The 86527-nt window shown below is 70.6% G+C and carries 79 protein-coding genes and 1 other RNA gene (1 of these 80 running past the window's edge); 28 read left to right on the plus strand and 52 right to left on the minus strand.

Translation table 11 applies throughout. The annotated features are described in order from the left end of the window. The 4 genes from AB0I81_RS39320 to AB0I81_RS39335 form a co-directional block, all read left to right on the plus strand. Positions 1–133, plus strand: partial view of a helix-turn-helix domain-containing protein gene (locus tag AB0I81_RS39320; protein ID WP_091081925.1) — the 3' portion only. The gene continues 23 nt to the left of window position 1, outside the view; the window shows 133 of its 156 coding nt (coding positions 24–156); its start codon lies beyond the left edge, outside the window; it ends in the stop codon at positions 131–133. A 10-nt stretch (positions 134–143) separates the two neighbouring features. Continuing rightward, on the plus strand, positions 144–599 hold the full coding sequence (locus AB0I81_RS39325) for a Clp protease N-terminal domain-containing protein (protein ID WP_360668072.1): 456 nt from the start codon (positions 144–146) through the stop codon (positions 597–599). 86 nt (positions 600–685) lie between these two features. Next, a complete protein-coding gene (locus tag AB0I81_RS39330; RefSeq protein ID WP_360668075.1) occupies positions 686–1450 on the plus strand; it encodes a class I SAM-dependent methyltransferase in 765 nt (254 codons plus the stop codon). Then, on the plus strand, positions 1434–1805 hold the full coding sequence (locus tag AB0I81_RS39335) for a VOC family protein (protein WP_360668078.1): 372 nt from the start codon (positions 1434–1436) through the stop codon (positions 1803–1805). The genes AB0I81_RS39330 and AB0I81_RS39335 overlap by 17 nt, the downstream gene beginning before the upstream one ends. Here the strand turns inward: AB0I81_RS39335 and AB0I81_RS39340 are convergent. After that, complete coding sequence (locus tag AB0I81_RS39340; RefSeq protein WP_360668081.1) at positions 1802–2635, minus strand: NAD(P)H-binding protein; 834 nt, start codon at positions 2633–2635, stop codon at positions 1802–1804. The two genes, AB0I81_RS39335 and AB0I81_RS39340, sit on opposite strands and share 4 nt — an antisense overlap. A gap of 86 nt (positions 2636–2721) precedes the next feature. On the opposite strand from AB0I81_RS39340, the gene AB0I81_RS39345 reads away from it, so the two are divergent. The 4 genes from AB0I81_RS39345 to AB0I81_RS39360 all read left to right on the plus strand — a co-directional run bounded on the left by AB0I81_RS39345 (position 2722) and on the right by AB0I81_RS39360 (position 6673). Then, positions 2722–3687, plus strand: coding sequence for an AsnC family transcriptional regulator (locus tag AB0I81_RS39345; protein WP_360668084.1), 966 nt, complete (start codon positions 2722–2724; stop codon positions 3685–3687). Between the two features lie 93 nt (positions 3688–3780). Continuing rightward, entirely contained in the window at positions 3781–4065 is a 285-nt protein-coding gene (locus tag AB0I81_RS39350) for an SHOCT domain-containing protein (protein ID WP_360668087.1), read from the plus strand. Between the two features lie 119 nt (positions 4066–4184). Next, entirely contained in the window at positions 4185–5231 is a 1047-nt protein-coding gene (locus AB0I81_RS39355; protein WP_360668090.1) for a sulfite exporter TauE/SafE family protein, read from the plus strand. Between the two features lie 56 nt (positions 5232–5287). Further along, complete coding sequence (locus AB0I81_RS39360) at positions 5288–6673, plus strand: tetratricopeptide repeat protein (protein ID WP_360668092.1); 1386 nt, start codon at positions 5288–5290, stop codon at positions 6671–6673. A 50-nt stretch (positions 6674–6723) separates the two neighbouring features. On the opposite strand, the gene AB0I81_RS39365 is transcribed toward AB0I81_RS39360, so the two are convergent. Then, a complete protein-coding gene (locus AB0I81_RS39365) occupies positions 6724–7092 on the minus strand; it encodes a VOC family protein (RefSeq protein ID WP_360668095.1) in 369 nt (122 codons plus the stop codon). Positions 7093–7276: 184 nt separating this feature from the next. Here AB0I81_RS39365 and AB0I81_RS39370 point away from each other — a divergent pair, with 184 nt between their 5' ends. Beyond that, on the plus strand, positions 7277–8002 hold the full coding sequence (locus tag AB0I81_RS39370) for a hypothetical protein (protein ID WP_360668098.1): 726 nt from the start codon (positions 7277–7279) through the stop codon (positions 8000–8002). A gap of 54 nt (positions 8003–8056) precedes the next feature. Here the strand turns inward: AB0I81_RS39370 and AB0I81_RS39375 are convergent, their stop codons facing one another. Next, positions 8057–9085, minus strand: coding sequence for a hypothetical protein (locus tag AB0I81_RS39375; protein WP_360668100.1), 1029 nt, complete (start codon positions 9083–9085; stop codon positions 8057–8059). Positions 9086–9144: 59 nt separating this feature from the next. Then, complete coding sequence (locus tag AB0I81_RS39380) at positions 9145–10476, minus strand: hypothetical protein (RefSeq protein ID WP_360668102.1); 1332 nt, start codon at positions 10474–10476, stop codon at positions 9145–9147. Between the two features lie 137 nt (positions 10477–10613). On the opposite strand from AB0I81_RS39380, the gene AB0I81_RS39385 reads away from it, so the two are divergent. Next, complete coding sequence (locus AB0I81_RS39385) at positions 10614–10943, plus strand: hypothetical protein (RefSeq protein WP_360668104.1); 330 nt, start codon at positions 10614–10616, stop codon at positions 10941–10943. Between the two features lie 115 nt (positions 10944–11058). Here AB0I81_RS39385 and ald read toward each other — a convergent pair whose 3' ends face one another. Together ald and AB0I81_RS39395 are read right to left on the minus strand one after the other, a co-directional pair. Further along, complete coding sequence (gene ald, locus AB0I81_RS39390; RefSeq protein WP_360668107.1) at positions 11059–12168, minus strand: alanine dehydrogenase; 1110 nt, start codon at positions 12166–12168, stop codon at positions 11059–11061. A 68-nt stretch (positions 12169–12236) separates the two neighbouring features. Continuing rightward, positions 12237–13619: an aspartate aminotransferase family protein gene (locus tag AB0I81_RS39395; RefSeq protein WP_360668110.1), complete on the minus strand. Its 1383-nt coding sequence runs from the start codon at positions 13617–13619 to the stop codon at positions 12237–12239. 276 nt (positions 13620–13895) lie between these two features. Here AB0I81_RS39395 and AB0I81_RS39400 point away from each other — a divergent pair, with 276 nt between their 5' ends. Further along, complete coding sequence (locus tag AB0I81_RS39400) at positions 13896–15251, plus strand: dipeptidase (protein WP_360668113.1); 1356 nt, start codon at positions 13896–13898, stop codon at positions 15249–15251. 43 nt (positions 15252–15294) lie between these two features. On the opposite strand, the gene AB0I81_RS39405 is transcribed toward AB0I81_RS39400, so the two are convergent. The 10 genes from AB0I81_RS39405 to AB0I81_RS39450 form a co-directional block, all read right to left on the minus strand. Then, entirely contained in the window at positions 15295–15762 is a 468-nt protein-coding gene (locus tag AB0I81_RS39405; RefSeq protein ID WP_360668116.1) for a hypothetical protein, read from the minus strand. 5 nt (positions 15763–15767) lie between these two features. Then, complete coding sequence (locus AB0I81_RS39410) at positions 15768–17282, minus strand: HAMP domain-containing sensor histidine kinase (protein ID WP_360668119.1); 1515 nt, start codon at positions 17280–17282, stop codon at positions 15768–15770. A gap of 7 nt (positions 17283–17289) precedes the next feature. Further along, entirely contained in the window at positions 17290–17979 is a 690-nt protein-coding gene (locus AB0I81_RS39415) for a response regulator transcription factor (protein WP_360668122.1), read from the minus strand. Positions 17980–18014: 35 nt separating this feature from the next. Next, complete coding sequence (locus AB0I81_RS39420) at positions 18015–18707, minus strand: aspartate/glutamate racemase family protein (RefSeq protein WP_360668125.1); 693 nt, start codon at positions 18705–18707, stop codon at positions 18015–18017. A gap of 11 nt (positions 18708–18718) precedes the next feature. Beyond that, positions 18719–20095: a UDP-N-acetylmuramoyl-tripeptide--D-alanyl-D-alanine ligase gene (gene murF / locus AB0I81_RS39425; RefSeq protein ID WP_360668128.1), complete on the minus strand. Its 1377-nt coding sequence runs from the start codon at positions 20093–20095 to the stop codon at positions 18719–18721. After that, on the minus strand, positions 20092–21048 hold the full coding sequence (locus AB0I81_RS39430; protein ID WP_360668131.1) for a D-alanine--D-alanine ligase family protein: 957 nt from the start codon (positions 21046–21048) through the stop codon (positions 20092–20094). Before AB0I81_RS39430 ends, murF begins: the two co-directional genes overlap by 4 nt. Positions 21049–21465: 417 nt before the next feature. Then, positions 21466–22008, minus strand: coding sequence for an RloB family protein (locus AB0I81_RS39435; protein ID WP_360668134.1), 543 nt, complete (start codon positions 22006–22008; stop codon positions 21466–21468). Continuing rightward, a complete protein-coding gene (locus AB0I81_RS39440; protein WP_360668137.1) occupies positions 22005–23357 on the minus strand; it encodes an ATP-binding protein in 1353 nt (450 codons plus the stop codon). Before AB0I81_RS39440 ends, AB0I81_RS39435 begins: the two co-directional genes overlap by 4 nt. A gap of 227 nt (positions 23358–23584) precedes the next feature. Then, a complete protein-coding gene (locus AB0I81_RS39445; protein ID WP_360668140.1) occupies positions 23585–24385 on the minus strand; it encodes a polyprenol monophosphomannose synthase in 801 nt (266 codons plus the stop codon). Positions 24386–24580: 195 nt separating this feature from the next. Further along, positions 24581–25378, minus strand: coding sequence for a helix-turn-helix domain-containing protein (locus AB0I81_RS39450; protein ID WP_360668142.1), 798 nt, complete (start codon positions 25376–25378; stop codon positions 24581–24583). Positions 25379–25458: 80 nt separating this feature from the next. On the opposite strand from AB0I81_RS39450, the gene AB0I81_RS39455 reads away from it, so the two are divergent. From AB0I81_RS39455 to AB0I81_RS39465, 3 genes are all read left to right on the plus strand, one after another. Further along, a complete protein-coding gene (locus AB0I81_RS39455; protein WP_360668144.1) occupies positions 25459–26316 on the plus strand; it encodes an NAD(P)H-binding protein in 858 nt (285 codons plus the stop codon). 226 nt (positions 26317–26542) lie between these two features. Continuing rightward, on the plus strand, positions 26543–27139 hold the full coding sequence (locus AB0I81_RS39460) for an RNA polymerase sigma factor (RefSeq protein ID WP_360668147.1): 597 nt from the start codon (positions 26543–26545) through the stop codon (positions 27137–27139). Continuing rightward, the gene (locus AB0I81_RS39465; protein WP_360668150.1) at positions 27140–28060 is read left to right on the plus strand and encodes a CU044_5270 family protein; all 921 of its coding nucleotides are present in this window, start codon (positions 27140–27142) and stop codon (positions 28058–28060) included. Positions 28061–28156: 96 nt separating this feature from the next. Here AB0I81_RS39465 and AB0I81_RS39470 read toward each other — a convergent pair whose 3' ends face one another. Next, positions 28157–28690, minus strand: a complete 534-nt coding sequence (locus AB0I81_RS39470) for a helix-turn-helix domain-containing protein (protein ID WP_360668153.1) — start codon at positions 28688–28690, stop codon at positions 28157–28159. A 72-nt stretch (positions 28691–28762) separates the two neighbouring features. Here AB0I81_RS39470 and AB0I81_RS39475 point away from each other — a divergent pair, with 72 nt between their 5' ends. Continuing rightward, positions 28763–29161, plus strand: a complete 399-nt coding sequence (locus AB0I81_RS39475) for an ester cyclase (protein ID WP_360668155.1) — start codon at positions 28763–28765, stop codon at positions 29159–29161. A gap of 1 nt (position 29162) precedes the next feature. Here AB0I81_RS39475 and AB0I81_RS39480 read toward each other — a convergent pair whose 3' ends face one another. The 4 genes from AB0I81_RS39480 to AB0I81_RS39495 form a co-directional block, all read right to left on the minus strand. Next, a complete protein-coding gene (locus AB0I81_RS39480; protein ID WP_360668158.1) occupies positions 29163–29345 on the minus strand; it encodes a hypothetical protein in 183 nt (60 codons plus the stop codon). Positions 29346–29360: 15 nt separating this feature from the next. Then, positions 29361–29948, minus strand: a complete 588-nt coding sequence (locus AB0I81_RS39485) for a helix-turn-helix domain-containing protein (protein WP_360668160.1) — start codon at positions 29946–29948, stop codon at positions 29361–29363. A gap of 66 nt (positions 29949–30014) precedes the next feature. Then, a complete protein-coding gene (locus AB0I81_RS39490) occupies positions 30015–30515 on the minus strand; it encodes a pyridoxamine 5'-phosphate oxidase family protein (RefSeq protein ID WP_360668163.1) in 501 nt (166 codons plus the stop codon). Between the two features lie 68 nt (positions 30516–30583). After that, positions 30584–31108: a cysteine dioxygenase family protein gene (locus AB0I81_RS39495; RefSeq protein WP_360668166.1), complete on the minus strand. Its 525-nt coding sequence runs from the start codon at positions 31106–31108 to the stop codon at positions 30584–30586. A 116-nt stretch (positions 31109–31224) separates the two neighbouring features. Between AB0I81_RS39495 and AB0I81_RS39500 the strand changes: the two genes are divergently transcribed. The 3 genes from AB0I81_RS39500 (at position 31225) to AB0I81_RS39510 (ending at position 38820) form a co-directional block, all read left to right on the plus strand. Then, positions 31225–32229 carry a LysR family transcriptional regulator gene (locus AB0I81_RS39500; protein ID WP_360668169.1) on the plus strand — a complete coding sequence of 335 codons (1005 nt, stop codon included), beginning with the start codon at positions 31225–31227 and terminating at the stop codon, positions 32227–32229. 21 nt (positions 32230–32250) lie between these two features. Further along, entirely contained in the window at positions 32251–32880 is a 630-nt protein-coding gene (locus AB0I81_RS39505) for a LysE family translocator (RefSeq protein ID WP_360668172.1), read from the plus strand. Positions 32881–32982: 102 nt separating this feature from the next. Further along, positions 32983–38820 (plus strand): trypsin-like peptidase domain-containing protein, encoded by a 5838-nt coding sequence (locus tag AB0I81_RS39510; RefSeq protein ID WP_360668174.1) that lies wholly within the window; start codon positions 32983–32985, stop codon positions 38818–38820. Here AB0I81_RS39510 and AB0I81_RS39515 read toward each other — a convergent pair. From AB0I81_RS39515 to AB0I81_RS39535, 5 genes are read right to left on the minus strand one after another with little or no spacing between them, the layout of a single operon-like run. Continuing rightward, the gene (locus AB0I81_RS39515; protein WP_360668177.1) at positions 38810–40387 is read right to left on the minus strand and encodes an acyl-CoA synthetase; all 1578 of its coding nucleotides are present in this window, start codon (positions 40385–40387) and stop codon (positions 38810–38812) included. The genes AB0I81_RS39510 and AB0I81_RS39515 overlap by 11 nt on opposite strands. Beyond that, positions 40387–41535, minus strand: a complete 1149-nt coding sequence (locus AB0I81_RS39520; RefSeq protein WP_360668287.1) for a thiolase domain-containing protein — start codon at positions 41533–41535, stop codon at positions 40387–40389. Before AB0I81_RS39520 ends, AB0I81_RS39515 begins: the two co-directional genes overlap by 1 nt. Before the next feature lie 2 nt (positions 41536–41537). Continuing rightward, positions 41538–42557: a thiolase domain-containing protein gene (locus tag AB0I81_RS39525; protein ID WP_360668180.1), complete on the minus strand. Its 1020-nt coding sequence runs from the start codon at positions 42555–42557 to the stop codon at positions 41538–41540. Beyond that, entirely contained in the window at positions 42554–43453 is a 900-nt protein-coding gene (locus AB0I81_RS39530) for an OB-fold domain-containing protein (RefSeq protein WP_360668182.1), read from the minus strand. Before AB0I81_RS39530 ends, AB0I81_RS39525 begins: the two co-directional genes overlap by 4 nt. Further along, the gene (locus AB0I81_RS39535; RefSeq protein ID WP_360668184.1) at positions 43443–45059 is read right to left on the minus strand and encodes an acyl-CoA synthetase; all 1617 of its coding nucleotides are present in this window, start codon (positions 45057–45059) and stop codon (positions 43443–43445) included. The genes AB0I81_RS39530 and AB0I81_RS39535 overlap by 11 nt, the downstream gene beginning before the upstream one ends. Positions 45060–45173: 114 nt before the next feature. On the opposite strand from AB0I81_RS39535, the gene AB0I81_RS39540 reads away from it, so the two are divergent. The 3 genes from AB0I81_RS39540 to AB0I81_RS39550 are packed head-to-tail and all read left to right on the plus strand — an operon-like array spanning position 45174 to position 46708. Continuing rightward, entirely contained in the window at positions 45174–45983 is an 810-nt protein-coding gene (locus AB0I81_RS39540; RefSeq protein ID WP_360668187.1) for a crotonase/enoyl-CoA hydratase family protein, read from the plus strand. A 52-nt stretch (positions 45984–46035) separates the two neighbouring features. Further along, positions 46036–46311 carry a type II toxin-antitoxin system prevent-host-death family antitoxin gene (locus tag AB0I81_RS39545; RefSeq protein WP_360668290.1) on the plus strand — a complete coding sequence of 92 codons (276 nt, stop codon included), beginning with the start codon at positions 46036–46038 and terminating at the stop codon, positions 46309–46311. Between the two features lie 31 nt (positions 46312–46342). Then, positions 46343–46708, plus strand: a complete 366-nt coding sequence (locus AB0I81_RS39550; protein WP_360668190.1) for a type II toxin-antitoxin system VapC family toxin — start codon at positions 46343–46345, stop codon at positions 46706–46708. A 6-nt stretch (positions 46709–46714) separates the two neighbouring features. Here AB0I81_RS39550 and AB0I81_RS39555 read toward each other — a convergent pair whose 3' ends face one another. Then, positions 46715–47671 carry a helix-turn-helix domain-containing protein gene (locus AB0I81_RS39555; protein WP_360668193.1) on the minus strand — a complete coding sequence of 319 codons (957 nt, stop codon included), beginning with the start codon at positions 47669–47671 and terminating at the stop codon, positions 46715–46717. A 98-nt stretch (positions 47672–47769) separates the two neighbouring features. Here AB0I81_RS39555 and AB0I81_RS39560 point away from each other — a divergent pair, with 98 nt between their 5' ends. Then, positions 47770–48789 carry a saccharopine dehydrogenase NADP-binding domain-containing protein gene (locus AB0I81_RS39560; protein WP_360668196.1) on the plus strand — a complete coding sequence of 340 codons (1020 nt, stop codon included), beginning with the start codon at positions 47770–47772 and terminating at the stop codon, positions 48787–48789. 29 nt (positions 48790–48818) lie between these two features. Here AB0I81_RS39560 and AB0I81_RS39565 read toward each other — a convergent pair whose 3' ends face one another. The 4 genes from AB0I81_RS39565 to AB0I81_RS39580 all read right to left on the minus strand — a co-directional run bounded on the left by AB0I81_RS39565 (position 48819) and on the right by AB0I81_RS39580 (position 52812). Continuing rightward, the gene (locus AB0I81_RS39565; RefSeq protein WP_360668198.1) at positions 48819–49481 is read right to left on the minus strand and encodes a DUF4276 family protein; all 663 of its coding nucleotides are present in this window, start codon (positions 49479–49481) and stop codon (positions 48819–48821) included. A 5-nt stretch (positions 49482–49486) separates the two neighbouring features. Further along, a complete protein-coding gene (locus tag AB0I81_RS39570) occupies positions 49487–50563 on the minus strand; it encodes an AAA family ATPase (protein WP_360668201.1) in 1077 nt (358 codons plus the stop codon). 57 nt (positions 50564–50620) lie between these two features. Continuing rightward, on the minus strand, positions 50621–51727 hold the full coding sequence (locus AB0I81_RS39575) for a nitronate monooxygenase family protein (protein WP_360668202.1): 1107 nt from the start codon (positions 51725–51727) through the stop codon (positions 50621–50623). Between the two features lie 161 nt (positions 51728–51888). Further along, the gene (locus tag AB0I81_RS39580) at positions 51889–52812 is read right to left on the minus strand and encodes a DUF3068 domain-containing protein (RefSeq protein ID WP_360668205.1); all 924 of its coding nucleotides are present in this window, start codon (positions 52810–52812) and stop codon (positions 51889–51891) included. 170 nt (positions 52813–52982) lie between these two features. On the opposite strand from AB0I81_RS39580, the gene AB0I81_RS39585 reads away from it, so the two are divergent. Next, positions 52983–54131: an acyltransferase gene (locus AB0I81_RS39585; RefSeq protein ID WP_360668208.1), complete on the plus strand. Its 1149-nt coding sequence runs from the start codon at positions 52983–52985 to the stop codon at positions 54129–54131. On the opposite strand, the gene AB0I81_RS39590 is transcribed toward AB0I81_RS39585, so the two are convergent. From AB0I81_RS39590 to AB0I81_RS39610, 5 genes are all read right to left on the minus strand, one after another. Further along, positions 54058–58248: an alpha-(1->3)-arabinofuranosyltransferase family protein gene (locus AB0I81_RS39590; protein WP_360668210.1), complete on the minus strand. Its 4191-nt coding sequence runs from the start codon at positions 58246–58248 to the stop codon at positions 54058–54060. The two genes, AB0I81_RS39585 and AB0I81_RS39590, sit on opposite strands and share 74 nt — an antisense overlap. Then, positions 58245–59339 carry a glycosyltransferase family 4 protein gene (locus AB0I81_RS39595; RefSeq protein WP_360668213.1) on the minus strand — a complete coding sequence of 365 codons (1095 nt, stop codon included), beginning with the start codon at positions 59337–59339 and terminating at the stop codon, positions 58245–58247. Before AB0I81_RS39595 ends, AB0I81_RS39590 begins: the two co-directional genes overlap by 4 nt. Next, entirely contained in the window at positions 59336–60154 is an 819-nt protein-coding gene (locus AB0I81_RS39600; RefSeq protein ID WP_360668216.1) for a glycosyltransferase, read from the minus strand. The genes AB0I81_RS39595 and AB0I81_RS39600 overlap by 4 nt, the downstream gene beginning before the upstream one ends. A gap of 13 nt (positions 60155–60167) precedes the next feature. Continuing rightward, on the minus strand, positions 60168–60302 hold the full coding sequence (locus tag AB0I81_RS39605) for a hypothetical protein (protein WP_360668218.1): 135 nt from the start codon (positions 60300–60302) through the stop codon (positions 60168–60170). Between the two features lie 110 nt (positions 60303–60412). Continuing rightward, on the minus strand, positions 60413–61954 hold the full coding sequence (locus tag AB0I81_RS39610; protein WP_360668221.1) for a hypothetical protein: 1542 nt from the start codon (positions 61952–61954) through the stop codon (positions 60413–60415). Positions 61955–62076: 122 nt separating this feature from the next. Here AB0I81_RS39610 and AB0I81_RS39615 point away from each other — a divergent pair, with 122 nt between their 5' ends. Then, on the plus strand, positions 62077–63906 hold the full coding sequence (locus AB0I81_RS39615; protein ID WP_360668223.1) for a hypothetical protein: 1830 nt from the start codon (positions 62077–62079) through the stop codon (positions 63904–63906). Here AB0I81_RS39615 and AB0I81_RS39620 read toward each other — a convergent pair whose 3' ends face one another. Both AB0I81_RS39620 and AB0I81_RS39625 read right to left on the minus strand, forming a co-directional pair. Further along, complete coding sequence (locus AB0I81_RS39620; protein WP_360668226.1) at positions 63907–66084, minus strand: acyl-CoA dehydrogenase; 2178 nt, start codon at positions 66082–66084, stop codon at positions 63907–63909. 92 nt (positions 66085–66176) lie between these two features. Then, a complete protein-coding gene (locus AB0I81_RS39625) occupies positions 66177–67028 on the minus strand; it encodes a hypothetical protein (protein WP_360668229.1) in 852 nt (283 codons plus the stop codon). A 497-nt stretch (positions 67029–67525) separates the two neighbouring features. Here AB0I81_RS39625 and AB0I81_RS39630 point away from each other — a divergent pair, with 497 nt between their 5' ends. Next, positions 67526–68956, plus strand: a complete 1431-nt coding sequence (locus AB0I81_RS39630) for an AMP-binding protein (RefSeq protein ID WP_360668232.1) — start codon at positions 67526–67528, stop codon at positions 68954–68956. A gap of 18 nt (positions 68957–68974) precedes the next feature. Beyond that, on the plus strand, positions 68975–70048 hold the full coding sequence (locus tag AB0I81_RS39635) for a trypsin-like peptidase domain-containing protein (protein ID WP_360668235.1): 1074 nt from the start codon (positions 68975–68977) through the stop codon (positions 70046–70048). Between the two features lie 120 nt (positions 70049–70168). On the opposite strand, the gene AB0I81_RS39640 is transcribed toward AB0I81_RS39635, so the two are convergent. The 5 genes from AB0I81_RS39640 to AB0I81_RS39660 form a co-directional block, all read right to left on the minus strand. Then, positions 70169–70702 (minus strand): OmpA family protein, encoded by a 534-nt coding sequence (locus tag AB0I81_RS39640; RefSeq protein WP_360668238.1) that lies wholly within the window; start codon positions 70700–70702, stop codon positions 70169–70171. Beyond that, positions 70686–71282, minus strand: a complete 597-nt coding sequence (locus AB0I81_RS39645; RefSeq protein WP_360668241.1) for a hypothetical protein — start codon at positions 71280–71282, stop codon at positions 70686–70688. Before AB0I81_RS39645 ends, AB0I81_RS39640 begins: the two co-directional genes overlap by 17 nt. A 74-nt stretch (positions 71283–71356) precedes the next feature. After that, positions 71357–74137, minus strand: coding sequence for a BTAD domain-containing putative transcriptional regulator (locus AB0I81_RS39650; protein ID WP_360668244.1), 2781 nt, complete (start codon positions 74135–74137; stop codon positions 71357–71359). Positions 74138–74240: 103 nt separating this feature from the next. Then, positions 74241–75902, minus strand: coding sequence for a serine/threonine-protein kinase (locus AB0I81_RS39655; RefSeq protein WP_360668247.1), 1662 nt, complete (start codon positions 75900–75902; stop codon positions 74241–74243). 27 nt (positions 75903–75929) lie between these two features. Next, a complete protein-coding gene (locus tag AB0I81_RS39660; RefSeq protein WP_360668250.1) occupies positions 75930–76892 on the minus strand; it encodes a helix-turn-helix domain-containing protein in 963 nt (320 codons plus the stop codon). Between the two features lie 98 nt (positions 76893–76990). Here AB0I81_RS39660 and AB0I81_RS39665 point away from each other — a divergent pair, with 98 nt between their 5' ends. Further along, entirely contained in the window at positions 76991–77401 is a 411-nt protein-coding gene (locus tag AB0I81_RS39665) for a hypothetical protein (RefSeq protein WP_360668253.1), read from the plus strand. Between the two features lie 23 nt (positions 77402–77424). On the opposite strand, the gene AB0I81_RS39670 is transcribed toward AB0I81_RS39665, so the two are convergent. From AB0I81_RS39670 to AB0I81_RS39685, 4 genes are all read right to left on the minus strand, one after another. Then, on the minus strand, positions 77425–78255 hold the full coding sequence (locus AB0I81_RS39670) for a phosphatidylinositol-specific phospholipase C/glycerophosphodiester phosphodiesterase family protein (protein WP_360668256.1): 831 nt from the start codon (positions 78253–78255) through the stop codon (positions 77425–77427). Positions 78256–78340: 85 nt separating this feature from the next. After that, entirely contained in the window at positions 78341–78943 is a 603-nt protein-coding gene (locus AB0I81_RS39675) for a hypothetical protein (protein ID WP_360668259.1), read from the minus strand. Next, complete coding sequence (locus tag AB0I81_RS39680; RefSeq protein WP_360668262.1) at positions 78940–79833, minus strand: hypothetical protein; 894 nt, start codon at positions 79831–79833, stop codon at positions 78940–78942. Before AB0I81_RS39680 ends, AB0I81_RS39675 begins: the two co-directional genes overlap by 4 nt. A 103-nt stretch (positions 79834–79936) precedes the next feature. Beyond that, a complete protein-coding gene (locus tag AB0I81_RS39685) occupies positions 79937–80758 on the minus strand; it encodes a helix-turn-helix transcriptional regulator (RefSeq protein WP_360668265.1) in 822 nt (273 codons plus the stop codon). A gap of 130 nt (positions 80759–80888) precedes the next feature. Here AB0I81_RS39685 and AB0I81_RS39690 point away from each other — a divergent pair, with 130 nt between their 5' ends. Further along, the gene (locus AB0I81_RS39690) at positions 80889–81974 is read left to right on the plus strand and encodes a hypothetical protein (RefSeq protein ID WP_360668268.1); all 1086 of its coding nucleotides are present in this window, start codon (positions 80889–80891) and stop codon (positions 81972–81974) included. 64 nt (positions 81975–82038) lie between these two features. Here the strand turns inward: AB0I81_RS39690 and AB0I81_RS39695 are convergent, their stop codons facing one another. From AB0I81_RS39695 to ftsX, 5 genes are all read right to left on the minus strand, one after another. Next, entirely contained in the window at positions 82039–82359 is a 321-nt protein-coding gene (locus AB0I81_RS39695; protein WP_360668271.1) for a hypothetical protein, read from the minus strand. Positions 82360–82606: 247 nt separating this feature from the next. Beyond that, positions 82607–82990: a transfer-messenger RNA gene (gene ssrA / locus AB0I81_RS39700) on the minus strand. Between the two features lie 304 nt (positions 82991–83294). Next, entirely contained in the window at positions 83295–85154 is a 1860-nt protein-coding gene (locus tag AB0I81_RS39705) for a penicillin-binding transpeptidase domain-containing protein (RefSeq protein WP_360668274.1), read from the minus strand. 19 nt (positions 85155–85173) lie between these two features. Then, on the minus strand, positions 85174–85641 hold the full coding sequence (smpB, locus tag AB0I81_RS39710; RefSeq protein WP_360668277.1) for an SsrA-binding protein SmpB: 468 nt from the start codon (positions 85639–85641) through the stop codon (positions 85174–85176). A 47-nt stretch (positions 85642–85688) separates the two neighbouring features. Next, a partial coding sequence (ftsX, locus tag AB0I81_RS39715; protein WP_360668280.1) for a permease-like cell division protein FtsX occupies positions 85689–86527 on the minus strand: 839 nt, incomplete at its 5' end.

Consider the following 86527-nt stretch of genomic DNA (forward strand, 5'->3'; position numbering starts at 1 on the left):
GCTGCACCGGCTGGCCGAGCAGGTCGAGGCGGTGTCCGTGGCGCTGGCCAGGGAGCAGGGCTGGACCTGGGAGCAGATCGGCGACGCGCTCGGCATGTCGCGGCAGTCGGTGCACGCCAAATACGGGAAGTGAGGGGATGGGGATGTTCGGCAGGCAGAAGAGCCCGATGTGGATCGTGATCAAGGCCGCCATGGAGGAGGCCCGGTTGCGCGGCGACCGGCGGATGGGCACCGAGCACATGTTGCTCGGCCTCCTGCACCACGAAGAGCTGGCCCGCGCACTCGGCGTGGACCTGGCCACCGCCCGTGCCGCGCTGGACGAGCTCGACCGTGCCGCGCTGCGCATGCTCGGCCTGGAGGTCGGCAACCTGCCCAAGACGCCGCGCAAACATCCGCGGATCCCCGACACCGCGCTCTCCTCCAGCGCCCGCGCCGTGCTCAACCAGGCGGTCAAGGCCACGACCATCAAGACGAGGGACACGCAGGCCCCGAAGCACATGGTGCTGAGCCTCATGGCGCAACGACGGCCCGACCCGGTGGCACAGCTCATCGACCAGCTCGGGATCGACCGCGCGGCCGTACGCAGCCGCATCGCCTGACCAGGGCCGGCCACTCGGCCGTACGCCGCCGAATCGCAGGACGAAAATTGGTTGATCGCGGGCGAGGCCGCTGCCAAGGTCGAAGGATGGGGCGTACGTACGACGACCTGGTGGAAGAGGCCGCCACCGTCTCCGTGGACGGATGGGACTTCTCTTGGCTCGACGGCCGGGCCACCGAAGAGCGGCCCTCCTGGGGCTACTCCCGGCTGCTCGGCGAACGGATGGCGCGGGCGCGGGCCGCGCTCGACATCCAGACCGGCGGAGGCGAGATCCTGGCGGGGCTGCCGACGCTGCCGCCCGTGACCGTGGCCACCGAGTCGTGGCCGCCCAACCTGGCGCTGGCCGCCGCCCGGCTGCGCCCGCTCGGCGCCCGGGTGGTGGCCGACGACGAGGAGCCGCGCCTGCCGTTCGCCGACGCGACCTTCGACCTCGTCTCCAGCCGCCATCCGGTCCAAACGTGGTGGGAGGAGATCGCCCGGGTGCTGGCACCCGGCGGCTCCTACTTCTCCCAGCAGGTCGGCGCGTGGAGCGTGGTCGAGCTGGCCGAATACTTCCTGGGGCCGCTGAAGGGCAACCAGCGCCGGCCGGAGGACGCCGCGGCGGCGGCCGAGGCCGCGGGGCTGCGGGTCGTGGACCTGCGTTCGGCGCGGCTGCGGATGGAGTTCTACGACATCGGGGCGGTGATCTACTTCCTGCGGAAGGTGATCTGGACCGTGGCCGACTTCTCGGTTGAGCGCTACGCCGGCCGGCTTCGTGAACTGCACGAGCAGATCGAGTCCGAAGGGCCGTTCGTGGCCCATTCTTCCCGGTTCCTCATCGAAGCGAGGCGGCCCGATGGCCAGACTGCATGACGTCGTGGTGGACTGCCGGCATCCGGCCTCGCTGGCCAGGTTCTGGGCGGCGGCGCTCGACGGGTTCGCGGTGGCGCCCTACGACGAGGCCGAGCTGGCCCGGCTGCGGGAGCTGGGCGTGTACGACCCCGAGGACGACCCGACCGTGCTGGTCGAGGGCGGGCCCGTGCGGATGTTCTTCCAGCGGGTGCCGGAACGCAAGATCGTCAAGAACCGGCTCCACCTCGACCTGCGCGCCGACGACGCCGACGCCGAGATCGACCGGCTGATCGGGCTCGGCGCCAAGCTGCTGACCACGCACGACGACTGGACGGTGCTGGCCGACCCCGAGGGCAACGAGTTCTGCCTGGCCTAGCCGAAGTCGGCGGCGTGGTCGGCCGCCCATTGTGCGAATGTACGTGCGGGGCTTGCGGTGATCTCCTCGACGGTTCTCGTGACGACCGGCGGCGGGCTGTCGAGCAGTTGGGCGTAACCGTCGAGCAGCGCGTCCACGAACGAGTCGGGGAAGCCGTCGTCGGCCAGCAGCCGCCGCCTCTCCTCCTCGCGGGTGAGCTCCTGCCAGCGCAGCGGGCGTCCGAGTGCCTCGCCGAGGATCCGTACCTGCTCGATCTGGGTCAGCGCCTGCGGGCCCGTCAGTGTATGGCGGGCCCCCTCGTGCCCGGCCGAGGTGAGGGCGCGGACGGCGACGGCGGCGATGTCGTGTTCGTGCAGCATCGCCATGGGCAGCGCGCCGAAGGCGCCGCGCACGGTGTTCCCCGCGCGAATCTGGTCGGCCCACCACAACGAGTTGGCGGCGAACGTGCTGGGCCAGAGCATGGTCCAGGCCAGTCCCGACTGCTCCACGCGCCGCTCCAGCTCGTGGTGGGACCGGCCGACGGCTGAGTCGGGCTGGTCGCGTACCGCGCCCGAGGAGAGCAGGACGACGCGGGTGGCGTGGCGGGCGATGGCCTGTACGACGGCGGGGGCGGCGTCGGCGGTGTGGAAGGGCCACATGAGGAAGACCGACTCCACACCCTCCAGGCACTGGTCGATGGAGCCGAGGTCGCCCTTGATCACCTGCACCGGCTCGGGGAGGCGGGCGGTGGCCGGGTTCCTGGTCATGGCGCGTACGGGGTGGCCCGCCGCGAGGAGTTGGTGAACGACCTGGCGGCCGACGTTGCCGGTGGCTCCTGTCACGAGAATCATGCGGACAAGGCTCGTCCGGCCCGATGCCAGTAGTCCATTTTTCCCGAAATATCGGTAGATTTCCTCCAACTGACTACGCTGATGGCATGGAATCCGCCGCACTGGACGCCACCGACCGGGGGTTGCTGCACGCGCTGCAGCTCGACGGCCGCGCGCCCTTCGCCAGGATCGCGGGCGTGCTGGGCGTCTCCGAGCAGACGGTGGCCCGCCGCTATCGCAGGCTCGTGGGTGGCGGCGTGATCAGGGTCGTGGGCGGTCTGGACGGCGCGCTGCTCGGGTACGAGCCGTGGACCATCCGCCTGCGCTGCACCCCCGACGCCGGTACGGCCATCGCCGAGGCCCTGGCCAGGCGGGACGACACTTACTGGGTACACCTGCTGTCCGGCGGCACCGAGATCTCCTGCTTCAGCCAGTCCCCCGACGCGGTACTGCTGGAGAAGCTGCCCAGGACGAGCCGGGTCCTGGACATCGCCGCGCATTCCCTCCTGGGCGGCTTCGCGCTGCCCGACGGCTGGCAGGGGCTGTCGGCGCTGACCCCCGAACAGGCCGCCGAGTTGCGCCCGCCGCCCACCGAACGGGCCGAGGTCCTCCTTCGGGAGGAGGACCACCACCTCATCGACGCGCTGGCCGGGGACGGCCGGGCCGGGTACGCGGAGCTGGCCAAGGCCACCGGATGGTCGGAGGCCACTGTCAAGCGCCGGCTCGCCCAGCTCAGGACCTCGGGCGCGCTGCACATCCAGCTCGACTACTCCCCCAGGCTGCTCGGTTACCGTGCCGAGGCCCGGCTGTGGATGTCCGTACGCCCTTCCGAACTGCTCCACGTGGCCCGGACGCTGGCGGGACATCCGGAGATTGTCTTCGCCGCCGTCACCACCGGCCCGACGAACCTCCTGGCCGCCGCCGTCTGCCGCGACAGCGCCGACCTGTACCGCTACCTCACCGAGCGGGTGAGCGCCCTGGACGCCGTCCAGAGGCTGGAGACCGCCCCCGTCATGAGGACGATGAAACGCACCGGCTCTCTACCCCCGCTGTCGTACGCCCGTCCGGCCTGAACACTCCCGCGGGCGCAGCGCGGACAGGGCCCTGCGTGCGATTCGCCGCGCGCGCCTTCGGCGGACCCTTGAGGTACACGTCAAGGAGGAGAAATGAACGCTCTCATGATGGCGGGGCCGCACTGGGGCGCCGCCGGTGGCATAGCACCTGTCTTTCCGATCATCTGGGGCCTGTTCTGGGCCGGTTTCATCGCGCTGGCCGTCGTGGGCTGGCGCAGAGGCTGGTGGGGGGCGCACCGGGCGCAGGCCGCCGCCGGTCCCGCCGCCTCCCCCACGGCCTCCGCGGAGCGGATTCTCGCCGAGCGGTACGCCCGGGGCGAGATGACCGACGACGAGTACTTCGAAAGGGTGTCCGTGCTCAAGGGCGGGTCGCACTAAACGTCACCATCGGTTCGACAACTGTCACTGGTCGCAGTCAAGAGGTCGCGTTACTTTTCGAGTACCGCCCTCAAGAGAATGGGGATGCCCATGCGGTCCATCGCCAAGACTCGCGGCCAGTGCAGTTGCGGTTGTCCCCACGGCCGGGCGCTGCTCCGCTGAGCGCGCAGGCCGCCGCCCTGCTGGCCGGCGGGGTCACCGCCGGGCTGGTCGCCGGGACCGCCACCTGTACGGCGGCGCAGGGCGGGCTGCTGATGGGCCTCGTCGAGGGCTGTCACGGGCGTGATCGTGCGCTGGTCGGGTGGTTTCTGGCGGGGCGGCTGGTCTCCTATACGGCGGCGGGGGCGCTGCTCGGGCTGCTCGGCTCGGCCGTCAGCCTGCCGCCCCAGGCCAGGGCGGTCCTGCTGGTGGTGGCCGGGCTCACCGTCGTGGGCTTCGCGGTCCGGCTCATGCGACGCGGACGCACAGGTTGCCCACCGCAACCCACAACACCGCACCCCCAAGCACCGCAACCCCAAGTACCGCAATCCCAAGTACCGCAATCCCAAGCGTCCGGGCTTGAAGCGTCCGGGCCCAAGGCGTCCCGGCTCGGGGCAGCCCCGTTCGTGGGGTCCCGGTTCAAGGCGCCGCTGCTGGGTGCGGCCACCATCCTGGTGCCGTGCGGTGTGACGCTCGGCATGGAGATGGTGGCCGTCTCCAGCGGATCGCCGCTGGCGGGCGCGGCGGCCATGGCGGGGTTCGTCGCCGGCACCGCCCCGGCGTTCGCGCTGCTCGGGTACGTGCTGCGGCGCGTCTCCCGCACCCGGCTGGCCCGGCTGACCGGGGTCGCGGCCATCGCCGCCGGCCTGTGGACCGCCGGGGCCGGCGTCAACCTGGGCGGCTGGCTGGCCGCCCCCGCCGCCCCGGCGGTGTCGGACCCGGCGGCGACCTCGGTCACCGTGTGGGCCACGCGTGAGGGTTACCGGCCGTCCATGGTGACGGTGCGGGCCGGCGTACCGGTCGAGGTGGTGTTCAAGCTCGTGGACCGGAGCTGCGCCGACACGGTGGTGATCGGGGGACGCGATGTCGCGCTGCCGGCCACCGTTCGGCTGCCGCCGCAGCGGCCGGGCTCGCTGCGCTACGTCTGCGGCATGGGCATGTACTCCGGCTTCATCCATTTCTCCTAAGAAACTTGTAGCCGATTACGGTTCGCAATTGGGTGATCACATGCCAGTCTGTCGCCATGTCCTGGCAAGAGGAGGAGGCGCTGCCGTCCGTACCGGCGCCGCGCGTGGGAGACGAGCCCGAGTTGCTGCCCGCCGCGCAGGCGGGCGACGCGCAGGCCGCGCACCGGCTCGGCAAGTTCTACGCCCAGTACGGCGACCGCGCGTCGGCCAGACACTGGTGGGAGCGGGCCGCCGCGGGCGGCAACGTCGACAGCGCCTACAACCTGGGCATCTGGCACGAGAAGCACGGCAACCTGGATGACGCCGTCACCTGGTACGAGGCCGCCGCGAGCACCGGCGACGCCGAGGCCGCCACGAACCTGGGCCTGCTCCTGCTGGAGCAGCGCGGGGACGCCGGGGCGGCCAGGGTCTGGTTCGAGAGCGCGGCCACGGCCGGGTCCAGGACGGCCGCCCGCAGGCTGGCGCTGATGTGCGAGGAGGCCGGCGAGCTGGGCGCGGCGCGCGAGTGGCACCGCAGGGCGGCCTTCGGCGGCGACGCGGCCTCCGCGCACGACCTGGGCTTCCTGGCCTACTGCGCGGGTGACGAGGCCGAGGCTCTGCGCTGGTGGGAGTGCGCGGCCAGGGAGGGCCATGCCGAGTCGGCATACTGCCTGGGCCTGATCCTGCACGCCAGCCGCGATCCGGAGGGCGCGGAGGCGTACTATCGGCTGGCGGCCAGGAACGAGCACCTGGGCGCGGCCTCGCGGCTGGGCGGCGTGGCGCTGTCCAGGGGCGACCTGCGTACGGCGCGGGCCTGGTTCGAGCAGGCGGCGGGCGGCGGGCGGGCCTACGACCTGCGGATGGCCGGGTTCGTGTGCGTGGAGCTGGGCGATACCGCGGCGGCCAGCCACTGGTTCGGCAGGGCGGCGGCCGGCGGGGACGCCGAGTCGGCCTTCGACTACGGGCTGCTGCTCATCGCCGAGTTCGGCGACCTGGCGGGCGGCCAGCACTGGTTCAGGCAGGCGGCACAGGCAGGCCACCACGCCGCTGCCGTCGAGCTGGGCGGGCTGCTGTCGGTGGCCGGGGAGCTCGGGGAGGCGCAGGAGTGGTTGTCGGATCCGCCGCCGCCCTCCTGGGGCCGTCCCGCCGAGCCGGAGCTGACCGCCCGCGCCGAGCTGGCGGCGGCGGCCACCGGGCGCAGGGGCGAGGCCGAGCTGAAGGTGGCGGACCTGGCCGAGGTGCTGTCCACCTGGGACCTGATGACCAGGCCGCTGCACGACCATTCCAACGTGCTGGCCTGGCTGGTCGAGCGGAGCGGGGCGCACGCCAGCGCGGTCGAGCACCTGGCGTCGGTACGTGGCGCCCTGGTGCGGCCGGGCAGCGCGCCATGGCCGAGCCCCGGCGAACTCCAGCACGTGCTGGTGACGGCACGCGACCTGCGGTGGCGGCTCGGCATCCGCTGACCCGCGGCCTCCACCCAAGATGGGCCGGCCGGCTGACGCTGATCCTCAGGTCAGCGCTGGCCCAGGTGGAACAGGTTGCCGTCGTCGTCCTTGAAGACGGCCGTCCAGCCCCAGGGCTCGTGCGAGGGCGCCTGCGTGAACTCCACGCCGCGCCCCACCAGCTCCTCGTGCGTCTTGACGATGTCGTCGGCCTGGAACAGCACGTAGTTGGGCATGTCCTTGACCAGCGCGGGCCACTTGGGGTCGGCCTGGTGGATGACCAGGTGGACGCCGCCGCCCGGCGGTGCGACCTCGATCCAGCGGCTCTCGCCGTACGGCTGGTCGCTGGTGACCTCGAAGCCGACCTTGGCGGTCCAGAAGTCGACCGCCCGCTGCTGGTCCTCGACGTAGATGGTGACCTGGCTGATGCTGAGCGCCATTGCTACCTCCAAGAGGGTACGGTGGCGCCCACCGTACCTTCCGGCTACGACATTCAGATGAACCCGGCGCGCGGGCGCGAGCCCCTGGCGCCGGTGCGCGGCACGCTTATCCGGCATTCCCTGACCAGCCCCCTCACATACGGGATGATCGGTATGGTGGAGGACCATGGGGACTGAAGCGGGCATGAAATTCGGCCCAATGGGCAAGCTGGCCGATGAGGTGGACGGCGCGCGCACCGCCGTGGAGAAGGGGCGCAAGTCACTCTCCGAGAGCCCGGGAGCCGTCACCTACGTGCCGGTGCCGGGCGTGCCCGGGTCGAACTCGTTCGGCAACACGTCGAAGGCCACGACGGCCGGCTCGGCGCACGCGTCCGTCCAGTCCTCCGCCGAAAGTCTCGCCGAGATCCTCGTCGCGGTGCTCGACTCCGACGGCGACCGGCTGCGCAAGGTCATCAAGGCGTTCAAGGAGCTGGACGACGACATCGCCGACCGGTTGTTCGCCAAGGCCGCCAAGGGCTTCGACGTGTACAGCGCCCACGTGCACAGCCACGGGCTGCACGAGTACGACGACTACGTGCGCACGGGCCAGATCGACCGCCTGCACGAGGCCATGAACGGCGGCCCGTCACTGATGGGCGGCGACCTCAACGTGGTCACCAACAACGGGGTCAACCCGAAGAACACCACGTCCGGCGACGCCATCGGTGACATGAGCCGCGAGGGCTACACGGTCTACTCGGGCGCGACGAACGACGACGGCCGCGTCGTCGGCACCTCGCCCAGCGGCACCCGCATCGACCACGTGGCCGGCTCGCCCGCCTTCGGCATGGGCGAGCAGCCCACCCTGATGGACGGCGCCACCTCCGACCACGACGGCCAGGTCGTCGACGTGCAGGTGCCCGACTGGTAGGTCACATGTGCAGGGGTGCCCGGTCGGTAGGTAGGCCGGGCACCGCCGACCTGGTCACCGCTGGTTGATCTGCACCTCCGTACGGGCGGCGGAGCGGCCCTCGCCGTCCTCGATGCTGTGGTCGCCCGCGCCCGGCTGGTTGGCCGGCAGGTCGATGACGTGGCTGCCCTCGACGTCGAGCTTGATGTTGCCGGTGCCTTCCGAGCCCGAGATGACGTCACCTTCGCGCACGAGCACGGCGTTGCCGAACGAGGCGTTCATGATGTCGCCGAGGATGGGAATGTCGTCGTCGGCGTGGTACTTGGAGCTCGCCTCCGCGTACCGGAGGTCCCAGTTGTCGCCGGTACGGCTCTCCAGCTCCTCTTCCAGGTCGGCCATGTCGTGCCCGAATGCCTCCTGGATCGTGGCGATGTCGGCGTTCTGGTCCGTGATGGCTTGGGCGATGTTGTCGATGTCCTCGGAGTCGGTGCCGGCGTCGTTGCCTGGGGAGTTTCCGGCGCCCTGGCCGATGTTGAGGTTGACCATGCGGACCGACCGGGGCTTCCACTGCTTGGCGATCAGGTCGAACTGCTCGCGGTAGAAGTCGAGATCCCGCCGCTTCTCCTCCAGCACCGTGTCGACGCGGCCGCGGATCTCTTTGGCCGTGCGTATCGCGGTGTTGACCAAGGTGGTCTGCCCGGCGGTCTCGGGCCGGAAGGTCAGGGTGTCGGTGCCGGTGTCGGCGGGCACCGACTTGAGCTTGTCGCGCTCGTCGTCGAGGAGTCCCTGCTGCACCCGGAGCGTCGTGGCGGTCAGGTCGAGCGTGCGCCCGATGTTGTCGGCCCACGCCGCGGCCCGTTCGATGTCGGCGGTCAGGCGCTTGCGGTAGCCGTTGAACGAGTCGGCGGTGTCGCCCGTCCAGTATTCCTTGGAGAAGACGTCCTTGGCGGCGTCGTTGATCTTCCCCTCCGCGGAGCGCGCCCCGGAGCCGAGGGCACGCCATGCCTTGCCCAGGAGCTCCAGCCGACCCGGGTCGGCACGCAGGTCCCAGAGGTCGTCGGTGGTGATGGCTGCCTGGCTCTTGTCAATCGGCTCGGTTGCCATGGTGCATTACCTCTATACCAGTCCGTCTTGAGCTGCAAGATCGCCGGTTGGGATGGGGGTCACTCGATCGTCCAGGTGACCGTGCGCTTGAGTGTTCCGCGCGTGTCGTACGACCTGGCCCAGCCGAGTTCCTCGAAGCGACCGTTCTCCGAGGTGAACCAGTGGCCGTCGTTGTTGAAGTTGTAACGGTCGTAGGCGTGGACGGTGACGTCCATCGTGGCCTGGTTGCCCTCGACCCGGACGTCGCCGCTGCCCCAGATGGAGTGCTTGCCGAGGGCGAACTCCCAGTTCTTGGTGTCGGTCCTGTCGATGTCGACCGGCTCTCCCGTCATCTGGAACTGCCGCTGCCCGGTCTCCTGGAAGAGGCGCTCGGCGTTCGCCTGCGCGCGGCGGATCTCCTGGTCCACACCGTCGCGGATCAGCTTGTCGTCCTTGTACGCCTGCTCGTAGTCGATGGCGTAGTCCTTGCCCGAGCCGCTGAGGTAGTGCCGGTAGGTGTCCGCCGCCTCGTCGAAACCGGGCGTGGCGTCCTCGGCGTCCTGGAAGGCCTGCCACTTGTACCAGTTCGCGTGGTCGGCGGCGGACGGGTCGGAGTCGGGGTCCAGCGGCCACGGATTGTCGAAGGGGATTCCCGGATCCTTCGCCGGGCCCAGGTCGTACTTGCCGTCGCGCGGGCCCTTCTCGGGGGACTCGGCCTGGGGGCCCAGGTTCCGTACCGGCGAGTTCCGCGACATCTGCCACCCGGTTGCGCCCGCGGTCGCCAGCATGCCGGTCCTGGCCAGCGCGGCGCGCATGCCGCCCTTCTGCACGGCGGGGAACTTGGGCGCCTTCGCCCCGAGCATGGTGCGCAGCCGGCGTTCGACGGCCCTGACGATCGCCTGTCCGAAGTAGCGCTCCAGTTTCTGGCGCAGGGTGGCGACGGCCTTCCTGGCGAACAGGCGCAACATGCCGACCACGGCCCGTCCCTTGAGGACGGAGGCTCCCCCCGAGATCGCCGCCGCGGCCAAGGCCCACGCCAGGACGAACAGGACATAGGTGGCCAGGACGATCAGGAAGAGTTTGACGACCTCCACAAGCTTCGCGTAGAGGTCCTGCCCGTCGGCGAGCGCGCGCATCGACATGGACAGGCTCCGCAGGTGCCCGTCCTGCTTCTCGGGGTCGTGGTAGCCGGCCCACGACGTGTTGAGTGCGTCGATGTGCTCGCCGGCGTTGTTGGTGGAGGCGTGCGCGACGGCGCCGGACGCGCCGCGGACGACCTCGCCGTCCAGGGTGTCGGCGAAGGCGCGCATGGTGGACGACGACAGCCGGATGTGATCCTCGTTCTCGCTGGGCCACTCCACGCCCAGCATGTCGAACGGCGCATGCAGACGCTCGGGGAGGATGATCGCCATCTGGTCAGGTGTCCCGCAGAGACTCGTCGGTCACAGCGTCCATAAGTATCATGAATGGTTCTTATGGACACAAAGTTGGCCTTGGTTCACGAGATCAGCGGGAGCCCTTAACCGCATCCGTGATACTGATCGGTGTTGTGAGCCAATTGTTCCTCTTCGACCACTCGACCCTGGGCAGTGCGGGGCGGCACTTCACGGACGCCGCGGAGGCGTTCCAGCGCCACACCGACCGGCTGGTCACCTCCGTACGGGGCACCGGCTCCACCGCCTGGGGCTCCTCTGGCACGGGCGAGCTCATGGACGGGCTGACCAGGCTGCTCGAAGAGACCTGCGGTCACCTGGGCGGCAACATGAAGGAGTTCGGCGCGGGCATGCGGCGGATGGCCGAGGACCTCAAGCAGACCGAGCTCGACACCGGCGCCATGGTCGATCAGGTCCGCTCGCCGAACGGCACGTACCAGGCCTGATCCGATGTCGATGGCCGCCCTCGGCACGTCGTGAACCGAGGCGGCTCGGCCGGGCCAAGTCCTTCGACGCCCACGTGGGACCCGCGGAAGCCGAAGGACTGACCCCGCCGCGACGTCAGACCAGCTCGGCGACCGGCGTGTACGGCAGCCCGAGCGCCTGGGCGACCGGCTCGTTCGTGAGCTTGCCGGCGTGCGTGTTGAGCCCGCCCGCCAGCCCAGCGTCGGACTTGATCGCGTCGCGCCAGCCCAGGTTGGCCAGCTTGACCGCGTACGGCAGGGTGGCGTTGGTCAGGGCGTAGGTCGAGGTGTTGGCCACCGAGCCCGGCATGTTGGCCACGCAGTAGAAGACCGAGTCGTGCACCTTGTACGTCGGCTCGGCGTGCGTGGTCGGGCGCGAGTCCTCGAAGCAGCCGCCCTGGTCGATGGCGATGTCGACCAGCACGGAGCCGGGCTTCATGCGCGAGACCAGGTCGTTGGAGACCAGCGTCGGGGCCTTGGCGCCGGGGATCAGCACCGCGCCGATGACCAGGTCGGCCCGCAGGACCTCCTGCTCGATCGCGTACGCGGTGGAGACCAGCGTCTTGAGCCTGCCCTGGTAGACGGCGTCGATGAAACGCAACCGGTCGATGTTGGTGTCGAGCACCGTGACCTCGGCGCCCATGCCGACGGCGATCTGCGCGGCGTTCAGCCCGGAGACGCCGCCGCCGATCACGACCACCTTGGCGGGCGCCACGCCGGGCACGCCGCCCGGCAGGATGCCCCTGCCGCCGTTGAAGCGCATCAGATTGTACGCGCCCACCTGCGGCGCCAGCCGCCCCGCGACCTCCGACATGGGAGCGAGCAGCGGCAGCGACGTGCCCACCTGGACGGTCTCGTACGCGATGCCCGTCGTCCTGGCCCGCAGCAGCGCGTCGGTGCACGGCTGGGAGGCGGCCAGATGCAGGTAGGTGAACAGCACCAGCCCCTCGCGCAGCCGATGGTACTCCTCGGCGATGGGCTCCTTCACCTTGAGCACCATGTCCGCCCCGCCCCACACGGCGTCGGCGTTGTCGAGGATCTTCGCGCCCGCCGCGAGGTACTCCTCGTCCGTGATCTGCGACCCCAGGCCCGCGCCCCGTTGTACGGTGACGTCGTGCCCGTTGCGCACCAGCTCGTGCACGCCTGCCGGGGTGGCGGCGACGCGGTATTCGTGGTTTTTGACCTCGGCTGGAACGCCGATCTTCATGGCGGTGATCCTTTCGGGAACCGGCACTCCGTCGTACCGGACTGAGGGGTGTTTCCGCGAAGTGAGGGCTAGAGTCGCGCCCACGCCTCGTTGAGCACGCCGCGCAGGATGGATCCGATCTCGTCGAACTCCTTCTCACCGGCGATCAGCGGCGGCGCGAGCTGGATGACCGGGTCGCCCCGGTCGTCGGCGCGGCAGTAGAGCCCCGCCTCGAACAGCGCCTTGGACAGGTATCCGCGCAGCAGCCGCTCGGACTCGGCGGCGTCGAACGTCTCCTTGGTCGTCTTGTCCTTGACCAGTTCGATGCCCCAGAAATAGCCGGAGCCACGCACGTCACCGACGATCGGCAGGTCGCGCAGGTCGTCGAGGGTCTGGCGGAAGCGCGGCTCGTTGGCCGTCACGTGGCCGAGCAGGTCCTCGCGCTCGAAGATGTCGAGGTTGGCCAGCGCCACGGCCGCGGAGACGGGGTGGCCGCCGAAGGTGTAGCCGTGGGCGAACATGGTGTCGCCGCCCTTGAACGGCTCGAACAGCCGCTCGTGCGCGATCATGGCCCCGATCGGGGAGTAACCGCTGGTCATGCCCTTGGCGCAGGTGATGATGTCGGGCACGTAGTCGAACTTCTGGCCGCCGAACATGGTGCCCAGCCGGCCGAAGGCGCAGATGACCTCGTCGGAGACGAGCAGGACGTCGTACTCGTCGCAGATCTCACGCAGGCGCCGGAAGTAGCCGGGCGGCGGCGGGAAACAACCGCCGGCGTTCTGTACGGGCTCGGCGAAGACGGCGGCCACCGTGTCGGGGCCCTCCATCTCGATCGCGCGGGCCACCCGCTCGGCCGCCCAGTAGCCGTACTCCTCGGGCGTCATGCCCTTGACGCCGGTGATCTCGTCGGCGCGGTAGTGGTTGGTGTTCGGCACCCGGATCGAGCCCGGCACGAGCGGCTCGAACATCTCCTTGAACGCCGGGATGCCGGTGATCGACAACGCGCCCTGCGGGGTGCCGTGGTAGGCGATCTGGCGGCTGATGACCTTGTGCTTGAGCGGCTTGCCGACCAGCTTGTAGTACTGCTTGGCCAGCTTCCAGGCGGTCTCGACGGCCTCGCCGCCGCCGGTGGTGAAGAAGACGCGGTTCAGCTCGCCCGGGGTGTGCGCGGCCAGCCGCTGGGCCAGCTCGGCCGCCTTGGGGTGCGCGTAGGACCACAGCGGGAAGAACGCCAGCTCCTGGGCCTGCTTGGCGGCGGCCTCGGCCAGCTCCTGGCGTCCGTGGCCCACCTGGACGACGAACAGCCCCGCCAGACCGTCGAGGTAGCGCTTGCCGTGGATGTCGTAGACGTAGGATCCCTCACCGCGCACGATGGTCGGGATCTCGGACTGCTGGTAGGCGCTGTGCCTGGTGAAGTGCAACCACAGGTTGTCCTGCGCGGCCTTCAGGACGTCGTGTTCCGGCTGCGTCATGGTTATCTTCCCTCGTATCTCAGCTTCCCACAGTCTGCATGTTCTACCGCGTACTTGCCAAGCGAATCGGTCGCAGCAGTATGCAAGAAAATCGGGATCCGCAGAACCGCTATGTAACGACAACGAAATCCGCAGGTTAGATTAGCGCCTGGATCGGAACCGCTCCCACCCCTCGTTTCCGCAGCGCAGGGCCGGTTGTGGTCCAATTAGACGATTCGCTGTGAACTCTCGTGAACAGCTCTTAACCATCGCAAGACAACCCCCGGGGGACCGTCCGTGACTCCAGATCAGATCGAGAGCGCTGTCGCCGCCGCGATGCCACAGGCCGTCGAGGAGCTCAGGCGGCTGGCCGCCATCCCTTCCGTGGCCTTCCCCGGGCACCCGGAGGAGCCCGTCTTCGCGGCCGCGGCCATGACCGAGGAACTGCTGCGCTCCACCGGCCTGCCGCGCGTGCAGCAGGTGCAGGTGGACGGCAGCTTCCCGGCCGTCTACGGCGAGGCGCCCGCGCCTCCCGGCATGCCCACGGTGCTCCTGTACGCGCACTACGACGTGCAGCCGGCGGGGGACCCGGCCGCATGGCGTACCCCGCCGTTCGAGCCGACGCTCATCGACGGCCGCCTGTACGGCCGGGGCACCGCCGACGACAAGTCCGGCGTGATCTCGCACGTGACCGCCCTGCGCACCTTCCAGGGCCGGTTCCCGGTGGGCATCAAGGTCATCATCGAGGGCCAGGAGGAGTACGCGGGCGACCGCCTTGAGGCGTTCGTCGAGCGCAACCCCGACCTGCTGCGGGCCGACGCGATCGTGGTGGCCGACACCGGCAACCCGCGCGTCGGCGACCCGGCGGTCACCACCTCGCTGCGCGGCATGGCCGCCTTCACCGTCGAGGTCCGCACGCTGCGCGAGGCCGTGCACAGCGGCTCCTTCGGCGGCGCCGCCCCCGACGCGCTGAGCGCGCTCATGCGCATGCTGACCTCGCTGCACGGCGACAACGGCGACATCCGCGTACCCGGGCTGCCCCGGGGCTCCTTCCTCGGGCAGGGGCCGTCGGAGGAGGAGTTCAGGAAGACCTCCGGGGTGCTCGACGGGGTCTCGCTGGTGGGTTCGGGCTCGCTGGCGGACCGGCTGTGGTCCTCGTACGCGATCACGGTCACGGGCCTGGATGTGCCCACGGTCTCCGGCGCGATCAACGCCGTCCAGCCGGTCGCGCGGGCCAGGGTCACCGTCCGCGTGCCGCCGGCCGGCGACCCGAAGACCACGGTCAACGCGGTCGCGGAGTTCCTGAAGCAGGTGGCGCCCTGGGGCGTGCAGGTGTCGTTCGGCGACTTCACGGTCGGCTCCGGCTTCCAGGCCGACTCGGGCGGCAAGGCCCGCGCGGCGCTCAACCGCGCGATGGAGCGCGCCTTCGGCCGCCGGCCGCGCGACGTGGGCGCCGGCGGCTCGATCCCGCTGGTGAGCACGCTGCTCAAGCAGTTCCCCGCGGCCGAGATCCTGCTGTTCGGGGCGGAGGACGAGGAGGCGGCGATCCACGCGCCGAACGAGCGTGTGGACCTGGAGGAGCTGCGGAAGGTCGCCACGACGGAGGCCCTGTTCCTCAACGAGCTCAGCCTGCCCTCGGCCCTGGGCGTGTAGCCCGGCGCTACCGTGCCCTCGGCCCTGGGCGTGTAGCCCGGCGCTACCGTGGTGCCGGGCACTTTCCCTGGTCGGCGGTCTGCCCACCACCGACCAGGGTGACCTGCGGGGGTTGTTCCAGCCCCGTGATGGCGGCGGCCGTGCACGCGATCTGCTGGAGTGCCAGCTCGGACAGCTCGTCGAGCGGCGTGGACAGGGTCACCACCATGGGGCGCTCCGGCTCGGCGGTCACCGTGAACGGGCCCACGTCGAACGGGACGTCGGTGGTGAATCCATCCGACTGTTCCCTCGCGGTGGGCCCGTCCGCCAGGGTCGCGAGCCGGTCCGTCACGTACAGCCGGCCACCGGGCCGCGTCACCGCCTCCAGCCTGCCCTTCTTGATCAGGTAGAGGGTGATCGTCGGCCGGGCTTCGACGCGGCCGCCGGGCGGGTCGCCGGCGCGGATGACGTCGCTGGGCCGCACGCCGCAACCGGCCACGGCGATGAGCAACACGACAGCTGCGGCGAGCACGCTCCTCACTCGGGGCCTCCGTCTGGATCGGGGGTTCGGCGTGGCAGGCGCAGCGTGAACAGAGCTCCACCGTCCTGCGCGTTGACGACGGTGAGGTCGCCCCGGTGCAGGCGCGCGTTCTCCCGCGCGATGGCCAGGCCCAGGCCGCTGCCCTCGGACCTGGCCCTGGTCGCGCTGGCCTTGTAGAACCGGTCGAACACGTGCGGCAGCACCGCCGGGTCCAGGCCGGGTCCGTGGTCGCGTACCTCGACGGTGATCCAGTGCGGGTCGGCGGACAGGCGTACCGACACCGGCGGCTCGCCGTGCCGCAGCGCGTTGCCGACCAGGTTGGCCAGGATGACGTCCACCCGGCGCGGGTCCAGCCGGGCCGTCACCCCGGCCGGCAGGTCGGTCTCCACCTGCTCCGGCCAGCCCCGGACGCGCAGGGTCGAGCGCACCAGTTCGGCCACGTCCACCTCGTTCGGTACGAGGGCCGCGACGCCCGAGTCGAACCTGCTGATCTCGATGAGGTCGTTGACCAGGACGGTGAGGTTGAGCGTCTCCTGGCTGACCAGCCGGGCGGCCCGGCCAGCCGGCTCGGGCAGCTCGGCCGCCTCCTCCTCCAGGATGTCGGCGACCGCGGTGAGCGCGGCCAGCGGGGTGCGCAGCTCGTGGGACACGTCGGCCACGAACCGGCGGGCGTCGGCCTCCATCTCGCGCAACTGTTTGACGTGCCGTTCCAGCTCCGCGGCGGTGCTGTTGAAGGTGTGCGCCACGTCGGCCAGCTCGTCGGAGCCGCGGACCGCGATCCTGGTGCGCAGCTCGCCCTGGCCGAGCAGGCGGGCCGCCCGGCCGAGCTCGCGCACCGGGCCCAGCACGCCCCGGGTGGCCAGCAACGCCAGGAGGACCGCGAAGGCCAGGGCCGCCCCACCGGTGCCCCAGGCCGACAGGGCGAGCCCGTCGATGCTGCGCCGCTCGGCGTCCAGGCTGCGCGCGACGTAGACCTCGATGCCCGACGGCCGCGGCCCCTGCCCCTGCTCAGTGATCATCAACGGCGTGCCGACGATCAGCCAGGGCCCGTCCTCCAGCGCCACCCGCTGCCAGGCGGTACGGCCGCCGGCCACCTGCCGTCGCAACGCCGGTGAGACCGAGTCGAGGTTCACGGCCGGCGGCTTGCCCGGCATCCGGCGCGACCGCGGCCCGGCATCCGGCGGCCCGGGATCCGGCGGTACGGCATCCGACGACCCGGCGGCGGGCGAGCTCAGCTCGCCGTAGATGGCGAACCCGCAGCAGACGTAGTTGGTCGCAGCCTTGGCGATCTCGTCGAGCTCGATCTGGTCCGGCGTCGCGGTCGGCAACGGGTAGAGCGCCTGCAGGCGGCTGGTCATCGCGTGCACCTCGGCGTCCTGGGTCCGCTGCAGGATCTCGTTGCGGGCCAGGACATAGCTCGTGCCGGACACCGCCGCCGCGGTGACCACACACAGCAGTGCGAACGCGAACAGCAGCCGGGCACGCAGCCCCAGACTCGGCCGAGGTGTCACCGGCGGCTCACACCGGCCCGAACCGGTATCCGAAGCCGCGTACGGTCTGCACGTAGACAGGCGCCGCCGAATCGTCCTCGATCTTCGCGCGCAACCGCTGCACGCACGCGTCCACCAGGCGCGAGTCGCCGAAGTAGCCGTGCTCCCACACCGACTCCAGCAGTTGCTGACGGCTGTGCACCCGGCCTGGCGTGCCGGACAACACGAGCAGCAGGCGCAGCTCGGTCGGGGCCAGGGCGACCGGCTCGCCGCGGTGGGCGACCACCAGCCCGGCCCGATCGATGGTCAGCTCGCCGTGCCGCTCCAGCTCCGCCTGATCCCGGCCGATCCGCCGCAACACCGCGCCGATGCGCGCCTCCAGCACCCGGGGCTGCACCGGCTTGACCACGTAGTCGTCCGCGCCCGCCTCCAGCCCGGCCACCACGTCCATGTCGTCGCCGCGCGCGGTCAGCATGATGATCGGCACCTGTCCGGCGGACCGGATGCGGCGGCAGACCTCGAACCCGTCCATGCCGGGCAACATCAGGTCGAGCACGACGACGTCGGGGACGTGCGAACGCAGCCGCTCCAGCCCCTGCTCGCCGGACTCCACCGCGTGCACCCGGTGCCCGTGCCGGGTCAGGGCCAGCTCAAGGCCCTCCCGGACGGCCGGGTCATCTTCGATCAACAACACTCGCGAGACGCCGCCGAGTTTCACCACACGCTCCGTAACTCACTTTCTCCGTATCCTATTCAGCCGTTCAGCGCGTAGCCTGCCGCGGCCTCGGCGTGCAGCCGGGCGCTGGGCAGCAGCGGGATGGCGGTGTCCTTGTCGCTGATCAGCAGTTCGATCTCGGTGCAGCCGAGGATGACCGCCTCTGCGCCCTGGTCGGCCAGGCCCGCGATGGTGCGTACGTAGGCGTCCCTGGAGGAGGGCCGCAGCACTCCGCGTATCAGCTCATCGAAGATCACCCGATGCACCATCTCGCGCTCGTCCCGCTCCGGGACGAGCACCTCGAAGCCGTGCCCGGCCAGCCGATCCACGTAGAAGGACTCCTCCATGGTGAAGCGGGTGCCCAGCAGGCCGACCTTGCGCATCCCCCTGGCGTCCACCTCCGCGCCCACGGCGTCGGCGATGTGCAGCACGGGCACGTTCGCCGCCCGTTCCACCTCGTCGTTGACCCGGCTGAAGGTGTTGCTGCAGATCAGCAGCAACTCGGCGCCCATGGTCTCCAGCTTCCCGCCCGCGCCGGCGAGCATCGCGCCCACCTCGTCCCAGCGGCCGGCGAAGATCAGCTCCTCGACGGTCGTGTAGTCCACCGACCAGATCAGGCTGTTGGCGGAGTGGCTGCCGCCGAGGCGCTCACGTACCCGCTGGTTGATGATCTGGTAGTAAATGACCGTTGATTCCCAGCTCAACCCGCCGATCAGCCCGATAGTACGCATGGAACTCCGTTTCACTGGGCCAGGGCGCGGGCGCAGACGCCGAGCCCGATCTCGCTGGAAGCCTTGACGAACACCACGTCTCCCGGTTCGACCAGGGAGGTGGCCACTTCGATGGCCTCGGTGACGTCCTGGACGGTGTGGACGGTCACGTCCCGGTTCGCGGACTGCGCCGCCCACGCCATCGCGAGCGGATCCCCCGCTCCGACCGTGATCAGCACGTCGAAGCCGAGGTCGGCGACGAGGCGGCCCATCTCGGCGTGCCGGTCGCGGGAGGCCGCCGCCTGCTGCCCCATCGCGCCGAGCACGGCGACGGCACGGCGGGAGCCGGCCAGGGTCTTGGCCGCCCGCAGCCCGGCCCGCATGGATTCCGGGCTGGCGTTGTAGGCGTCGTTGACGATGGTGACGCCGTCGGGCCGTTCGACGATCTCCAGCCGGCCCACCGAGCGCCGCCGGGCCGCGTTCAGTCCCTCGGCGATCTCGGCGACGCCCAGGCCGAGCGCGGTGGCCACGGCGGCGGCGGCCAGGGCGTTGCCCACCTGGTGCTCACCGATGAGGTCGAGCTCGACCGGGGCGCGACCTGAGGGCGTCACCAGCTCGAACGCGGTTCGTGCGCGATCCGCCGGCCGCACGTCCTCGGCTCGCACCTGCGCCTCCGCGGACCTGCCGTACAGCAGGATGTGCGCCTTGGTGCGGCCGGCCATGCCCATGACGTACGGATCGTCGGCGTTGAGCAGCGCGAACCCGTCCCCCGGAAGCGCCTCGACCAGTTCGCCCTTGGCCTCGGCGATGTCGGCGGGACCGGTGCCCATCCGCTCCACATGCGCGCTGCCGACGTTGAGCACCAGCCCGACCTGGGGCGGCGCGATCCCGGTCAGGTAGGTCAGGTCGCCCTTGCGGCCCGCGCCCATCTCCAGCACCAGGTAGCGGGTGCCGGCATCGGCACGCAGCACGGTGAGCGGCAGCCCGAGCTCGTTGTTGAACGACCTGTCGGTGGCGACCGTCGCGGCGTGCCGTTCGAGCACCTGGGCCAGCAGGTCCTTGGTCGTGGTCTTGCCCACCGAGCCGGTCAGGCCGATCACGGTCGGGCCGATGCGTCCGAGCAGATGCCCGGCCAGCAGGCCGAGCGCGCTCTGGACGTCCTCGACCACGAGCGCGGGCACGCCGACGGGCCTGGAAGCCAGCACGGCGACGGCGCCGGCCGCGATGGCGACCGCCGCGTAGTCGTGACCGTCCACGCGGGCGCCGGCCGTCGCGGCGAACAGACCGCCGGGCACCACCTCGCGGGAGTCGACCGCCGAGGGCGCGGTCACCAGCGCCCTGGGGTCGCGCACATCGTGCGGGCTCGCCCCGACGACCCGCGCGATCTCGTCCAACGTCATGGGGATCATGCGCCGCTCCTGGCGAACGCGAGGTCGATGAGGCGGCGCAGCAGGTCCGGGTAGGAGACCCCGCTCGCGCCCCACGCTCGCGCGTAGACCGAGCGGGAGGTGAAGCCCGGCATGGTGTTGATCTCCAGCATGTACAGGCGTCCGGTGTCCTGCTCGTACAGGAAGTCCGCGCGGGCCAGCCCGTAACCGCCGATCGCCCGGTAGGCGCGCAACGACAGCTCGCGCACCTCCTCTGCCACCCGCTCCGGCAGCACGGCGGGGATGGTGGCGATCTCGGCCGGGCTGAGGTACTTGGCCTCGTAGTCGAGCCAGTCGTCCGGCACGATGAGCTCGCCCGGCACCGACGCCTCCGCGTCGTCGTAGCCGCCGAGCACGCCGCAGATCAGCTCGCGCGCGCTCACGCCCTGCTCGACGATGACCGCCCGGTCGTAGGACAGCGCCAGCTCCACGCCCGCGCGCAACTCCTCCATGGAGGTGACGCGCGAGATGCCGATGGAGGAGCCCATGCTGACCGGTTTGACGTACATCGGCCAGTCGAGCGACTTCACCAGAGCCCAGTGGTCGGTGGTGCTGCGCCATTCGTGCCCGGTGAACCACACGTGCGGTGTGACGGGAATGTCCTCCGCCAGGAACGCGCGCCGCATCGCGACCTTGTCCATGCCCACGGCCGAGGCCAGGACGCCGCAGCCCACGTACGGGATGCCCAGCGTCTCCAGGTGCCCCTGGATGACGCCGTCCTCGCCGAACGGCCCGTGCAGCACGGGGAATACCACGTCCGCCAGATCCCCTCGCAGCTCCACCGGCCACCTGCCCTGCCGGTCGATGATGACGGGGACGGGCTCGTACAGGTCCTTCGGCAGGGCGTCGAGCACGGCCCGCGCCGACTGCAGCGACACCTCGTGCTCGGCGGACGGCCCCCCGGCCAGCACGGCCACGCGTACGCGTTGGGTCACGATCGATCAGCCTTTCTCAGTGACACGCCGGACCCACCGCTGGGCAACAGGCGCCGGTCAACCAGTCCACTGTCGGCCGGACATGTCCTCGGACCGTCAGCGCGATGTCATGGTTGTGTCACGGCCGCGCCGGTCGCCGGCATCTCCACTCGATGAGTCCGGCGACCTTGAGTCCAATTGCGGGGCGAGCCGGTTGGCGGCGTCGATGATGCGGATGGCACGGCACCGGCGCTGGCTGATGTGCCGGTGGCGGCTCGGCCCGAAACAGATACTGACCTCGGGCTTTCGCGGTGAAGGCCGCGCGTACTGATCATTCCGGCGGCCCGCAACTACATGGATTCTTTGTGGTCCCGAATGCGTTCGATCAGCTGCCAGGAATTTGAGCTTGGATTGGAGCGCGCAGGAGACCCGTCGCCCTCATGTTTGCCGTCCAGCCTCTGTGCGCGTTCCAGGGCAACAGCATAATGATCGACCAGTTTGCTCAAGAGCACGAGGAGTCAACGTCTTGTCACAGGAGAGATATTTCTTGGACAGCGTCTGTGCTAAGCCCCGCTCAATAGCGGCCGTCTGCTCTTGGAAATGAAGCATGAACCATAGTTCGACACACGGGTTCGATACGACAATATTGATCTGATGCTGGGCAGCCAATTGATATGTTTGCGGGAGGTTCGGGAACTCGTCGACGTCGAACATGCACCAGTACTCATCGAACGCACGGCCGCGACCACGCTTCTCCTCGCGCTGATCCGCTCGTTTGCGGTCGCTGGCAGCGCACACGAGGGAATGAGGAACCCCGTGGAAGTCGTCGATGGTCACGATGACCTTGTCCCTGAAGAGCCGATACCAGTGCTGCAAATAGAGAACCTCGGTCTTGGCGCCCTCGGTGTAGACGTGAAGCGTTCGTCTGTTGGCGAGCTCTGCCGGCGGCTTCTGCGCACGACCCTGTGGTTTGCGTGTCACTTGCGACCGCCAGCGGCGATGAGGCGCGCGACCTCGACGAATTCCTCGTGACTGACGATTGGCGTTGCACCGTAACGGCCGGACAGATACCGCTTCCCTATGGCCTCCTCTTGACGTGGCGACAGATCCGACAAGGGGTAGAGGCGACTACGTCCATTCACAAGCTTCTCGGTGAACCAGACCTGGTCCCGCCCCAGAGGGCGCGATTGTGTTGCATTGCCCAATAGCGTGGGGGCATGGGAGCTGAAGATAAGCTGTGCGCCATTGGGGTTGGCCTCAGGGTCCTGGAACAGTCCGATGATCCGCTCTGCGAGTGTTGGGTGCAGACTCGATTCCAGCTCGTCGGCCAGGAGCACACTGCCCGCTTCGAGCGCGTCGAAGACAGGCCCCACGATCCCAAGCCAAACGAGGGTGCCCAGCGATTCCTCGGACACGTTGAAGTCGACATCCTCCTCCGCGCCACGGTGACTCAGCACTAAACCCAGCTCTGTGAGGTCAATGTCCGGAAATCCCTCAGCATCATCCTCGTGCCCGGTCAGGATGAGGATGGCGCGGCGGACTCGTTCAAGAACCTTGGGGTCTGGTGGACGAATCCTTACGTCCGAGATGCCGAGATCTGCGGCGCGAAGGAGCGCCAAGACCTGCTCGCGGCTCGCATCCTCACGAAGCAGCTGTGCTGTGAACGCCCAGCGGGCCTGCCTGCTCGATGCCTCTGCGAATTTCAGATTCTGCCCAAACCAGTCGTAGAGCGGGAGCAGATCTGGGTGCTTGCCTGCGGCGGCGGCCGACAGGAACAGGGCGTTTGGCCTGGCGATCCTCTCTATCGCCCTTCCTATTGTGCGCTTGCCAGCAGGTATGTCCACCTGCTTCCCGCATGTGCGTTCGAAGATCAGGGCAGCGCGGCCATTCGGGTAACGATATGCCCATTCATGTAGAACATGCTGGTCGTTCATGACAACGCCGTATTCGTGACGGACGCCGTTCAGGACAAGGTCAATCTCGTAACGAGTCGGCTTCTCCCCCGCCCCGGGATCGAGCCGGAAGCTGTGCCGGTGGATTCCGCCAGACGGGTCTCCGGATCGGAACGAGAACAGGACATGTTCCCTGAGGCCGTACAGGGCTTTGAGCAGGTTTGTCTTACCCGAAGCGTTAGCACCGAACACGCCAGCCGCAGGTAGAACCCGAAGTGGACGACCACCCTTCTGGTGCCAGTGGACGTCCCTCGGCACACCCTCCTCCGCTTGAGCGGTCGCCTCCATCGAGAAGTCCAACTCGTCATAGAACGAGTAGATATTTTCCGCCCGGAACGCCAGAAGCATCGAAGGGTGACCAGCTTCGTCGTCCATCATGAGAGCGATTATTGCTGGAAACCTGCGTTTCTGCAATCGTAGTTGAGCAAGACTTCGATGAGAGCAGCGTCGCGGAGTTCGTCGAGTTGCCGTATGAAAGGGATCAGAGTTGCTAAAGATGCGAAATAGCCCCTCCTCCGGCGCTCTGCACGCATCACCCGGCTACCGACAGGCAACGACGGCGGACCGCGATCCTCGAACTGTTGCTCGCCGGTAATGATCGAGGATCAGCGCTGTCGCTGGGCGCCGAATCGCAGGACGAGTGGGGTGACCATGGATTCCAGCTGGACGGCGAGGCTGATCTTGCTGGAGCCGGCGTTGCGTTCCTCGAAGTGGATCGGCATCTCGACGATCGCGCGTCCCAGGCGCTTGCACAGGTAGTTCATCTCGACCTGGAAGCTGTAGCCGTCGCTTCTGATGGCGTCGAGGTCGATGACTTCGAGCACGTCGCGGTGCCAGATCTTGAATCCGCCCGTGGGGTCGCGGACCGACAGGTGCAGGATCGTGTTGACGTAGAGGCCGGCGAAGCGGCTCAGCAGGCGCCGGTGCCTGCCCCATCGGGCCGAGGAGGAGCCGCCCACCACGTACCTGCTGCCGATCACCACGCCCGCCTCGGTGGCCAGGATCGTGCCGAGCAGGTGCGGGATGTACTCGGGGCGGTGGCTCAGGTCGCCGTCCATCTGCACCACGTACTCGTCGCCGCGCGCGAGCGCCTCCTGCATCCCGGCGAGGTGGGCCCGTCCGATCCCCTCCTTGACCTTGCGGTGCAGCACGACCATGCTGCCCTCGCGCTCCTCGTTCGCGCGTTCCGCGAGGTCGTCGGCCAGCGAGCCGGTGCCGTCAGGGGAGTCGTCGTCGGCGATGATCAGCCTGAGGTTGGGCAGGTCGAGCGCGAGGATCCGGGCGGCTAACTCGCCGATGTTGCCCGCTTCGTTGTACGTCGGCACCACCACCGCGACACGCGCGTCACGCCATGGCGACGGCAGGGCCCAGGTTCGGCCGGTCTCCGATACCGCTGCGTTCTTCACAACGATCTCCTCACGCCCGTGCGGCGTTGTTTCGGGGCACCTACATATGACGCGCAAGATCGGGCTGAAGGTACCAAAAACCTCGGCAGTGGTACGCGTTCGAGGACGCGACCAGAGTTGCAGCAGTATTACGGTGCGCGGGCGGTGGCATTACGGCGTCACGTCATCACGGTGCGCAGGAGACGGCCCGGGTTCTCAGCAGGGTTGTGGTGCCGGAAGGCGGCCGGAGAAGTAGGCCGTGGGGGTGACGCCCATCAGGGTGCGGAATTCGGCCGTCATGTGGGACTGGTCGTAGTAGCCGGTCGCCGCCGCGAGTTGCCCCCAGCGCCGGCCGGTCCCGTTCGCACCGCCCGCCAGCACCTGGCGGAGGCGGGCGATGCGTTCGTACCGTTTGGGCGGCAGCCCGACGCCATCGGCAAACAGGTCACGCAGGTGGCGTTCGCTGACGGCGAGCCTGCGGGCGACGGCGGGCAGGGGTTCGCGCCGCAGCCCTGGGCGTACCCGCAGGGCCTCGGCCGCGACCCGCACCAGGTCGCCACGCGAGAGGTCCGCGGCCGGCTGGGCGGCGATCCTGTCCCGCAGGGCCGCTTCGAGGTGCTTGAGCGCGAGGGCGGCGTCGCCTCCCGCCCGTGTCAGTGCGGTCGTCAGCCTGTCCGCCCGGCCACCCCACAACTCGCCGAGGCCGACCACCCGATCGACCAGTTCGCTCACCGCGACCCCGAGCAGGGGCCGGGCGGCGCCGGGACGCAGCCGCAGGCGCAGGCAGAGGGGGAAGTCCTTGCCGACGTGGTAGGAGGCGCGGGTGCGGGGGCCGGCCACCAGCAGGTCGCCGCGGCCGGTGGCGGTCGTACGGAAGATCAGGCAGGTGTCGGTCTCGGGAACGTGCACGAGGGGATGCCGCTCGCGGCACGCGCCGTCGGATGTCAACACGCTCACCTCGCGGACCAGTCGCCGCAGCCCGCCGGGCACGGTCATCGGGACCTCTGCGCTCATGATTTTCACCGTACCGGCCCTGCGGCGGCGTGCCGGAACTTCCTATATGCGCTGGTAAGCAGGCTGCCACGATGGGCGGCATGATTCTGGTCACGGGTGCCACGGGCACCGTGGGAAGTGAAGTGGTCCGGCTGCTGGCAAGCGGCGGCATCAGGGTGCGGGCGATGACGAGGGACCCGGCGAAGGTTCCCGCGCTGCGCGGCGTGGAGGCCGTACGAGGTGATTTCGGCGATCGCGAGTCGCTCGCCGCGGCGGCACGCGGCGCGGAGGGCCTGTTCCTGCTCAGCGCGCCGGGGCCGTGGATGGCCGGGCACGACGAGGCAATGATCGCCGCGGCGCGGGCGGCGGGCATGCGGAAGGTGGTCAAGGTGTCGGCCATCGGCACGGGCGAGCGCGCAGGGGCCAAGGTCGGGGACTGGCATCTTGCGGGCGAGCGGGCGCTGGAGTCCGGCGACACGGAGTGGACGGTGCTGCGCCCGTCCAGTTTCGCCTCCAACGCGCTGAGCTGGGCGGCGCAGATCCGGACGGGGGCGCCGATCCCGAACATGATGGGGCAGGGCAGGCAGGGCGTGATCGACCCACGGGACGTGGCCGAGGTGGCGGTGCGGGCACTGACGCCCGGGGTGCGGGCACGGGAGGCGCTGACGCTCACCGGGCCGGAGCTGATCAGCGTTCCCGGCATGGCCGGGGTGCTGGGTGAGGTACTCGGGGGTCGCCGCGTCGAGACGGTGGACGTGCCGCTGGAGGTCTACCGTGAGCGGTTGGTCGCCGCCGGGGTGGATCCCGTCTTCGCCGACGTCGCGGTCGACGGGGCCGAGCTGGTGGCGCGGGACGGCAACGCGCGGCTTACCGGGGAGGTCGAGCTGGTGCTGGGACGCCCGCCCCGTACGTTCGCCGCCTGGGCCTACGATCACCGGGACGCGTTCGTCGCAGTCTGAGTCGCGATCCGAGTCGCGATTCGGATCGCGATCCGAGTCGCGATCCGAGTCGCGGTCTGAGTCGCGATTCGGATCGCGATCCGAGTCGCGATCCGAGTCGCGGTCTGAGTCGCGGTCTGAGTCGCGGTCTGAGTCGCGGTCTGAGTCGCAGGGAAAATCATGGAACCGTCGTCCCCGCTCGCGGCAATTACTCGTGTCATGACAGGAGAAACCCGAGAGGCACAACATGCGACACGAGAGCCGGGAGGCCCCGTCGCCCCGGCCCGGTGCCGTGGCGGAGGGCGCGCTGCCCCGGCACGAGTCCGAGCGCTTCGCCACCCTGTTCGTCGAGCACGCCCCCGGGCTCAAACGCTATGTCGTACGGCGCCTCGGGCTGGAGCCCGCCGACGACATCGTCGCCGAGACGTTCGCCGTGGCGTTGCAGCGGCTGGACACCTTCGACGGGCGGCTCGGTGACGAGCGCGCCTGGTTGTACGGCATCGCCACCAACCTCGTCGGCCGGCACCGCCGCCGCGAGATCGGCCTGTACAAGGCGCTGAGTCGTACCGGGGCCGACTCGGTGATCGAGCCGTTCACCGACGAGGTCGAGCGGCGGGTGGCCGCCGGCGGGGCGCGCAGGCGGCTGGCCAAGGCGCTGGCCGGGCTGTCGCGCAAGCATCGGGACACGTTGCTGCTGGTGACGTGGGGAGAGCTGACGTATGAGGAGGCCGCGGTGGCGCTCGGCGTGCCCGTGGGGACCGTGCGATCGCGCGTCAACCGGGCGCGGGGCAGGTTGCGCCGGGTGCTGACCAGTGTCGATCCGACCGTCGTGGAAGAGGGGTGAATGATGGCGAACGAGATCGATCTGCTCAATGAGCTGCGCAGCGAGGTGCCCGAGCGGCCGGACGTGTCGGGGGCGGAGCGCAGGCTGAGTGAGATGACGGCCAAGGGCGTCGCGAAGTCGGGGCGGCCCGCGTACCGGCTGCGTTGGGGGCTGACCGTGGCCGGGGCCGCGGCGCTGGCCGTGGTGGCCGTGGCCGTTCTGCAGCCGCGGGAGGACGGGGTACGGCCGGTGCCCCACACCATGGAGCAGCGGGAACGCCCCGCGTCCGTGCTGGAGCGGGCGGCGCTGGTCGCCGACCGGCGCGCGGCCGGGCCGGTCCGGGATGACCAATGGTTCTATCTCAAGGAATCGCAGCACATGGGCGGCGATCTGCCGGCTTTCGAGAACTGGAGCCGCCTGGACGGGCGGCGGTCTGCACTCAGGCAGGAGGGCGGCGAGCTCAAGGTGACGGCGGCGGAGAAGGGGCCGACGCACGTCGGGCGGACGCGGCGGGAGGTGGAGGCGCTGCCCTCCGACCCCGACGCGCTGCTGGCGCATTTCCGAGCGCTGAAGCGGGAGATGGCTCCGCTGTCGATCTGCGCGCCGGAGTGCGCGTCCGAGATTGAGGGGGACGTGAAGGCGTTCGGGGCCATCGGGTGGTACATGAAGTTCGGGCCCATGATCCCGCCTGCCACGGCCGCGGGGATGTACCGGGCGCTGGCGAAGATCCCGGGGGTGTCCATCGAGCAGAACGCGACGGACATGGACGGTCGCCGGGGCATCGGGGTGGTGTTCGACGCCGGGGACGGTGTCAAGGGGTACTACATCCTCGATTCCACCGACTATCGGTACATGGGGACGAAGGTGGTGCGGGGCGGCGAGGCCGTCGGGACGTCGGTGCTGGGCGCCGGCATCGTGGACGAGCCGGGCGAACTGCCCTGACCGGGGCCGGGTGAGTTGCCCTGACCAGAGCCGGGCGAACTGCTCTGACCAGAGCCGGGGGGACTGCCCTGACCAGAGCCGGGCGAGTTGCGCTGATCAGGTCTGCCAGTTCACGAGCGCGAGCAGGCGTTCGGCCTGGGCCCGGTCTGCGGCGGCCAGGGTGATGCCCTTGACCAGGGTGAGCAGGTCCGCCGCGTCGAGATCCGCGCGTACGGCGCCCGCCCGCCCCGCCTCCTCCAGCAGCGTCGAGGCGGCCTCCAGCATGGCGCGGTGCCAGCCCGCGACCAGGGCCGAGCTCTCGCCGGTGACGGCCAGGGCCAGGTCGCGCTTGGTGGACACGTGGTCCATGAACAGGCGTAGCCACTCGTGCAGCGCCTCCTGCGGCGAGCCGGCCTGCTCGCGCAGCGTCGCGGCGCGGGCGCACAGGCCGGCGACCTCGTCGGTGTAGACGGCGACCAGCAGGTCGGAGCGGGTGGGAAAGTGCCGGTACATGGTGGCGTTCCCGACTCCGGCGCGCCGGGCGATGTCGTCCAGCGGCGCGTCGGTGCCGCGTTCGGCGAACACCCGCGCGGCCGCCGCCAGGAGCTGGTCGCGGTTGCGCTGGGCATCGGCCCGCAGCGGACGGCCCATCGTTCTCCTTGCTAAGTGGGGATTTCCCCGGTTAGCTTATCCGGGGAGATCCCCGCTTAACAAGGAGGCAGCGTGACCGCAGGTGAAGTGCATCGTCGAATCGTTGAGCTGTGGCCGGAAGTGCTGGCCACCGGGCGGATGAAGGAGGCGCTCGGCCTCATCGACCCCAACGTGATCGACCACCGGGGCGGGACCGACGGCGACCACCACGGCCTGGCGGCGTGGCGGGCGAAGTGGGAACGATCGATCTCCGGGGAGACGGGCTTCCACGACATGTCGGTCGAGGTGGAGCAGAATGTGGCGGACGGGGATCTGTCGGCCAACATCTACCGCAGCCGCGGCACGCACACCGCCTCGGGGCGGCGGTACGACGTGCGGGGCATGGACATGATCCGCGTACGGGACGGCAGGATCGTCGAGCACTGGGCCGTCATGGACGCGGTGGCCATGCGCCACCAGCTCGGCCAGTAGTTCAGTGGCCCACCGCGTGCCGGCGCATGACGAGGTGCAGGCCCGTCTCCACCAGCGCCCATCCCAGGCGGGTCTCCCAGGTGCGGAGCACGCCTGCGGGGTGGGCCAGACGGTGGCGTTCGGCCTCGGCTCGCAGTTCGCGGGCTCTCACCCGCTCGACATACAGGTATAGATCCGGATGCATGGGGCTGCTCTCCTGTCAGATACGGAACGGGAAGCCATACATGAATACGGCGACGTTCTCGCGCCCCTCCGTGTCGCCCGCGTCCCGCGCCGCCTCCGCCCGCAGCCGCCAGCCCTGCACCAGCGCGAGCATCTCCTCGCGCATGAGCCCCAGTTCCTCGGACGTGAGGGGCATCATGGTGCTGGAACTGAAGGCCGCGTCGCGCCAGTCGTTGCTCCAGGCCGCCTTGGCGTCGAGGTAGTTCTCGTACATGGCGGTGCGGTCTTGGGCGTACATGCGCGAGACGGTCGTGTGCAGGGCCGCGCTCTCGGGGGCGTCGCGGAAGTCGGCGTCCTCGGTGTTGAGGCCGGAGGACGCAGGCTGCCACCAGCGCTCCCGGGCGTCGCCGCCGTGCCCCTCGGCTTCCTCGATGATGCCGTGCGTGGCCAGTTTGCGCAGGTGGTAGCTGACCAGCGACACCGCCTCGTCCACCTGGTCGGCGAGCTGCGAGGCCGTCGCCGTGCCCGCGACGTAGAGCGCGCGGTAGAGCTTGATGCGCAGCGGATGACCCAGGGCCTTGAGCGTGTCGAGGTCCTTGACTTGATGGGTCTTCTCGGTGGCCATGAGCCCACCATAGAAGCGAAAGAAAATTTGCGCAATATAAGTTGCGCAAATTTGTTTTCGTATCTGTCAGAAGCGCCACCGGGTCTGGGCGTAGTCGCCCTTGCGGAAGCCCAGCACCTTGGCCGGCCGCACCTCGAAGACCAGGGCCGCGCCGCCTGCGCTGTTCACGAACACCCCGTCCCCGATGTCGAAATGCCACTCGCTGGTGTACTTGGCCTCCCAGGCGTCGGCCAGCCGCTTGAGCGCGACGGGGTCCGTGACGCGCTTGGCCACGCCCTCCACCACCAGGTCCAGGCCCTCATACAGGGAGCTGACGCCGGTGGTGAGCGCGCAGGCGAGGTTGGCGGCCAGGTTCTTGCCCTTCTGCTCCTCGGCTCCGGTGCAGAAGTACAGCGCGTTGTCCTGCCAGATGGCCAGCAGCGGGGTGACGTGCGGGCGGCCGTCGGCGCGTACGGTGCTCAGCCAGTACGTCTGTGCCCGCTCCAGCTGCTCCCGCGCCTCGGCCCACGGCGTGGCGGCGGCGTTCGGTGCGCTGAAACGGGCGTCCAGTTCGGTGGTCGGTTCCATGGTCGCTCCTCTTCCGGATCTGTCTGCCATACCAACAGACCGGCGGGGCGACCGGAAGTCATCGGCACTTACCTGACGGGCAGGTCGTAGACGCGGCGCACGCTGCTGCCGAGCCTGCTCACGTCGGCCCCGTACACGTGCACGGACACCCCGACCTCCGGGCTGGTGTTGCGCACCTTGTGGATGTCGCCGGGCGGCGCGAAGCCGCTGACCTCGCCCGGCCGGTTCTCGGCCCGGCCGATCTCGACCAGGTGATCGCCCAGGTCGCGGTAGAGCGTCTCGTACTCGATGCCGCTGAGGATGCCGAACGTGCACCACGACACGTGATCGTGGATCACCGTGTCCTGGCCGGGCCGCCACACCACGCCGACGATCGAGAAGCCGGGCTCGGCGTGCAGCACGTGGGAGACGTACCCGTCGGGCGAGCCCGCGCGTTCCTCCGGCGTGAAGAGGTCGAGCCCTGGGAGGTTCTCGCGGAGCAGGGCCGCGACGGTGAGCGCGGTCTCGCGGCGGTCGAGGTCGCGGGCGACGATCCGCGACACTCCTGAGATGAGGACGTCGAGTCCTGGCCTGGTGACGGTTCCGGCGGCCATATTCATAGTGTTCCCCTAGGGAGAAACAGGTGTCTGCCTTCCCCTCCTACGGTCTCCCATCTCGAACAATAGGTCCAACAGAAGTCTTCTGGTCGATCGATAGATATGGTTGATGAATGCTCGACGTCGTACGGCTGCGCGTCCTGGTCGCGGTGGCCCGCAGGGGTTCGCTGACCGCGGCGGCCAAGGATCTGCACTACTCCCAGCCCTCGGTCAGCCACCACCTGGCCCGGCTGGAGGCGGAGACCGGGGCCAAGCTCATCCAGCGGGCCGGGCGCGGCATCAGGCTCACCGAGGCGGGCCGGCTGCTGGCCGAGCGGGCCGCGGACATCATCGGCCGGCTCGACGCCACGGCCGAGGAACTGGCCGCGCACGTGGGGCTGCGTACGGGGCGGGTGCGGCTGGCCGCCTTCCCCTCCGCGCTGGGCACGTTCATCCCGAAGGCCGCCGGGCTGCTCGCCGCCGCCCACCCCGGCCTGCGCCTGCACCTCACCGAGACCGAGCCGCCCGAGGCGCTGCGGCTGCTGCGGGCCGGGCGGGTGGACGTGGCGGTGATCTTCCGGTACGACGACACCGCGCCGGAGGACGGCGGCGTCGACATGATCCACCTCCTCGACGACCCCAGCTACCTGGTGGCCGGCACCCCGCCGGGCGATCTGGCCGACCACGCCGGGTCCGCCTGGATCGCGGGGTGCGACCGGTGCCGCGGCCATTTGCTGGATCTGTGCGAGAAGGCGGGGTTCGCGCCGCGGATCACGTTCACGAGCGATGACATCGTGGCCGTGCAGGCGCTGGTCGCGGCCGGGCTCGGGCTGACCATGCTGCCGGGGCTGGCGCTGACCGCGCATCGGCATCCGGAGGTGGAGGTCGCGCGGGTGCCGGGGTCCGGCAGACATGTGTACGCGGCCGTCTACGGCGAACCACCCCACCCACCGGCCACCGACGCCCTACTGGCGGCCCTGCGGGAAGCCTCCACAGCGGCAGCAGCCCTGCGAGAGGCCCCCGCACCCGCTCCCACATCGGCAGCGGTCCTGCGAAAAGCTTCCGCACCCGCTCCCACCCCGCGAGAAGCCTCCGCGCCCGCTCCCGCATCGGCGGCGGGCCTGCGGGAAAGCCGTTGACGCCGCCTCTAACATGGCCCCATGCCCGACATATCAACACTCGCGGTATTCTGCGCAGCCACCCTTGGGCTGCTGATCGTCCCGGGACCGGCGGTGGTCTACATCGTCACCAGGAGCGTCTCCCAGGGCCGCACGGCCGGCCTGATCTCCGTACTGGGCATCCACGCCGGCTCGATCGTTCACGTGGCCGCGGCGGCACTGGGCATCACGGCGCTGCTGGCGGCCTCCGCCACGGCGTTCACGATCGTCAAGTTCGTGGGCGTGGCCTACCTGCTCTGGCTCGGCATCCGCAAGCTGCTGCACAAGGGCTCCGGCGGCGATGAGCCGATCGAGCTGAAGGCGCAGTCGAAGCGGCGGCTGTTCTGGGAGGGCTTCGTGGTGAACGTGCTCAACCCGAAGACCGCCATCTTCTTCCTGGCCTTCCTGCCCCAGTTCGCAAGGCCGGAGGCGGGGCCGATCGGGCCGCAGATCCTCCTGCTGGGCCTGGTGTGGCTAGTGCTCGGGATGGCCTCGGACGGCACGTACGCGATGCTCGCCTCCACCCTGGCCGGGCGGATCCGCAAGTCGGCCCGTGCGCGGCGGCGGATGGACGTCGGCAGCGGGGTCGTCTACCTCGGCATGGCGGCCTGGCTCACGGCCGAGAAGGCGTGACAAGCCGGGAAATTTCCTGGCCGTAGTGCGATAGTTGGTTGAGGATCTGGCGCTGCTCCCGGGGGACGGCACGTCGAGACGCGTAGCTACTAGGCGGACCCTATGGACGCGCCACCGTACCGCCTCGGACTCGAGCGGGTCGTCGAGGTCTTCTCCGGTCATGACGACCTCGTCGGCGTGACCGGCTCCGGGTACGTGATCGGCGCCGATCTGGTGCTGACCTCCGGGCACGTGGTGAAACCCGGCGCACCTTGCCACGTACGACCCCTGTGGCCCGGACGGCCCTCGCCACAGGGAGTGGTGCCGTGGTCGGGGCGGTGGCTGGCGGCCGAGCCGGTGTGGCGGGGGCGCGGCGGGGTGGACGTGGTGCTGCTGCGGGTGTCCGAACCGGCGTGGGCGGATCTGCCCGGAGTGGAGCACACCCGCTGGGCCAGGGTGGCGAGCGGCGGCGACTACCGGTTGCGCTGCGTGGCCATGGGGTTTCCGCAGGCGGGGCGGCGGGCCGGCTCGCGGGATCCGGAGACGCTCTCCGGCCTGGTCGATCACCCTGCGGGCACGGAGACGCTTTCCAGCCTGGTCAATCACCCTGCGGGCACGGAGACGCTCTCCGGCCTGGTCAATGACCCCACGGGTGCGGTGTCCAGGTCTCTGACGGTCCGGGTGCTGAGCCCGGAGCCCGGCTCGATGCCGGCCTCGCTCTGGCCCGGCATGTCCGGCGCCGCCCTGCTCGCCGAACCCGCCGGCCAGCTCATAGGCGTGATCCTCGCCCGCCTGGACGTCGTACCCGTGACGGTGCTGTTGCGCGACGAGCGCTTCCGTGAGCTGGCGGGTGTGCCTCCCGGGACGCTGGAGACCGTGGCCGAGGGCGATCCTTCGGTGCCCCTGCCCGCCCTGCTCACCCCTGCCCGCTCGAAGGTGCCGCAGGACTGCCCGGACTGGGCGCTGCTGATGGCCCGGCACGCGGTGGTCCCGTTCCTGGGCCGGAACGAGGAGCTGGCCGAGCTGCGGTCGTGGGCCGCCGAAGCCGCCGGACTGTCGATCGCGGTGGTGAGCGGGCGCGGCGGGACGGGGAAGACGCGGCTGGCGGGCGAGCTGTGCGCGGAACTGGCCGAGGCGGGCTGGGACGCCGGATTTCTGCCGCTGGACACGCTGCCCAGTGCGACCCTTGACGCGCTGCGGCCGACCCTGCTTGTGGTGGAACGTCCGGAACCGTCCTCTCCCCTGGTCGGCGAGCTGATCCGGCGGCTGGCCAAGCACGGCCACAACCCCCGCGTACGCCTCCTCCTGCTGGCCCGCGAGCCCGGCGAGGCGGACTGGTGGCGGCGGCTGGACACGGCGGCGGGCGGCTGGCTCAGGCGGCTCAACACCACGACCGTGCAGCTCAACGCCCACCCGCTCACGCTCGCCGAGCGGAATGAGCACGCGCTCGCGGCCATGCGGGCGTTCGCGCCGAGCCGGGCCGCCCTGCCCGCCGCACCCCGCCTCGACGACCCGGACCACGGCCTCCCCCTCCACGTCCACCTGGCCGCACTGCTCGCACTCCGCGCCGAAAAGGAGGCCGGTGAGGGCGCGGAGGCCGGTGGTGGGCTGGCCGGGCGGTTCGTGGCACGCGAGTGCGAGCAGTGGGGGCGGGTCTGGCCGGAGGAGGAGGAACGCCTCAGTGAGGTCGTGGCGCGGCAGGCGGTGGCGGTGTTCACGCTCACCGCCCCCACCCCGGCCGAACTGCCCGGCCTGCTGACAGCCGTACCCGGCCTGCGTGAGGCCACCCTGAACACCGCCCACTGGCTCACGCGGCTCTTCCCCGAATCGCCCGGCCCCACGGGTGGCGGACGGCCGGCCCCGCTCGGGCCGGACCTGGTGGCCGAGCGGTTCCTGACCGGAACGGCGGACCTGGACGCCCTCGTGCTCGCCGTCCACGACCACGAGGGCCGTACGGCCCGGCACCTCGTACGCATGCTGGAAGTCCTGTCCCTGTCGGCCGGGAACGAGCGGGTCAGGTCGGCACTGTGGTCACTGATCGACGGCCGGCTCGCAAAGCTGGTCGCGGAGGCCACGGCGAACCCCGCCACCCGGCTCGGCGACCTGCTCAACACCGCACTCTGCCTGTTCCCCGGCGACCGGCGGCTCGCCGAAGCCGTCGCCGGGCTGGAACACCAGCGGGACGACGCGCCGGGGTTGCGGGCGCTCAACGTCACACTCGCCGAGCTGACCGTGCGTCATCGGCGGGGCGGCGGCCGGCGGATCGCGCTGGCGGGCGCGCTGGCCCGGTCGTCGCGGGAGCTGGCGGCCGTGGGCAGGGTGGGTGAGGCGGTCGTCGCGGCGGCCGAGGCGGTGGAGACGTACGCGGGCGCGCCTCCGTACGAGGAGGCGGCGGGCCGGGCGGAGGCGCTGTTCGGGCTGGGGGCGTGCCTGCTGCTCGGCGGCGAGGCGGGCGGCGCGTTCAAGCCCGCGCAGGAGGCGGCGGCCCGATACCGGATCCTGGCCGAGGACGACCCCCGCCACCGGGAGCAGGCCGCGCGGGCGCACTACAACCTCGCGTGCGCGCTGCTGGGAACGGGCCGGTTGGCCGAGGCGGTGACGGCGTTCGAGGCGGCGGGCGGCGACGCCGATTTCGCCGCCGGCGTGACGGACATCCTGTCCGTGCGGCGCGCCGCGGATGCCATCCCGGTCACGTGCCCGGTGCCGGTGCCCGAGCCGCTGACCTGGTTCGAGAGAGCCGGCGCGCTGCCGGACCTGGCCGCGTGTCTGGCCGTCGCCGCCGTCTCCGCGGTCAAGGACGCCGCCCCGACCAGCAGGAACGTGGCCCACCGGCTGCTCACGACCGCTACCTGGCTGCGGGAGCACGACAGACCGGCCGATGCCCGCGCGCCCGCCGCCGAAGCGGTCGTGCGCCTGCGGGCCCTGGCCGCCGAGGAGCCGGGCCTGCGCGCCATGCTGGCCTCGGCCGCCGCCGTGCTGTCCGCGCTGCACGCCCGACTGGAGGACCTGGACGCCGCCGTACGGTCCGCCGCGGAGTCCGTACGGAACCTGCGTACGCTCCTCACCCTCGAACCCGACGAGCACCGGCCCGCCCTCACCGACCAGCTGCTCATCCTCGGTGAGCTGCTGCTGATCGACGACCGGCCACGGGAGGCGCTCGCCCCGCTCCAGGAGGCCATGGCGACCGGGCAGCCCACGGCCACCCAGGCCAGGGGCAGGCGGCTGCTCGGCTTCTGCCTGGACGAGCTGGGCCGGCCCGCCGACGGGCTGGCCCAGCTGGAGATCGCCGCCGAGTTGTACGACCTGCTGGGCTCGGCGGCCCATCGCGACGAGGTACGCGCCTGGTTGCGCAGGAGGCCGGCCCAGGACGTCGCCGAGACCGGGCCGTGGTTGCTCGCCATGGTCGTGAACCGGCCGGAGGAGGCCGTGGCCGGGGCGGAGCGGCGGCTGGCGGAGTGCGCGCGGGAGGTCGAAAGCACAGATACGCCGGGGATCGAGCGGATTCACGCGTACCTGTCCGCCCAAGCCACGCTCGCCCGGATCTGGGCGGACTCGGGGCGGGCAGGGGACGGGTTCGCGCTGGCGATGCGGGCGGCCGAACTGCTCCAGCGGCACGCCGCGCCCGACCGGCCGCACGCGATCGCGGTGGGCATGGTCGCCGCGGCGCTCGGGCGTTCGCTGGTCGGGCTCGGCCGTCCCAAGGAGGCCATCCCGCACCTGCTCACGGCCATCGAGTCCTACGAGCCGCACGCCGGTACGAGCGCCGAGTTCCGTACGGAGCTGGCCGAGCTGATGATCCTGGAGACCGTCGCGCTCTCCGGCGCCGCGTGCCCATCGGACGCGGAGGCCGCCGCCGACCGGCTGGTCGAGCTGTACACGGAGCTGGTGGCCGAGGATGCCGCGCCGCCCGTGGCGCTGGCGGGAGCACTCCGCCTCCAGGGCGGCATCCGCTGGTCCAGGCAGGATCCCGAGGGCGCGCTCCAGTCGGTCACCCGCGCGCTCGACCTCCTGCCGCCGGACGGGGACGGGCTGCCGGCGGCGGCCTGCCAGGAACTCGGCGGCCTGTGCCTGGGCGCGCTGCACGAGAGCGCCGCGGCCAGGGATCGGCTGGCGGCGGGCACGGCGGCGATGGCGCGGCTCGGGGCGGTGCCCGGCGATCTCGTCGGCGTGCACCTGCTGGCGTTGGTCCGGCTGGCCAGGCTGCGGGTGGAGGAGGAGGGTCCGACCGCCGGCGTCAGCCTGTACGCGCAGATTCTGGGCTTGAGGCCGCTTCCCGGTACGGATGCGCTCGACGCGCTCATCGAGGAGCTTTCCACGCTAAAGGGAGAAGGGGTGGCCGAGCTGGCGGAACCGCTCAAGGCGTTCACCGAGGCGCTGGAGCGGGAGGTGCCGGTGAGCGGGGCGCCGGGGACGTACGAGCGGTACGGCCGGTGCCTGGCCACGCTCGGGGACGCCGCGGCACGGGCGGGTGACACCGCGAGCGCCGCCCTGGTCGCGGAGCTGGCCGCGAGCCTGTACCGAGGTCTGGCCACCGTCTCCAGCGTCTACCGCGAGCCGCTCGGCTCGTCCCTGGCCACGCTCGCCGCCCGGACCGGCCGGCCGCCCGAGGTGCTGGAGCAGGCCATCGACCTGCTCTCCGTACGTCAGGACCGCACGCTCGCCGAGACCCTGCACCTCTACGCCGAGGAACTGCTCGCACGGGGCCGCGCCGTGGAGGCCCTGGCGCACTGTGAGCGGGCCGCCGACCTCTGCGACGAGCTGGAGGAGCCGGCCGTCGCCGCCGTCACCTACGCCCAGCTCGGCGCCACCCTGGCCGCCCTGGACCGCCCGCAGGCCGCCCTTGAGGCGGTCGCGTGGTCCCTGGCCGAGCTGGACCGAGCAGAGCAGCCGGAGCAGCCGGAGCCGAGGGGGCAGACGGGGCAGACGGGGCAGACGGGGCAGACGGGGCAGAAGGCGGACCTGCGGCGGGTTCGGGGGCGGGCGGCGCAGGTGCGGGGGCGGGTGTTGCGGGCGTCCGGACGGGAGACCGAGGCGATGGCGCACCTGATGGAGGCCCTGCGGCTGTTCACGGGGCTGCCGGACCCGGCGGCCGCCGCCGAGACCGCCGCGATGATCGCCGACGACCTCCTCGCCGCCGGCCGGCCCAAGGAGGCCACCGAGTACGCACGTACCGCCACGACCGGCCACGAACCGGGCACGGTCAAGCACGCCCTGGCCACCCAGCGCCTGGCCGGGTGCCACATGATGTCGGGTGAGCTGGCGGCGGCCAACACGCTGGTGGAGGGCCTGATCCCGGCGGCCAGGCGGTGGCCGGGCGACCTGACGTACCGGGCGATCCTGGCCGACTCGCTGGCGCAGAGCTCGGAGCTGATGCCGCTGCTGAGGCTGGACGGCGGCGCGCAGGCGGAGGCGCGGGCGCGTGAGGCGATCGCCATCTACGACGAGCTGCTGACCTCGGGCATGAACGCGCAGGCCCTGCACACCAGCCGCGCGGGCGCCTGCCTCACGCTGGCCGGGGCGCTGCGGATGCGGGAGCAGGCGGCCGAGGCGATCCAGCCGCTGCGGGAGGCGGTGGCGGCGCTGGAGCGGTTCTCGCCGGGCAACACGATGCAGGGCGGGCTGCTGTCGCGGGCGATGCTGATGCTGGGCGACGCGCTGATGGAGGCGGGCCGGGCGCTGGAGGCCGGGCTCGTCTTCCACCGGGGCACGCAGGTGACGCGGGATGAGCTGTCCAGGGCGGTGGCGCACGCCCGGCTCGGCTTCTGCCAGCGGGAGCTGGGCAGGGACGACGCCGCCGAGGCCGCCCTGCGCGTCTCGGCCGACCTGCTGCGCGAGCTGCCGGTCGGAGAGCCGGACCTGCTGCGTGACGTGCTGCGCGGCAGGCTGGAGCTGCTGCGGAAGGCCGGCCGGGACGTGGAGGCGAAGACGGTGGGGAACGAGCTGCGCGACCTCACCCCATAGCGGTCTCGCGGGCCCACCGGTAGTCGGCCTTGCCCGACGGAGAACGCACCATCTTCTCCACGAACGCGTACGTACGAGGCACCTTGTACCCGGAGAGCGTCGTCCGGCAGTGCGCGTCCAGTTCCTCGGAGGTGACCTCGACCCCGGCCCTCGGCTCGACCACGGCGGCCACCCTGTTGCCCCACCGCTCGTCCGGTATCCCGGTCACCACCGCGTCGAACACCGACGGATGCCCCTTGAGCACCGCCTCGACCTCCTCGGGGAACACCTTCTCGCCGCCGGTGTTGATGCATTGGGAGCCGCGGCCGAACACGTTCACGGTGCCGTCGGCGTCCACGGTGGCCAGGTCGCCGGTCAGCAGCCACCTGGTGCCGCCCTCGTCGGTGACGAACGTGGCGGCCGTCTTGGCCGGGTCGTTGTAGTAGCCGAACGCCACCCGCCCCGACCTGGCCACCGTGCCGAGCTGACCGGAGCCGGGCTCGACCGGCCGGTTCTTCTCGTCCAGCACGGCCAGCTTGACCACGGAGTTCGGCTGGTAGCGCAGGCCCGTCTCCGGCGTTGAGCCGGCCACGCCGGAGGCGGTGTAGCCGGATTCGGTGGAGCCGAAGTTGTCCAGGATCATGACGTTCGGCAGCAGTTCCTGGAGTCGGTCGCGGACCGCGCCGGACAGGATGGCCCCGGTCGAGCTGATCACGAACATCGAGGACACGTCGTACTCGCCGCTCTCCAGCGCCTCGGCCAGCGGCCTGGCCATGGCGTCGCCGGTGATGCCGAGGGTGTTCACGCGCTCGCGTTCGACCGCCCGCCACACGTCCACGGGGTCGAACTTGCGCACGAACACGATGGGCGTGCCCATCCACCAGGACAGGAACATGGCCATCTGCGCGGCGCCGTGCATGAGCGGCGAGGCGGCCATCATCACCATGGGACCGGCCTTGGCGGCCTCGTCCACGACCTCCTGCGGGGTGGCGCGCGGCTCGCCGTACGGGTTGCCGCCGCCGAAGCCCATGAACAGGTCCTCCATGTGCCACATCGCGCCCTTGGGCATGCCGGTGGTGCCGCCGGTGTAGATGATGTACACGTCCTGGCCCGAACGCGCCGGGAAGCCCCGCTCCGGCTTGCCGCGCTCCAGGGCGACCTCGTACGGCACCGCCGTGGCCACCGACGACGGCCCGCCCGCGACGATCAGGTGCTCCAGCAGCGGCGCCTGGTCCAGCACGCCCACCACCCTGGGCTCGAACTCCACGTCGTAGATCAGCGCCCGGAGGTCGGAGTCCCGGTAGAGGTAGAGCAGTTCGGCCTCGACGTAGCGGTAGTTCACGTTGATCGGCACGGCCCTGATCTTGAGGATGGCCAGCATGCCGGCGACGTACTCGACCCCGTTGTAAAGGTGCAGGCCGACGTGCTGGCCCGGCTGGATCCCGAGGTCCATGAGGTAGTGGGCGAGCCGGTTCGCCTCGGCGTCCAGCTCGGCGAAGGTGCGCCGGTCCTGGCCGCACACGAAGGCCAGTCTGTCCCCGATCGCGTCCGCGAGCCCCTCGTACAGGTCGGCGTGGTTGAACTCCATCAGGGCTTCTCCCGTCCCACGATCCACATCGCGAAGAACTGCGCTCCCCCGCCGTACGCGTGGCCCAGCGCCGTACGGGCGCCGTCCACCTGGTGCTCGCCGGCCATCCCGCGCACCTGGAGCGCGGCCTCGGCGAACCTGATCAGCCCCGACGCCCCGATCGGGTTGCTCGACAACACCCCGCCCGAGGCGTTCCAGGGGATGTCGCCGTCGAGCGCCGTGGCGCCCGACTCGGTGAGCTTCCAGCCCTCTCCTTCCGCCGCGAACCCCAGGTTCTCCAGCCACATCGGCTCATACCAGGAGAACGGCACGTACACCTCGGCCACGTCGATCTGCCGCCGCGGGTCGGCGATGCCGGCCTGCCGGTAGACGTCGGCGGCGCAGTCCTTGCCCGCCTGCGGGCTGACCGTGTCGCGGCTGGCCCGGAAGATCGGCTCGGAGCGCATGGCGGTGCCGTGCACCCAGGCGGGCGTGCCGGTGACGGCCGACTCCGAGGACAACACGACGGCGCAGGCGCCGTCGCTGGACGGGCAGGTCTCCAGGTAGCGGATCGGCTCCCAGAGCATGGGCGTGGACTCGACCATCTTCTGGTCGATGCCGGGGATCTTGAGGTGCGCGTACGGGTTCTTCAGCGCGTTCAGCCGGTCCTTGACCGCGACCAGCGTGCCGATGTGGCCGGGCGCGCCGGACCTGCGCATGTACTCGCGGATGTGCGGCGCGAAGTAGCCGCCCGCGCCCACCACCAGCGACGCGCTGAACGGCAGGTGGGTGGACAGGGCCCAGGTGGCGTTGGACTCCGACTGCTTCTCGAACGCGACCACGAGCACCCGCTCGTGCACGCCGCCCTGGATCAGCGAAGCCCCGACCAGCGCCGTCGATCCGCCGACGCTGCCGGCGGTGTGCACGCGCATCATGGGCTTGCCCGCCGCGCCGAGCGCGTCCGCCAGGTACGCCTCCGGCATCATCACGCCCTCGAAGAGGTCGGGCGCCTTGCCGATCACCACGGCGTCGATGTCCTTGAACGTCAGCCCGGCGTCGGCCAGCGCGCGCAGCGCCGCCTCGCGTACCAGGCCGGCGATCGAGACGTCCCTGCGCTTGGTCGTGTAGTGCGTCTGGCCGACGCCGATGACCGCACACCGGTTACCCATGCTCATGCCTCCAGGACGGTCACGAGGTTCTGCTGCAGGCAGGGGCCGCCGGCGGCGTGCGCGACCGCGCGCCGCGCGGAGCCGTCGTGCAGGCGGCGCGCGGCCTCGCCGATGCGGATGAGGCCGGTGGCCATGACGGGGTTGGCGGCCGACGGGCCACCCGACGGGTTGATCACGGTGTCGCCGCCCAGTTCGAGCGCCCGGCGCAGGATGATCTCCTCGTGCGGGAACTGGGCGTGCAGCTCGGCCACCTCGACCGGGCCCTTGCCGACCCCGGCGGCCCGTCCCGCGTCGGCCGCGGAGACCGACTGCGCCAGGTCGCGCATGCCCAGATAGTGCGGCTCCGTCCGGTGTGCGATGCCCCTGATGTGGGCCGGGCGATCACACAGCCGCCCGGCCAGGTCGCCGGTCGCGAGCACGATCGCGGCGGCTCCGTCCGTGATGGGCGGCACGTCCGTCTTCTTGAGCGGTTGTACGGCGAAGTCCGTGTCCTCCGGATCCGGCAGGTCCAGCGCGTACGGGTTGCTCCTGCCGTCCGCCCTGCTCCGCCGGACGATCTCGTCGAGCTCCTGCCGGTCCGCGCCCACCGCGGCGGCCTGGAGGGCGGCGTAGGAGAGCTGGTCGAGGCCGAGCGGAGCCAGATAGTACGGGTCCAGCTGCAGCGTCATGATGGTCCGCAGGTCGCCGAGCGAGGACTTGCCGAAGCCGTAGACCAGGGCCGAGTCGATGTCGCCGTGCTGGAGGCGGACCCACGCCTCGTACAGGGCCCAGGCGCCGTCCATCTCGACGTGGCTCTCGGAGATCGGCGGCCAGGCGGCCAGCGCGTCGAGCGCCGACACGAACGAGAACGGCGCGCCTGCCAGGTAGTCGCAGCTCCCCGAGCAGGTGAAGCCGAACCGCTTGAGCCCCGTCCGCTCCTTGACCTCGTTGATCACCGGCTGGATCAGCTCGTGCTCGCTCAGCCCGGTGTCGTGATCGGTGTGCCGCGTCTGGGCGAACGCGACGATCGCCACATCCTTCATGACAACTCCACGTCGGGCTCGCCAGTCGGGGCGAACCAGCGGATGTTCGCCATGGACGCCGTGCGCTCGCTCTCGGGGACCCAGACCGCCCTGACCCGCATGCCCTGGCGTACCTCGTGTGCGGGGATGTCGCCGATGAGCGCGATCATGGGGATATCGGTCTCGTCGAGCAGGATGTACGCCGACACGAACGGCACCTCGGGGGCCCTGGGGTCGGGCAGGTTGTTGATGGCGAACGTGGTGATCGTCCCCGTGTCCGGAATTTCACGCGTTTCCTGGATGGCGCTCCCGCATTCCGGACAGGTCCGGCGGATCGGGACGTACACCTTCTCGCACTGCTCGCAGCGCCCGCCGAGCAGGACGCCGCGCGCGACGCCCTCCAGGAAGACCCGCAGCGCGCCGCCCGCCTGGAGGCGGTACTCGGCGCGGACGTTGGACACGATCTTCGTGACCTCGGGCACGAAATGGGAAATGTCGGTGATGTGGCCGGTCGGGCCGTCGCGCCAGACGGGCCAGACCCGCGTGCCCGGCTCCAGGGCCTTGGGGTTGCCCGCGTCCACGGCGTGCACGAGCGCGGTGTCCGCGCCGTCGAGGGCGATCAGCGCCCAAGCGAAGGGGCGGTCCAGGGGGTGGTCGTCGAGCGGCTCCTGCACCCAGGCCGAGGTGGTGACCGTGCCGGCCGGGCCGACCTCGACGTACTCGCCGGTCACCGGCTCGCCGGTGGCGGGGTCGTACTCGAGAGGGGGTACGAGCACCCGCCCCTCCGCCGTCCTGACCCCGACGATGCGGCGCGCGCGCAGTTCGCTGAGGAACCGGCCGATCACCGGTCCCGTCGTGCGCGTGTAGCCGCCGGGGAACTCCAGGACGTGCTGAGCGACCAGCGGATCAGATGGCACGGTCGTGTCCCTCCCAGTACGGGGCGCGGAGTTTGCGTTTGAGCAGCTTGCCGTTGGGCTCGCGGGGCATCTCGGCGATGAAGTCGATGCTCTTGGGCCACTTCATCCTGGCCAGCCGGCCCTCCAGCGAGGCCAGCAGTTCCTCGGCCAGGCCGGAGCCGGGTTCGACGCCCGCCGCCGGCTCCACGACGGCCTTGATCTGCTCGCCCCACTCCTCGTCCGGGATGCCGAACACGGCCACGTCGGCCACCTTCGGGTGGACCATGAGCTCGTTCTCGATCTCGGCCGGGTAGATGTTCGTGCCGCCGGAGATGATCATGTCGGCCTTGCGGTCGCACAGGTAGAGGAAGCCGTCCTCGTCCAGGTATCCGATGTCGCCGACGGTGAAGTGGTCCTTCAGGCGGTTCGCGGCGGTCTTGGCGGGATCGCCCTTGTACTCGAACTGGACGCCCATCATCTTCATGTAGATCGTCCCGGGGGTTCCGGTGGGCACGGGTTCACCCTGCTCGTCCGTGATGAGCAGCTCGCTGATCGGCCACGCCTTGCCGACCGTGCCCGGATGCGCCTTCCAGTCCTCGGGCGTGGCCAGGGTGCCGCCGCCCTCGGTGGCCGCGTAGTACTCGTACACGCACTCGCCCCACCATTCGAGCATCGCCCACTTCACCGGCACCGGGCAGGGGGCCGCCGCGTGGATCATCCAGCGCAGCGAGGACAGGTCGTAACTTTTCCTGATCTGCTCCGGCAGCGCGAGCAGCCGCTTGAAGTGGGTCGGCACCAGGTGCGAGTTCGTGACGCGGTGCCGCTCGCAGAGCGCGAGCATCTGCTCGGCGTCCCACTTGTCCATGTAGACGAGCGTGTGCCCCATGTGCAGCGCCGTGCCGCCGAACTGGGTCACGGCCGTGTGGTAGTTCGGGGAGGTGACCAGGTGGGCGTTGGGGCGGCCTGGGGTGATACCGAACAGGGTGAGCAGGAACGTCATGAGCTCGGCGGAGTCGTCCGGATCCAGGCCGTTGAGCGGGCGTCTGACCCCTTTGGGCTTGCCGGTGGTGCCGGAGGTGTAGTGCATGGTGGCGCCGGCGGTGCGGTCGGCGGGGGCGGTCTCCGGCTGCCCGTCGATCAGCTCATTCACCCGCCGGAACCCCTCGCCCTCGCCCTCCCCCTTGTCCTTGCCTTTGCCTTCGCCTTCGCCCTCGCCCTCGCCCTCGCCCTCGCCCTCGCCCTCGCCCAGCACGAAACGCCGATGCGGCTCGATCGCCTCGGCCCCCTTGCGCCCCTCCCCCAGATACCTGGCGTGCACGAAGAACGCCTTCGCCTCACTGTCGGAGACGATGTACGCGATCTCCGGCCCGGTCAGATGCCAGTTGATCGGCGTGTAGTACCACCCGGCCTGCAACGCCGCCAGATACAGCACGAGCCCGTCGGCCCCGTTCGGCACCAGCCCGCAGATGCCGTCCCCGGGTTTCAGGCCGAGTTCGCGCAGACCGTGCACGAGCCGGTTGGCACGGGCCAGCAACTCGCCCGCGCGATGCTGCCTGCCATCGGGATCCACCGCCGCGACCCACTCGGGATCCGCCTGCGCCAGCCTCCAGAAACCGAGCGTGCCCATCCGATCTCCTCAGGTAAGGGCAAAACAGGAACCTGTTCTCGTTTCTATTGCTCGGAGCGTATCCTTAGCCCAACCTCGTAGCAAGCGCTTGATCTAGCCACTCCGGAGGCGTCCGTGGAGCTCCTGCCGATCAGCACCCCCCACTGCCGGATCGAACGCGACGGCCATGTCCTGACCGTTACCCTGAACCGGCCCGAGGCCCGCAACGCGCTGTCCTCGGACATGCTGATCGGCCTGGCCTCGGCGTGGGCGTACGCGTCGTCGGAGCCCGGCGTCCGGGTCGCGATCCTGACCGGCGCGGACGGCACCTTCTGCTCGGGAGCCGACCTCAAGGCCATGGGCGAGCCGTCGGCGGACCCTTCGGTCCAGGCCAGGGGCGCCCAGATCAGCAACTTCTTCTGGAAGGGCCTCCTGCGCGAGGACCTGCCCACCAAGCCGATCATCTGCGCGGTGGAGGGCTACGCGGTGGCCGGCGGCACGGAACTCCTGGTGGGCACGGACCTGCGGGTGGTGGCGAAGTCGGCCACGCTGGGCCTGTTCGAGGCCAGGCGCGCCCTGTTCCCGATGGGCGGCAGCGCCGTCCGGCTCCCCCGCCAGATCCCGTACTGCCACGCCATGGACCTCCTCCTCACCGGCCGCGCCATCACCGCAGCCGAGGCGCTGTCGATGGGCCTGGTCAACCGCGTGGTCCCGGACGGCCAGGCGCTGACGGCGGCCCGGGAACTGGCCGAAGGCGTGGCCACCTCGGGACCGCTGGCGGTGCAGGCGATTCTGCGGACGTACCGGGACACGCTGGGCATGCCCGAGGTGGAGGCGCTGAAGGTGTCGGACGAGCTCGGGTGGCCGGTGATCGGCTCGGAGGACGCCAAGGAGGGCACGCGGGCCTTCCGCGAGAAGCGCCCACCCACATATGAGGGAAGGTGACGACCCCAAGGTGTAGCACACCGAGCTACACGGGGCTACAGTGGATCGTTTGATGAAGGTCATCAGCCAACGCGAGTTCCGCAACAACTCCGCCGCCGTCATGAATCAGGTCGAGGCGGGTGAGACCTTCCACATCACCCGCAACGGCGTCGAGATCGCCGAATTGCGGCCACTTCCGCGCAGACGCCGCCTGAGTGCCGAAGAGTTGGTGGCCAAGCACCGTCTCCTCCCGCGCGTCGACCACGCCGAGATGCGCCGCGAAGCCGACGAGTTCTTCGGGAGCGAAGACCGTATCGACGGCGACCCGTGGGAGCGCGGTCGTGCCTGATCGTCACGCTGCCGGGGTTATCGGCACATGCGTGTACATCGATCTTGGCGAGATTTCCCCCGATGCGCTGCCCGCCCAACCGGAACTCACCGCGGTCACACTTGCCGAATTGCACCAGGGAGTGGCCATGGCGAAGGACGAGGCCACCCGGGCCGCCCGCATGGAGAGGCTGGGCGCCGCGGCGGTCGATTTCGAGCCTCTCCCTTTTGACGCGGATGCGGCGGCACGCTACGGCAGCCTCGTCGCGCTCACGATCGCGGCCAAGCGCGACCCTCGACCCAGACGCATGGACCTCATGATCGCCGCCATCGCCTCCAGCCGCGGCCTGCCGTTCTACACTCGCAACACCGACGATTTCGTGGGGTTGGAGAGTCTCGTCACCGTCGTGCCCATCTGAAAGGTGTCATTGGTGGGGCGTTCTGGCACGTGAGCGGAAAGTGCGGCGGTAGGTGTCCGGGGGCACGCCGACCGTGCGGTTGAAGTGGCGGCGCAGCGTCGTGGCGGTGCCCATGCCGGTGGCCTCCGCGATGGTGTCGACGCTGTCGTCCGTCGTCTCCAGCAGCTCCTGGGCGTGGCGGATCCGCTGGGTGAGCAGCCACTGCAGCGGGGTGGTGCCGGTCACCGACCTGAAGTGCCGGCTCAGGTTGCGTGAGCTCATCCGGGCCTGGCGGGCCAGGTCCTCCACTGTCAGCGGATGGTCCAGCCGTTCGATCGCCCAGGGGAGCAGTGCCGCCAGCGGGTGGTCGTCCTGGGCGGGTACGGGGGTGGTGACGAACTGGGCCTGGCCGCCGTCCCGGTGCGGCGGCACGACCAGGCGGCGGGCGACCGCGTTGGCTATCGAGGAGCCGTGATCGAGGCGGACCAGGTGCAGGCACAGGTCCATGGCGGCGGCCTTGCCGGCCGAGGTGAGCACGCTGCCGTGGTCCACGTACAGGACGTCCGCGTCCACCTCCACCTCCGGATGGCGGGCGGCCAGGTCGCGGGCGTGCGCCCAGTGCGTGGTGGCGCGCCTGCCGTCCAGCAGGCCGGCGGCGGCCAGCACGAACGCGCCCGTGCAGAGGGAGGCCACGCGCGCGCCCGCCTCGTGCGCCGCGCGCACGGCCTCGACCAGGGCGGCGGGCGGGTCCACGTCCACGTCGGCCCAGCCGGGGACGATCACGGTGTCGGCGCTTTTGAGCCGGTCGAGGCCGCCGTCGGGCTCCAGCAGGAACCGGCCGACCCGCACCGCACCCGGCCCGCAGAGGAGGAGGTCGTACCAGCGGTCGGCCATGCCGACCAAGGGGTTGCCGAAGACCTCGGACGCCAGCGACAGCTCGAAGTGCAGCATGCCGTCGGTGACGGCCAGCGCGACTGTGTGCATGTCCGGAATTGTACGGGCATTGGCGTTCCAGACACTCGTGCGGGATGTGCCGGCTCGCCAGGATGGTTCCGACAGATCATCTGAGCGCAGGAGGAACCATGGATTCAGTGACGGTGTTCGGCGCGTACGGGCACACCGGGCGTTTCGTGGTGGCACACCTTCGGGAGCGCGGGTTCGTTCCCGTCCTGTCCGGGCGCGACGCGGACAAGCTGAAGGCACTGGCGTACGAGACCGGCCTCGAAGCCCGTCCGGCCTCCGTCGATGACCCGGCCTCGCTCGACCGCGCGCTGGCCGGCGCGGCGGCCGTGGTCAACTGCGCCGGGCCCTTCGCCACGACGGCCGCCCCCGTGATCGAGGCGGCGCTGCGTGCCGGGATCCCGTACGTGGACGTGGCGGCCGAGATCGAGGCCAACGCCGACACGTTCACGCACTACGCCGACCGCGCCCGCGAGGCCGACGCCGTGATCGTCCCCGCGATGGCCTTCTACGGCGGCCTCGGCGACCTGCTGGCCACCGCCGCGATGGGCGACTGGACGACGGCCGACGAGGCGCACGTCGCGTACGGGCTGAGCAGCTGGCATCCCACCGCCGGGACGCGCGCGGCGGGCGTGGTCTCCGGCCAGCGCCGGGCCGGCCGCCGCGTCCGTTTCACGAACGGCCACCTGGAGTACCACCAGGACGCCCTGCCGACCCTGCAGTGGCCCTTCCCCGAGCCCATGGGCCCCAGGACCGTCATCGGCGAGTTCACCATGGCCGACGTCGTCACCCTGCCCAGCCACCTGGACATCCCCGAGGTCCGCACCTACATGGCGGCCGAGGCCGCCAGGGACCTGTCGGACCCGGCCACCCCAGCTCCGGCCCCGGCCGACGAGCACGGACGCTCCGACCAGACCTTCCTCGTCGACGTCATCGTGCGCTCCGGCGGCCACGAACGCCGCGCCGTCGCGACCGGCCGCGACATCTACGCCGTCACCGCGCCACTCGTGGTGGAAGCGGTCGCCCGCATCCTCACGGGACGAACCAGAACAGTCGGCGTCGCCTCCGCCGGCGCGATCTTCGACGCCCCCGACTTCCTCCGCGCCCTGTCCCCGCACCTCTCCGTGGACCTGCGTCCGTAACAGCAGTACGGCCGACGGCGTCAGGGTTCTCACTTGAGCGAGGTGGTCACCGCAGAGAGCCAGGCATCCGCGTGAGGGCAGCCATGCCTGATGGCGTCGATGCCGATCTCGGCTATGACGAGCGGGCCGTCGGAGGTCTTGCGGTAACGCGGATACAGACGCATCAGACGCTTGGAAGGCGCTGTGCTGACCCCGTCGTTGACGAGTTCGGCGCCTTGGGCTTGCACCACGATCGCTTGGACGGCCTGGGCGAGTGCGTCGTCGCCGGTGAGTTCGCCGAGCGCCTCGTGGCCCAGCAGGACCCACGCCTCCACCTCGTGGAGTACCAGGTGAGGCAGGAAGCGAGGGTCACCGAGGGCATCGGCCATGGCACGCTCGACATAAGCCACACGATCATGCGGCGAACCCGAGGGGCGTGTCGCCATGCCGGGCACGTCGGCGGGCAACCCGTAGTAGTCCAGCATGGTCGTCAGGACGGTGATGGAGGAATCGCCCAGAAGCAGGCGGATCTCTGAGGCGAGTCTGCCCCAGCTGGACAGGCCGCCTTTGTGAGAAGGGCCGCCTGCGGGGCGCTTGGTCGTGAAGATGGACCACGTGACATAGACATCGGAGCCGTGCAAATAGGGCTCGATGACTTCGCGTACCACGGTCTCCTCGGTCTGGCCCTCGCACAGAACGTGCAGCCGGCGCATCCCCGTCACCGCGACTCGGTCTGCGGCCTGCCACCGAGCAGGTTCTTCTCCCACAACTCACCCAGGGAGTACTCCGACAGCCAGTCGGCCAACCCTCCGGGGTCGAGGCGATTGAAGAGCGACGCTCCCCCGGCACGCTCGACAACGATGAGATCGTCCACCTCGAACTGGTTCATGAGCGTCACCGACTGGGTGGCGATCAGGACCTGGCCGGCGCTGCTCGCGGCACGCAGCATGTCGGCCAGTTGGACGATGGCATAGGGGTGCAGACCGAGCTCAGGTTCGTCCAGCACGACGAGGTTGGGCAGGTCGGGCAACCCCAGCAGGGTGGCGAGGCAGATGAAACGGAGCGTTCCGTCCGACAGTGCGTCTGCGGGAAAGACGACGTCCGAACCCTCTTGCTGCCACCGCAGCCGGAGCCGGTTGTTCTCCTCGACGAGCACGAAGTCCCTGAAGAACGGCGCGACCTGCTGGATGGTTCGGACGATTCTCCTGTATGCGGCGTGGTCTTCCCGCTGAAGGCGGAGCAGGACGGCGGCCAGGTTGCGGGCATCAGGGTGCAGGGCGATGTTGTCGGAGGCGAAGCCCGTCTGCTTGACCGGGGCGTTCGTACTGGTGTCGTGGAAGTGGAAGACCCGACAGCCTCGCAGCGTGTCAATGACAGGCCCGCCCACGGACGACAAGTTTCGTTCTTTCAGGAGGCGGCTCTCCCGATGTCCCCGTCCCAAGATGGTTCTTCCGCCCTGCGAGTCGATCTCTTCGTGACCGAAGATCAGCTCGTCGCCCGCCGCCGGAATGAGCTCGGCCCAGTACTCGTTGGACTCGAACTCAAGGCGCAGGCCGATCTCCGGGATGCTGCCCTTACCGCGATAGAGCAAGGCGGAGGCCCCTCCAGCCTGACCCACGAACAGGTTCAACTCTTCGTCGACGATCCGGCCCAGCAGAGCAAGGGCAGAGATGAAGTTACTCTTGCCCGCGCCGTTGGCACCGATCAGCACATTAAGACCGCGCAGCTCCACCTTGGCGGAGCGGATCGAGGAGTATCCCTTGATCCTGATCGACTGCAGTCTCTGCGGCGCCATATGCCCAGCTTAGAGTGATCCACCTGTGCGGCGTGTTCGCCTCCCACTGGGTGGCGGCTACTCCTCGGTGATGCGCTCCAGTCGTTCCAGTGCCTCGCCGTACTCCTCCACCAGCCCGAACACCACGTCCTTCGCCGACCGCACGGAGTTCATCACCCCGATGATCTGCCCGGCGGGGAACGTGGCCAGTTCTGAGGCGTCCGAGCGGCCGATGCGTCGCAGAGCGTCCGAGACCAGCATGAACTGCAGGGGCATCGGCAGGGTCCCGGGGGACTCCTCCGACTCCCACGCCTGCGTCCACTCGTTCTTGAGCAGGCGGGCGGGCTTGCCGGTCCAGCTTCGGGAGCGGACGGTGTCGCGGGAGGTGGCCTCCAGGATGCGGCGCCGCGCCATCTCCGGGGTGTCGGCCTCCTCGACCGTGAGCCACAACGAGCCCGTCCACACCCCCTCAGCCCCCAGGGCCATCCCGGCGGCCATCTGGCGGCCGTTGCCGATGCCGCCCGCCGCCAGGACCGGGACGTCCACGGCGTCCACGACCTGCGGGATGAGGACCATGGTGGAGATCTCGCCCGTGTGGCCGCCGGCCTCCGTGCCCTGGGCGACCACCACGTCCACGCCCACCTCAACCTGCTTGAGCGCGTGGCGCGGGGTCGAGGCGAGGGCGGCGACCTTGACGCCGTGCTCGTGGGCGAGGTCCACCACGTCGGCGGGCGGCGGGCCGAGCGCGTTGGCCAGGAGCGCGATGGGGTGCCGCAGGGCGACCTCGACCTGGGGGCGGGCGGTGGCGTCCGTCCAGCCGAGCAGGACGCGGCCGGGGTCGGCGTCGGCCGACAGGGGTGGCACGCCGTGTTTGCTCAGGAGGTTCTCGACGAAGGCGCGATGGCCTTCGGGGATCATGGACTGCAGGCGGCCGACCAGTTCGTCGGCGGCGAAGTCGGCGCCCTCGTACGAGGCCGGCATGACCACGTCCACCCCGTACGGCCTGCCGTCCACGTGCTCGTCGATCCATTTGAGCTCGGTCTCGAGCTCTTCCGGCGTGAAGTAGAGGGCTCCGAGCACCCCCATGCCGCCCGCCCGGCTGACGGCGGCCACCACATCCCTGCAGTGGCTGAACGCGAAGATCGGGAGCTCGATTCCGAACATGTCCGTGACGCGTGTCCGCATGGCCCGACAATACGTCCGCGACACCGCCAACTGCAACGCGTTCTAGGCTAGAACCTTTCGTCTAGTACCGGTGAGTAACCTAAGACCATAACTGGTTCTAGTTAAGTCGCAGTAAGAAAGAAAAAGGGCCCGTTTTCACGGGCCCCTAAATCGCGTGGCGCTTAACCGGCGGCGCCCGGGCGGCGGCGGCCCAGGATGACGCCGGCCACGACGAACACGACCCCCACGACGAGCAGCACCAGCGGGATGGTGTTGCGCAGCAGGTTGATGGTGTTCAGGCCGGTCTCCGCGTCATTGACCAGGCCGGCCACGGTCTCGTCGGTCATCTTCGCGGTCGCGATGAAGGCCGCCGAGCGCTCGACGCCGTCCTGGGTCTTCAGCACCTCGTGACGCTGCTGCTCCTGGCGCACCGGCGAGCCCGTGGTCGGCTCGACCCAGAAGGTCGTCTTGCCGTCGTACCAGCGGTCCACCTGCACGTCACCGGTCTCGCCGGTGATGCCGAGCACGTTGGCGGGGGCGCTGCGGGTCTCGGTCTTGGTCGGCGGCACGGTCTGCTCGAAGACGTAGACGGGCAGGCCGTTGACGTTGTCCTCGCGTACGAACGTCGCGTCGAACGCCTTCTGCGCCGTGGAGTTGAACACCTTGTAGGTCTTCTTCTCCACGCCGAACGGGAACTTGTAGATCTGGCCCTCAAGCGTGACCTGAGCCTTCTCGATGCTGCTGTTGCAGCAGTTCACGCCTACGCCCGTGTAGCGGTCGAAGGCGCTGCGGCGCTCGGACATGTCGATCAGCGGGCGGCTGTTGGTCACGTCGTTGACGACCGTGGCCTCGTCCCAGACCACGCGGTCGCCGGTGGCCTCCTTCACGTCACCACGCGTGGTGATGATGATGTCGAGGTCGCCGGTCAGCACCTTGAGGTCCTGCAGGGAGAAGTACTGCGCCTGCTTGGCCTCCAGCTTGTAGATGGCGAACTGGTTCGCCGGAGCGGAGATGACCTGGTCGGCCGCCCAGAATTTGAGCAGCGGCGCGAGCGCGATGAAGAAAGCCCCGAACCCGATGAGGACCAGCGTGGAGATACGACCCATCGAGGCCTCCGAATTTGTAGAACACGTTGTCGTCTGGTGGGATCGTCGAGCAACAAAGTATGACAGTGAGTGATGTGCGTCACTGGCGGGCAAATCACCGCAACCAAATCGATAGAAACAAGTTCTATCGTGGTTGACCCGGTGAGGGAAAGTCGAAAGCGGGAGCTGGGATGAAGAGCAGGGACGCCGCGCTCGACGGCATCCGCGCGATCGCCGCACTCGGCGTCTGGCTGCTGCACGTCGGAAGCAACACGGGTGTGATGTACCGCGAGGGCATGCTCCCCTGGATGATGAGCCGCCTGGGCATCGCCGTACCCATCTTCTTCCTCCTGTCGGGCCTGCTGCTGTATCGCCCATGGGCGCGCGCGGTGATCGAGAATACGCCACGGCCGAGGCCGCTGCGTTACCTGTGGCGCAGAGTGATGCGCGTCATGCCCGTCTACTGGCTGGTGACCGGCCTGGCGCTGTGGGCGTGGAGCGGGTTCGACTGGACCGGGTGGCTGAAGTGGATGTCGCTGACGCAGAACTTCTTCCAGGACGACCCGGCGCCCGACGGGCTGTACCAGATGTGGACGCTGCCCATCGAAATGTCGTTCTACCTGCTGCTGCCGGTGCTGGCCTGGCTCCTGCACCACTGGGCGGCGCGCGGCGGCAACCGGCCGGTCCGGCTGCTGGCGGGCATCGCGGTGCTGCCGCTGATCTCCGTGGCCACCGTGGCCGTGTCCAGGACGCTGGAGCTGCCGCAGCTCGCGCTGACGCTGCCGTACCACCTGGTCTATTTCGCCTGCGGCATGGCCATGGCGGTGTTGTCGGTGTGGATCGGGCACAGCCGCGTGATCGACTCGATCGCCCCGCACCTGCTGGTCCTGGCGGGCCTGCTGTACGCGCTGCTGAGCACGGCACTGGCCGGGCCGCGCACGCTCACGCTGCCGACCCTGCCGCAGTCGATGTGGCGCCTCACCCTGGAAGCGGCGGTGGCGGTGCTCCTGGTGGCGCCGTTCGCGCTGGCCTCCCGGCCCGGCTCGCTCAGGAACCGGGTGCTCGGCAACCCCGTGTGCGCCTATCTGGGCCGCATCTCCTACAGCTTCTTCCTCTGGCACGCGCCGGTGATCACGCTGCTGCTCAAGCTCACCGGCGCCCAGCCGTTCGGCGGCGACTTCACCAGCGTGGCGGTGATCTCGTTCACGGCGACCCTGCTGCTCAGCGTCGGCAGCTACCACCTGATCGAGGTGGCCGCGCTCAGGCTCAGCCGACACCGGTCAGCACCTGCCTCTCCGCCGGGAGCTCCGGCTCGGCGGCCGGTCGTGCCGGCTCCGTGACGAGCTGGCCGAACAACACGCCCACGGCCGCCACGGCGGCGAGCTGCGGCGCCTCGTCCATCAGCACCGGCACGTCGATCCCGTAGTCACGCAGCACCCAGGCCACCGCCAGGCAGAGCGTGGCCACGCCGAACGCGCCGGCCGCCGCCCAGTGCGCGGGCAGCTTCCTGGCGCGCAGCAGGAGGGTCACCAGGAAGGCGGTGAGCACCGCGATCATGCCGGGCCAGTTCGCCACCCAGCCGCCGAACGCCAGGGCGAGCACGACCACGTACGGGGCCCGCAGCCGCGACAACCTACCGGCCGAGGCGGCGGCCGTCTCGCGCACGTGCTCGGGGCGCGGCCCCCGCATCACCAGGGCGGCCGCCGCCAGCAGCGCGATCCCGGCCAGGCCGAGCAGCAGCGCGAGCCGGTAGGGGCGGTCGGGCAGGTAGTCGAGCCTGACCGTCCCCGAAGTGCCGGCCGGCAACTCCCAGCCCTGCTTCCAGCCGTCGATCCGTACGGGTTTGAGCGTCTCGCCGCCGATCTGTGCCCGCCAACCGGCGTTGTGGTTCTCGTTGACGACGAGGAAGGAGTCCTTGGGGGCGTTCACCATCACCTCGCGCACGGAGGTGTCCCAGGCGCCGCGCACGGCCGCCCCCTCCACGCCGCGCGGCTCGTCGGGCAGCGCGCCGACGACGAGGGAGTCGATGGTGAAGGCGTCCCAGCCGGCCACCCGGACCCGGTTGTCACCCTCGGCCAGCTCCGCCTTCGAGCAGCCCAGAATCTGCACGGGCCGCTGTTCGAGCAGGTCGGCGTGGGTGCCGGCGACCTTCGTCCGGACGGTGTTGCCGTTCACCTCGATGTTGGGGCCGAGCCCGCAGGCGAGCCTGAGCGGGATGTCGGCGGGCCGCCCCACGACGTCCACGCCGGGCACGACCAGCTCGGTCACCTGCAACCGCTGTGAGTAGGGGACGAAGCGGAGCTTGAGCCGGGAGGTAGTCATGGCCTTGAAGGTCAGGTTGCCCCGCTCGTCCACCCGGCCCGCGCGCACCTGCCCCTTGTCGCCGGTGACGATCACGTCCAGCGACTGCCTGTCGTCGCTCGGGCGGCCGATCTGCAGGCGGGAGATCTTGCGCTCGCCCTTCCAGGCGACGGTGAGCGTGGGCTCGGTGTCGTCCACGTCCGGGACCCAGGTGGTGCTGGCGTCCCCGTCGAACGCCGACCGGGGCGAGACCACGGCGTCCTGGCCGAGCTGGGAGGAGCCGGTCACGGTGGTCAGGTCCGCTCGGACCCGGGTGAAACGGTCGATCAGCTCGGGATCGCTCAGGACGGCCCTTCCCCGCACGTTCACGCTCTCTGCGGACGCCGCGCGGAAAGTGCGGTCGAACCCGGTCTCCTCGCCCCGCTTGGCCAGCGTCACCTCGTTGCACACCCAGCGCTGCTGGTTGCGCATGCAGGCCGGACGCTCGTCGAGGCCCTTGCCCATGACGTACGCGTCGCCGCCCTCGCCGGGCAGCCTGATCGTACGGCCGGCCGTGACCCCGGGGATCGACAACTCGACGATGCCGACGCGCTGCCCGTAGCTCCACTCCCGGGACGCCGTCTCGACCACCTTGAGCCGCACCCAGCTCGTGAGCCCGGCGGGCACGCGCAGCCGCTGCGCCCCCGTGCTCCGGGTGACGTCCTGGACCAGGCTGCCCGCCTCGGTCTCCACGGCCAGCCGCTTGACCGACTGGCCGAGCAGCAGGTCGGGGGCGAACATGACGTCCACGTACGGCAGCCGCTGCTGCTTGGCCAGGTCCACCCGCAACCACTCGCCGTGCGGCGACTTGGAGCCGTCGTTCTGCCAGCCGGTCTTGATGTTGCCGTCCATGGCCGCCCAGGCGCTGCCGCCCGCGGTGCTGATCCCGGCGATCGCGTACGGATCGGCGACCGAGGAGGAGGCGTCGATCTGCGCGATGCCGTCGTACTCGGCCACCGCGCTGTCCTCCAGCCAGCCGTCCTCCAGCAGGTCCAGCTCCCTGACCCCGCCGAAGTCGGCCTTCTTGTCCGCCGTCAGGGTGGGCGACTGGTTCGTCCTGATCTCGCCGAACGAGCGCTCCCGCAGCCGCTGCGCGTCGCTGACCACGGTCGGCGTCTCCCGCTTGCCGGCGTCCCCGTTGACCAGGACCGGGCCGTCGTCCAGCAGGCCGAGGTCACCCATGGCGAGCATCGCGTCGGGCCCGCCGCGCACGGTCAGCGCGTCGGCCGCGGACTGCACGGAGACCGGGTCCGATGCGCCTTCCACCTCGTACAGGTCGAGCGCGGGAAACGCCGGGTCCACCTGGTTCACCGCGTCGTCGGTCTCCCTGTCGCCGACCGGCTCGCCGAACGAGCGCACCTTCCTGATGCCGGGCGACTCGCGCAGCGCCTCATAGATCCGGGACGGCCAGGCGCCCTGGAGGACGGCCCTGTTCAGGTCGTTCCTGACCAGCAGGTAGCGCACGCCCATCCGGCGCAGCACGGCCGTCACCCCGGCCGAGCCGTGGCCCGCCGTGAGCCGCTGGTCGATGGCGTCGAGCAGCCTGGTCAGGCCGACGGAGCCGGGCGGCGTGATCTGCCTGGTGGTCCAGCGCGCGGTGGACAGGGCCTGCATGGGCTCGTCCATCGGGCGGCCCCAGACGTACTCGCCGAACTTCGCGCCCGGCACGATCAGCACGCCGTCGTCGCCGGCCTCGCGGTTGAGCCAGCCGGCCGCCTCGCGCCAGTGGGTGGGCACCTGCCGAAAGTCGCCGGGCGCGGCCAGGCCCTGGTTGAAGACGGGCAGCACGAGCGCGACGAAGGAGGCCACCGCGACGGTACGCAGCGGCACGCGGGCCCGTACCAGCAGATGGGCCAGGCCGAAGGCGAGCGCGAGCCGCAGCAGCGGGTCGAACTTGCGCAGGTTGCGCAGCGGCGCGAGCGGGCCGTCCAGCAACCAGCGCACCGGCTCGGCCACCACCGGCTCCAGCGCGTGGGCGTGCCCCGCGACCAGCGCGACCGTGCCGACCAGGAACAGCGCCACCACGAACCCCTTGGCGGGCAGGTCGCGGCGCGACAGCCCGGCCAGGCCGAGCGCGGCGATCACGCCGGTGACCACGACCATGGTGGCGGAGGTGGCGATCGTGAATCCGGGCGGCTGCTCGAAGACGCCGTTCAGCGGCAGGTAGCGCACCCAGTCGGAGGCGCCGCGCAGGACGTTCGTGAGCGAGGTGACGGCCGTGGTGGTGCCGGCGGTCTCGGTGTAGGGCAGGAACGAGAAGGCGTAGCGGCCCACCAGCAGCAGCGGCAGCGACCAGAACAGGGTGGCCACCGCCACGGCCGCCGACCACCAGCCGAGCAGCCGCCAGCGCGGCACCGGGCGCGGCCTGGTCAGGATGTACAACACGGGCGCGACCAGCACGGCCAGCACGGCGACCGCGTTCACGCCGCCGCACAACGCCACCGCCAGCGCCGACCTGATGGCCCCGCGCGCCCGCTGGCCCGTCTCGGAGGCGGTCAGCAGCGGGATGAGGATCCACGGCAACATCGCGGCGGGCAGCCACTCGATGGAGATCTCGCCGAGGATGGACAACGTGCGCGGGGCCAGCGCGTACGCCAGCGCCCCCACGATCCTGGTGCCCGGCGTGCCGATACCCAGTTGCCTGCCCAGCCGCTCCACGCCGAGGAAGGCCACGCTCATGAGCAGCGTCAGCCACAGCCGCTGGGTGATCCACGGCTCGACGCCCGCCAGGTCGCCCAGCGCGAAGAACGGCCCCATCGGGAAGATGTAGCCGGCGACCTGGTTCTGGAGCTGGCCGAAGTGTTGCAGGTCCCACAGGTGCGCGGCGCGCTCCAGCCAGCCGACCGGGTTGAGCGCCAGGTCCATCTTGGTGTCGGAGATGAGGTTGCCCGGCTTGGTGGTGAAGGCCAGCAGGCCGAAGCCGAAGCAGCACAGCAGCAACCAGAGCCGGTGCCTGGCGGGCTCACCCACCGGCCGCCCCGCGCCGGTGCGCCGCCCGGCGACCAGCTTGTCGGTGGGCAACAACGTCCTGTCCTGAAGCACGGCCCCATTCCGCCGGCCCCGCAGCGCCGCGCCATCCCGCCGGTCCGCCGCGCCGTTGCCCTCGGCTCGGCTCACCGCTCCTCCCAGCCGGGCCCGGGGTCGCGGCCGTGCATCAGCGCGGTGAGGCGTTCGGCACTGCGGTCCCACGAGAACCGCCCGGCCCATTCCCGACATTTCACCGTATAAGTGTGGTCCAGCTCGTCGAGTGCCGCGGCAAGGCCCTTGGCCAGATCGGTGCCGTCGGGCAACAACCAGCCCGTCTCACCGTGCCGTACGGCGTCCCGCAGCCCGTCCACGTCGAAGGCCACCGTGGGCACGCCCAGCGCGGCGGCCTCCAGCACGCTCAGCCCCCACCCCTCGCCCTGCGAGGCGCTCACGTGCAACCACGCCCGCCCGACCAGCCGGGCCTTGTCCTCCTCGGGCAGGTACCCGTGCATGATCACGCCCTCGGGCAGCCGCGCCCGCAGCGCCGCCTCCTCAGGCCCCCTGCCGACGATGTCCACGACCAGGTCGGGCCAGCGCTCGCGCAGCTCGGCCACGGCGTCCAGCAGCAGGTGAACACGCTTGTGCGCGACGAGCCGCCCGAGACAGACGATCCGCGGGACGGCGCTCTTGGCCACCTCCCCGACGGTGGCAACGCTCACCCCGTTCGGCACGATGTGCACGCGCCCGCGCCACCCGAGCCGCTCCCGCATGGCCAGCACCGTGGACGGCGAGACCGCCACGCTCTCGTGCCGCCGGTAGCTCCACCGCGACACCGGCCCCTCCAGGAACCGCCCGAACGCCGCCAGCCACCCCGGCATGTGCACCCCGAACTGCCGGTCGTGCACGTGGTGCACCACACACAGGACCCTGGTACGCCGCCGCACCACCCACGGCGTGAAGAACGGGATCCCGTTCTGGCAGTCGAGCACCGCGTCGAAACGACCGCCGCGCAGCAGCAACCAGCCCAGCACCAATGGATAGACGCTGAAAACCCCGCCCATCCGGACGAACCGCACCCCGTCCACGCTCTCGCGCCGGCTCTGCCCCGGCGCCCGAGCGGTGACGAAGCACACCTGGGAGCCCTCCCGCGCGAAGCGGCGGGCCAGCTCCCAGGCGAAGGTCTCGGCGCCACCCGCCTGGGGATGCCAGGGGTCACGCCAGTTGACGACGGCGATCTTCACGGATACCCGACGGGGTCGAGCGGCGGCTCCCACGCCGGACGCGGGGGATCCGCGGGACGTACCGGAAGGGGGTGGGCGCGCAACCGCAGCCAGATCCGTCCCAGCTCCAGCACGATGCCGAAGGTGTGCCTGGCCGGGGAGAACCGCGAGCCCGGCATGTCGCGCCAGCGCACGGGGATCTCCCGCACTGCCGAGCCCTGCTCCACGCAGCGCGCGAGCAACTCGACGTCGAACGCGAAGCCGGGGGTGCGCAGCCGCGCGGCGGTCTCGCGGGCCAGCACGCCGTCGAAGAACTTGAAGCCGCACTGGGTGTCGCCGACCCCGGGCACGAGCGCGCCGGCCAGCGTCCTGAACCCGTACGCGCCCAGCTCGCGGACCCGGCTGTGCCGGTTCTCCACGTGGGAGTCCCGGTGGGCCCTGGAGCCGATCACCACGCGCTCACCGGACAACAACAGCCCCAGCGCCACATCGACGGCATCGAGGTCGGTGGCCATGTCGGCGTCGCAGAAGCCGACGAAGGGCGCGCTGGTGCCGAGCAGCCCGGCGCGTACGGCGGCCCCCTTGCCGGGGGTCGGGCACTGGATCAGGCGTACGGGCACGGGGCCGCGCGGCCGGCTCCTGATGATCTCGGCCGTACTGTCCGTGCTGTTGTTGTCCACGACGATGACGGCAGTGGGGAACGGCATGCGGGCAAGCTTCGCGCACAGCTGCAGGAGCCCCCCGGGAAGTCGTCCTTCCTCGTTGCGGGCCGGAATGACGATCTCAAGCAGTGGTGGTCGACTCGCCCACTCTTCCCCTTGGGGAGAGGGTGGCATGTTCGGCTCGGGCTTACCGGTCGCCGTAGTTGTAGAGCGGCTGGTTCACCGGCGTGCTGGTGGCGCCGGTGAAGGTGACGGTGGTGACCGTCGCCACGAGGGCCGCCACGGCGACGCCGATCATCGCTGCTAAGAGGATCTTGATCACGGGGTTCCTCCTTGCGCGGGCGTTGGTGCGGGCGTCACTAAACCTAGAACCAATTACTGCTACTCGGAAGTAGCTATGAGAAACTTTAGCAAAGTCACTGATCAGCGTACCTATTCGGGCGAAACCCTCGCCACCGGACCTTCAAATCTGTACAGCCGCAGGTCACCGCTATCGACCAGGGTCCTCGCACTCCGTAGCCACATGCTGAACCGCTGCCGCTCTTCAACTGTCCCCGCGTCGACTATCACGTAGCGAAATCCCGCCTTCGGCAGGTCCGGCGAGGGCCCTTCTAGTACGTGTTCTACCGCCTGCGCACGCGGATCCTCGCTCCCGACGACCAGCCCGCCCACCCGTACGACGTCGTTGGTGACCACCCGCCGCCCCGGCGCCGCGAAGAAGCGCTGCGCCGGATCCAGCACCGCCCGCCCGCCGTTCCACGGGAACTGCCGGTAGGACTCGAACGGCAGCACCAGCACGTCCCCCGCCTCGGGGTCGCGCCTGATGATCTCGCGCGCGGCGGTCCAGCTCGCGGGGTAGGACACGGCGTCCAGCCGCCCCAGCGACCCCCAGGCCATCGTCGGCAGCACCGCCACCGGAACCAGCGCCAGCGCGCCCATCCAGACCCGCGCCCATGGCCCGGACTCGCGCGCCACGTGCCCGGCCAGCACCCCCAGGCCCAGCGCCGCCACCAGGGCCAGCGGCGCGACGAACTGCTGGGCGTCGCGGAACACCCCGAACCCGCCCCACCACTGCACGACCTGCTTGAACGCCTCCCGCCCCGGCCCGCTCACCCCGAGGCACGCCACGCCGAGCCCGATCCCCGCCGACACGGCCAGCGGCTTCCTGTACGGCACGTCCGAGCGCAGGAAGGCGACCACCCCGACGAGGGTGAGCGCCAGCCTGGCCACCGCCCCGAGCACGCTCTCGTAGCCGGGCGGCACCGCGTACATGTTCCAGATCCCGCCCAGCGACAGCAGGCTCCCCACCGCGCCGAACGGCGTGTCCGCGCGGGCCGCGAACGCCTCCACGCCGACCGGGTCGCCGTCGATCCCCTGCGGCCGAAGCGCCGTCGGCACCAGCCACGGTAGGCTGAACGCGCCCAGCAGCGCCACCACCCGCCACCGAGCCATGGGCAACACCGTGATCGCCGTGACCGTCATCGCCGCGAACCCGCCGACCGCCGCGGGCACCATCGCCAGTGCCACGCGCCGCCCCGACCACACCGCCCGCACCACCCAGGGCAGCGCCGCGTACCCGAGCAGCAGCGCCCACTGCCCGATCAGCAGCCGCTCGGCCACGTACGGGTTCCACACGTAGAACGCCCCCGCCACCAGCCGCGGCCCCAGCGACTCCGCGGGCAGCAGCAGCGCCGTCCCCGAGCACCCCAGCACGAAGATGCCCAGCAGGATCAGCTTCTGCACCAGCTCGGCCGGCAACACCTGCGACAACGCGGTCACCACGGCGTCGCTCGGCACCACCCGCGCCGCCCCGCCCGCCAGCCCGAACGTGAAGCGCGTGAACACCGGGTCCGGCACGAACACCATGTCCTGGAGCAGCGCGAATCCCCAGCCCAGGGCGGGCCCGAGCGCCAGGCAGCCGAGTGCCAGCCCGAGGAGGGCGGCGGCGAGCCCGGCTCGGGCGGGGTGCGGCATTCCGACATGACATCACAAACAGGCGCCACTCCCGGACGTCGCGTCCGGGGCGTCACAACCGCGCAACGGCCATTCCGCCGATGACCTTCGCGTGGTTACGCTGCGCCGGGAGGAACGGGGCGATGATCGCACAGGGGGTACACCAGCGATTACGCGGCGGCGACGCCGTGCCGGCGATCGGCCTGACCATGGTCGTGGTGCAGCTCGTCTGGAAGTTCGAGCTGGTCAGGCGGACGTACTTCCGGCAGGACGACTTCCACTACATCCTGCGCGGCCAGGAGAACGCGTTCACCTGGGACTACCTGATGTGGGTGGACGTGGGCCACCTGCTGCCGGGCGGGTTCGGCATCTCCTGGGCGATGGCCCGCCTCGGCGGTTACAACGAGGTGCTGGCCCACACGACGACGATGGCGCTGCAGGCCGCCGCGAGCCTGGCGCTGCTGCGCCTGCTGCGGCTGCTGTTCGGTGCGCGCCCGGCGATCCTCGTGCCGCTCGGCCTCTACCTGGTCACGCCCATGACGATCCCGTCGTTGTCGTGGTGGGCGGCGGTGCTGGAGACGCTTCCGCTGCAGCTCGCGCTGCCGATGGCCCTGTCCTCCCACATCCTGTACGTGCGGCGCGGCCGGGCGCGGCATCTGGCGGCGGCGTGCGCCTGGACGGTGTTCGGGCTGGCGTTCTTCGTCAAGGCCGCCTTCATCCCGGTGCTGATCCTGGTGGTCACCGCCGGCTGGCTGGCACCCGCCTGGATGCGGCTGTGGCGCGCGTGGGCGGCCTACGCGGCGATCCTGGCGGTTTACTCATGGGTCTTCTTCACGGGGCTCTACAGCTCCATCCAGCTCAACAACGCCACCCAGACGCCGCAGCTGCCGGATGCCGGCGTGGCCGCCGAGTTCGCGTGGGTGCTCGGCTCCCGGGGCCTGATCCCCTCGGCGCTGGGCGGCCCGTGGCAGTGGCGGCCGATCGGGGCCGACTACGCCACGGCCGCCCCGCCGGAGCCGCTGGTCTGGGCCGGGCTCGCGGTCGCCGCCGCCGTGGTGGCCGCCTCCGCGCTGTGGCGGCGCCGGGCCTGGCTGGCCTGGCTGACGCTGCTCGGCTACTTCCTGCCGGCCGACGTGGTGCCGGTGCTGCTGGGACGGATCGAACTGCTCGGACCCGAGGTGCTCGGGTACGAGCTGCGCTACCTGGCCGCCACCGCCACCCCGCTCGCCCTCGTGGTCGCGCTGGCCTGCATCCCCCTGGAGGACGAGGAACGGCCGTGGCTGCGCCCGCGCTCGCCGCTGCGCCTCGCCTGGGTGCCGCTGGCCGCCGCCGTCACGGCGGGCTCGCTGTGGTCGGTAACCGCCTACGCCGACCGCCCGCTCGGCGCCACCGCGCGCGCCTATGTGCGTACGGCCCAGCTCGCGCTCTCCCGGGTGCCCGAGGGCACGATCGTGCTCGACACCCACGTGCCGGGCTCGGTCGCCGCCGCGGCCTTCTTCCACGACTACGCCCTGCACTCCAGGCTCCTCGCCATGCCGGACCCGTGGCCGGTGCGGTGGACCAGGCAGCTGTCCGGCCCCGTACAGGACGCCATGGCCTTCGACCGGCAGGGCCGCCTGCGTCCGGTGACCGTCAGGGGCCTCACGATCCCCCAGCGCGGAGCCTGCGTGCCGGTCGGCGCCAAGGAGGTCCGCTTCCGCCTCCCCGCGTCACTGCCGGGGGGCGCGTACACGGCGCAGATCTCCTACCTCAACGCCGCCGGGACCACCCTGTCGGTACGGCTCGGGCCCGGCGTCGCGCGGGTGCCCGCCGGCAAGGACCTGGGCAGGACGTTCGTACGGCTCGACGGTCAGGGCCGGGAGCTGGCCATCCGCGCGACCGGGCCGGACGCCTGCGTCGGGGAGATCAGAATCGGCCGCGCCGTCCCCGACGAGAACGGCGCGGCCGTGCCCCCACAACCTGTGGAGAGATAGTTACTTGCCGGGCTCCGGGTCCCTGGGCAGGCCGAGCATGCGCTCGCCGATGATGTTGAGCTGCACCTCCGTGGTGCCGCCGTAGATGGTCATCGCCCTGGTCGCGAGCACCGCCCGGTTCCAGTAGCCGGCGTCGCCGAGCTTCATGTCGGCGGCGGTCACGGCGGCGGCGCCGAGCAGTTCCACCGCGCTCTCGGAGACGTGCTGGGCGTGGGAGGTGGACAGCAGCTTGCGTACGGAGGCGTCCGCGCCCGGCTCTGCCCCGGCCAGCTGCCTCAGCGTCACCCGCAGCGACAGCGCGTTGATCGAGTGGCCCTCGCAGACCACCTCGGCCACCCGCTGCCGCTCCATCGGCGTCAGCTCCCGCCCCAGCCGGCCGGCGAGCCCCAGCAGGTCGGGCACGGAGGCGCCGGTGCCGCCCGAGCCGGACGACAACGAGACACGCTCGTTGGACAACGTGTTGCGGGCCACCTTCCAGCCCTCGCCGACCTCGCCCACGACCAGGTCGTCCGGCACGAAGACGTCGTCGAGGAAGACCTCGTTGAACAGGTTCTCGCCGGTCATCTCGGTCAGCGGCCTGACCGTGACGCCGGGGGCCTTCATGTCGACCAGGAAGTAGGTGATGCCCTCGTGCTTGGAGCCCTCGCCGGAGTTGCGGGCGATGCAGATGCCCCACTCGGCGACGTGGGCCACGGAGGTCCAGATCTTCTGGCCGTTGAGCTTCCAGCCGCCCTCGACCCGCTCGGCCTTCATCTGCAACGAGGCCAGGTCGGAGCCGGCGCCGGGCTCGGAGAAGAGCTGGCACCAGATCATCTCGCCGCTGAGCGTCTTGGGCAGGAAACGTTCCTGCTGCTCGGGGGTGCCGTACGCGGCGATCGACGGCACCACCCAGGCACCGATGATCATCACGGGCAGCCGCACCTTGGCGGCCTTGAGCTCCTGCGCGATCAGCACCTGCTCCAGCGGCCCGGCGTCGCGGCCCCACGGCTTGGCCAGGTGGGACATCACGAAGCCGCCCTTGGCCAGGGCGCGCTTCTGCTCCTTGCCGTCAAGCTGGGCGATCTCGGCGATCTCGGCCCGGAGCGACTCGCGCAGCTCCTCGGCGCCCTCCGGCAGGTCGATCTCCATCTCGCGCGAGACGCCCTGGAGGCTGAGCCCGGCCACGTCGGCGGCCCACTCGGCCGACGAGCCGAGCAGGGCGCGCAGGGTCAGCGCGCGGCGGTAGTAGAGGTGCACGTCGTGCTCGAAGGTGTAGCCGATGCCGCCGAAGGTCTGGATGGCGTCCTTGGCGCACTGCACGGCGGCGTCTGGTGCCATCACCCCGGCCACGGCGGCGGCGAACTCCAGCTCCTTGCCCTCGGCGCGGGTGGCGTCCCACACGGTGGCGCACGCCTGCTCCTGCGCGACGAGCATCCGCGACAACTTGTGCTTGATGCCCTGGAACTGGCCGATCGGGCGGCCGAACTGCACGCGTACCTTGGCGTACTCGGCGGCGGCCGTGACGCACCACGAGGCCAGGCCCGCGGCCTCGGCGCCGAGCAGGATCGCGGCCAAGCCGCGCACGTCGGCGGCCCGCACGCCGCCCAGGATGCCCTCGGCGGGCACGACCACGTCCGACAGCTCGACCTTGGCCACCGGCCTGGTCAGGTCGAGCGACGGCAGCTCGGTGACGGTGGCGGAGGAGGCGTCGATGAGCACCCACTCCTCGCCGTCGGGCGTGGCGACCGGCAGCACCAGCGAGTCGGCCAGCGAGCCGCCCAGCACGGGCTCCGCGCTCCCGGAGACCACCAGGGAGCCGTCCTCACGGCGGATGCCGCTCAGCGCGCCGGTCAGCGCGACGGCGCCGGTCAGCGTGCCGTCGGCGAACGACTCCAGGTGCTCGGGGCGCTTGGAGGCGTTGATCACGGCACTGGCCAGCACGGTCGGCACGAAAGGTCCGGGCGCCATGCGCTCGGCCAGCGCCTCGACGGCGACGGCCGCCTCCAGCAGCCCGTAGCCCGAGCCGCCGTGCTCCTCGGGCACGTGCAGGCCGAGCAGCCCCTGCTCGGCCAGGCCCGGCCAGAAGGCGGGACGCCCGTCCGTCCCGGCGCGCAGCAGCTCCGAGGGGATGTTCCGCTCCGCCCAGCCGCTCACCGACTCGCGAAGCGCCTCGTGCTCCTCGCTCAACCCGATAGCCATTGCTCATCCTCCAGCCAGGTCCGAGTCATGCCTCACTCGCAGAACCATATTCTAGAGGATGCTTCTGGCCAATCGTGCGGCCCGTCACACTGTCAGATCGGACGTACCTGTGTGGCGAGGGTGTTCAGGTCCGGCCAGTGCTTCTTGTTCGCCTCGGGGATGGAGGCCATGAGCATGCCCGGCTTGTTCTTGCCGAGCTCGACGATCGTCACCATGGCCTGGGCCTCCTGCTTCTTGCCGTCCAAGGTGTAGGAGACCTTGTAGCCGAGCGTCCAGCCCTTGCCGACCGGGATCTTCTTGGAGCCCGTCCACTCGTCGAGGGTGGCGCCCTTGGGGTACTGGGTGCGGATCGTCCAGCGGGCCGCCTCGGTGGCGATCTCCCGGTAGTCGGCGTTCGAGGTGGGCTTCTTCGCGGGCGAGTCGCCCGGGTACATGGCCGAGCCGATCACGGTGTGCGGGATCTCGACCTTGCCGATCCGCTGCGCGATCGAGAACGGCGAGAACGACCTGGCCTTCCACGGCGAGGCCAGCCTCGGGTAGGTGATGCCGACCGTCTTGTCGGTGATGGTGCTGGTGACGGCGGACGCCGTGCCGGGCAGCGTCTTGTACGCCTTGCCCGCCGGCACCGGGGGCAGCACGATCGGCGTCTCGGTCGGGGTCGGGCTGGTCGTCGGCGTGGCGGTCGCCGAGACGGAGGGCACCGGCGCCACGGAGATGACCTCTTCCGACGCGTCCTGGCGGGTGGGCACGTCGCCGGAGAACACCACGAAGACCAGCAGCACGGCCAGGACCGTGCCGAGGATGGCGCCGAACAGGTAGACGGTGTTGATCGGGATGTCGCCGAAGCGGCGGCGGGCCGGCGGGGGCGGAGGTGGCGGCGGGGCCATGGAGGGCGGCGGCTGCAGGTAGCCGGGAGGGGGCGGCTGGCCGGGACCCGGGCCCACGCGCTGCATCGAACCCGGACCCGCGCCCGGCCTCGGACCTTGCCCCGGCCCCTGAGCGGGACCCTGACCTTGGGCGGGACCCGGCCCCTGAGCGGGACCCTGACCTTGGGCGGGACCCGGGCCTTGGGCGGGGCTTTGGGCGGGGCTTTGGGCGGGACCTTGAGCGGGGCTTTGGGCGGGAGCTTGGCCTGGAGCCTGGCCCGCGCCTTGGGCCGGTCCGGGGGCCGGTGCAGGACCCTGGTTCGGGGCCTTGCCGGGCGGCTGGCCGCCCGGCCGGCTCGCGGGCTTCACCGGGCTGGACGGCCCCGGCGCCGGCGGCCTGGAGATCCTGATCGTCTCTTCCGCGGGCATGACGACCTTGCGAAACGGGGTGGTGGGTGATCCATAGTTACTTCTGCGCTCGCCGTCGTCCGCCATGGCCTTGAGGTTACGTCACCTCGGAGCGGGATAATTCCTCTATTCCCCTTGCAGAATCTTATTCTGTAAGGTCTGCCAACATGAGGGGTTTTTACGAGATCGCAGCCGACGACCCTGAACGCCCCGCCCTCCTCGGTGACGAGGGCCTCACCTACGGAGGTCTGCTCGACCGCGTCAACCGTGCCTCGAACGGTCTGACCTCGCGCGGAGCCGGACCGGGCGACTGCGTGGTGACCGTTCTGAAGAACGGGGCCGACGCCTTGACCATGATGCTGGCGACGTACCAGATCGGGGTCTACCTGGTTCCCGTCAACTGGCATTTCACCGCCGAGGAGATCGACTACATCGTCGGCGACTGCGGAGCCAAGGTGGTGATCGCGCCGGACGCCCTGACCGTGGACGAGCTCGTCGCCGGCCAACCGGCCACCGCGCCCGGCCACCGGCGGGCCGGGTCCATGATGCTCTACACCTCGGGCACCACCGGGCGGCCCAAGGGAGTGCGCAGGCGGCTGCTGGACCTGACGCCGGAGGAGCTGTACCCGATCCTGATGCGCAAGAGCTGGAAACACTTCGGGCTGCCGGAGGGCGGGGTGCATCTGGTGCTCTCGCAGCTCTACCACTCGGCGCCGTACGGCCAGGCCATGATGGCACTGCAGCTGGGGCACACGATCGTGGCGCCGGAGCGGTTCGAGGCCGCCGCCACGCTGAAGCTGATCGAGCGGCACGGGGTGACCAACGCGTTCATGGTGCCCACGATGTTCCACCGGCTGCTGGCGGTGCCGGAGCGGGAGTCGTACGACCTGTCCTCCCTCACCCACCTCTACCACGGGGCCGCGCCGTGCCCGCCGGCCACCAAGCAGGCGATGATCGACTGGCTGGGACCGGTGGTCTGGGAGTACTACGGCTCCACGGAGGCGGCCGTGGCGACCATGGTCTCCTCGCAGGAGTGGCTGGAACGGCCGGGAACGGTCGGCAGGGCGCTGGAGGGCATGTCGTTCACGATCGTGGACGAGGACGGCCGGGAGGTGCCGCCCGGCTCCCCAGGGCTCGTCTACATCGGCGGAATCAACCGCTTCGAGTACCACGGCGACCCGGACAAGACGGCCGCCGCCATGCGCGGGCGCGACTACACGCCCGGCGACATCGGCTACCTCGACGAGGACGGCTACCTGTTCCTGCTGGACCGGCGGACCGACCTGATCATCTCCGGCGGGGTGAACATCTACCCGGCCGAGATCGAGGCGGCGCTGCTCGAACACCCCTCCGTCTCCGACGTGGCGGTGATCGGCGTGCCCGATGACGAGTGGGGGCAGAAGGTCGTCGCGCTCGTCCAGCCGGTGACGGGGGTCAGCGGCGGGGAGGAGCTGACGGCCGACCTGCTGCGGCACTGCGCGCCCCGGCTGGCCAGGCTCAAGCATCCGCGGGTGATCGAGTATCGGGAGGCGTTGCCCCGTACGCCGACCGGCAAGCTGAGCAGGCGAAACGTCCGGGAAGCGTATCTTTCCGGCTGAGCTGGGCAGGGACCTCCCATGAGGGAGATCGCCGCGGGACTGGCCGCTGCCGCCGTACTGCTCGCCGGTTGCGGCCCACCTCCCGCCGGAACCCCCACACCGGCCCCCACCTCCGCCACGCCCACGCCTTCTGCGACGACGTCCTCACCGGCGGGTTCGCCACAGGCGCTGGAGGCGGCGTACGAGAAGGTCATCGCGGAGGTGCTGCCGTCCATCGTGCAGATCAACACGAAGGCCGGGCTCGGCTCCGGCATCGTGTTCGACGCGAACGGTCACATCATCACCAACGCGCACGTGGTGGGGCAGGCCACGCAGATGAACGTCACCATCGCCACCGGCGGGGCTCCCCGCCCGGCCAGGCTGGTCAAGTCCTTCGCCGCCGGGGACCTGGCGGTGATCAAGGTGGACAACCCCGACGGGCTCAGGCCGGCCCGCTTCGGCGACTCGTCCAAGTTGCGGGTGGGGCAGATCGTGCTGGCCATGGGCAACCCGCTGGGGCTGTCCGGCAGCGTGACCGACGGCATCGTCTCGGCGCTCGGCCGTACGGTCACCGAACCGCAGAACCCCGGCTCGCCCGGCGCCACCATCGCCGGCGCGATCCAGACCTCGGCCGCGATCAACCCCGGCAACAGCGGCGGCGCGCTCGTCGACCTGACCGGTCACGTGATCGGCATTCCCACTCTCGCGGCCACCGACCCCGACCTCGGCGGCGGCGCCGCGCCCGGCATCGGCTTCGCGATCCCGAGCAACACCGCCACCGACATCGCCCGCCAGATCGTCAAGGACGGCCGGGTCACCAACAGCCACCGGGCCGCGCTGGGCATCCGGGGCAGCACGGTCATCGGCTCCGACGGGCAGCCGAGCGGCGTCGGGGTGGCCGGCGTCGAGCGGGGCGGGGGCGCGGAGAAGGCGGGCATCAGGAACGGGGACGTGATCGTCTCCATCAACGGCAAGGAGACGCCGACGATGGCGGCCCTGGCCGAGACCATCACCACGCTCAGGCCGGGAGACAAGGCCCGGGTGGGGCTGCAGCGGGCGGACGGGCAGACCGCGACGGTCGAGGTGACGCTGGGGCAGCTGCAGGGTGAGTGACGCCAGGACAGCATGACGGCCGCGCGCCGTTCGCGACCCGACCCCAACGCGAGCGGCGCGCGCCGGGCACGCGCTGAGGGGCGGGCATTGTGCGCCGGGCACGCCGCGTGCTTTTCGTGATCACTGCTTGGCGGTGAAGACGATCTCGACGCGGCGGTTCTTGGCCCGGTTCTTCTCGACGGGCTTGTTGTCGACCAGGTTGGGCAGTTTGGGCCGGGACTCGCCGTACCCCTGGGCCTGCAGCGTCGCGCCGCTCGCCAGCAGCTTGCGCATCTCGCCCTCGACCGCCTGCGCCCGCCGCTGCGACAACGTCACGTTGTAGGAGTCCGTGCCCTGGTCGTCGGTGTGCCCCTCGATCTTGACCACGCCGCCGGCCCCCTCGGCCCTGACCTTCTCCGCCACCTTCCCCAGCCGCTCCCTGGCCTTGGCGGTGAGCTGCCACTTGTCCAGCGCGAACAGCACGTCGCTGGTCACCGCGACCGTCACCTGCCGCCCCTGCTTGCTCTCGCTCTCGGTGCCGTCCAGCGACTCGACCTCGCCGATGATGTCCTCGACCGGCAGCACGAGATCCTCGACGGGTCCGGTGGCGTCCGCGGGCGGGCTCGGGGCCGGGGTCAGAACGAGTGCCAGTGCGACGCTAAGAGATCGGAACATCGGTGAACACGCCGATCATCGGCATCTCGACGTTGATCTTCGTGACGTCCGCGGGCGGCGCCGCGAACACCGCGTACAGCGTGGAGGCCGCGCCCTTGTCCAGGAACTGCCCCTGGGTGTCGGAGCAGACGCACTCGGCGTCCTGGCCCGTGCCGTTGCGGGCCACCCGGTAGCGCTTGGCGTTGACCGGGTCGATCAGGGCGACGGCCGAAACCGTGTAGTCGAGCACGCCCCCGCCCATGCCGTTGTGCATGTTGACCTTGCCGTCGGTCGCGGTGATCGTCCAGTTGAGGCTGATGGTGCGGCCCTGGCGCTTGAGCGAGGTGATCTCCGCCCGCGCCGCACCGGACTGGCCGCCGTCGCTGACCTTGACCTCGCGGGTGGCGATCACCGCGGTGTCCTGCGCCGGAGCACTCTGCGCCGGCTGCTCGGGGGCCTCGGAGGTGGGCGTGGGCGCGGGTTCCTGCTCCGCCGCGCTCTGCGTCTGCCGCTCCTCGCCGCCGCCGCCCTGCTGGCCGGGGAGCATGCCGCAACCGGTCAGCGCGACGGCCGCGACAGCCAGCGCGAACGTCTTTCGCATCGTTGTGGTCACCTTCGTTGTCGGGGATATGGCAGTCACCGTAGAGAGGCGACCTTCAGAACGCGCATAGTCGGCTATATCCGCTGACCACGCCGCCTGTGAGCCTCCAGCGTGAGCCGTTCGGCCTCGGCCCTGCCCTGCGCGTCGCCGAGGCGGTCAAACTCTGCCATAGCACGCATAAGCGTCACAACTGCCCCGCCGTGATCGTCCAGGTCAAGGGCGATCTCAGCCTGTACGAGCAGCGCCACCGCCTCCGGCAGCCGGTCGCCCAGGCGGCGGTTGATCCGGAGCCGGCGCTCCACGTGTTCGCGGGCCTGGCCGTGGTTTCCGGCGGCCAGTTGCCGCCTGGCCAGGTCCAGCAGGACCTCGGCCTCGCCCCGCAGGTCGCCCAGGTCCCGGTAGGCGACCAGGCTCCCGTTCAGCGCGGCCTCGTCGGCCCGCAGGGAGCCGAGCGCGCGCAGCGTGTCCGCCCGCCCGCGCCGGTCGCCGGCCTCCTCGAAGACCCGCAACGCCCGTACGAAGGCCCGCTCCGCCTCCAACCTCGTGGCCGGCGTGGCGGCTTGGACCAGGCCCAGCCTGAGCGTGATCCGGGCCAGCTCCAGCCCTTCCACCAGCGGCTGGGCCGCCCGCAGCGCCGCGGCCGCCGCGTCCGTGCGTCCTTCCGCCCTGTGCAGGTCGGCCAGGCCGCGCAGCAGGAGCGCCTCACCGTGCCGGTGGCCCGCCGCCCTGGCCGCGTCCAGGCCGGTCGCCGTCGTCGCGTGCCAGTCGTCGTGGTGCGCGCCCAGCTCGAACAGCGGGGTCAGGTAGAAGGCCAGCCGCCACGCGGCCTCGTACAGACCGGCCCGGGAGAAGTCCTCGACGGCCGCCACCAGGAAGCGGCGCTCGGCGCTCAGCCACCGCGCCCCCTGCCGCAACCACCCCGTCTCCAGGCTGCCGCCACCCTGTGCGGACGGCCGGATGCCGACGGTGCGGCCGGAGCCGGGTTCGGCGGGGAGGAGGGAGGTTCTGGCCTGTCTGGTGCGCTCCAGGATCTCGTCCGCCATGGCCGCCAGCACGCCGGCCGGGCCGCCGTCCTCAGCGGCCAGGCGTTCGGCGGCGTAGAGCCTGGTCAGATCGTGCCATCCGTACCGCTCCTGGCCGGCCTCGTCCAGGCCGCGCGACTGCAGCAGCCCGGCCTCCGCCAGCGGTTCCAGGTCCGCGCCCAGTGCCCAGGGCGCGAAGTCGGTCGCGGACAGCGCACCGAGCCGGCGCAGCAGCCGGCGCTCCCGGTCCGGCAGCCCGCGGTAGCCGAGGGCGAGGCTGCCCCGTACGGCCAGGTCGCCCGCACTGAGCTCGTCGAGCCTGCGCCGCTCGTCGCTCAGCCGTCCCGCCAGGTGTGCGAGTGTCCAGCCCGGCTTCCTGGCCAGCCGGGATCCGGCGATGCGCAGGGCCAGGGGCAGGTGGCCGCAGAGCCGGACGATGCGCAGCGCCTCCTGGGGCTCGGCGCGCACCCGGTCGTGCCCGCTCACCTCGCCGAGCATGGTGACGGCCTCGTCCTGGCCGAGCAGCCCCAGCTCGTACGCCCGCGCCGCCTCCAGCCCGGCCAGCGGAGACCGGCTGGTCACCAGGGTGAGGCTGCCCGGCCCCGTGGGCAGCAGGGGGCGTACCTGGGACTCGTCGGCGGCGTCGTCCAGCAGGACGAGCAGCCGCCTGCGGGCCGTCATGCTGCGGTACAGCCGGATCCGATCGTCCAGTGCGGGCGGCACCGCGCCGTCCGGGCAGCCGAGCGAGCGCAGCAGGTCTTCGAGCACGGCGCCGGGCGGACGGGCGCCCAGCGAGGCGTAGAGACGGCCGTCGGGGAGCTCGGTCGCGGTGGCGGCGTGCACGGCGACGGCCGACTTCCCGCAGCCCGGCGGGCCGTGCAGGACCAGGTGCACGGGCGCGTGCCCCCGCTCGGCCGCCATCTGGGCGATCCAGCCGAGCACCGCCTGCCGCCCGGTGAAGTCGGAGACGTCAGGCGGCAACTCATCCACCGGCGACCTCACCACCCCGTCACCCCAGGGGGCACCGGACTGCTGAGCGGCCCATGCGGCACTGGGGCGCTCGGCAGCACCTGAGACGCCAGGATGCCTGGCGGCGGGGCCGTCGTTCATGGCGGGGCCGTCGTTCAGGACGTGCTGGTGGGCGGCGGCGAGCTCCGCACCCGGTTCCAGTCCCAGTTCCTCCACGAGTGTCCGCCGCGCGTCCTGGTAGGCGCCGAGCGCCTCCGATCTGCGGCCGGCCTGGTGGAGTGCCTCGATGAGGCGTACCCAGGCGCGTTCCCGCAGGGGGTGCGCCCCCACCAGCGCCCGCAACTCGCCCACCACCTCCGCGCCTCTGCCCAGCCGCAGGTCCAGCTCCACCCGCTCCTCCAGCGCGGTCAGGCGCAACTCCTCCAGCGGTACGCCGTGCGCCCGCCGCAACACCGACGACTCCACGTCGGCCAGCACCTGACCCCGCCACAACGCCAGCGCCGCCCCGAACCCGTCGGCCGCCCGCGCCACCTGCCCGGCCGCCCGCATGCTTCTGGCCTCGGCGACCAGCCGCTCGAACCGGTGGCAGTCCACCTCGTCCCGCTCCACGTCGAGCAGGTAGCCGCCGGGTACGGTACGGATCCCATCGACGATCTTGCGCAGCGCGCTCACGTACACCCGCAACACCGACTCCGCCGAGGCCGGCGGCCGGTCGTCCCACACCACGGACCTCAGCCGATCGACCGGCACCTGCTCGCGCGCGGACAGTAACAGCGCCGCCAGCAACGTCCTGTGCTTGGCGGGCCCCGGAGCCTGGCCACCGTCCACGCGCAACGGCCCGAGCACGCCGAACCGCACGTTCACCCGCTCCTCGCCCTCACGCGCACACCGAACCGTACCTTCGCCCGCCCCTCGCCCTCACTGAACCGCACCTTCACCCGCCCCTCGCCCTCGCTGAACCGCATTCTCACCCGCCCGCCGCCGGTCTGACCGCGAAGGACTCGAATCGCACGCGGGTCTGTTCGGAGGCGCTGGACGCCGCGTGCACGCCCGCCTCCCTGGGGGCGTAGGGGGAATCGTCGTCGGACACCTCGGCGACCAGGCGTTCGTTCAGCCACATGCGCAGAGTCGCCTTGTCGCCGCTGCGTCCGCACTCCGCCACGATGCGGTTGGCGGCCGTCTTCGGCGCGTCGGCGGGGCCGTACAGGGTCTTGCCCTCGGTGCCGGTGCGGCGCTTGACGATCGAGACCTTGCCCGCGCCGTTCACCCCGAACTCGTAGCGGTCGCCGGAGCCCGCCGAGCCGTGGCACCACACGCCGTATTCGCCCGTCCCCTCTTCCAGGGTGGCCTTCGCACTGACGATCACGCCCTGCTCCGGCTCCGTGACGGGGGCCGACTTCCACAACCGCCAGCCCGGTCTGACGGTGAGCTCGTAGCCGGAGCCGTCCGCGCTCGCACTGCCGCCGTCCGACGCGCCGACCTCCCAGGCGTCGGAGAATCCGGCCTCGTACGGCCAGTTCTGGCGTGCCAGGGCACCGGGCACGGCAATGGCCGCCACCACGGCGAGCACCAGCACGCCCCCGCCCACGGCCCACGGCCACCACCGCCGACGCCGCCCCGCGACGGAAGGAGACACCATCGCCGGACCCGTCGCGCCGCCGCGCACACCCACCGGCCCCAGCGCCCCAGACCGCACATCCACCGATCCCGGCGCCCCAGACCCGGGCCGCACATCCACCGGTCCCGGCGTCCCGGGACGCACATCCACCGCGTGGCCGCGTACGTCGGCCGTGACGGTCCCCGTCCACGTGCGTTCCACCACTTCGGTGGCGGTGGCCAGGCGGGTGCCGCCGCCCACCAGTTCCGCCAGCAGTTGCGCGGCCGTCGGCCGGAGGCGGGCGTCCTTGGCCAGCGCCCGTTCCACCACCCCTCGGATCCCCTCGTCCAGCCCCTCCAGCCGAGGCGCCTCATGCGTGATCCGATACAGGTCCGCCGCCGCCGACCCGCCCGCGAACGGCAGCCGCCCCGTCCCCGCGAACGCGATCACCCCACCCCACGCGAACACGTCGGTGGCGGGCGTCAGCGGCTCCCCGCGTACCTGCTCGGGCGCCATGAACGCGGGCGTCCCGAGCAGGGACCGGCTGGCCATGCTGTCGGCGCCGACGAGCTGCGCGATCCCGAAGTCGATCACCCGGGGCCCCAGCGGCGAGAGCAGCACGTTGGACGGCTTGAGGTCCCGGTGGATCACCCCGGCCCCGTGGATGGCGCTCAGCGCGGTCGCGATGCCCACGGCCAGCGCCTCCAGGTTCCCGCCGGACAAAGGCCCCTGCTCGCGTACGGCCTGCGCCAGGTCAGGCCCCTTGATGTACTCGGTGACCAGGTACGCGACCTCCCCGTCGATCCCGGCGTCCAGCACCGGCGCGGTGCAGAACCTGGCCACCCGCCGAGCCGCGGCCGCCTCGCGCTCGAAGCGCCGGCGGAAGTCCGGATCCCCGGCCAGCGCGGGATGGATGAGCTTGACCGCGGCCAGGCCGCCGGTGGGCGTGACGGCCAGGTGCACCTCGCCCATGCCGCCCTGGCCGAGCAGACGCCGCAGCGCGTACCCGCCTATGACCCGGTCACCGTTCATCGCAGCAACATTAGCCAGATACCAGGATCAGCCGACCGCCTGTGTCAGGCGATAGCGGGAGGGCGCGATGCCGTACCGGTCGATGAAGGCCTGTCGCAGCGTCTCCGCGGTGCCGAAACCGCAGCGCGTCGCCACCGCGGTGAGCGGCAGCGAGGTGGAGGCCAGCAGGTGGGCGGCGGCCTCCGTGCGGACCTGCCTGACGTAGCGGCCGGGCGCCTGGTCCAGATGCCGCAGGAACAGCCGGGTCAGGTGCCGCTCGCTGACGCCGGCCCGCGCCGCCAGCGTGGCCGTGCCGAGATCCGCGCGCAGGTTCGCCGCGATGTACTCGACGCTGCGCCTGACCAGGCTGTTGGCCGGGGCGGGCGCGCTGACGAACATGCTCATCTGCGCCTGGTTGCCGGGCCGCTGCAAGTAGGTGACCAGGTGCCTGGACACGGTCCTGGCCAGCTCGGTGCCGTTGTCCTCCTCCACGAAGGCCAGCGTGAGGTCAAGGGCGGCGGTGACCCCGGCGGAGGTGGCGATGTCGCCGTCCCTGATGAAGATCGGGTCGGCGTCCACGACGACGTCGGGGAAGCGGGAGGCCATGACCTGCGCCTGGTGCCAGTGCGTGGTGGCCCGCCGCCCGTCGAGCAGCCCGGCGGCGGCCAGGATGTACGCTCCCGTGCACACCGAGGCCACCCGCCTGCTCTCCCTGGCCAGCCGCCTGACGTGCGCGACGACCAGCGGGTTGGCGGCGGCGTCCTCGTTGCCGATCCCGCCCGACACGATGAGCGTGTCGAGCGGCCCGCTGACCCGCTCCAGGGCGAGCTGGGCCTGCAGGGTGAGCGCGGTGCCGGTGGTGATGGGGTGGCCGCCGGGGGTGGCGACGCGGTATTCGTAGTACGGCAGCGCGCCGTGCCAGTTGGCGCTCTCCAGCGTCGAGGTGACGCAGGCGATGTCGAGCAGTTCCGCGGCCTCGTACGCCACGACCACGACCCGTCGTCGTTCCATGCCCCGACTGTAGGTCCGACGGACCAAGAACCCAAGTTTCCGGACCTACCCCGCCGCCACCCTTGGTCCCCGGTCCCCCGGCGCGGCACAGTCGGGCCATGACAACGACGACACCCCCTCAGACCGGCCGCCGCTGGGGCCGGTTCGCCCTCCACTACGTCGAAATGATCATCGCCATGTTCGTGGGCATGTTCGCCCTCGGCATGCTCCAGTCCGCCGTCGGCCTCGGCGTCTCGCACACCGGACAACCCGAGCTCTGGTACCTGTCGATGGCCTTCAACATGTCCGTCGGCATGGCCGCGTGGATGCGCTTCCGCGGCCACGGCTGGGCTCCGACGCTGGAGATGTGCGCGGTCATGTTCGCCCCGGTCGTGCCGCTCTTCCCGCTGTTGTGGCTGGGGGCGATCGACGCCGACGCGCTGATGCTTGTCTCGCACGTGGCGATGTTCCCGCTCATGCTGGCGGCGATGCTGCGCCGCCTGGACGAGTACGCGGGCTGCGCACACTGAGCGCCATTATGGGGACTACGGGTCTACGCCGCTTCGCGCCGGTCGTCGTGGGCCCGCAGGAACCGCTGCAGCCCCGCCAGGTCATCGGTGTTGATGTGGTCGACGTCGGCCGCGACCAGTTCCCGCCAGAGCGCGTCCCTGGCCGGTCCCGCGACGTCCGGCGTGGCCCAGAAGCGCACCCGCTGCCCGTCGCGGTGCGCGGTGGCCACGATCTGGCGCAGCTTGTCCCGCTCGGCGGCCGGCATCTCGCCCTCGCCGGTCCAGCTGAAGTGGTTGGTCCAGTTGTCGCTGATCAGCGGGATCAGGCCGGGGTTGCCCTGGCCCAGGTCGGACATGCGGCCGTCGTAGAAGGCGTGCCGCCGCTGCTGGGCCGCCATGAGGTCGCGCGGCCGGTCACCGCTGACCACCACGGTCACCGCGCCGGGCTTGACCCTGCCCTTGTGGTAGGTGGTGAGCATCTTGCGGTAGTCGCGCAGGACCCTGTCCAGCTCGGTGTAGGTGGCGGCGCCGTTGTTCTTGATGTCCACCAGGAGCTGGAGCTGCCGGCGGCTGCCGGGGTAGACGCCGCCGTGGCGTACGCGGCGGGCCAGCGGGTCGAGGTAGAGCGACTGCAGCGTACGGCCCGGCCGCAGGTCCTCGGGGTCGTGCCCGACGCGCAGCTCGCCTTCCACCAGGTAGATGTCGGCCTCGACACTGGTGAAGCCGTGGTCGAGGGCGTCCAGGAGCGGACGGTCGTGCTCGTAGTCGTTGTGCGCGTGGGCACGGGCGAGGGGCTCGACGGCCGCCGAGGCGGGGACGGCCGTCAGGAGCAGTGCTCCGGCCGCGGCCAGGACGCCCAGGGCTCGACGCAACATCGTTTCTCCTTATGGAGGACGTTCGGGACGCGAGTCACGGTATGCCGGAAAGGTGTGACGGGAGTGACATTCTCCTGAACACCGATCACGACACCGGCTCACGTACCGGCCGGGCCTTGATCTCCTTCAGCGCGGCGTTGTGCGCGCGGATGTCGGAGATCAGCACGTACGCGACCAGCAGCAGCCCCAGGCAGAGCACGTCGGCGGCCCACCACGGGATCTCGGCCAGCAGCAGGTAGCCCTGCCCGTCGCTGAGCGACCTGACCACCACCGTGACCACGGCCACCACCACCGTGACCAGCCCCCAGCTCCACAACGGCGGCAGGCTGCCCTTGTTCCACAGCCGGACCCGCCAGTTCATGAAGACCGCGAGCACGCCGAGCAGCGCGCAGAAGCCGATCAGCCACCAGGGCAGGGTGAAGGCGGTCTGCTCGGAGATCTGGTCCCGCGTCGTACGCAGCTCGGCCTCGGCCGCCGCCCTGGCCTGCTCGGCGGCCTGGAGCTCCCGTTCGAGCTGGGCCACGCTCTTCTGCTGGACCGGCGGCGTGACGTTCTCGGTCGGCAACATCCGCATCACGACGGTCAGCATGATCGCGACGAACGACAGCGCCAGCACGATGGCCATGAACAGGTCGATGAAACGCAGGTCGAGCGGTGGGGCGAACGGCCTGGCGGCCCGCTTCCTCACTGCTCCCTCACCAGCGTGTACTTCTGCGGCCTGCTCTCGACGGCGCTCAGCCGCTCCACGGAGGTGCGCAGCGCGTCCAGGCCCTTGATCAGCTCCTCGGTCCTGCCCCTGGAGTAGGCCAGTTCCTGCGTGAGCCCCTGCACGTCGGGGGCGGCGACGGCCGGCGCGGCCTTGGCCGGGGCCTGCTTGTTGCCGGGCAGGCGCGCGAGGTAGACCAGGAACACCTCGTCGGCCGCCGCCACCCCGGCCCGCTCGCCCCGTTCGACCAGCGTCATCGCGCCGAACGCGAGCACGCTCAGGAACAGCGCGACCATGGTGACGCCGAACGCGGAGGCCAGTTCGGGCAGCACGTGCTGCTTGAGCGCGGCGATCAGCACGCTGGGATCGCCCTGGCCGTCCAGCGCGTTGCCGAACGAGCCGACCATCGCGGCCATGGTCAGAGCGGTGCCGATGAACCCGAAGACCGGCAGCGCCCAGATGAGCGCGTGGTCGATGTGGTGCTTGTTGGCCATCTCCGTCTCGTCCAGCGCGGAGCGGGCGCTCAGCACCGCCTCGGCGTCGCTCCCCGCCTCGGCAGACTCCTTGAACAACCGCAGCCGCCGCGCCACCAGCGTGTCGTCGCCCGGCTTCACCGAGCTGATGCTCGCCACCGCCCGCGCCGTCGCGGCGCTCTCCCGCTTGATGTCGGGAACGGCCCTGGCGATCCTCAGCACCGTGGTCAGGAACACCGCGATGATGAGCGCGACCACAAGCTCAGCCGCGGCGGGCGCCGTGGTCGCGCCCACGAACTCGAGCAGTGCCGCCACTGCCCCTACCACCATCAGCAAACCGGACACCAGGACGCCCACCAGCGGCGCGAACGCCGAATGACGCCAGTCGAACCTTGACAACGCTGCAACCCCGCCTCAACACGGAAACTGTCAAAAGACACCTAAGCATAGGTAAAGGGCTGGTTGCTCACAGTAAGGGTAAACGAGCCCTGGCCGTGACATGTCACCGCTCTGGCGTAGGTCCCTGAGGCTTCGTCTCCGGGACCAGACCGAGCCACTGCGCGTGACGGATCGCCGTGACCCGGTTGGTCGCCTCAAGCTTCCTGTAGAGGTTCTCCTGGTGCTTGCTGACGGTCCTGGGCGAGATCCCCAGCCGCCGCCCGATGGCACTGGCCGTCAGCCCCTCGGCCAGCAACGACAGGACACAGAGCTCCCTCGGCGTCACCCCGAGCCATCCGGCCAGCCGCCCCGGATCACGCGCGGGCGCCGTGAACGACTCCCGCCACCTGCTCAGGTAGCGCAGGTGCTTCTCGGCGGCGATGAGCAGGGGCTGGACCCGGGCCGCGAAGGCGTGGTCCCGCTCGCTGACCTCCTCGCCGGGCGGCCGGCAGACGAGGAAGGCCCGGATCACGCCGGGCGGCGCCGCCAGCGGCAGCGCGATGTTCTGGTCGACGCCCAGCACCTCCCGCATGGTCAGGTACGTCGGAGTGCGCCGCCACTCGGCCCGGCCCGCCACGTCCGCGACGGCCAGCGGCGCCCGGTCCTCCTCGTGCGTGGCGTAGTGGATGGCCAGCGGGTGGTCCCCCATGTTCTCCCGCAGGATCGTGTCCAGCGGCAGTTCCCCCGCCGACTGCGGCGACCACGCCTCGACGTGCCCGTCGCGCTCGAAGTACCGCACGTCGTCCAGGAACAGGCAGAGCGCGCCGTGCAGGCTCTCGTTGAGTTCGGCGGCCAGCCGGGGCCACTCCAGCTCCGGGGCCGCGCTGTCGAGAAGTTCGATCGCCAGGTCGAGCATGCGCTCGTAGTCCTGCGCCGACAGGTCCATAGCGGCGAGTGTCGGCACGTCCCGGACCCGCCGTCTACGTACTTTTACTCTTTTGTACGCATTTCTTCGTATGGCGACTTAAAGAGAGCGGCTGAGACCCTGACCCCCAGGCAGAGCAGAGGGGGAATTCATGGGCACGACTTCAAGATTACTGGCCGGGCTGCTGCTGGCCCTGGCCGCGCTGCTGCCGGGGGCGGGACCGGCCCAGGCGGCCGTCCCCAACGTGTGGGCCTTCGCCTACATGGACAACGCGAGCCCGCCGATGGGGTACGTCATGAGCACGGCCCACCAGTGGGGCAGCTACAAGACCAACTGCCCCAACGACTGGGGCACCGTCTCGAACCCCGCCGCCGGCATCTACCGGGTCAGCTTCCCGTGCACCGCCGGCTACCCGGGCATCGTCCATGTGACCGCCGTGGACGCCACCGGCGGCTTCTGCCAGTCGGGCAACTGGCTGGCTTCGGGCCGCGCCGAACTGATCACCGTATGGTGCTTCGACGCCGCCGGCGTCGCGGCCAACACCCGGTTCACCGTGCTCTACACGGCCAGCACCGGATCCTCGCCCATCGGCAGCCACGCGTACGTGCACGCCGACGCGGGCGGGGCCACCATCACCGACTTCAACTCGACCGGCATGGGCAACGTGGTAACCCGCCTCGCGCCCGGCCGCTACCGGGTCGAGATGCCGGTCCCGTCGCCCGGCACGTACACGGGCAACTTCCAGGCGACGGCGGTGACGGGGAACCTGACCGCACGCCACTGCAGGGTGGCCGACTGGTCGCTGGGCAGGCGCGGCTATCTCATCTACCTGGCCTGCACCGACCGCGCGGGCACCGACACCGACAGCGCGTTCACGCTGTCCCACCACAACAAGCGCGCCGTGTACGGGGTGCCGGGACCGCCGCTCAACCTCGGCTACCTGCTGCACCCGGTGTCCGGCGCGCCGATGCCGGACACCAACTACAACTCGGTCGTCGGACCGAACACGGCCACCGTGTTCGCCCCCGGCGAGTGGGACGTCGTCTATCCCGGGGTCGGCGTCCGCGAGACCCACATGCAGGTGACCGCGTACAGCGGGCGACCGCTCTACTGCCAGTTGTCGGACGTGTGGACGATCAACGTCACCGACGTCGAGGCCCACACCGTGGCCTGCTTCGCCCCCGGCGGAGCCCCCACTCCCGGTCCCTTCTTTGCCACGTACGCCTCCAGCGCGTAACGGCATCGAACCGATGAAGCGCCGGAAGCCGGGGGCTCCGGCGCTTCGCCGTACGCGCAAGTTCCTACGGGTGATAGAGCCAGAGCTCGACCCGCCAGTCCGCGACCGTCCAGCAATACGACTGGTAGCCCCGGGCGTTCCACACCCTCCCCATCTCAAGGCACTTGTTGCACCTGTTGGCGTCGGTGAACGCCGCGCTGTAGTTGAACCACCATGGCGGCGGCGTCGAGGAACAACTGGCGAGCACCGCCACCTGGGAAGCATTCGTCGCCGTCGTGTAGGAGTTAGCGGAGGACCGCTCGCTGACACCTGCTCTGGCAGGGAACGTGCTGACGAAGAAGGCCAGCAACGTCAGGAACGTCATGATAAGCGCCTTGCGGGTCATTGCTCTCCTCTCGATCCTGCCGGACTCGCCGGCACGGCCGGAAGGTCGCGTACGAGGAACCCCCGCGACAGTCCTTGGCACCGACAGGATCGATGCTGCGCCGCCGGCATCCCTGCGGCCAGGTCATCCATCGGACATTCACCGGGCATCTCCGCCTCACCGATGGCCCGCGCGCCCATGATCGCTCCGCGAACAAAAAACCGCCCCTGCCTGCCGAGGTCTCGGACAGGTCAGAGGCGGTCTGAAGTGGTGGAGGTGGCGGGAATCGAACCCGCGTCCTTCAACCCCAAGTCAGGGCTTCTCCGGGCGCAGCCTGCTGTGCTTTTCTCAGCCCCGGCGATCACGCAGGCGAGTCGCCGACGGGCTCAGCCACTGTTTGATTTCCCGCTCTCCCCCGTGGCCGGGTCGAGCGGTTGAGCCTTCTAGCGATGCCAGATCCCGGGCCGAAGGCACTCCCGGGCTGACAGTGGTTTCGCTGCTTAGGCAGCGAGGGCCAGGGAGTCCCTGGCCGCCACAGTGCTCTTGGAATTGGCACTTGTAGTTTGCGGTCACAGGATTAACGAGGTTATGTCCGCAGTCCTCGGCCCGCTTCACCTGGCTTGCAAAGTCGAAGTCGAAGCCAGTCACCCCCTGTGCAATTATCAACACGCCGTCCCGCCGAGGAGGCGGAGCTGCGCGCACTGATGAATCTACAGGGGACAACGCCCTCAACGCCAACTTAATTCCTCATGGCGAAACCCCCGGGAGCGCGGCGCTAGAGGCACGCGCTCCCGGGGGCCGACCGGCAGGGTCGAGCCGGTCCGGACGGCAGGACTTCCCCCGAGATGAAGTCCTGATCTCATCACGGCGACTGGAACCGCAACCCCCCGAGCGGGCCCAGTCACTCAGTAAGACGCAATCGGCCGCCCGGATGGTTGCTCAGCGTCGCGAAGAATTCACGACGGGTTGCCAAGGGCCGCGAAGAAGTTGCCCGCCACGGCCGCGGGGTTGTAGTTCTTCGCCAGCACCGCGATGGCCACGTCGCCCTGCCAGCCGACGAACCAGCCCTGCTGGTCGCCCGCCACCGCCGTGACGCCGTACACCTTGCCCTTGCCCGCCTGGGCGGGTGTGCCGAGCGCGCCGGCCCGCATCATGGTCGTCAGCGCCGTGCGTACCTTCGCGTCCACCGGCGTGGGCGAGGGCTGGGCGGCCGGGGCCGTCTCCCCCGCCGGGTCGGGTGACCTGGGCTCGGTGACCAGCACGGGCGGGCGCCAGGTGCCCGATGCGACCGCCGCGGCCACCAGGGCCATGCTGAGCGGGCTCACCTCGACGTTCTGGCCCGCGATCGCCTTGGCCTTGTCGGCGTCGCTGGACAGCGCCGGCACAGCGCCGCTGAACGACTTCAGCGGCAGCCGCCACGGCTGCCCCACGCCCAGCCCCTTGGCGCTCCTGGTCAGCTCGTCGGCCGTGATGCGGCGCGCCAGCGAGGCCAGCGCGGTGACGCAGCCCTCGGCGAAGTTCTCCTGGAACGTGGCCGACGTCGTGACTCCCGTGGACTGGCCCGCGTGCACGAACTTGGCCCCGCCCACCGTGCGCTCCTGCGGGCAGGCCAGCCGCTGCTTGGTGCTGACGCCCTTCTTGAGCAGCGCGTCCGCGGCCACGATCGAGAACGCCGTCCCGGCGGGGAACTTGCCGGCCAGCGCGTCCCGCTCCTGGTGCAGGCCCTTGGCGCCGACCGCGAGGATCTCGCCGGTGTCGCGGTGCACCGCCACCAGCGCGCTCTCCTCGGTGTCGGTCACCGCCTGCTCGGCCGCCGCCTGTACGGCCCGGTCGATGGTGGTCTTGACCGAGACGTTCTGCCGGCCGGGCCACTCCTTCAGCCGGCTGACCTCGCGGCCGGTCTTCAGGTCGAGGGTGATCACCCTGGTCTGCGTGGATCCGGTCAGGAAGTCCTGGTATGCCTGCTGAAGGCCGCTCTTGCCCACCGAGTCGCCGGCCCGCTGGGGGCCGCCGAGCTTCTGCTCGGTCTCGGGGGTGAGCGCGCTGACGCTGCCCACGATCTGCCGGGGCGGGTCGGGGTTGACGGGCTGCTCCTGCTCGTCGATCACGATGCCGGTGATCGCCGACAACTTGGCGCGCATCGTCTCGTAGCGCGCGCGGCCGAACGTCACCAGCGGCACGAACTTGTCCGGCGGCGACGACCTGACCCGGCTCAGCAGCCGGTCCTGGGCGTAACCGGTGACCTCCGACAACTGCGCCACGACCTCTTCCGCCTGGTCGCCGAGCTTGTTCGGGTGTACGCCCGCGACGAAGAGCACGGTGTCGCTCTGCAGCGACTCGCCCGACTTGTCGACCACCGGCTGGCGGGGCAGCAGTTTGGTGTCGACGGCGAACCGCTGGCCCTCCTTGAGCTGCGGATGCAGCACCGAGAGCGACCAGCGCACCTTCCATGACCCGTCGACCAGGTGCAGCGGCAGCGTGCCGTCGTACTCCCACAGGGGGTTGTTCTCCCCCAGATCCACCTCGGCGTGAAAACCGGCCTTGGACTCCTGCTCGCCGGTCTGGCTGACGCTGGTGATCTTGAACCGGAACGAGGCGGCGTCCAGCTCCAGCTTGGCGTCGGACAGCGCCTTGCGGACCGTCGCCTGGTCGCCGTCGGTACGGCCGGCGGCCAGGTCGTAGTCCTCGGACTGCCAGCCCACGAGGAAGTCGCGCACCGCGTCGTGCGGCGAGGGCTCCTCGAAACAGCCGGTCAGCGTGGTGCTCGCGACCGCCAGAGTGGCGGTCGCGGCCAGAGTGCGGCGGGCGCGTCTCATGGGTTGCGGTGCCACGCTCTCATCGGTTCTTGTGCCGCAGCGCCCGGGCCATCTCCCGTTTGGCCTGCTGCTCCGCCAGCGCCTGCCGCTTGTCCCAGTCCTTCTTACCCCGGGCGATGGCGATCTCGACCTTGGCCCTGCCGTCCTTGAAGTAGAGCGTCAGCGGCACGATCGTGAGCCCGCCCTCCTTCGTCTTGGCGGCGAGCTTGTCGATCTCCTTGCGGTGCAGCAGCAACTTGCGCTTGCGGCGCGCCGCGTGGTTCGTCCACGTCCCCTGCGTGTATTCGGGGATGTGCACGTTGAGCAGCCACGCCTCGTCGCCGTCGATGCTGGCGTAGCCGTCGGCGAGCGAAGCGCGGCCTTCGCGTAGCGACTTCACCTCGGTGCCCTGCAGCACGAGACCCGCCTCGAAAGTGTCCTCGACGTGGTAGTCGTGCCGAGCACGTTTGTTCTGGGCGATGACCTTCCGCCCGGTCTCACGTGGCATGCTTCGACTTTACCGGCGACCGGCGCGACGGCGACCCAAGCGCACGCCTACACCCTCAGGTATCGGCGCAGAGTCACGAAGGAGGCCAGGATACAGATCACGACACCGATGATCATGGTGATTGTGATGGTCTGGGCCAGGTCGTTCCAGCCGAGCGCGGCGGTGGCGTCCCCGAAGAAGCCGACGACCTCGTCGAACAGGAACACCTTCGCCATGATCAGGATGACCGCGGCGAACACCCCGCCCACCAGGCCGGAGATGACGCCCTCCATGACGAACGGCAGCTGGATGTAGAGGTTGGACGCGCCGACCAGCCGCATGATGCCGGTCTCCCTGCGCCGGTTGAACGCCGACAGCCGCACCGTGTTGCCGATCAGCAGCGCCGCCGCCAGCACCAGCACGATGGCCACCGTGAGAGCGGCGATCGAGAGTGTGTCGAGCAGGCTGAAGAACGGGGCGATGAGCTGCTTCTGGTCCATCACCTGGGCGACGCCAGGCTGGCCCTTCACGGCGTCGATGACCGGCTGGTAGTTGTTGGGGTCCTGCAGGCTGATCCGGAACGACTGGGGCAGGTCCTCGACCTTGGTCGCGTCCACGAGGGCCTTGTTGGTCGCGTACGACTGCTTGAAGTTCTCGTACGCGGCCGCCTCGTTCTCGAAGAGCACGCCCTTGACGCCCGGCGTGCCCTTGATGTGCGACTCGAGCGCCTTGATCTGCGCGGCCGTGATCTCCTTGCCGTTGCAGGCAGGCATGGCCGTTCCCTTTTTACACAGGAAGACCGAGATCTCGACCTTGTCGTCCCAGTAGCCCTTCATCAGCCCGACCTGGCTGTTGATCATCAGGCCCACGCCCAGCATCGCCATGCCGACCGCCACGGTGATGACCA

Origin of the sequence: Nonomuraea sp. NPDC050404, assembly GCF_040655495.1 — a bacterium.
Taxonomy (GTDB): Bacteria; Actinomycetota; Actinomycetes; order Streptosporangiales; family Streptosporangiaceae; genus Nonomuraea.

What these genes read in the sequence shown, in the direction of transcription:
- AB0I81_RS39325 (WP_360668072.1), top strand. Translation starts at nt 144, where the DNA reads ATGTTCGGCAGGCAGAAGAGCCCGATGTGGATCGTGATCAAGGCCGCC.
- AB0I81_RS39330 (WP_360668075.1), top strand. Translation starts at nt 686, where the DNA reads ATGGGGCGTACGTACGACGACCTGGTGGAAGAGGCCGCCACCGTCTCC.
- AB0I81_RS39335 (WP_360668078.1), top strand. Translation starts at nt 1,434, where the DNA reads ATGGCCAGACTGCATGACGTCGTGGTGGACTGCCGGCATCCGGCCTCG.
- AB0I81_RS39340 (WP_360668081.1), bottom strand. Translation starts at nt 2,635, where the DNA reads ATGATTCTCGTGACAGGAGCCACCGGCAACGTCGGCCGCCAGGTCGTT.
- AB0I81_RS39345 (WP_360668084.1), top strand. Translation starts at nt 2,722, where the DNA reads ATGGAATCCGCCGCACTGGACGCCACCGACCGGGGGTTGCTGCACGCG.
- AB0I81_RS39350 (WP_360668087.1), top strand. Translation starts at nt 3,781, where the DNA reads ATGAACGCTCTCATGATGGCGGGGCCGCACTGGGGCGCCGCCGGTGGC.
- AB0I81_RS39360 (WP_360668092.1), top strand. Translation starts at nt 5,288, where the DNA reads ATGTCCTGGCAAGAGGAGGAGGCGCTGCCGTCCGTACCGGCGCCGCGC.
- AB0I81_RS39365 (WP_360668095.1), bottom strand. Translation starts at nt 7,092, where the DNA reads ATGGCGCTCAGCATCAGCCAGGTCACCATCTACGTCGAGGACCAGCAG.
- AB0I81_RS39370 (WP_360668098.1), top strand. Translation starts at nt 7,277, where the DNA reads ATGAAATTCGGCCCAATGGGCAAGCTGGCCGATGAGGTGGACGGCGCG.
- AB0I81_RS39375 (WP_360668100.1), bottom strand. Translation starts at nt 9,085, where the DNA reads ATGGCAACCGAGCCGATTGACAAGAGCCAGGCAGCCATCACCACCGAC.
- AB0I81_RS39380 (WP_360668102.1), bottom strand. Translation starts at nt 10,476, where the DNA reads ATGGCGATCATCCTCCCCGAGCGTCTGCATGCGCCGTTCGACATGCTG.
- ald (WP_360668107.1), bottom strand. Translation starts at nt 12,168, where the DNA reads ATGAAGATCGGCGTTCCAGCCGAGGTCAAAAACCACGAATACCGCGTC.
- AB0I81_RS39395 (WP_360668110.1), bottom strand. Translation starts at nt 13,619, where the DNA reads ATGACGCAGCCGGAACACGACGTCCTGAAGGCCGCGCAGGACAACCTG.
- AB0I81_RS39420 (WP_360668125.1), bottom strand. Translation starts at nt 18,707, where the DNA reads ATGCGTACTATCGGGCTGATCGGCGGGTTGAGCTGGGAATCAACGGTC.
- murF (WP_360668128.1), bottom strand. Translation starts at nt 20,095, where the DNA reads ATGATCCCCATGACGTTGGACGAGATCGCGCGGGTCGTCGGGGCGAGC.
- AB0I81_RS39440 (WP_360668137.1), bottom strand. Translation starts at nt 23,357, where the DNA reads ATGATGGACGACGAAGCTGGTCACCCTTCGATGCTTCTGGCGTTCCGG.
- AB0I81_RS39450 (WP_360668142.1), bottom strand. Translation starts at nt 25,378, where the DNA reads ATGAGCGCAGAGGTCCCGATGACCGTGCCCGGCGGGCTGCGGCGACTG.
- AB0I81_RS39455 (WP_360668144.1), top strand. Translation starts at nt 25,459, where the DNA reads ATGATTCTGGTCACGGGTGCCACGGGCACCGTGGGAAGTGAAGTGGTC.
- AB0I81_RS39460 (WP_360668147.1), top strand. Translation starts at nt 26,543, where the DNA reads ATGCGACACGAGAGCCGGGAGGCCCCGTCGCCCCGGCCCGGTGCCGTG.
- AB0I81_RS39465 (WP_360668150.1), top strand. Translation starts at nt 27,140, where the DNA reads ATGATGGCGAACGAGATCGATCTGCTCAATGAGCTGCGCAGCGAGGTG.
- AB0I81_RS39470 (WP_360668153.1), bottom strand. Translation starts at nt 28,690, where the DNA reads ATGGGCCGTCCGCTGCGGGCCGATGCCCAGCGCAACCGCGACCAGCTC.
- AB0I81_RS39480 (WP_360668158.1), bottom strand. Translation starts at nt 29,345, where the DNA reads ATGCATCCGGATCTATACCTGTATGTCGAGCGGGTGAGAGCCCGCGAA.
- AB0I81_RS39485 (WP_360668160.1), bottom strand. Translation starts at nt 29,948, where the DNA reads ATGGCCACCGAGAAGACCCATCAAGTCAAGGACCTCGACACGCTCAAG.
- AB0I81_RS39490 (WP_360668163.1), bottom strand. Translation starts at nt 30,515, where the DNA reads ATGGAACCGACCACCGAACTGGACGCCCGTTTCAGCGCACCGAACGCC.
- AB0I81_RS39495 (WP_360668166.1), bottom strand. Translation starts at nt 31,108, where the DNA reads ATGGCCGCCGGAACCGTCACCAGGCCAGGACTCGACGTCCTCATCTCA.
- AB0I81_RS39500 (WP_360668169.1), top strand. Translation starts at nt 31,225, where the DNA reads ATGCTCGACGTCGTACGGCTGCGCGTCCTGGTCGCGGTGGCCCGCAGG.
- AB0I81_RS39505 (WP_360668172.1), top strand. Translation starts at nt 32,251, where the DNA reads ATGCCCGACATATCAACACTCGCGGTATTCTGCGCAGCCACCCTTGGG.
- AB0I81_RS39510 (WP_360668174.1), top strand. Translation starts at nt 32,983, where the DNA reads ATGGACGCGCCACCGTACCGCCTCGGACTCGAGCGGGTCGTCGAGGTC.
- AB0I81_RS39515 (WP_360668177.1), bottom strand. Translation starts at nt 40,387, where the DNA reads ATGGAGTTCAACCACGCCGACCTGTACGAGGGGCTCGCGGACGCGATC.
- AB0I81_RS39520 (WP_360668287.1), bottom strand. Translation starts at nt 41,535, where the DNA reads ATGGGTAACCGGTGTGCGGTCATCGGCGTCGGCCAGACGCACTACACG.
- AB0I81_RS39525 (WP_360668180.1), bottom strand. Translation starts at nt 42,557, where the DNA reads ATGAAGGATGTGGCGATCGTCGCGTTCGCCCAGACGCGGCACACCGAT.
- AB0I81_RS39535 (WP_360668184.1), bottom strand. Translation starts at nt 45,059, where the DNA reads ATGGGCACGCTCGGTTTCTGGAGGCTGGCGCAGGCGGATCCCGAGTGG.
- AB0I81_RS39545 (WP_360668290.1), top strand. Translation starts at nt 46,036, where the DNA reads ATGAAGGTCATCAGCCAACGCGAGTTCCGCAACAACTCCGCCGCCGTC.
- AB0I81_RS39555 (WP_360668193.1), bottom strand. Translation starts at nt 47,671, where the DNA reads ATGCACACAGTCGCGCTGGCCGTCACCGACGGCATGCTGCACTTCGAG.
- AB0I81_RS39560 (WP_360668196.1), top strand. Translation starts at nt 47,770, where the DNA reads ATGGATTCAGTGACGGTGTTCGGCGCGTACGGGCACACCGGGCGTTTC.
- AB0I81_RS39565 (WP_360668198.1), bottom strand. Translation starts at nt 49,481, where the DNA reads ATGCGCCGGCTGCACGTTCTGTGCGAGGGCCAGACCGAGGAGACCGTG.
- AB0I81_RS39570 (WP_360668201.1), bottom strand. Translation starts at nt 50,563, where the DNA reads ATGGCGCCGCAGAGACTGCAGTCGATCAGGATCAAGGGATACTCCTCG.
- AB0I81_RS39575 (WP_360668202.1), bottom strand. Translation starts at nt 51,727, where the DNA reads ATGCGGACACGCGTCACGGACATGTTCGGAATCGAGCTCCCGATCTTC.
- AB0I81_RS39580 (WP_360668205.1), bottom strand. Translation starts at nt 52,812, where the DNA reads ATGGGTCGTATCTCCACGCTGGTCCTCATCGGGTTCGGGGCTTTCTTC.
- AB0I81_RS39585 (WP_360668208.1), top strand. Translation starts at nt 52,983, where the DNA reads ATGAAGAGCAGGGACGCCGCGCTCGACGGCATCCGCGCGATCGCCGCA.
- AB0I81_RS39600 (WP_360668216.1), bottom strand. Translation starts at nt 60,154, where the DNA reads ATGCCACCCTCTCCCCAAGGGGAAGAGTGGGCGAGTCGACCACCACTG.
- AB0I81_RS39610 (WP_360668221.1), bottom strand. Translation starts at nt 61,954, where the DNA reads ATGCCGCACCCCGCCCGAGCCGGGCTCGCCGCCGCCCTCCTCGGGCTG.
- AB0I81_RS39615 (WP_360668223.1), top strand. Translation starts at nt 62,077, where the DNA reads ATGATCGCACAGGGGGTACACCAGCGATTACGCGGCGGCGACGCCGTG.
- AB0I81_RS39620 (WP_360668226.1), bottom strand. Translation starts at nt 66,084, where the DNA reads ATGGCTATCGGGTTGAGCGAGGAGCACGAGGCGCTTCGCGAGTCGGTG.
- AB0I81_RS39630 (WP_360668232.1), top strand. Translation starts at nt 67,526, where the DNA reads ATGAGGGGTTTTTACGAGATCGCAGCCGACGACCCTGAACGCCCCGCC.
- AB0I81_RS39635 (WP_360668235.1), top strand. Translation starts at nt 68,975, where the DNA reads ATGAGGGAGATCGCCGCGGGACTGGCCGCTGCCGCCGTACTGCTCGCC.
- AB0I81_RS39640 (WP_360668238.1), bottom strand. Translation starts at nt 70,702, where the DNA reads ATGTTCCGATCTCTTAGCGTCGCACTGGCACTCGTTCTGACCCCGGCC.
- AB0I81_RS39645 (WP_360668241.1), bottom strand. Translation starts at nt 71,282, where the DNA reads ATGCGAAAGACGTTCGCGCTGGCTGTCGCGGCCGTCGCGCTGACCGGT.
- AB0I81_RS39655 (WP_360668247.1), bottom strand. Translation starts at nt 75,902, where the DNA reads ATGAACGGTGACCGGGTCATAGGCGGGTACGCGCTGCGGCGTCTGCTC.
- AB0I81_RS39660 (WP_360668250.1), bottom strand. Translation starts at nt 76,892, where the DNA reads ATGGAACGACGACGGGTCGTGGTCGTGGCGTACGAGGCCGCGGAACTG.
- AB0I81_RS39665 (WP_360668253.1), top strand. Translation starts at nt 76,991, where the DNA reads ATGACAACGACGACACCCCCTCAGACCGGCCGCCGCTGGGGCCGGTTC.
- AB0I81_RS39670 (WP_360668256.1), bottom strand. Translation starts at nt 78,255, where the DNA reads ATGTTGCGTCGAGCCCTGGGCGTCCTGGCCGCGGCCGGAGCACTGCTC.
- AB0I81_RS39685 (WP_360668265.1), bottom strand. Translation starts at nt 80,758, where the DNA reads ATGGACCTGTCGGCGCAGGACTACGAGCGCATGCTCGACCTGGCGATC.
- AB0I81_RS39690 (WP_360668268.1), top strand. Translation starts at nt 80,889, where the DNA reads ATGGGCACGACTTCAAGATTACTGGCCGGGCTGCTGCTGGCCCTGGCC.
- AB0I81_RS39695 (WP_360668271.1), bottom strand. Translation starts at nt 82,359, where the DNA reads ATGACCCGCAAGGCGCTTATCATGACGTTCCTGACGTTGCTGGCCTTC.
- AB0I81_RS39705 (WP_360668274.1), bottom strand. Translation starts at nt 85,154, where the DNA reads ATGAGACGCGCCCGCCGCACTCTGGCCGCGACCGCCACTCTGGCGGTC.
- smpB (WP_360668277.1), bottom strand. Translation starts at nt 85,641, where the DNA reads ATGCCACGTGAGACCGGGCGGAAGGTCATCGCCCAGAACAAACGTGCT.